The following is a 115,343-nucleotide window of genomic DNA, read 5'->3' on the forward strand; positions in this document are numbered from 1 at the left end:
TGATGTAGCCCCCTGAAACACCGGACAGTAGCTGTATCTCCAGATAAGAGATAGGCTTGAATATATGTCTAACACTAACGCCAATTTTGAGATGACCGGGATCCTGTTAGGGCAAGAAGTCCGTAAACGTAAAACTCCTCAGGAGAAGATCGCCATTATCCAGCAGACGATGGAGCCGGGTATGAATGTCTCCCATGTCGCCCGCCTGCATGGTATCCAGCCCAGCCTGCTGTTTAAGTGGAAGAAGCAATATCAGGAAGGCAGCCTCACCGCCGTTGCGGCTGGAGAGGAAGTCGTTCCTGCTTCTGAGCTTACTGCTGCTCTGAAGCAGGTCCGGGAGCTTCAGCGCCTTCTGGGCAAGAAGACGATGGAAGTTGAGATCCTGAAAGAAGCCGTGGAGTACGGTCAGTCGCGAAAATGGATAGCGCACGCGCCCTTGTTGCCAAAGGACGGGGAATAGCCATGGTCTGCCGGACCATGGGCGTGTCGCGTGCGCAACTGTCACTGCGGATTAACCGTTCTGCCGACTGGCAGGACAGGCGCTGTAACCGGCGTAATGAAGAAGCAGACGCAGAAATACTGTCGGCTATCCTCAACATTATCAGCGATATGCCGAGTTATGGTTATCGACGCGTGTGGGGCATCCTGCGCAAGCAACGTCGCACAGAGGGACAGCTACCTGTGAATGCCAAACGGCTTTACAGGATAATGCGTGAGCATAACCTGTTGTTGTTGCATCACAAACCAGAGCGACCGAAGCGTGAACATAAGGGCAAGATAGCGGTGGCAGAAAGCGATATGCGCTGGTGTTCAGATGGCTTCGAGTTCGGCTGCGACAACGGCGAAAAACTGCGGGTAACGTTCGCGCTGGACTGCTGCGACCGTGAGGCCATAGACTGGGCAGCAAGCACGGGAGGCTATGACAGTTCGACCGTGCAGGATGTGATGCTGAGGTCGGTGGAAAAGCGCTTCGGCGACAGGTTGCCCGACACAGCGGTGCAGTGGCTGACGGATAACGGTTCAGCGTATACCGCGTATGAAACGCGGAGGTTCGCGAGAGAGCTGAATCTGGAGCCCTGCACAACAGCGGTGAGCAGCCCGCAGAGTAATGGCATGGCCGAACGGTTCGTGAAAACGATGAAAGAAGACTATATCGCGTTCATGCCAAAACCGGATGTGAGAACAGCACTGCGAAACCTTGCAGTAGCGTTCACGCATTACAATGAAAACCACCCGCACAGCGCGCTGGGATATCACTCCCCGAGGGAATACCGGCGGCAGCGGACATCGTTAACTTAAGATACAAAAGCTGTTCGGAGATGGAGGGTCAAGATCAGCACACTATGAAATACATCTATCAGGCGCGGGAGAAAGGCGCAAAAGTTGTCGTTATCGATCCGCTGTTAACGCAGACCGCCGCGAAAGCCGATCTTTATTTACGTGTTCGCCCAGGCTCAGATGGCGCTCTGGCGCTGGGCATGGCGCGTCACCTGGTGGATAAAGGTTTAGTTGATCAGGATTTCGTCAATAACTATTCCCACGGATACCCGGAATTCGAAGCTTATCTGCGCAGCAGTGTGACCGTCGAGTGGGCCGCTGAAATTTGCGGTCTGTCGGCGGATGCCATTCGCCAGTTAGCGGAAGAGTTTACGGCGGTTAATCCTGCCACCGTGTGGATTGGCTACGGCATGCAGCGCCATGTTAACGGCGGCGCTAACGTACGGGCGATCGATGCCTTTGTGGCAATGACCGGCAATATTGGTATTGAGGGCGGCGGTGCCCGCTACGGTCATCTGCAGACATGGGGTTATAACTACCATGGAATGATGCAGAAGCCTCCTGCAGGTTCTGTCGGAATAAAAGGCGCAGGTGGTCCGGTGGGTGAGTTTGTCAGCGATAGCGGTGAGAAGAGCGAATACTCCGATCGTGCGCTGAATATCAACCAGACGGCGCAAGGGATTCTGGACGCCAGTGAACCACCGGTACGGATGCTGTGGGTGGCCTCTAAAAACCCGTTTGCTCAGGATTTCGACCGCAACAAGATGATCAAAGCGTTTGATAAACTGGAAATGGTGGTTTGTGTCGACCAGTTCTTCAACGAAACCGTCCAACATGCGGATATCGTGCTGCCTGTCACTACCACCTTTGAACAATGGGATGTCTCTTCGTCTTATTGGCACTACTGGTTATCCGTCAACGAGCCGGCTATCAAACCGCTGTATGAGTGCAAGAGCGATCCGGAAATCGCGGCGCTGCTGTCCAAAACCATCAATAAACTGGAACCCGGTTCATGTACCTTCCCGCAGGCGTTTGATGCTAAACGCTGGTTGGATCAGGAATTTAATGAGGGGATGGGGAAACAGTTTGGCATTGCGGGCTGGGATGACCTGCTGGAAGGACCACGCAAAGCAAAAATGGTCAGCACCGCGGCCTGGTACGATCGCAAGTTCAAAACGCCGTCAGGCAAGTACGAGTTCAAATCAGAACGTTGTGCGGAAAATGGTCACACGGCTTTGCCGGAATATAAAGCGGGTGCACAGGGTGCGCTGCCGTTCCACCTGTTTACACCTCATCTTCAGTACGGTCTGCACTCGCAGTTTGTCAATCTGGACTGGATGCAGGTTTTCTGGCCAGAACCCTTTGTTTATATCCACCCGCTTGCTGCACAGAAAAAGGGCATCACTGAGGGCGCTCACGTCAAAGTCTTCAACGAGGTGGGCCATGTTGAGTTGCGAGCCAAAATTACCACTAATGTGCCGGAAGATTTTCTTGTGATGTACGAATCCTGGTTCAACAAGCTTAGTTACAACGTACAGAATGTGGTCAAAGATACGCCCGCCGATATGGGAAAAATGGCGACAGGCGCGCCCGGTGCGGCCATACACAGTCAATTTGTAGATATTACTCTGTCAGGAAATGAAGGAGCTGCGGCATGAGACGCGCGTTTTTAGTCAATAGCGATAAGTGCATCGGCTGCCGTGGCTGTGCGATGGCGTGTAAGAGTTTTAATCAGCTGGAGCCTGAACGTTTCTGGCGCTATGTCTACCCGCTGGATAAAGAAATTTATCCGCATGAGGAGCGAGCGTTCTACTCGCTGGCCTGTAACCACTGCGAAAATCCGGCCTGCCTGGCGGCTTGTCCGGTAGAGGCGTACACCAAACGCGAGGATGGTGTTGTGGTGCATAATCCGGAACGTTGTATCGGATGCAAAAACTGTATCCGCAATTGCCCATACGGTGCGCCGCGCTTTAATGAAGAGACGAAAAAAGCGGAAAAATGCAGCATGTGCTACGAGCGTCTCGATGTCGGTATGCAGCCGGCGTGCGTGAGTGCCTGCCCGGTAGGCGCCCTGACGCTTATCGATCTGGATGCCGATCCGATCCCCAACAATGCCGTACAGTATCCGCCGGGATTCCCACGTATGCCGCAGCTTAACCCTGGCACGCGTTTTATCCTCGCGCGTCAACCGAAGCAACCGGAGGGCAAGTAATGGAAAAGTATGAATTCCCTCTGGTTATTTTTACCGTATTGAGCCAGATGTCGGTTGGTATAACGCTCATTCTGACGCTGCGCACGCTGCAAGGGAAACTGGAAAGCAAGCGCCTGTACTGGCTGGTAAGCGGGCTGGTTCTGGCGGCTGCTTCCGTGGCGGCGGTATTGCACCTGGCGCATCCGGATCGCGCCTACAATGCCCTGATTAACCTCCAGCATGCCTGGCTGAGCCGTGAGATTCTCGGCGCAACTTTATACGGCGCGGCGGTGGGCGTGACGTTTTTGGCAAAAGGGCACAGAGCGCCGGCTGTTCTGGCCTCTGTTCTCGGGATCGCGCTGGTGGCGGTACAGGGGATGACCTATGCCGCCCCGGCGATGGTGGCGATCGCCAACGGTCTGACGATGCTGCTGTTCTTCATCACGGTGTGGGTTATGGGTTGTGCGGCGATTCCGCTGCTTAACCTTGCGCCTGCCGTTGCCGCATTGCGCCAGGGGATTGTCGTTTGTATGGCGGTCATGATTGCCGCACCCATTATCTGGCTAAGCGGTGGCACCATCATGCAGATGACGGCGCATGCCTGGCTGACGTCGCCGCTTTATCTGGCAAGTCTGGTGTGTCTGGCGGTGGCCTTTGTCCTCAGCCGCCAGGGCGAGCGTCGTGCAAAAGCGCTCTTTGTCCTGCTGTTTGTTGGCGTATTCCTGAGTCGTCTGACGTTCTTTGGCGATACGGTTAGTACCATCGTGAATATCGGTCATTTGTACTGATCGTCAGGCAATAAAAACCCCTGTCAGGCATTAACCTGGCAGGGGTTTTCTTTAGCAAATTAGAGGCTATTAACGTACAACCAGCACTGGCAGAGTAGCGTGGCGAACAACGCTGGAAGCGTTTGAGCCGAGCAGATGAGTGCTGATTGATGGGTTGCGCGATCCAATGACGACCACATCCGCATTCAACTCTTCACCCAACTCGTTGACGACGTCACGTACGCTGCCAAAGCGGACGTGTTGTTTAATACGGGAAGGATCGATGCTGAAGTGACCGACCATCGTTTGCAGACGAGTTTCCGCTTCGTGTTGTAGATGCTCTTCAAAACGACGGACATCGGCTGCAAAGCGGTGCAGGCTTAAGCTTGCTGAGCCTGGCAGCACATGCAGCAGATGAATAACCCCGTTTTCCTGTGCCAGAAATTCTGCATGGCGAATAGCCTTGTCGCTCAGTTCCATTTCGAATACATCAACAGGCATTATGATTGTGTTGTACATAAACATTCTCCTTGTCATTACATGAACACATATCAGCATAGTATTAAAAATGATTCTGTCAGTCACGACACAGATTTATGTTTTGCGAACAGGAGATAAGGTGAGGGTCAGGAGTTGGGGGCTAACCGGAAAGAGGATGCGGATGCATCCCCTGTAAGATAAAGCGAGTGGCTTTGATAAGACAGAGTTAGCGCAGGTAGTCGCCTGCAGCTTCAGGTTGGTACTCAAGCTCGATGACTTCGAGGTGTGTTGAGGTCCCGCCTGGTAGTTCCCAGTGAATGGTGTCGCCAACGCGCAGGCCCAGAAGTGCAGCGCCAACAGGTGCCATTACCGAAAGCTGTGTGCTGCTGTCAGTCATATTGGCCGGATACACCAGGGTACGCACACGGACTTCGCCATCACTCAGATTGCGGAATTTCACGCGGCTGTTCATGGTCACGACATCGTGCGGCATGGTTTCTGGTGAACACATTTGGGCACGATCCAGCTCGGCGTTCAGGGCGTCGGCAATCGGTAAACCAGCAAACGCAGGTTGCTCCAACAGGCGGTCAATGCGTTCCGCATCGAGGTCGTTAATGATGATAGTTGGTCTGGACATTTGTTACTCCATGTCGTCGATACTGCGGGTGCGCAGGTAAATAATCCCAAAAGAAAACCCTCACCGTCAGGCGGCAAGGGTTTAGCTTTTATGATGATACTGAGACTTACCCCTGGTTTGAAGTGATTTAGTTCACATTCAGGCAAATCATCAATATTGTTGCGTATGGTGTGATTTTAGCCGAAAAACGCGATCGTTCTCCAATTTGCATTATGCTTTTTAAGCGCTCGCTGCGGGCGCGTCAAACAACTCAGTGTTCCGCGACAGGAGATCTCATGAGCCAGTACGACAAACTTACCTTGAAAGACGGCAGCTATTTGCATTTTAAAGATTGGGGAAGTGGGCAGCCTATTGTCTTTAGCCATGGCTGGCCGCTGACGGCGGATGCGTTTGAAGATCAGATGCTGTTCCTTGGGTCGAAAGGATTTCGGGTGATCGCCCATGACAGGCGCGGGCATGGGCGTTCAGCCCAACCCTGGGATGGTCACAATATGGATCAGTATGCTGACGATCTGGCTGAACTTACCGCGCATCTCAATCTTAAAGATGCCGTACATGTCGGACACTCTACCGGGGGCGGGGAAGTGGCGAGGTACATTGGTCGCCATGGAACGCAGCGGGTAGCCAAAGCGGTGTTAATCGGCGCGGTGACGCCCATAATGATCAAGACCGACTTTAACCCAAATGGTGTGCCGAAAGAGGTGTTTGATGGCATCCGTGAGGGAGTGATAAACGATCGCGCTGCCTTCTTCTATGAACTGACCGCTGCATTCTATGGCTACAACCGCCCGGGCGTAAATGCGTCGAAAGCCGTTCGTGAAAGCTTTGTTGAACAGGGCTTACAAGGTTCCATCAAAGCGTTGTACGACTGTATTCACGCGTTTTCAGAAACTGACCTGCGTGAGGATCTCAAAAAGATGACTATCCCGACGCTGGTGATCCATGGTGATGACGATCAGATTGTCCCGTTTGAAACCTGCGGAAAGGTTGCGGCGGAAATACTGCCGGACGCGCAGTTGAAGGTGTATGTTGGCGGTTCGCATGGCATTTGCACTACCCATAAACAACAGATCAACGGCGATCTGCTCAACTTTATTCAATCGTAATCTTTAGCGGATTGTTCTACGCTGATCTTCTTTTTCCAGGGAGATGAGCGAAGCATAATTTGTGCTGCGCTGATGTTAACTTCAACAGAGAACGCTATGTATTTCTATCAACCATCACAAGGACACGGCTTACCGCATGACCCGCTGAATGCCATCATTGGACCGCGCCCTATTGGCTGGATTGCCTCCCGCGACAGCGACGGTCGGCATAACCTTGCACCGTACAGTTTCTTTAACTGCTTTAATTATCATCCGCCGATTATCGGTTTCGCCAGTAGCGGCTGGAAAGATAGCGTGCAGAATATTATCGACACCGGTGAGTTTGTCTGGAATCTGACGACTCTTGAGCTGGCCAGCGCGATGAACGAAACGTCAGCCAGCTTGCCTCACGGCGAAGATGAGTTTTTTGCCGCCGGGCTTAGTAAGGCAGATAGTCGGATAGTCAGCGTGCCGCGGGTGGCGCAAAGCCCGGTCAATTTTGAGTGTCGCTTATCGCAAAGTCTGCAACTGACCACCGCTGATGGTTCGCCTGTTGAAACCTGGCTGGTGCTGGGAGAAGTGGTGGGTATCCATATTGATGAAACGCTACTGGAAGGCGGCATCTACCAGACGGCGAAAGCAAAACCGGTACTGCGTGCGGGCGGGCCAACGGCGTATTATTCGATCAGTGAAACACACCGCTTTGATTTAGTTCGCCCGGATGCTCGTTCAAAACGCTAACCATATGGACCGACGCCAGCTTGCCGCGCCGGTCGTTATTTTCAGTATCCCACTTTGTCGATAATAAACTGTTTACCGCAGTTACCCGGATGCGGTTGCGGTAAGAATGACTGTGCGGATAACGTCTGGTTAATGGTGTCGGCTTTCAGGGACAACTGGATTTCTGTGAGATAGGCCGGATTGCCGTGGCAGCTTAGCTTCACGGCTTTAACGTTCTCTCTGCCCCAGCTTTTAGCGACGGCGGCGTCAAATGCGCTGCGGCTGACGGTTTTGCCGTAGTTTTCCGCGAGGAATTTGCCAGCCTCGCTGTTCTTAACCTCATTATTCATCCGTACCATCGTGCCGAAGTATGCGTCGGGATCAAAACCGAAACAGGCGCCATGTTTGGCATATTCGTAACGTTCCAGACAGGATCTCCCGCCAGCACCGGGCATTACGGCACTGAGTTTTGCCGCGCTTTCCAGCGACAGGCCCGTTTCGGGAGCCGCGCATTTACGGCTGGCGCGCGCTTCAGGCAGGTTGGGAATAGGGCGAGTCGCGCAGCCAAAGCGCATCCAGCGGCGGTTGTCTACTCCACGGGCGGCGATGGATTTTGGCAGGCTGGGCCATAAACCGTGAACGGTCAGGAAATCTGCTTTATCCGCGCTCTCTTTTTGCAGACGACATTCGGCGGGCTCTTGACGATTTCTCTCGTGTTGGCTCTGACAAAATCCGGTTTGCCAGGAGAGGGCCAGCACGTAGCTGTCAAAATCAGCGTACTGTTTTGCCTGAAGTTCATCGGCCTGAGCTACAGAAACTGGGAGCAGAAGTGCTGCCAGCAGCGAAGAATAACGCCATGTTGATGTCATGATGATTTCGGATACTTATATAAATTTTGAATATCATCTATTTAATCATAAAAAATGCCAGTCAGGTTTAGCTGACTGGCATCATTTTCATCAGGCGGGAACCCGAATGATTAGCTCCACATTGCCAGAATCGGCCAGCCGACCAGCAAAAGCATAGAGATGTAGATAACGCCGAAGATTGCACCCAGACGCCAGTAGTCTTTGGACTTCACATAACCGCAGCCGTAGATAATAACGCCAGGGCCAGTTGCATACGGAGTCAGACAGCCCATGATACCGATGGACAGTACCAGCAGGATACACAGGTGTTCCATCGGAACGCCCGGGATGCCTTTGCCGACGGCCAGAATAACCGGCAGCATGGTGGCGGTGTGTGCGGAAAGGCTGGCAAACAGGTAGTGAGCAAAATAGAACACCAGCACCAGAACGATCACGGTCGCGTTAGGCGAGAAGCCCTCCAGGTGCGAGCTCATCGTGTTGGCGAACCAGTCGATGAAGCCTGAACGGGTTAAACCATTCGCCATAACGACCAGCGTGGCGAGGTTAACCAGGGTGTTCCATGCGCTGTTATAACGGGTGATGTCTTTCCACGGGACAACGTGCAGCGCCAGCATCAGCGAGACTGCCAGCAGACCCACAGCGGTCGCATCAATCAGTTTACCGCCAAAGACCCACAGACCCAGGCTGAGCAGAACCAGACCGATCAGGGTCAGCTCTTTACGCGTCAGTTTACCCATGGTTTTCAGTTCATCACCAGCCCACGCGGCAACTTCAGCACTGTGAGTAACTTCTGGCTTGTAAAGAACATAGGACAGCCACGGAGCAACGATCAGCAAAATAATACCAACCGGCAGGAAGCTGAGGAACCATTGCAACCAGCTGATTTGAATACCGGCAATTTTATTGACGAATTCCAGACCCAGTACGTTAGGTGCAGCGCCGGTAACGAACATAGAGGAGCTCAGGCTGGTACTGATTACCATCATCCACATCAGATATCCGCCGATACGGCGCGCGGACGGATCGTTCGGGAATGATTTAAACAGCGGCGGCAGGTTTTTGATAACCGGGAATACGGTACCACCGGTACGCGCGGTGTTGGACGGTGTAAACGGCGCCAGCAGAATGTCGATGATGACAATCGCGTAGCCCAGCGTCAGGGTGCGCTTACCCATGAATTTTACCAGGAACAGCGCGATACGACGACCCAGACCGGTGACTTCATAGCCCAGCGCGAAGATAAACGCGCCAAACACCAACCACACGGTAGTGCTGGAGAAGCCTGCCAGACCCCATTTCAGCGCTTGCTTACCCGCTTTAAACGCCGGGTCGGCCAGCTCTGAAGCATCAAACAGCAGATAGTTGCTGCCGATGACGCAGATCGTTACGGCGATAAAGCTTATCGCTGTTGCCGGGATTGGCTCCAGGATCATCCCAACAATCATTGCCACGAAAACGGCAAAATAGTGCCAGGCCTGCGGGGGCATTCCATCAGGGACAGGGATAAGAAACATGACGCCCATTACGACCAATGGGGCCAGTAATTTCCATATTTTATCTTTTGCTAAAGACATGTGTGTGATTCTCCGGAAAGGATCTTTAATTGTGATAATGATGAACTTGTGAAATCTGAGCTAAGAACCAGGTGACGATCAGCAGATCGGCGCAGCCTCCTGGGCTGAGGTTGCGTTCAATGCACTGTTGGTCGAACTGGCGCAGGTATTCGAGATCGGCAGGGGTGCGAATCCCCCCTTGCTGCAATAGAGTTGTGGCCTGCTGCTGTAGCCAGCGCAGACCTTCTGCGCCGCCACGTGAAGCCACGTTGGTGTCGCCATTGATAGACATCAGCAGCAATAACGTGTCGAGTAGCGCCAGTTCAGGATCGCGGCCCTGAGTCAGCAGTGCGCGGTAGTGCGGCAGGGCATGCTGGATGACTAGCGGGTATCCCGCTTCGGCTTCGCCCCGTGCGCCGGTTAATCCCAGTTGTTGATAAAGACGTTGGCCAGCCGTGAGTTGTTGATTGTTCTGGCGCAGTTCGCGCTCGGTCAGGCCACGGCAAAATGTTGCTGCCGTAGAGCAAAGGGTTTCAGCGGTAACAGTTAGTTGGAGCTGGTGCAGGCGGCCAATGGCGGCACACAGCAGCCCCAGTGAAAAGATGCTCCCTTTATGGGTGTTTACCCCCTCGGTGGCGCGAAACATATCGGCTTCGCAGGCCATGCCCAGTGGGCGCAGTCCTTTCAACACATCTTCGGGCGACAGCTGTGCGCTAAACGCCCCATATTCAATAAAACGCGGCAGCCAGGCCTGAATTGCCTCAGCGCTGCGATGAAAATCTTCCAGCGCCATATCTTTATGTGCGCCGTTGTTAATACGATCCACCAGACCCGGTTTGGGCGACAGGTTGACTTCAGTCAACATGGCCCGCCACGCAAGCGTTGCGTAAGCGTCAGGCAGATCCAGAGGAAGGACTGCGTTATTGGTTGATGTTGCGGGAATCGGCATCATGCAGCAGAGCCTCCATCTGAGAGAGTAAGTCGGAAAGCGCGTGGGTTTTACCCCGCGCGCATTCGGCAGCGCTTTGCTCGCACAGCAGACAGCGGCGGGCAGGGAGTGCGAAATGACGTCGGGACAGAATTTCCCCATCAGGGGTCAGGACATCGATGTCCCATAACCGTCCCAGCGGATGTGAATGCTCAAGTTCAATCGTGGCGAGCTTGAGATCGTGGGCCGGGGCCTCAATAGACAAAAGACCTTCCGGACCGCTGGCAGAAACCAGCGCCGTTTGCTCCCTGACAATCCAGGTGGATTTTTCCGCCAGCGCGAGCAGGGCGGCTACGCCGTGATTAAAGATGCAACGGGTTAATGCGCTGTCTTTAATCGGACCCGGTGCGACCACGGTAAACGAGACCAGTGGCGCGTGATGACGCGTCAGCCAGGCATGTTGCCTTGCTTGTCTCTCATCCCGGCTGGCGAGCAGCTCGGGAATCGAAACCGCGTGTTGGGTGGCGCGTTCAGGGAGCAGGCGCATGGCTTATTCCTTCACCTGATGCACAACGTCAATCACCGAGCCATCGCGGTAACGCACAACGGCAATCACGCGGTCGGTGAATTCGATAGCGCGTGGCTGACCGGTGAGCTGCTGTGCACGTTCGCGCAGCCATTCAATGGACACCACTTTCATACCGGCTTCTTTCAGACGTTCAGCCAGTTCCGGACGCGCAGGGTTAACGGCGATACCGTGGTCAGTGACCAGGATGTCTACGCTGGAGCCCGGGGTTACGCAGGTCAGGACGTTATCAACCAGCGTCGGGATGCGTCCGCGAACCAGCGGAGCGACAATGATGGAAAGCGCAGCGGCAACCGCAGTATCGCAGTGACCGCCGGATGCGCCGCGCAGTACGCCGTCAGAACCGGTCAGTACGTTAACGTTGAAGCTGGTATCAACTTCCAGCGCACTCAGCACCACGACGTCCAGACGATCGACGGAGGCGCCTTTTGAGCCCCAGTTGGCATACTGGTTGGCACTGATCTCAATGTGGTTTGGATTGCGGGCCAGCGACTCAGCCGCGTTACGGTCAAAGCTCTGTACGTCCAGCAGTTTGCGAATCAGGCCTTTTTCGTGCAGGTCAACGATGGTAGCGGTGATGCCGCCCAGCGCGAAGTCAGCACGGATATCGCGGCTGCGCATCTTGTCTTCCAGGAAACGAGTAACGGCCAGAGAAGCGCCGCCGGTTCCTGTCTGCAGTGAGAAGCCTTCATTGAAGTAACCGGAGTTAGCAATGACGTCTGCCGCGCTACGGGCGATTAACAGTTCACGCGGGTTGGTGGTCATGCGTGTCGCATCAGCACCGATTTTGTCCGCATCGCCGACCTGATCGATCTGTACAATCAGATCCACCTGATCCTGCGTAATGCTGGCCGGGTTATGCGGATAGGTCAGCAGCTGTTCAGTCAGCAGGACAACCTGTTTTGCATTTTCGGCATCGACGCGGGCATAGCCCAGTGAACCACAGCACGCTTTACCGGTATAGCCGTTAGCGTTACCAAACTGGTCGCAGGACGGTACGCCGAGGAACGCCACATCAATACTGAGTTCGCCACTTTGCACCAGGTGTACACGGCCGCCATGGGAGTGGACCTGCACAGGCTCGGCCAGCAGGCCACGGGAGATCTCTTCCGCCAGCGGACCACGCAGCCCGGAGGTGTAAATACGGCTGACTACGCCCTGACGGATGTGCTCAACCAGCGGAGCATGGCAGTCGCTCAGGGAGCTGGAGGCCAGCGTCAGATTTTTAAAGCCCATTCTGGCGATGGCGTCCATCACCAGGTTAATCGTCAGATCGCCACCGCGAAAAGCGTGGTGGAAAGAGATAGTCATGCCATCCTGTAAACCTGAACGACGAATGGCGTTTTCCAGGTTAGCGCACAGCTTCTTGTCGCGCGGTTTTTGCGCCTGTAATTCTACTTTTGCGGTGCTCTGATAAGCGGAAAGCTCACTTTCTGCATGACGGCTCCAGGTCGCCACGCGATCCTGGCGTTGAGACTGTTCGATTTTCTGCGTCATTTTTTTGCCTTATTCTTCGCGAATGCCGGAAAGTTCTGCACGGGAGATAACCAGAAGGGCGCGCTCGATAACCGGGCTGTCGACCATTTTGCCGTTCAGGGAAACTACGCCACGGCCTTCGCGAGCGGCGGCTTCAGCGGCTTCCACGACCAGGCGCGCGTGAGCCAGCTCTTTGCGTGTCGGGGCATACAGGTTGTGCAGGAGCTCGATCTGGCGCGGGTTGATGAGCGACTTACCGTCAAAACCCAGTTGCTTGATGTGTGCGGCTTCATGCAGGAAACCCGCTTCGTTGTTGGCATCGGAATAAACGGTGTCGAACGCCTGAATGCCGGCAGAGCGTGCCGCCTGCAAAATAGAGCAGCGGGCAAACAGCAGTTCAGTCCCTTCCGCAGAGCGCTCAGTGCGCAGGTTACGCACATAATCTTCTGCACCCAGTGCAATACCGATCAGGCGCTCGGAAGCGTGGGCAATTTCTACCGCGCGGGTAATGCCTAACGGCGATTCGATGGCGGCTAACAGACCGGTACTGCCGGGCTCACGGCCACAGGCTTTCTCGATACGCAGGATTTCGCTTTCGATATCGATGACGTCCTGCGCGGTATCGGTCTTCGGTAAACGCACGATGTCAGCGCCGCCGCGTACCACGGCTTCGAGATCGTTAATGCCCCATTCGGAGTCGAGGGCGTTTACGCGCACGATAGTTTCAACGTCGTGATACAGCGGATGCTGCAGCGCGTGGTACACCATACGGCGAGCAGTATCTTTCTCGCGCAGCGCGACGGAGTCTTCCAGGTCGAACATCAGCGCATCTGCCGGATAGATGAACGAGTTGCTGACCATGGCGGCATTGGCGCCCGGTACGAACAGCATGCTGCGGCGGGTACGGGTTTTACGTTGCTGCAAAGATTCACTAATCACTGGCAATCCTCCCATGGCAGTGCAGGAATACCGCCAGCGCGGGCCAGTAGTGCTTCTAGTCGCGCACGTAAAATGCAGTCCAGTGCGCCTTTATCATCAACATTTAATTGCACGCCGCGTACGTTGTAGCGGGACAGAACGTCCAGAATGGTGGCCCGGATGGCATCACCGAACTGCTTTTCGACGCTACTGTTAACCTGCAGGTCAATATCCTGCGAATCGAGTGGGGCGATGCGAATCATCACATCACCGGACTCGAGTGTGCCTGCGACGGCTGCCTGGTTTATTTTCGTTTTTCACCTGTTGCTAATGCGGGGGTATTTTGGCGGACTGCCGCACCCGATGAGGCCCGCTCAACCATGCTTTGCAGATAGTGCAGCGTGGCGTCAGGGACCAGGGATGCGATAGCCGTGAGATCTTTTTTAACCAGCAGCTTGCGCACCCAGGAGGCAGAAATCGGCATCTCCTGGAAGCACAGCCGCTCAATTTCCACCAGTTCAATCGGTGGGGCGGGAAGCGTTGGGGTCTCCAGCCAGTAGCGCATATCGTTGTTGTACTGGGAGGTGACGGTGCAATACGGCTCGGTACCGACGAAGCGGTGCGTGACGCCGAGAGCCGGGGCCAGATACTGGCGGAAGATTTTCAGGTCTATTTCGGTATAGCAGTGGTTAATAACGCTCTGCTCTTTGATGAAGTAGCACGGGAATGTGGCGCGGGAAATGATGTATTCCGAACCGCGATGAACGGTTAAACGTGGAATGTCTTTTGTCCCTTTAAGCACCAGATCCAGTCGGTCTTCATACGGAAAACGCGAGGTATCTTCTTTCACCAAAAACAGATGCAGCCAGTCACATTGCGCGGCTGCTTGTTGGATCAGAAAACGATGTCCGTTGGTGAAGGGGTTGGCGTTCATGACGATACAACCAATTTTTTTCCCTTCATGGCGCTGTTTCGCCAGTGATTCAGCGTAGCGTTTCAGACGTGTGGTGCTGTTTTCCATCAGCACCATAATGCCGGGAACGCTGGTCAGCGTAGAAAAACCGCACTGCTTAAACAGCGACTCGTACTCGGTTTTGGTATAGATGAAGAGGTGCGTACAGTGGCGCTCATAGGCGAGGTTGATTAACTCGGTCGCCAGCGTCAGCGCTAAGCCTTCACCCCTTACGGATTCGCAGATGGCGACGCACTTTATGATATTGCCGGCAATGCCACCGCAGGCAATCAGGCGGTCATCACGGGTGACGGTGATAAATACTTCGACAGTTGTATCAACGCTCAAATCATTCTCTTTCAGAAATTGCGCGATAGCCGCCATCTTTTTATTTTCTGAGCGTTTAACTTGCGTGAATATATTATTACCGAACATAGTGAATAGAGCCCCGATGCTATATTTGTTACTGGGTTTCTGTTTTTGTTGCTCTGTTTAGCAACCTGATAACTTCTTGTTTGCAATTGAAGGGAATGTTTTTTTATTACGGAGTATTTCTTTTTTTCCCTGCTGCATACATCGTAAGGAGTATTTTGGAGGTAATTTTTGATTTATTTCACAATAAGTTAGAAGGTTTTAATGTGTTTTATGGTTTTAAGTTTTTTAATTAATTTAACTCCGAAATAGCGTGTGGTTTTAATTTGTTTAATTGATTTAAGGTGGGGAATCTGCAACGATCCTGTTTTATACCGCGACTTGTAAATAAAACATTTTTATTACAACTACAATGAGAAATAAGTTTCGGGTATCGTCGCTGAGGAAGAAATATGGCAGAGCAGAAAAATAAAACACGGTTTCCTTTTTTTCGCAGTCTGGCGTTTCCATTGCGTATCTTTCTGCTTATTTTGGTCGTTTCTGTTTTTATTATCGCCGCGTTAGCACAATACTTTACCGCCAGTTTTGAAGATTATCTGGCAACGCATGTCCGCGATATGGCGATGAACCAGGCCAAAATCATCGCCTCTAACGACAGTATCATCGCGGCGGTGAAGCATCGTGATTACAAGCGTCTGGCGACCATTGCCGACAAACTGCAGAGCGGGACTGACTTCGACTATGTGGTGATCGGGGATACCAACTCTGTCCGCCTTTACCACCCAAATCCGGAAAAAATTGGCTACCCGATGCAGTTCACCAAACCCGGCGCGCTGGAAAGAGGGGAAAGTTACTTTATTACCGGCAAAGGGTCGATTGGGATGGCGATGCGCGCCAAAACGCCCATCTTTGATGACGATGGCAAAATCATTGGCGTGGTCTCAATTGGCTATCTGATCAGTAAAATCGATAGCTGGCGATCGGACTTTTTACTCCCAATGGCAGGGGTGTTTATCCTGCTGTTGCTGGTACTTATGCTGCTTTCCTGGTTATTTGCCGCCCATATTCGCCGGCAGATGTTGGGGATGGAGCCTAAGCAAATCGCGCGGGTAGTGCGTCAGCAGGAAGCGCTATTCAGCTCGGTATATGAAGGTTTGATCGCCGTGGACCCTGATGGGTATATCACCGCAATAAACCGCAGCGCGAGGAAAATGCTGGGGCTGTCTTCGCCAGGGCGAAAGTGGCTTGGAAAACCGGTTAGTGAGGTGGTTCAGCCGACTGACTTTTTCACCCAGCAGATTGCGGAAAAACGACAGGACGCGATGGTGAACTTTAATGGCCTGAGCGTTATCGCTAACCGTGAGGCGATTCGCTCCGGCGATGAACTGCTTGGGGCAATCATCAGTTTTCGTAGTAAAGATGAAATTGCTACTCTTAATGCGCAATTAACGCAGATCAAACAGTATGTAGAGAGCCTGAGAACGCTGCGTCATGAACACCTTAACTGGATGTCGACCATTAATGGCCTGCTGCAAATGAAAGAGTATGACCGGGTGCTGGCAATGGTGCAGGGGGAGTCGCAGGCGCAACAGCAACTGATTGACAGTCTGCGCGGCGCGTTTGCCGATCGTCAGGTAGCCGGTCTGTTGTTTGGCAAGGTGCAGCGTGCGCGTGAACTGGGCCTCACTATGACTATCGTTCCTGGCAGTCAACTGCATCAACTCCCTGAGGGGCTGGATAGCACAGAGTTTGCAGCAATTGTTGGCAATCTGCTTGATAATGCATTTGAAGCGAGCTTGCGCACCCAGCAAGGCAACAAGATCGTCGAACTCTATTTGAGTGATGAAGGGGATGACGTGATCATCGAAGTTGCCGATCAGGGATGCGGTGTACCGGAAGCATTGCGTGAAAAAATATTTGAACAGGGTGTGAGCACCCGTACCGATGAACCAGGTGAACATGGCATCGGTTTGTATCTGATTGCAAGTTATGTGAGGCGCTGTAACGGGGTGATTACACTCGAAGATAACTCCCCCTGCGGCACCTTATTTTCTTTATTTCTTCCGAAAGTGAAAAAAAATAATGACGGAACCATTAACGCTATTGATCGTTGAGGATGAAACGCTACTGGCGGAAATGCATGCTGAATATATCCGCCATATACCCGGCTTCAGCCAGATTTGGCTGGCGGGTAATCTTGCGCAAGCGAGGATGATGATTGAGCGTTTTAAGCCCGGTTTGATTCTGCTCGATAACTACTTGCCGGACGGCAAGGGAATTACGTTGTTGCATGAGCTAACCCAGACGCGTTATCCGGGCGGCGTGGTGTTTACCACGGCGGCCAGCGACATGGAAACGGTCTCCGAGGCCGTGCGCAGCGGCGCGTTTGATTATCTGGTCAAACCCATTGCCTACGAGCGCCTGGGACAGACGCTGACGCGTTATCAACAGCGCAGACGCATGTTGGCCGGTAATGACAGCGCCAGTCAAAAGCAGATTGATGAAATGTTTAATGCTTATGCGCGCGGCGAACCGAAAGGCGATTTGCCAACCGGAATTGATGCGTTAACGCTGAATGCGGTGTTGAAATTATTTGCCGATCCGACGGTACATCATACTGCGGAAACGATCGCCCAGGCGCTCACTATCAGCCGTACCACCTCCAGGCGCTACCTGGAGTACTGTGCCAGCCGTCATTTGATTATTGCGGAGATTATTCACGGTAAGGTGGGGAGGCCGCAGCGTATTTATCACGGCGGCTAATTCACGTCATCCTTGAAGCTGCCTCTTTGTGGGCTGCGTGAAGAAACCCCAGTCACATAATTATCTATGGTACTGGGGATGTCTTCACTTGCCGCTTTGAGGCAGCTTAAATGATTTTGCGTATCAAGGTCAGATGCTGACAGTTATCGTTAACCGCCAATCAGGGCGGACGTCGCCGGCACCATCACTTCAGTTGCGATAATCACAACCAGCAGTCCAACCAGAACCGGAACGGAGGTACGTTTCACTACTTCGAACGGAGAGATCTTTGCCATCCCTGCGACAGCAACAACCACACCGGAGACCGGAGAGATTGTGCGTCCAAGGTTTGATGCCTGCAGCATCGGGATAGCAAGGTAAGCCGGGTTAATGCCAGAAGAGTGCGCCAGTTTCGGGATCATCTCAACGAAAGCATAGAAAGGTGCGTTACCGGACCCCGTGGTCATTGCCGCCAGCATAGTCAGGATCACCAGTACCAGCATCAGAATAATGCTCGCGGAGCCAAACGAGGTGGCGATAGAAATCAGACTCTGAATAAAGCCGATTGTGCTCAGACCCTGGGCAAAAACGCCCGCCGCGACTAACAGCATCACCACGTTAGCAAAGGCATCCGCCATACCACGGTAGGCGACTTCCAGACCCGAGAAAACCTTCTGGGTGTTGAATCCTCGTACGAACTCCAGTACAGCAGCGATGAGCATGCACAGCACCAGAATCGTAATGATATGCAGCTGTGGGCCCCATTTTCCATCGAAAATCAGGACGCCAACGATCGGGGTAAATGGCAAGATGGCGTAAAACGACGGGGCGGTAGTGGTAATTTCAGCCACATCTAACATTTCATGAGAAATGTTCTCTTTTTTATCCAGATAACGCTGCCAGAAAAAGTGGGCAATCGCCATAGCAATGATGGCGGCAATGGAAATTGGTAGCGTGGTTTTAAACGCGAAATCGATCAGCGGCATTTCCGCGGCTTTTGCAGCCAGCACTACATCACCGGATGTTGGCGAAAGAATAATAGCGGCTGGGGAGGCGCAAATGGCCGCTGCGGCGCCACGGCTAATCCCAACGTTGACCATGACCGGGAACAATGTCGCCATCAGCAATACGCCCAGACCGGTTGCTGAAGAGACCGCCAGGGACATCAGGCAGGCGACAAAATAGGCGGCAATCATAAGCAGATAAGGTGAATTGATATACTGCAGCGGCTTAGAGGCCAGCTTAACCACCATATCATTCGCGCCAATATGCGTCATGTAGGCGGCAAAACCACACAGCATCATAATCATCATGCCGAGATCGCCGCCACGGCTCATCAGCAAAATTTTAATATATTCAACAATGTCTGTTGCCGTATAGCCCGTCGTTGCCGCGCTAGACGGCAAAACTTTATGGCCCATCAACGCACTGATTATCAGCAAAACCAGACCGCCGACAAACAGTACGCCTGTCGCGGAATAACCTTTAATGATGTAGCGCGCTACACCCACAATAACCACAACTCCAATAAGGAGTTCAATAAATGTCAACATTGTTTCCCCTGTCGCATTGCTGCCCAGAAAGTTAAAAAACTAAAAAAAGTAAAAAGTGGTGACAGAATGTGCCTAATAAACCGATAACTCTTGCTGATTGAAATCAATAAAAATACGGATTCAAGCGATGGCTAAGCCGTTTTTTCAGCATCGCGATTAAAAAAAGAATATCACAATAAAAAACTGTGAAGCGCAGCGTTGGTGTGTGTGTTTTGTGGTGACATTGATGCTTTATTGTTAATTTATTGTGATGTTATTTAACTCTCGCCGCAGGAAAGCACAATTTATTGGCAATAAAGAGAAAATAGTTCCTATGAAATGGCTCAGTAAATAAAGGGGTAGGTTATAGGCTGAGGAATATTCTGATTTTTTATTTGCGCATTTTTGTTAAGCTGACATTAAGGTTGGGTTTGCTAAAATTAATAATAAATCCCAGGATGGTAATTAAGTTGTGATTTTCGCTAAACGATATTTTCTCATTTTTTCATTTATTTTTATTCAGTTAGCTTTCACTTCCCAGGCTGCTGCTGAAGATAAAGGCTGGTTTGCTACTTTTAAAGATAATGTCAGTGAAACCTGGCAGCAGCCGGAACATTATGATCTGTATGTACCTGCTATTACCTGGCATGCGCGTTTTGCCTACGATAAAGAAAAAACGGATCGGTACAATGAACGGCCGTGGGGTGCAGGATTTGGTCAATCCCGTTGGGATGATAAAGGTAACTGGCACGGACTTTATATCATGGCGTTTAAGGATTCCTACAATAAATGGGAACCCATTGGCGGCTATGGCTGGGAAAAAACCTGGCGACCGCTGGCTGATGAAAACTTCCATACAGGTATCGGCTTTACCGCCGGTTTCACCGCGCGTGATAACTGGAACTACATTCCGGTACCGGTGCTGTTACCGCTGGCATCAATTGGTTATGGTCCGGCAACGTTTCAGATGACCTACATTCCTGGAACGTATAATAACGGCAACGTCTACTTTGCGTGGATGCGGTTCCAGTTTTGATGGACTACCTGTATTGTCAGGTGGTTTATTGAAAAGCCTTTTAAAAACATAGTGATAGGAAGTTTAACTGAAAAATAACGCGACATTTATCACTTTTTGATAAAGTTCGACTGGACAAAGTGCACCACAATTGTTGTACTGATACCCGACACAGCATTTGTGTCTATTTTTCATGTAAAGGTAATTTTGATGTCTAAGATTAAAGGTAACGTTAAGTGGTTTAATGAGTCCAAAGGATTCGGTTTCATTACTCCGGAAGATGGCAGCAAAGATGTGTTCGTACACTTCTCTGCAATCCAGACCAATGGTTTTAAAACTCTGGCTGAAGGTCAGCGTGTAGAGTTCGAAATCACTAACGGTGCCAAAGGCCCTTCTGCTGCAAACGTAATCGCTCTGTAAGCATACGACAGCAAGCATTCAAAACCCGCTTAATTGCGGGTTTTTTTCGCTTCAATGTGCGGGAGAGGCAGATACCAACCAGAATGCCAGGGCGGTCATCGCGAATGATCCCAACAGATTAACCAGTACATTCACCATAGCCCAACCAAAGCGTCCTTCCTGCAGTAAAAACACTACCTCAGCAGAGAAAGTGGAAAACGTTGTCAGTCCCCCGCAAAAGCCAGTAGTAATCAGCACCTTCCACATTGGGTCAATATTTGTCATGCGATTAAACCATGCCAGACCCATACCAATGATAAATGCGCCAAGTAAGTTTGCAGCCAGCGTACCGAATGGAATGGCCTGATGCAGCGGGTTAAACCGCATACTCAACATCCATCTTGCTACGCTACCTGTGCCACCACCAATAAAAACCGCTAAAAGGAGTTGTAACACTGCGTAATCCTGCTATTTGATTGTATAGAGGGTGAGTGTAACGCTGAATAATTGTTGTTGGCGAGCCTAACAAAGTTTTCTGGAGGGAATATGTTCGTTGCAGCAGGGCAATTTGCCGTGGGACCTTCATGGGAAAAAAATGCAGAAACCTGCGCCTTACTGATGTCTCAGGCTGCAGGAGAGGGGGCGTCGCTACTGGTATTACCGGAGGCATTGTTGGCGCGTGACGATTTAGACCCTGACCTGTCAGTGAAATCAGCTCAGCTTGTGGAAGGCGGGTTTCTGACGTATTTGTTGCGAGAAAGCGCACAAAATGAGATGACGACAATCCTGACGATTCATGTTCCCTCTGTGCCAGGCCGGGCATTTAACATGCTGGTGGCGCTACGGGCTGGTCGGGTAGTGGCCCATTACGCTAAATTACATCTCTATGACGCCTTTTCGATTCAGGAGTCACGTAATGTCGATGCAGGGGACGCCATAGCGCCGCTGCTGGACGTAGGCGGATTAAAAGTAGGGCTAATGACCTGCTATGACCTGCGCTTCCCTGAGCTGGCGCTGGCGCACGCGTTGCAGGGGGCTGAGATTCTCGTTTTACCTGCGGCTTGGGTGCGGGGATCGCTAAAAGAGCATCACTGGGCCACGCTTTTGGCGGCAAGAGCGCTGGATGCCACGTGTTATCTGGTTGCGGCCGGAGAGTGCGGTAACAAGAATATCGGCCAAAGCCGGGTCATCGATCCCTTTGGCGTGACTATTGCGGCGGCGGCTGAAACGCCCGCGCTCATTATGGCCGAGGTTTCCGCCGAGCGGGTAAGGCAGGTCAGGGCACAACTTCCGGTGTTAAGTAACCGACGCTTTGCGCCACCGCAATTATTATGACGTTTATTTAAACAAGGCTTGATTCACCTTGTTACAGATTGCTATTGTGTGCGCGCGTCGAAAGGCCGTTAATATTCTCAGGTTAATATGGCGCTTTATGTAGCCTGGTTTAAGTCAAGAAGGTATCTATGGGTGAGATTAGTATTACCAAACTGCTGGTGGTTGCCGCACTGGTTGTTCTGCTGTTTGGTACCAAGAAGTTACGTACTCTGGGTGGAGACCTGGGGACGGCAATCAAGGGCTTCAAGAAAGCAATGAACGACGATAATGCCGATGCCAAGAAAGAGGCTGATGGTAGCGTTCAGGCTGAGAAGCTTTCTCATAAAGAGTAATACTGCAAACTCTGCATGAAAAAAAACCGGCGATTTGCCGGTTTTTTATTGCTGATATGTAAGTGAGTATTACACGATTACTTCACTTCCAGCCCTTTGGCCTGCATGTCAGCATGGTATGAAGAGCGCACGAATGGACCGCAAGCAGCGTGGGTAAAGCCCATAGCCATGGCTTCTGCTTTCATCTCATCGAACTCATCCGGGCTTACATAGCGTTGAACCGGGAGGTGATGGCGGCTTGGCTGTAAATACTGCCCCAGCGTCAGCATGGTCACGCCATGGCTGCGCAGGTCGCGCATAACCTCAATGATTTCAGCATTGGTTTCACCCAGACCCACCATCAGACCCGATTTGGTCGGAATCTCCGGGTGCGCTTCCTTGAAGCGTTCCAGAAGCTTCAGCGACCAGTTGTAGTCAGCCCCAGGGCGTACATTACGATAAATACGCGGTACGTTTTCGAGGTTGTGGTTAAACACGTCCGGCGGCGTGGCTGTGAGGATATCCAGCGCGCGATCCATACGGCCACGGAAGTCAGGCACCAGCGTTTCGATTTTAATCGACGGGCTTTTCTCACGAATCGCGGTGATGCAGTCAGCAAAGTGCTGAGCGCCGCCGTCACGCAGATCGTCGCGGTCAACGGAGGTAATCACGACATAGCGCAGCGCCATGTCCGCAATCGTCTGAGCCAGTTTTAACGGCTCGTTGGCGTCAGGAGCAACCGGACGGCCATGGGCAACGTCACAGAATGGGCAACGGCGAGTACAGATTGCGCCGAGGATCATAAAGGTTGCTGTTCCGTGATTGAAACATTCAGCCAGGTTAGGGCAGGAAGCTTCTTCGCAGACAGAGTGCAGGCCATTTTTGCGCATTGCCGCTTTGATGCCCTGGATGCGAGTGGAGTCCGCTGGCAGTTTTATTTTCATCCATTCCGGTTTACGCAGCAGGGCTTCACGCTCTGTTGCCACATTTTTTACCGGGATAAGAGCCATCTTATCGGCATCGCGGTATTTAACACCGCGTTCCATCACAATGGGTTTACTCATAGCTTGCGTGTTCCAGTTGCGAATTACGAAGGAAAGCGTTTCAATTCAAGGGAATGTTGCATTTATCAACTATTTTTGAATTAGTGATACGCAGTATATCATTGAAACGGGCCAGAAAGCAGCCTGACAGGCTGGCAAAATGTAAAATAGTTGTTGTTTTGTGCCATTTGCCACAACATATGCCGTGGCAAAGTATGACCGTATTTTCAGTCCGCGATGTACTCGTGCGGTGGGTTACCCAACAGCGCGAGAATGTTGGCCAGCAGGCGGGGGCGAATGCTCTCGGTCGTGGCTGTGCTATCCCACTGCGATACTTTCGCCATCTCCATTCCGGCATAACCGCAAGGATTGATTCGCAGGAAAGGTGACAAGTCCATATCCACGTTGAGCGCTAAGCCGTGAAATGAACATCCTTTACGGATACGTAATCCCAAAGAGCAGATTTTCTTCACACCCACGTATACGCCAGGCGCATCGGCTCGCGGGTGGGCGTCAATGCCGATTTCGGCAAGGGTATTCACGACGGTTTGCTCCAGCAGCGTAACCAGTTCGCGCACGCCAAGTTTACGACGCTTCAGGTTCAACAGCACATACATGACCTGTTGGCCTGGCCCGTGGTAGGTCACCTGACCGCCACGATCGCTCTGGATCACCGGAATATCTCCCGGCATCAATACGTGCTCAGCTTTACCTGCCTGACCCTGGGTGAAGACAGGATAATGCTCTACCAGCCAGATTTCATCATGACTGTTTTCATCACGGGTATCGGTAAATTCATGCATGGCCAGAGAGACTGGTTCGTAAGGTTGAAGACCGAGCTGGCGGACCAGAATTTTATCCTGATACAAAACGGCATCTCCGTAGAGAATGTTAAGGAGGGGAAAAGTATATCACAGGGGGGAGGGGTTACCCGAGCGGGGATGCAGCGGGTAACCGACAGGTTTTTACAGCACCATGCGTACGATATCGATATTGCCTAATTCTTCGTACAGCGTTTCAACCTGCTCAATGTGTGTAGCAGTGATGGTGATTGAGACCGAGTGGTAGTTGCCTTTGCTGCTCGGTTTTACCGTCGGAGAGTAATCACCTGGCGCATGGCGCTGTACCACTTCAACCACCTGATCAACCAGCTCAGGCAACGCCTGCCCCATTACTTTGTAAGTAAATGGAGTAGGGAATTCAAGCAGTTCGTTAAGTTTGGTTTTCATGTCAGCTCCGGCGTTACATCAAAAAATAATAACTCCCACTGCGCGTGGGAGTTATCTGGATACCTAGTATATGGGGACGTAAATCACACTTTCAAGTGTTCAATTTTTAGCCAAACCAGTGATGGAACATTAATTTAATGTAATCAATGATTTTCCCAAAGAAGTTGCCTTCAGGGATTTCCTGCAGCACCACCAGCGGGCGCTGTTCAATGGTTTTGCCATCCAACTGGAAGTTGATAGTGCCGACAACCTGGTTTTTCTGCAGCGGGGCGTGCAGTTCAGTGGTGTTCAACACATAGCTGGCTTTCAGGTCTTTCATGCGGCCGCGCGGAATGGTCAGGTAGACGTCTTTATCAACGCCTAACGACGCACGATCGGTGTTACCAAACCAGGCGGGTTCTGAGGCAAATTCTTTACCCACTTTCAACGGGTTCACGGTTTCGAAGAAACGGAAGCCCCAGGTCAGCAGTTTTTTACTTTCGGTTTCTCGGCCTTTATAGGTGCGACCACCCATAACGGCGGAGATCAGACGCATCTGGCCTTCGGTTGCGGATGCAACGAGGTTATAGCCAGCCTTATCGGTGTGACCGGTTTTGATACCGTCGACATTCAGGCTGTTATCCCACAGCAGGCCGTTGCGGTTTAACTGACGAATGCCGTTAAAGGTGAACTCTTTTTCTTTATAGATAGAGTATTCGTTAGGCACGTCGCGAATCAGAGCCTGACCAATCATCGCCATGTCGCGAGCCGAGCTGTACTGACCGTCAGCATCGAGACCATGAACGGTCTGGAAGTGGGTGTTTTTCAGGCCCAGCGCATTCACATAGCTGTTCATCAGGCCGACGAAAGCATCCTGGCTACCGGCTGCGAAGTCTGCCATCGCCACGCACGCGTCGTTTCCGGATTGCAGGTTAATACCACGGATCAGCTGAGAAACAGGAACCTGCATGCCTGGCTTGAGGAACATCAGCGATGAACCTTTGAAGACCGGGTTGCCCGTAGCCCATGCGTCATTGCCGACGGTGACCAGATCGGTTTCTTTGAATTTCCCGGCTTTCATCGCCTGGCCGATGACGTAGCTGGTCATCATTTTGGTCAGACTGGCGGGGTCGCGGCGAGTGTCTGCGTTCTGTTCTGCCAGAACTTTACCTGAATTGTAATCAATCAGGATATACGACTCCGCATCGATCTGCGGAACACCCGGGATCATGGTTTTAATATTCAGGTCATCGGCATGGGCAGCAGAGAGAGAGGCTGCGCAGAGAGCCGCGGTGAGCGCCATACGCTGCACGAAACGAGCGGAAAAAGTGGTCTTCATGGTCTGAACTACGACGTCCGTGATGAAATTAAAAAAAGTGCCCTACTATAGCAAATGCAAAACTGGCAGGCATCTGACTTTCCGCGTGACTTTGTTAATGTCATTTACAGAAACTGACAGTTCAGATACCTGATTTACGTTATTACACGCCGGTGATGAAGGACTGTAATTGCGCCTCGGATTGAAGACGCTGCTGCAATGTGGAGGCTTCAGCTTTGCTGGCAAACGGCCCCATCTGGATACGCCAGACTGCGCCGTTTTGTACCACCCGGCCAGGAACGCCAAACTGCTGGCTTAAACGCTTTTGATACTGCTGCGCGCGCGACTGCTCGCTGACTGCGCCAACCTGAACCACATAGCGTCCGTTGGCAGTTGCCGCAGGCGCAGGGGCTGTGACGGCTGCTGGTGTTGTTGCCGGCGCGGTTGACGTGACCGGTGCGGTGGTTGTCGATTGCGGCGCCGGAGTCGGCTCGCTGCTTTCCAGCACGCCTGATGCGAGCGTGGTTGGCGAACCGAGGAATCCACTGCTGTTTACTGGCGCACCGGTTGGGTCATCGCTTTTCAGCGTGGAATTACTGATCGGACGAATATCGCCTTGCGGCTGACCTGCATCTGATGGCGAAGGCATGCTTCCCATATTGCCGCCACCGCTTAAATCAGGACGCGCAGGCAAGGCATAAGTTTGTTTCGCGACAGTGGTACAAGCCATACCCGGTCCGGACAATGAACCATCCTGGGCGACGATGATTGGGTCGATACGCACTTTAGTATTGTTGGAGGTGTTCAGACGATCGGCTGCGGCACGCGAAAGTGAAATCACGCGATCGTTGCCATAAGGCCCGCGATCGTTAATGCGCACGACGATCATCCTGCCGTTCGCCAGATTGGTAATTCTGGCATAGCTGGGGACTGGCAGCGTCGGATGCGCAGCGGTCAGCTGCATCGGATCGAACGCTTCGCCAGACGCGGTTAAGTTGCTTCCTGGTTCCGCATCATAGATAGCGGCAAGTCCGGCCTGGCTAAAGCGGGAGGGATCCTGCACGATTTTGTAGCTTTTACCATCACGCTGGTAGTCCTGATTCGCCGTTGGGTTCAGGGGTTCAAAGCGCGGATCGGCCCCGCTGATTTCAACAATCGGACCATTACACACCGCAGGCTGCGGCGCGACAGCAACCTGTTGCTGACCATCATCACTCGAACACGCCGCGAGCATTCCTGCTGCGATGCAGATACCAAGCCACTGCTTACGCATTGCGTACCCCTTACACGCTTTTCGACAACATTTTTCTATGGGTGTGGATCGACATAACAATCCCGAACCCGGCCATCAGCACGATAAGTGCCGAGCCTCCGTAACTGACCAGTGGGAGTGGAACCCCAACCACGGGCAGAATACCGCTCACCATACCAATATTTACGAAGACATAAACGAATAATATCAACATTAAGCCACCCGCCATGACGCGACCAAAGGTGGTTTGCGCGCGGGCAGCGATCCATAATCCGCGCATAATCAGCAAAATGTAGAGCGTCAACAGAATCAAGATCCCCACCAGACCCAGCTCTTCCGCTAAGACAGCAAAGATAAAGTCGGTGTGGCGTTCGGGTAAAAACTCAAGCTGCGATTGTGTACCATGCAGCCAGCCTTTGCCGCGTAACCCGCCGGAGCCAATGGCTATTTTAGACTGAATTATGTGATAACCCGCGCCCAGCGGATCGGTTTCCGGGTCGAGCAGCATCATGACGCGCTGACGCTGGTAATCATGCATCAGGAAGAACCACAGTATCGGGATAAACGCCGCGACCAGAACCACCGCAACGCCGATTAAGCGCCAGCTCAAACCAGAAAGGAACAAGACAAACAGACCGGAAAGGGCGACCAGAATTGAAGTGCCGAGGTCAGGTTGGGCGGCGACCAGCAGTGTGGGCATAAAAATCAGCACCAGCGCAATGGCGGTATTTTTTAGCGATGGTGGGCAAACGTCACGGTTAATAAAGCGCGCAACCATCAGCGGCACGGCGATTTTGGCAATTTCAGAAGGCTGAAAACGCACGATACCCAAATCCAGCCAGCGCTGCGCACCTTTGGAAATGGCGCCGAAGGCGTCTACCGCCACCAACAGAATGATGCAAAAGATATAGAGATAGGGCGCCCAGCCCTCATACACCCGGGGGGGAATTTGCGCCATCACTACCATGATGACCAGGCCCATTGCGATCTGGCCGACTTTGCGCTCCATCATGCCAATATCCTGGCCGCTGGCGCTCCAGATGACCAGTGAGCTGTAAACCAGCAGAGCCAGCAAAATAAGCAACATTGTGGGATCGATGTGGATTTTGTCCCAGAATGTTTTTTTGTTCGGATTATCCGTCACGATTATTGGTCCTCCGCTGCTGCAACCGCTGGGTTTTCCGCAGGCAGATTGGTGTTGTTGTCGCCCAACATAATATGGTCAAGGATCTGGCGCATAATGGTACCCACTGCCGGACCCGCACCGCCGTTTTCAAGGATCATGGCGACAGCGACCTGGGGTTTATCATAGGGGGCGAAGGCCGTCATCAGCTTGTGGTCACGTAAACGCTCGGCGATCTTATGTGCGTTATAGGTTTCATTAGCTTTCAGGCCAAAGACCTGCGCGGTACCGGATTTCGCCGCAATTTTGTAAGGCGCGCCAGCAAAATACTTATGCGCAGTTCCGTTGGGGCGGTTCGCAACACCGTACATACCGTCTTTCGCGATTTCCCAGTAACCAGAATGAATATCGCCAACGGGCGGTTCGTGCGGCTGTACCCACGGCACCTGCTTGCCGTTTTCTGCCGTGCTCATCAACAGATGCGGGACTTTTATCAAACCGTCGTTGATAAGGATCATCAGCGCTTTACTCATCTGGATTGGGGTTGCTGTCCAGTAACCCTGGCCGATGCCGACGGGAATGGTATCACCCTGATACCATGGCTTTTTAAACCGTTTTTGCTTCCACTCGCGGGTTGGCATATTGCCGGAGCGTTCTTCGGCAAGATCGATGCCCGTATATTTGCCGTAGCCAAATTTGCTCATCCACTCTGAAAGCCGGTCAATCCCCATATCATAGGCGATTTGATAGAAAAACGTATCCGCGGACTCTTCCAGAGAGCGGGTGATATTCAGATGGCCGTGCCCCCACTTTTTCCAGTCGCGGTAACGTTTTTCAGAGCCCGGTAGCTGCCACCAGCCCGGATCGAACAGGCCGGTATTGCGGGTGATGACGCCTGCGCTTAACGCAGAAACCGCAACGTAAGGTTTAACCGTCGAAGCAGGGGGGTAAACACCCTGTGTGGCGCGGTTAACCAAGGGGGTGTTCGGGTCATTGAGCAACCCGGAGTAATCTTTACTGGAGATACCATCCACGAACAGATTCGGGTCATAGCTCGGCATAGATACCAGCGCCAGAACGCCACCGGTACGCGGGTCGGTAACCACCACGGCGGCACGACTGCCCGCCAGCAGCGTTTCAATATACTGCTGGAGTTTCAAATCAAGGGTGAGATAGATATCGTGCCCGGCCTGCGGCGCCACTTCTTTCAGCTGGCGAATGACGCGGCCGCGGTTGTTCACTTCAACTTCTTCATACCCGGTTTGGCCGTGAAGCACGTCCTCATAATAACGTTCAATACCCAGCTTGCCGATGTCATGCGTTGCCGCGTAGTTAGCCAGTTTGCCGTCTTTGTCCAGGCGGTCTACGTCTTTATCGTTGATCTTCGATACGTAGCCAATTACGTGGGTCAGCGCAGAGCCGTATGGGTAATAGCGGCGTTTATAGCCTTTAACTTCGACCCCAGGAAAGCGATATTGATTCACGGCAAAGCGTGCGACCTGAACTTCAGTCAGGTTGGTTTTTACCGGAATTGAGGTGAAACGGTGTGAACGGGCGCGCTCTTTTTTAAAGGCAGCAATATCGTCGTCCGTCAGGTCTACGACGTTACGCAGCGCGTCGAGGGTATCCTGAATGTTGTCTACCTTTTCCGGCATCATTTCTATCTGATAAATGGTGCGGTTAAGGGCGAGAGGAATTCCGTTGCGGTCATAAATGATGCCGCGACTCGGCGCGATAGGCACCAGTTTGATGCGGTTTTCGTTCGAACGGGTCTGATAATCAGTGAAGCGAACGATTTGCAGATTATAAAGGTTGGCGATCAGCACGCCAGTTAGCAGCAAAATCCCCAAAAAAGCGACCAGCGCCCGGCGCACAAACAGCGCGGACTCAGCCGAATAGTCGCGAAAAGAATTCTGTAGTTTCATCCGCTGCTTAATCTACTCAAGAATCAATGATCACTCACGGTGATAAGGATGGTTGGTGGTAATGCTCCACGCCCTGTACAGACTCTCCGCAACCAGAACCCGAACAAGAGGGTGTGGAAGGGTTAATGCAGAGAGTGACCAGCTTTGTTCCGCTGCCGCTTTACAGGCAGGAGAGAGACCTTCAGGCCCGCCAATTAACAGGCTAACGTCACGGCCGTCCAGTTTCCAGCGCTCCAGTTCGGTCGCCAGTTGCGGCGTGTCCCAGGGTTTACCCGGGATATCAAGGGTGACGATGCGGTTTTTGCCTGCGGCAGCCAGCATCTGCTCACCCTCTTTGTCGAGAATGCGTTTAATGTCCGCGTTCTTGCCGCGCTTTCCTGCCGGGATTTCGATCAGCTCAAAGGGCATATCTTTCGGAAACCGACGGAGATACTCGGTAAATCCGGTTTGTACCCAGTCAGGCATTTTCGTACCCACAGCGACAAGTTGCAGCTTCACGCATTAACTCCAGAGTTTTTCCAGTTCATACAGGCGACGACTCTCTTCCTGCATCACGTGGACAATCACATCGCCGAGGTCAACGACGATCCAGTCAGCGACATTCTCGCCTTCCACGCCGAGCGGCAGCAGGCCAGCAGTGCGGGACTCCTGAACCACGTGGTCTGCAATAGACATAACGTGACGGCTGGATGTACCGGTGCAGATAATCATGCAATCAGTGATGCTGGATTTGCCCTGAACGTCTAAGGCGATGATGTCTTGACCTTTCAGGTCATCAATTTTGTCGATTACAAAATCCTGGAGTGCTTTACCCTGCAAGTGTTCCCCCTGGGTGAAAAGAGTTAAAAACGTCCGTTAGTATACCTGAACCAGAGGCGATATCGGGACAAATGTCTCCGAATGCGCTTGTGAAGTGCGCTATCATCCCACCCCACGCCACAGAATGCATCGCCATTTTTGTAAAACAATTTCTGCAAAGCTCTGAAGGGCGGGAAAAGTCAGGTTGCGGAGAATAACAGCCTGTCATGGGGTGTCAATGGGAGAGAGGCCCTTCGGCATAAAAAACAGCGCTTTCACTCCCCGTCGCGCCATGCGGCCCGGCTGTTAAGCACTTTCAGAACCGCAAAATCGTCACAAAAATCAATTGCGCTCCAGCAGCCTTGTTCGATGCGGAAATGCCACATTGCCGCAGCGGGCATGGACAGCAGACGGGCGATCAGCACGCTCAGCACGCCTTGATGACTCACCACCAGCAGATTTTGGCACGCTTTATAATCAGCAAGCTGGGCAATGAAACGTTCCACTCGCTGGGAAAACGCCTGAAAACCTTCGCCATTGGTGGGCGTCGCATTCTGCCAGTCGTTACACCATACGGCGTAATTTTCGGCGTCTTCGCGCGCCAGATCGCGATGGTGACGCATTTCCCAGTCACCAAAAAACATCTCATTAAGCTCAGGCATGTTGCGCACAGGAACTTCACGTTCTGCCAGAATCAACTGCGTTGTATGGCGGGCGCGTTCCAGTTCGCTGCACAGAACGTTGTCGACAGGGACATTGCGTAACAGCGTACCCAGCGTTTGCGCCTGAGCGATCCCCCGTTCCGTTAGCGGTGTGGGGGCGTGGCCGCTATATAAACCAGCGACATTGGCTTCGGTTTCGCCATGACGTACTAACCAGAGTCTCATGTTTTCCTCGTGAGGCTATTCGCACAAAATATGATGTTTGCCCTGATTGCGCAGTGATTTTTCACTAAAATACCCTTTTTTACGTGGAGCGGCACGATGTCTTTATTGAAGAGCGCACATGGCGGTAACACCCGAGAAGCCGCCGAATTGTTGGGCATCTTGCCTGAGCAGTTGCTGGATTTTAGCGCGAATATTAACCCGCTGGGTATGCCAGTAAGTTTAAAACGGGCGATTATCGACAATCTGGACTGCACGGAGCGTTACCCGGATGTCGATTACGCGCAACTGCATGCCGCGCTGGCGGAGCATCATCAAATTCCGTCCTCGTGGATCCTGGCCGGGAACGGTGAAACCGAATCCATTTTTACCCTGGTGCATGGCCTGAAGCCACGCCACGCGATGATTGTGACGCCCGGGTTTGCGGAATATCGTCGGGCGCTGCAATGGGGAGACTGTACGATCCATGAGTTTGCGCTGTGCGAAGACGATGGCTGGCAGCTTACCGATGCGATCCTCGATGCGTTAACGCTTGAGCTGGACTGCCTGTTTCTCTGTACGCCCAATAATCCCACCGGGTTGTTGCCCGAAACCCGCCTGCTGCGTGAAATTGCCACGCGTTGTGAGTCGCTGGGGATCGCCCTGATCCTTGATGAAGCGTTTATCGATTTTATTGCCGGGGAGTCGGGGTTTATCCCGTTACTGCACAAGAACCCGCATATTTGGGTGCTGCGTTCGCTCACCAAGTTCTATGCGATCCCGGGACTGCGCCTGGGGTATCTGGTCAACAGTAACGAACAGGCGGTTGCACAGATGCGCAACCAACAAATGCCGTGGTCAATTAATGCGTTTGCTGCCCTGGCAGGCGAGATTATCTTACGCGATAGCGCGTATCAGCGGGCGACGTGGAAATGGCTGGAACAAGAGGGGGAGCGGTTTGATCAACAACTGCAAGATCTGCCCGGCCTGACGGCGTATCCCGGCCGGGCAAATTATCGTTTATTACGCTGCGATCGTGCGGATATTGATCTGCAACTTGCGTTGCTGAAACAACATGTCTTGATTCGCAGTTGCGCCAATTATCCGGGGCTGGATGCGCGCTATTATCGGGTAGCCGTTCGCAGCCAGGAAGAGAATAACCGCCTGCTGACGGCCTTACGCAAGGCGCTTAGCGGTACAGTCCCTGTTGATTGATATAGTCAAGCACCGCGTCTGGCATCAGGTCGTCGCACGGCTCGCCCTTTTCCAGGCGCTCACGGATGAGCGTGGCGGAGATGTTAAACCACGGCGTTTCGGCCAGGTAAATCTTCCCGCAAGGCAGGTTGTGCAGGTCATCTGCTGAATGGGTCAGATGATCCTCCAGCCATTGCTGGTGTTTTTCCTGCGCCATTTCGAGTGGATAGCCCGGACGTCGGCACACGATGAGGTGGGTATTACCCAGAATCGTGTGGTAGTCATGCCAGGAAGGGAAGGTAAGCAGCGAATCCTGACCAATGATAAACGCTAACGGCACGTTCGGGCCTTGCTCCTCGCGCCACTCTTTTAGCGTTTGCGCGGTGTAGGAGGCGGTATCGCGTTTCAGCTCGCGTTCATCCAGGGAAAACAGCGGCTTATCAGCAATGGCCAGTTCAACCATACGCTTACGTTGCTCACCGGACGCTTCGGGCTGCGCACGATGTGGCGGCACGTTATTGGGCATGATGATGACCCGGGAAAGGCCAATCAGATTCGCCAGAATTTCAACCGGTTTAAGATGACCGTAATGCACCGGATCAAAGGTGCCACCGAACAGAGCCTGCAATGATTTCATATCAACCATCAATAAAAACATCGGCCAGCGATTTATGACAGAGCAAAAGGGAAAGCCCCTCAAGTTCCGCCCACACTGACTGACCATAGTCTTGTTTAAGCGTAATTTCCGTACGCGTTAAAAGCGTCACAGCCTGACGCAGTTGCGCCGGGTTCAGCCGGTTTAACGCATCTCCCATCATGCCCCGGCGATTTTGCCACACCCGGTGTTTATCAAACAACGTGCGCAAAGGCGTATGGGCCGACTGCCGTTTTAAGTTAACCAGCAACAGCAACTCACGCTGGATCGTACGCAGCAAAATAACCGGCTCGCTACCTTCCAGGCGTAGCTGCTGCAGAATGTGCAGCGCGCGTTTGCTTTTGCCCATCAGCAGCGCGTCTACCCAGTGGAATGGGGTAAAGTGCGCGGCATCGTTAACCGCTTTCTCTACGCGAGGCAGCGTTAGTTTGCCGTCAGGCCAAAGCAACGCTAATCGTTCCAGCGCTTGCGCCAGTGCTAACAAATTACCTTCATAGCAATAGCACAAAAGCTGATTGGCCGCGTCATCCAGTTGCAGGTTGTTAAGTTTCGCCCTGGCGGCAACCCAGCGAGGAAGCTGTGCTTGTTCCGGTGTCTGACAGCTTACCTGCACCGCGTTATTCGCAAGCCCCGTATACCATGCGGCGTTTTCCTGTACCCTGGTGAGTTTGTTGCCGCGAACCATCAGCAGCAGATCGTCATGTAACAGAGTGACGAGTGACGCGAGCTGTTCATTAATGGCGGCATTAGGGCCATTTTCAGGCAATTGCAGAAGCAGGGTTTGACGGCTGGCAAACAGGCTCATCGCCTGGCAGAGTGAAAATATCTCTCCCCAGTCGGTGCTGTTGTCCAGAGTGAAGGCGTGGTGTTCTTCGAATCCTTGCGTTGCGGCAGCCTGACGGATGGCATCCTGGCTTTCCTGCAATAAGAGGGGATCGTTGCCCAAGAGTAAATACGCCGCGCGCAGCCCTTCATTGAGCTGTGCGCGGAGTTGTTCAGGGTACAACTTGAGCATCAGTTACCCAGCGTGGTGGAGACACGCGCCGGAGATGACGCAGGCGCTGCGGTTTTATTCACCGCAGGCTCAGCATCAGCATTGGATGATTGAGTATCGGCCAGATGTACGCTTGGCAGCTTACGAATCAACTGTTCAGCCGCTTTGTCATACATCTCTTTTATGATCATGTCCTGCTCGTTATCCTTCGCCAGTGCAGCCTGTGGGTTGTCAAAGAACGAACGATAAACTTTGGCGCTGATTGGGTAAATATCATGACCTGGAATCAGCACAGTAGCACTTACGGACATCACCATCTGGTATTCAGCCGTTTGACCGTTCTGGAATACCGATGCCGTATCTTGCGAAAGGCTGACCGCACCCAGACGTAAGGACGTCACATCTTTACGCATGGTACCGTCTTCAAGCAGCGTAACGCCGTTCAGACGCAGCTGATTACGCACCGCGCGGCTTAACGGGCCGTTCGGATCGCCAGAGTTCAGGATCATGGTTTTCATTGAGGGTGGAACCTGCGTAGTACTACGCAGATGCCAGCCACACCCGGCGGTGACAAGCACCGCCAGCGATAACAACAATGTTGTCAGAAGTCGCACGCTTCCTCCCGCGCTTAGCCAACGACCAGATTGAGGAGTTTACCCGGTACATAAATCACTTTACGTACGGTAACGCCATCAAGATATTTTGCCACCAGATGCTCCTGGCCAGCACGTTCACGAACCTGCTCTTCAGTGGCGTTTACCGGAACGGTGATTTTGCCACGTACTTTGCCGTTTACCTGAACCACAACCAGCGTTGAGTCTTCAACCATTGCTGCTTCGTCCGCCACCGGCCACGGTGCGTTGTCGATATCGCCTTCGCCTTTCAGCGCCTGCCACAGGGTGAAGCAAACGTGTGGGGTGAACGGGTTGAGCATGCGTACAACAGCCAGCAATGCTTCCTGCATCAGGGCTCTGTCCTGCTCGTCTGCCTGCGGTGCTTTCGCCAGCTTGTTCATCAGCTCCATAATCGCCGCAATCGCGGTGTTAAAGGTCTGACGACGACCGATATCATCGGTGACTTTAGCAATGGTTTTATGCACGTCGCGACGCAGCGCTTTTTGATCTTCGCTCAACACATCAACGTTCAGGGCAGCAACATCTCCCTGGGACGTATGTTCGTAAACCAGTTTCCAGACACGTTTCAGGAAGCGGTTCGCCCCTTCAACGCCGGATTCCTGCCATTCCAGCGTCATATCAGCCGGAGAAGCGAACATCATGAACAGACGTACGGTGTCGGCGCCGTAGCGTTCAACCATGACCTGCGGGTCGATACCGTTATTTTTCGACTTGGACATCTTGCTCATGCCGGTATACACCAGTTCATGGCCTTCTGCGTCCTTAGCCTTGACGATACGACCTTTTTCGTCACGCTCAACGATGGCATCAACCGGAGAAGCCCAGTTACGTTCGCCGTTGGCGCCAACGTAGTAGAACGCATCGGCCAGAACCATCCCCTGACACAGCAGCTGTTTAGCTGGTTCATCAGAGTTGACCATGCCTGCGTCGCGCATCAGTTTGTGGAAGAAGCGGAAGTAGAGCAGGTGCATGATGGCGTGTTCAATACCGCCAATGTAGATATCAACTGGCAGCCAGTAGTTCGCCGCGTCGGAATCCAGCATACCTTCCTGATACTGCGGGCAGGTGTAGCGCGCGTAGTACCAGGACGACTCCATAAAGGTATCGAAGGTGTCAGTTTCACGCAGCGCAGGCATACCGTTAACGGTGGTTTTCGCCCACTCCGGATCGGCTTTGATTGGGCTGGTAATGCCGTCCATGACTACGTCTTCCGGCAAAATAACCGGCAGTTGGTCTTCTGGCGTTGGCAGGACGGTACCGTCTTCCAGCGTCACCATCGGAATCGGCGCGCCCCAGTAACGCTGACGGGAAACACCCCAGTCACGCAGACGATAGTTAACTTTACGCTCACCCACGCCTTTAGCTACCAGCTTGTCAGCAATAGCGTTGAAGGCCGCTTCGAAGTCGAGGCCGTCAAACTCACCGGAGTTAAACAGCACGCCTTTTTCGGTCAGCGCTTGTTCAGACAGATCCGGCTCTGCGCCTTCAGCAGTCAGAATTACCGGCTTGATGGTCAGGCCATATTTGGTCGCAAATTCGTAATCGCGCTGATCGTGACCCGGAACGGCCATAACTGCGCCTGTACCGTATTCCATCAGCACGAAGTTTGCCGCCCAAACCGGGAGCTCTTCGCCAGTTAGCGGGTGAACGGCTTTGAAACCAGTGTCGACGCCTTTCTTCTCCATGGTCGCCATTTCGGCTTCAGCAACCTTGGTGTTGCGGCATTCGTCAATGAAGGCAGCCAGTTCTGGGTTATTTTCAGCGGCTTTCTGCGCCAGCGGATGACCTGCAGCAACGGCCAGGTAGGTCGCACCCATAAAGGTGTCCGGGCGTGTGGTGTAGACGGTCAGCGTGTTGTCGTAACCGTTCACATCGAAGGTGATTTCCACGCCTTCAGAGCGGCCAATCCAGTTGCGCTGCATCGTTTTCACGGTGTCAGGCCAGTGATCCAGATTATCCAGGTCGCGCAGCAGTTCGTCAGCGTAAGCGGTGATTTTGATGAACCACTGCGGGATCTCTTTACGCTCAACTTTGGTATCGCAACGCCAGCAGCAGCCGTCGATAACCTGTTCGTTCGCCAGTACGGTCTGGTCGTTTGGGCACCAGTTAACGGCAGACGTTTTCTTGTACACCAGCCCTTTTTTGTACAGCTCGGTGAAGAACTTCTGTTCCCAGCGGTAGTATTCCGGGGTGCAGGTCGCCAGCTCACGGCTCCAGTCGTAACCGAAACCCAGCATTTTGAGCTGGTTTTTCATGTATGCAATGTTGTCATACGTCCACGGTGCCGGGGCGGTGTTGTTTTTAACCGCAGCGCCTTCGGCAGGCAGGCCGAACGCATCCCAGCCAATTGGCTGAAGTACGTTTTTGCCCAGCATGCGCTGATAGCGGGCAATCACGTCGCCGATGGTGTAGTTACGGACGTGGCCCATGTGTAGTCGACCAGAAGGATAGGGAAGCATAGACAGGCAGTAATACTTCTCTTTGCTCTCGTCTTCGGTAACTTCAAATGTGCGCTTCTCATCCCAGTGAAGCTGTACTTTGGATTCTATCTCTTCCGGGCGGTATTGCTCTTGCATGGCAGCCAGTGGTCCTGTTTTCAATACAGCTACAAACGTAGCTCTAGATGTGGTGTTTTAGATCCGCATAGCATAGCCCAAACGCCCGCGCCAAAACAGCCTTTCGCGCATTCAACGTTGAATTCCCGTAAGGATAATTCTTGCACGAATTTACACACTCTGTGGACAGTCTTGCAAAGCGTAGCGTAAATAACGTCTATTATTATAGACAGTTAACGACCCAGGAGGCGAAGCGATGAACAAGGTTGCTCAATATTACCGTGAACTGGTGGCTTCACTGAGTGAACGCCTGCGTAATGGCGAACGCGATATTGATGCGTTGGTGGAACAGGCGCGTCAGCGCGTTATGCAGACCGGGGAGTTAACGCGCACCGAGGTGGAAGAGCTCACCCGGGCCGTCAGACGCGACCTGGAAGAGTTTGCTCTGAGCTATGAAGAAAGCCTCGATGAGGAGACCGACAGCGTCTTTATGCGGGTTATCAAAGAGAGTATCTGGCAGGAACTGGCCGATATTACCGATAAAACGCAGCTCGAATGGCGCGAAGTGTTCCAGGACCTCAGCCATCACGGGGTTTATCACAGCGGCGAGGTGGTCGGGTTGGGCAACCTGGTGTGCGAGAAGTGCCACTTCCATTTAGCGGTGTACACTCCTGATGTGCTGCCGCTATGCCCGAAATGCGGACACGATCAGTTCCAGCGTCGACCGTTTGAGCCGTGATTTTCACCTGAGAGCCGCTAACGCGGCTCTGTGAGGGATTGCGAATGTGTTACGCCACAACGCGTTGATTCCAGGCATCCGTATAGATGATATTTCCATCGCAATGCTTCCATGTGATGCTTTCATAGCGTAGTAGAATGGTTTCAAGATGTGTCCCGGTTGAAGCTCCAGGATAAAGATCTGCGGTAATGGATGTGATTTTCACATTGTTTAGAATGATATTAAAATACTCCTTTTCCATATAAATATATAATATTGGGTTATTTGAATTTTTCGAATTTTTCTGTAATGAACGGATAAAACCAAAAAATAGCAATAATACTGATGAGCATTAGCTCCCACCAGTATTCAGGAAATAAATATAACCAGAGCACGGCAAAAACTATCAAGATTGCTGGGAGTACAAGGTTATATAGTACAACTGATATTAGACTCTTAAACATCGAATCTTTCCATGATTTCGTCGGCAAGCTGATCGAGGTTAGAATAGACACCATCATGAACTTTCTGAATTATTTCTGAAAGAGCTGGCTCAACGAAGTAATAGAGCATCTCCAGCTTTGCTTGGTAAAGAATCCAATAATAACTTGGATCTATTGCTTTCTGTGCCCGGGCTGCCATAGCTGCTTTTTGCTGAAACCCATAGACCTGCAGAAGATAAACGCCAACTGGCATTTTACCAGCCAGTTTTCGCGCAACGGCTTTTGACAGAAACGCTGACTGTGCAATAGCTTCCGCCATAGCTGAGGCTACAGTAAACCGTGTACATCGTATTTGTGAATCCATTCTCAATATATATAGATAACTGCCTGTCATTCTGAAATCTTACCCTGAGATAATCTGAAGCATTCATTCAATGTTCCTCTGATTTGTTGTGCCGGATGTTGCATGATACATTAATCTGCTGGGGGGATTTATTCAGTATTACCTGACAAATTAATGAAGTAACGCAGTATTCACGTTCGCTATTAGCTAACAGTAAAATCGCTATGATTCAACATAGCGATCTTACTCAATGATAAATTTCAGGCGTAAAATTTCAAACGCTCCGCTAGCAGATCGACAAAACCTTCGCGATCCACGTCCACCATTACGGTGGCGTTTGGCTTATTGCCGCTCAGGAAGTAGTAGTCAACCACGGTCATTCCCTGGGTGTATTTGCCCTGAGTTTCCACACCAACCCAGCGTTCAACGGTGGTAAACAGTTCAGGTTTCAGCAGCCAGGCAATGGTGCATGGATCGTGCAGCGGCGCGCCAATAAATCCCCATTTTTCATCTTTGTGATATTCAAAGAAGAAGTCGAGTAGCTCAGCAACGATTGTCGAAATGGGATTGCCGATAGCGCGGAACCGTTCGGTATCTTCACGATGTATTTGCGCTTTATGCGTGACATCCAGTCCAGCCATCACCACCGGAATGCCCGACTGGAACACGATCTCAGCGGCTTCTGGATCCACGAAGATGTTGAACTCAGCGGCGGGCGTCCAGTTTCCGAGGCCCATTGCCCCACCCATGATCACGATACGGGCGATTTTGGGGTGCAGTTCAGGATGGCTATTCAGTAGCAATGCCACGTTAGTTTGCGGCCCGGTGGAGACAATCGTCACCGGTTCCTGACTGTTACGCAGGGTTTTCGCCATCAATTCCACGGCGGTGCAGTCCTGTGGAGCAAAAGCGGGTTCAGGCAGCGCCGGGCCATCAAGCCCGCTCTCACCGTGGACGTTATCGGCAATTATCAGGTCGCGCATCAGCGGTTTGACTGCGCCACCGGCCACTGGGATATCCGTACGGTTGAGCAACGTTAACATACGCAATACGTTACGCAGCGTTTTGTCGGGGGTCTGGTTACCGGCAGAGGAGGTTATCGCTTTCACATCCAGTTCAGGTGAAGCGAGGGCGAGAACAATTGCGATAGCGTCGTCATGACCTGGATCGCAATCAAACAGGATAGGAAGTGCCATTGTTGCTCCTTGTAAGTGGGACTTTGTGACAAGGTTAACGCTGGGCTGTGCCTGTTTCGAGAAGTGAAGAGATAAATCGTGAGGTGGCGCGCACATGGAGGTGCGCGCCAGCAAAATTAGTGCAGGATTTTCGCGAGGAAGCCTTTGGCACGGTCTGATTTTGGATTAGCGAAGAACTCTTCTTTCGGTGAGTCTTCAACAATCTTCCCTTCATCCATGAAGATCACCCGGTTCGCCACTTTACGCGCAAAGCCCATTTCGTGGGTAACCACCATCATGGTCATCCCTTCATTGGCCAGTTCAACCATGACGTCCAGTACTTCGTTGATCATTTCTGGGTCGAGTGCTGACGTCGGTTCGTCAAACAGCATAGCGATAGGATCCATGCACAGCGCTCGGGCGATGGCGACACGCTGTTGCTGGCCCCCGGAGAGCTGAGCTGGAAACTTCTCGGCATGCGCTGACAGACCAACGCGTTCCAGTAACTTTTGCGCTTTGTCGCGGGCCGGCTTTTTATCGCGTTTAAGCACTTTTACCTGCGCCAGAGTCAGGTTCTCAATAATCGACAGATGCGGGAACAGTTCAAAGTGCTGGAACACCATGCCAACGCGAGAGCGCAGTTTGGCCAGATCGGTCTTTTTATCATTCACCACGGTACCATCAACGGTGATGACGCCCTGTTGTACCGGCTCCAGCCCGTTCACCGTTTTGATAAGCGTTGATTTACCTGAACCTGACGGGCCGCAGACCACCACCACTTCACCTTTTTTCACTTCCGTGGAGCAGTCGGTCAGCACCTGAAAGTGACCATACCATTTAGAAACATTTTTCAGGGTAATCATTAAACTGTCCTTTTCTTCAAATAGCTGACCAACAACGATGCGCTCAGACTGAATACAAAATAAACGGCGCCAGCAAACAGGATCATTTCAACCTGCGTGCCGTCACGCTCACCAATGGTGGAGGCGGTACGGAAGAAGTCTGCCAGACTCAATACATAGACCAGCGAGGTATCCTGGAAGAGTACGATGCCTTGGGTAAGCAGCAGCGGCACCATCGCGCGGAATGCCTGCGGCAGAATGATGAGCTTCATCGACTGCCAATGGGTCATCCCCAGCGCCAGCGCGGCACTGGACTGCCCGCGAGAAATACTCTGGATACCGGCGCGGATAATCTCGGAATAGTACGCGGCTTCAAACATCGAAAATGCGACCATCGCTGAGATCAGGCGAATATCGGTTTTTGGCGACAGACCCAGCACGTTTTGCAGGAAGCCGGGCACAATCAGGTAGAACCACAGCAGCACCATCACCAGCGGAATGGAGCGGAATACGTTGACGTAGCCCTTCGCAAACCAGGCAATCGGCGCGAAGCTGGACAGACGCATTACTGCAAGGATGGTCCCCCAGACGATACCAATGACGACTGCCGTGACGGTGATTTTCAACGTGATGATCAGCCCATCCAGCAGATACGGCAGGGAAGGGACGATAGAACTCCAGTCAAATTCGTACATTATTTGCCTCCCAAATTGCCAGGCAGGCGGATTTTGCGTTCGACGAGATTCATCACCAGCATGATGACGGCGTTAATCAGAACGTAGGCCAGAGTGATGGCCGTAAACGATTCCCATGCGTGGGCGGAGTAATCCAGTAGTTTTCCCGCTTGCGCAGCCATATCGACCAAGCCGATAGTGGAGGCGATCGCGGAGTTCTTTACCAGGTTCATCATCTCCGAGGTCATTGGCGGAACAATCACGCGGTAAGCGTTTGGCAGCAGAACATAGCGGTAGGCCTGCGGTAACGTCAGCCCCATCGCCAGCGCGGCATTTTTCTGTCCGCGAGGCAGAGACTGAATAGCGGCACGAACCTGTTCGCAGACGCGCGCAGCGGTAAACAGCCCCAGACAAAGCATGGATGAGAGGAAGAACTGAATGTTGGGATCCAGTTCTGACTTAAACCACATCCCGATGTTTTCCGGCAGCAGTTCAGGAATGACCAGATACCAGGTAAAAAACTGGACGATGAGCGGAACGTTACGAAACAGCTCGACGTACAGCGTGCCGATCCCGGAAAGGAAACGATTTGGTACGGTACGTAAGATGCCGAATAAAGAGCCGATGAGGAAAGCGATAACCCAGGCGGTGATAGATAACGCGACAGTGACCTGGAAACCACTCCAGAGCCAGCCGAGATAGGTGGTGTTGCCGAACGGGGCTTGTTGTAAAAAAATACCCCAGTTCCAGTCTATAGACATAAATCTACTCCAGAAAAAAAAGGGTAGCAGCGCTACCCCCGAAGATTGTTATTCAGCGTTTTGCGGTTTTCAGGCCTGATGGGGAACGACCATCAGGCTTATAGTCTGTCCGTGCTGAGTAGCAATCGAGAGGGAGGGGAAGCCTCCCTGATTACACTTCATCCTTCAAGATATCTCGTTGTTGGCTGCCTTTATTCATCCCGGTTACTTACTCATGTAAGCGCCCGGGAATTCGCTCAGTTGCCGCCTCGATATAACTTGAAAGGTTTTGTGTACTCTTCTAATTAATTAGTTAAGCGCTTTATCATTCGGTTCTTTGAACAGGGCTTTCATCTCGTCTGACAGTTCGAAATTCATGTTCAGGTTCTTCGGTGGAATTGGATTTTTAAACCACTTATCAAACCACTTCTCAGCTTCGCCTGAGGTCTGCGCCTTGGCGATAGTGTCATCCATCAGCTTTTTGAACTGAGGGTCATCTTTACGCAGCATGCAGCCGTAAGCTTCCTGAGACTGTGGCTTGCCGACGATCTCCCAGTTGTCTGGTTTCTTCGCCTTCGCGCGCTCGCCAGCCAGCAGGGCGTCATCCATCATAAAGGCAACGGCGCGGCCGCTTTCCAGAGTACGGAAAGAGTCACCGTGGTCTTTCGCGCTGATGATGCGCATATCCATTTTTTGCTCTTCATTCAGCTTGTGCAGCAGCACCTCTGAGGTGGTACCCGAAGTCACGACTACGGCTTTACCTTTCAGATCGGTGAAATCTTTGACGTCGCCGCCTTTTTTCGCCAGCAGACGAGTACCAACAACGAAAATGGTGTCAGAGAAAGCCGCTTGTTTTTGGCGCTCGACGTTGTTGGTGGTGGAGCCACATTCAAAGTCGAAGGTGCCGTTTTGCAGTAGCGGGATACGGTTTTGTGAAGTAATCGGGATCAGTTTCACCTGCAGGTCAGGCTTGTTCAGCTTTTTCTTCACGGCTTCAACGATCGCGTTGGAGTAATCCTGTGAATAACCGACCACTTTTTGTTGATTATCGTAGTAAGAAAACGGTACCGATGACTCACGGTGGCCGACCACAATCACGCCGTTTTTGGCGATCTTGTCCAGCGTGCTGCCTGCCGCTGGTGCTGCGTCTTCTGCGTGCGCCAGACCGGCGGACATTCCCATGACCAGCATGGCAGTGGCGAGCTTACGTAATTGCATATCCAACTCCTTTATCGTCTGCGCCAGGGACGCATTGATACCCATTGTGATGTTGTTATTGTTTGCTACTAAAACGTGCAGTCTTGTATATGTTTGTTAACATTTAGTTTGGATGAATGTAAAGAATTTGCTGTTTTATTGTTTATTTTTGCGAGGTGCGCCGCACCATTTGGGGGCAAAAATATCTTGTTGCACTTTTCAGGTGCTACCGGCGCTCAACGTTGGTGCGACCAGGTTGCACATTCAGCCAAAACTGCATTTGTCTTGTAGAACAAAGCAATAGACGTGCCAGAATGGGGAGCGGGAAATGTTTTGTGGGCCGGATAAGCGAAACGTTATCCGGCCGGGAAAGGAAGGTTACTTACGACGCTGGCGCAGGCTCATTACCACTGCACCAAAGCCAAACAGCGCGGTAAGCAGCCAGAGCGGCCAGTTACCGGTACGGGCATAAGGAGTTAAGCCCGTCGTTGGTGTCACGCTGGTGGTCAGGACCTGGCGGGTAAACTGCGGGATCATCGCCTGAATCTCACCCTGTGGACCAATCACCGCCGTAATACCGTTGTTGGTGCTACGCAGCAGAGGGCGCGCCAGCTCGAGGGAACGCATACGCGCCATCTGGAAGTGCTGCCACGGGCCGATGGATTTACCAAACCAGGCATCGTTGGAAATCGTCAGCAGGTAGTCCGTATCCGGGCGGAAATTATCCCGTACCTGTTCGCCAAGAATGATTTCATAGCAGATGGCAGCCGTCAGCTTAAAGCCGTGCGCATGCAGCTGTGGCTGCACATAAGGCCCACGGCTGAAAGACGACATTGGCAGGTCAAAGAACGGCGCTAACGGGCGCAGGATCGATTCCAGCGGGACGAACTCGCCAAACGGTACCAGATGGTTTTTGTTATAGCGGTTGCTGGAGTCGTAACTGTACGGGCTGTCTTTACCCAGCGTGATGATGGTGTTGTAGGTGTCGTAACGATTCTGCTTGTTCAGACGTGCGTCAACGATACCGGTAATCAGCGTGCTGTTTTTCGATCTCAGCAGGTCATCCATCATGCCCAGAAAACGCTGCTGATTAATTTCCAGGTCAGGAATAGCGGATTCTGGCCAGATGATCAGCTGTGATTGGCCCATCTCAGGCTGGGTGGCGTCGAGATAAATCTTCAGGGTGTTGAGTAACTGACCTTCATCCCATTTGAGCGACTGCGGAATGTCACCTTGCACCATCGAGACCTGAGTGGTTTTTTCCGGCTCAAGCGTGTACCACTGGATATAGCGCAGCGGAAAGGGCAGAGCAAAGAGCACCAGCGCGGCAATCAGCGGTTTCCAGTTACGCGTCACCAGCGCCAGCGCCAGCAGGCCGCTAACCACCATCAGCAGGAAGTTAATCGCCTCAACGCCCATCACCGGAGCCAGCCCTTTTAACGGACCGTCGATCTGACTGTAGCCGAACTGTAGCCACGGGAAGCCGGTCAGTACCCAGCCGCGCAGGAATTCGGTTATTTGCCAGACGACTGGTGCGGCAATCGCCACGCGTATCCAGGTGGTTTTCGGCCACAGACGCGCCAACACGCCGGCAAACAGGCCGGTGTAGAGGGAAAGGTATGCGGCAAGCAGAACCACGAGGAACACATTAATGGGGCCCGGCATACCGCCAAACTGCGCGATGCTGACGTAAACCCAGTTGATGCCGGAGCCAAACAGCCCCAATCCCCAGAAGTAGCCGATTGCGGCAGACTGGAGCGGACGGCGATTGAAGGTAAGAGCCTGCAAGCCCATCAGCGAAACGATCGCAGCGGGCCAGATGTCATATGGAGAGAAAGCCAGCGTCCCGCAGGCACCGAATAATAACGCCAGCAGCAGGCGAATGCGCTGGCGTTCAATTAATGGGGCAAATGCCATGTAGTCTTAGATCCAGTTTCGGGTTTATTCGTCCAGTTTGGGCTGGGGTGAGTCGTCCGGAATTCTGACATGAACCTGAATAATACGACGGCTGTCGGCCATTGCCACTTTGAACTGGTAACCATCAATGTCGATAGTCTCCCCGCGCGCGGGCAGATGACCAAAGGCCTGCATGACCAGCCCGCCGATGGTATCTACTTCTTCGTCGCTAAAATGGGTACCGAAAGCGTCGTTGAAGTCTTCAATCGGCGCCAGAGCGCGAATGGTCCAGGTGTGGCGACTGAGCTGACGGAAATCGATATCGTCTTCTTCGTCGTACTCATCTTCAATTTCACCCACGATCAGTTCAAGGATGTCCTCAATGGTCACCAGACCTGAGACACCGCCGAATTCGTCGATGACGATAGCCATATGATAACGCTGGGAGCGGAACTCTTTCAGCATGCGGTCAACTCGCTTGCTTTCAGGTACGACAACCGCCTGGCGTAACACTTTCTCCATGCTGAAGGCTTCGGCATCGCTGCGCATAAACGGCAGCAGATCTTTGGCCATCAGAATCCCTTCAATGTGATCTTTGTCTTCGCTGATCACCGGGAAACGCGAGTGGGCAGACTCGATAATGACATCGAGACATTCGTCCAGGGTCTGGTTGCGTTTCAGGGTAATCATCTGAGAGCGAGGGATCATGATGTCGCGCACGCGTTGGTCCGCAATATCCATCACCCCTTCGAGCATATCGCGCGTATCTTCATCGATAAGGTCGTTTTGCCCGGAATCACGGATCAGCTCCAACAGTTCGTCGCGGTTTTTTGGTTCACCGTGGAAAAGTTGGCTCAGTAACAGGGAGAAAAATCCCTTTTTGCTGTTTAAGGTGTCACTACTGTGTGAATTGTCGTCGCTCATGGCGTCGTATGGGTTCTCATGTTAGTTAATACAAAGCTCGTCATGCGTATATTCAGCTGTTGACGGCATGTCTCTTCATCGTACTTCAAACCAGGTAAGCCGGATAAGGCGCAATACCTGATGGCGGCTGCGCCTTATCAGGCTTACAAGATTTCGAAATGCTTATTCTTTCTCGGCAATGTACGGATCCTCATAGCCCAGAGCAAGCATAATCTCTGTTTCTAGGGATTCCATCTCTTCCGCTTCATCGTCTTCGATATGGTCGTAACCGAGTAAATGCAGGCTACCGTGCACCACCATGTGCGCCCAGTGGGCCTCAAGCGGTTTGCCTTGTTCCTGCGCTTCTTTCTCGACTACCTGACGGCAGATGATCAAATCGCCCAGCAGCGGCATTTCAATGCCCGGCGGGGCTTCAAACGGGAAAGAGAGTACGTTGGTTGATTTATCTTTCCCGCGATAGGTCAGGTTCAGCTCGTGGCTTTCCGCGTCATCGACCAGACGAATGGTAACTTCAGACTCTTCCTGAAACTGTGGGATCACCGCATCCAGCCAACCCTGAAACTGACTTTCTGTTGGTAAACCAGATTCGTCTTCACATGCCAGCTGTAAATCGAGAATAACCTGACTCATTTTTGTTCCTGCTCCTGAGCTTCGCGCTTGCGTTCTGCAGCCAGCTCGGCTTTGCGTTTCTGTTCTGCTTCTTCCCAGGCTTCATACGCCGTGACGATACGGGCGACCACCGGGTGGCGAACCACGTCTTCGCTATGGAAGAAATTAAAACTAATTTCGTCGACTTCAGCCAGTACTTCAATGGCATGACGCAGACCGGATTTGGTGCTTCGCGGCAGGTCAATCTGGGTGATATCGCCGGTGATAACCGCTTTGGAGTTAAAGCCGATACGGGTCAGGAACATTTTCATCTGTTCGATGGTGGTGTTCTGGCTCTCATCAAGAATGATGAACGCATCGTTTAACGTACGACCGCGCATGTAGGCCAGCGGCGCAACTTCAATGACGTTACGCTCAATCAGCTTTTCGACCTTCTCAAACCCGAGCATTTCGAACAGTGCGTCATACAGCGGTCGTAAGTAGGGATCGACTTTCTGGCTGAGGTCACCCGGCAGGAAGCCGAGTTTTTCGCCCGCTTCCACTGCCGGACGGGTCAGCAGAATTCGACGGATCTCCTGACGCTCAAGCGCATCGACCGCAGCGGCAACCGCAAGATACGTTTTACCCGTACCCGCAGGGCCAACGCCAAAGGTGATGTCGTGGTCGAGGATATTCGCAATGTATTGTGCCTGGTTCGGCGTACGCGGCTTAATTACCCCGCGCTTGGTTTTGATGTTCACCGCTTTGCCAAATTCCGGCACGCTGTCTGCGCTTTGCTCAAGCACTCGCGCTTCTTTAATTGCCAGATGAATTTGTTCAGGCTCAATGTCCTGCGTCTGACCACGCATTGGGGCAGTATCGACGTACAGGCTACGTAAAATATCTGCCGCCGCGGTGACGCAAATTGGGCGACCGGTCAGCTTAAAGTGGTTATCACGGCGGTTAATTTCGATGCCGAGGCGACGTTCCAGCTGCTTGATGTTGTCATCAAATGGGCCGCAAAGGCTCAACAGGCGGGCATTGTCTGCGGGTTCAAGGGTGATTTCACGAGTGTCTATGTTCAAACTGTTCCTCTTTTGCATGTCTTGCCGGACGCTGAACATTTACCGGCATCTAAGGAAATTATTCACGCCATGGGGGAAAGGCGCAAGCATTGCGATAAATATGGGGATGATGAGGTAGATTACAAGGCCCGCCGGGGCAGCGAGCCCAGAAGAGTAAGCCCGATAAGCGTAGCGCCATCGGGCATTGAAGATTAAGGCTGATAAATACCGACGCCCAGATCGTTTTCTTTGCGGGTACGCGCAATAACCGACTCAGGGGATTCAGCGATGCGCAGACCCATTTCGTCTTCGGTGCGCACCACTTTACCGCGCAGGGAGTTCGTCCAGACATCGGTAATTTCTACATCCACGAACTTACCGACCATTTCCGGGTTGCCTTCAAAGTTCACCACTCGGTTATTTTCGGTTCGGCCAGACAGTTCCATGATGCTTTTACGCGATGTGCCTTCAACCAGAATGCGCTGGGTCGTGCCGACCATGCGACGGCTCCAGGCCATAGCTTGCTGGTTAATACGCTCTTGCAGAATATACAGGCGCTGTTTTTTCTCTTCTTCCGGCACGTCGTCAACCATATCGGCGGCAGGGGTGCCTGGACGCGCAGAGAAGATAAAGCTGTAGCTCATGTCAAAATTGACGTCTGCAATCAACTTCATGGTCTGCTCGAAATCCTGCGTGGTTTCGCCTGGGAAGCCAACGATGAAGTCGGAGCTAATCTGGATATCCGGACGCGCTGCGCGCAGTTTGCGGATGATCGCTTTATATTCCAGCGCAGTATGGGTGCGCCCCATCAGGTTCAGTACGCGATCTGAACCGCTCTGAACCGGCAGGTGCAGGAAGCTCACCAGTTCTGGCGTGTCACGATACACTTCAATGATATCATCGGTGAATTCGATCGGATGGCTGGTGGTGAAGCGGATACGGTCAATGCCATCGATCGCCGCGACCAGCCGCAGCAGATCGGCAAAAGATCCGATCGTGCCGTCGTAGTTCTCACCGCGCCAGGCGTTCACGTTTTGTCCCAGCAGGTTCACTTCACGCACGCCTTGCGCCGCAAGCTGGGCGATTTCAAACAGGATATCGTCCGCCGGACGGCTTACTTCCTCACCGCGGGTGTATGGCACCACGCAGTAAGTACAATATTTATTACAACCTTCCATGATTGACACGAAAGCGCTTGGACCTTCAGCACGCGGTTCCGGTAGGCGGTCGAATTTTTCGATCTCCGGGAAACTGATATCAACCACCGGGCTACGGGTGGTACTTCCACGCACTTTGTTAATCATTTCCGGCAGACGATGCAGGGTTTGCGGCCCAAAAATAATATCGACATAGTGCGCGCGTTGGCGAATATGGTCGCCTTCCTGAGACGCAACACAGCCACCGACACCGATGATCAGCTTGGGGTTTTTCTCTTTTAACAGCTTCCAGCGGCCCAACTGATGGAAGACTTTTTCCTGAGCCTTCTCACGGATAGAGCAGGTATTCAGCAGCAGCACATCCGCTTCTTCGGCCACGTCGGTCAGTTGATACCCATGGGTGGCATCCAGCAGATCGGCCATCTTCGATGAATCGTATTCGTTCATCTGACAGCCCCAGGTTTTAATATGGAGTTTTTTGGTCATCGACTTGCTCTTGCGAAATTGTGGCTGAAATGCAGGGCGCATAGTGTACTGCTTTGGCGCGGTTGTGACCAGTATGACGGATGTCAGCCTCAAGGGGTAAAAAATCCTGTAAACTTACACAATACATGTAACAGGATAATTGACCATGACAAATCAACCAACGGAAATTGCCATTGTCGGTGGGGGGATGGTCGGCGGCGCGCTGGCGCTAGGACTGGCGCAGCATGGATTTACGGTAACGGTCATTGAACATGCCGTTCCCGCGCCGTTTGTGGCTGACGGACAGCCAGATGTCAGAATTTCGGCCATCAGCTCCGCCTCCGTGTCGTTGCTAAAAGGGCTGGGCGTCTGGGATACGGTTCAGGGGATGCGCAGCCACCCTTACCGTCGTCTGGAAACGTGGGAATGGGAAAATGCCCATGTGATGTTTGATGCCGCCGAGCTTAAGCTGCCCTTGCTGGGCTATATGGTGGAAAACACGGTCCTGCAACAGGCGCTCTGGCAGGCTCTGGACGTTCACCCCAAAGTCACGCTGCGCGTGCCTGCGTCGCTGATCTCTCTGCATCAACATAACGATCGGCATGAGCTTGAGCTGGCTGGTGGCGAAAAAATCAGCGCGAAGCTGGTCATCGGCGCCGATGGCGCAAATTCTCAGGTGCGGAAAATGGCCGGGACTGGTATCCATGCCTGGCAATATGCGCAGTCCTGTATGTTGATAACCGTACAATGCGAGAATTCGCCGGGAGACAGCACCTGGCAGCAATTCACCCCTGACGGTCCGCGCGCATTTTTACCGCTGTTTGATAACTGGGCCTCGCTGGTGTGGTACGACTCACCGGCGCGTATCCGTCAGTTGCAAGGTTTGAATATGTCGCAACTGCAGGCGGAGATCGCCAAACATTTCCCATCGCGACTCGGTAACGTTACGCCTGTGGCAGCGGGGGCATTCCCGCTAACGCGCCGTCACGCGCTGCAATATGTGCAGCCAGGACTGGCGCTGGTGGGTGACGCCGCGCATACCATTCATCCGCTGGCGGGGCAGGGCGTTAATTTGGGGTTCCGTGATGTGGATGCGCTGATTGACGTGCTGGTGAATGCGCGCAGCTACGGTGAGTCCTGGGCAAGTCAGCCGGTGCTGAAGCGCTATCAGAACCGTCGCATGACTGACAATTTCATCATGCAAAGCGGCATGGATCTGTTCTACGCAGGATTTAGCAACAACCTGCAGCCGCTGCGTATCATGCGTAATCTTGGGCTAATGGCCGCAGAGCGCGCCGGTATGTTGAAACGCCAGGCACTCAAGTACGCGTTAGGATTGTAATTCAGACAGGCCTACAGAGAACGTTGTAGGCCTGGTAAGCATAGCGTCATCAGGTAATAAATGCAGAAAAGCAAAAAGCTCGCCGAAGCGAGCTTTTTTAATATGGCTGGGGTACGAGGATTCGAACCTCGGAATGCTGGTATCAGAAACCAGAGCCTTACCGCTTGGCGATACCCCAACGGGTGCATCCACAGAATGGACGGCTTTTTGAAATTGGCTGGGGTACGAGGATTCGAACCTCGGAGTGCTGGTATCAGAAACCAGAGCCTTACCGCTTGGCGATACCCCAACAATTTTTTGGATTTACCGAACGAGTCGATACGTCCTTAATATGGTGGCTACGACGGGATTCGAACCTGTGACCCCATCATTATGAGTGATGTGCTCTAACCAGCTGAGCTACGTAGCCAGATATTATCATATTCTTCGATGGCTGGGGTACCTGGATTCGAACCAGGGAATGCCGGTATCAAAAACCGGTGCCTTACCGCTTGGCGATACCCCAATGACCGTTGCGGTGAACCGCTACATCGAAGAAAAAATGGCTGGGGTACCTGGATTCGAACCAGGGAATGCCGGTATCAAAAACCGGTGCCTTACCGCTTGGCGATACCCCATCCGTGCAACGCTTACGGGTGAATGGTGCGGGAGGCGAGACTTGAACTCGCACACCTTGCGGCGCCAGAACCTAAATCTGGTGCGTCTACCAATTTCGCCACTCCCGCAAAAAAGATGGTGGCTACGACGGGATTCGAACCTGTGACCCCATCATTATGAGTGATGTGCTCTAACCAGCTGAGCTACGTAGCCATCTTTTTTTCGCGTAACCTTATCGGCGTTGCGGGGCGCATTATGCGTATTGAGCCTTGAAGCGTCAACCCCTTTTTCATTGAAAATAGCTGGAATGTGACTGTTTGGTTAGGTTGCGAACAGCATGGCGCAATATTCGGCAATTATTAGTTATTAATTGTTTTTCTGCACAGAAAATAGACATAAAAAAGAGCCCTGCAGGGCCCTTTTCTAAGGATTAACTTATTTATAAGCGGACTGATGTACGCCAACCGCACGACCAGAAGGATCGTTCATGGTTTTAAACGCCTCATCCCATTCGATTGCTTTGGCAGAAGAACAGGCAACAGACGGCCCGCCAGGCACACATTCCGCAGCGCTCGCAACCGGGAACAGCTCTTCGAAAATCTCACGGTACAAATACGCTTCTTTAGATGATGGCGTGTTGTAAGGGAAACGGAAGCTGGCGGTTTCCAGTTGTTGGTCAGAAACTTGCTCAGCGGCCACCTCTTTCAGCGTATCAATCCAGCTGTAACCGACACCATCGGAGAACTGCTCTTTCTGGCGCCATGCAACGCTTGCTGGCAGGTAGGATTCAAAACATTCACGCAGAACATGTTTTTCCATTTTGCCGTTGCCGCACATTTTGTCCTGCGGGTTGATGCGCATCGCCACATCAAGGAATTTCTTATCCAGGAAGGGCACGCGAGCTTCCACTCCCCAGGCCGACATAGCTTTGTTGGCACGGGCACAGTCGAACATATGCAGCGCCTGCAGCTTACGCACGGTCTCTTCGTGCAGCTCTTTTGCATCTGGTGCTTTGTGGAAATAGAGATAGCCGCCAAATACTTCGTCAGAACCTTCGCCCGACAGCACCATTTTAATGCCCATCGCTTTAATTTTACGCGACATTAAGTACATCGGGGTCGAGGCGCGAATCGTCGTAACATCGTAAGTTTCGATGTGATAAATCACGTCGCGGATAGCATCCAAACCTTCCTGCACGGTGAAGTGGATCTCATGGTGTACAGTACCCAGATGGTTCGCCACCTCTTGCGCGGCTTTCAGGTCCGGAGCGCCTTCCAGGCCTACGGCGAAGGAGTGCAACTGCGGCCACCAGGCTTCGCTACGCTCCTGATCTTCAACACGACGCGCGGCGTATTTTTTGGTGATTGCGGAAATGACGGATGAATCCAGACCGCCGGACAGCAATACACCATAAGGAACATCTGACATCAGGTGGCTTTTCACTGCATCTTCCAGTGCCTGACGCAACTCGTTTTTATCGGTAACGTTGTCTTTTACCGCATCGTATTCAAACCAGTCGCGCTGGTAGTACTGACGAATTTCGCCGTCTTTACTCCATAAATAGCTACCGGCTGGGAATTCTTTGATCGTGCGACACACGGGAACCAGAGCTTTCATTTCAGACGCAACGTAGAAGTTACCGTGCTCGTCGTAACCCATATACAGCGGGATGATCCCGATATGATCGCGACCGATCAGGTAAGCGTCCTGCTCGCTGTCGTACAGAGCAAAAGCAAACATGCCTTGCAGGTCATCCAGAAACTCTGGGCCTTTTTCCTGATACAGAGCAAGGATAACTTCGCAGTCGGAACCGGTCTGGAACTGATAGCGATCGCCATATTCAGCGCGCAGTGCCTGATGGTTATAAATTTCACCGTTAACCGCCAGGATATGCGTTTTCTTCACGTTGTACAGCGGCTGAGCACCGGCGTTGACGTCGACGATGGACAGACGTTCGTGCGCCAGAATGGCGTTATCACTGGCGTAAATACCCGACCAGTCCGGGCCGCGATGGCGCATCAGACGAGACAATTCCAGGGCTTTTTTACGCAGTTCAACTGCGTCAGTTTTAATATCGAATACGCCAAAAATAGAACACATAACCTTCTCCATTAACCTGTTGCGTGATGCTTTTTATGTTTGCTTGATAAAGAAAATGCCGCAAAGCTGGAGAGGGCGCAAGTGAATTACGGGTCAGAAAATAAAAAACGCAATGGTCATTGTGGATTGGTGAAAAAAGATTACAGAATAGACGGGTTTATTAATGAATCGATAATTTTATGGCGATTTTATTAAATGGACGGACTTCTTCTGGCCGGATATGACGCGGGGGCGTCTTATCCGGCTTACGCATCAAATCACATCAATTTCCGCAACGGACGGGTAAATCCAGCTTGGTCTGAACGGCATGCTGTCAATGTCGTCGAGCGTCGAAACGCCAGACAATACCAGGATGGTTTCGAGACCCGCCTGGAAGCCCGCCAGAATATCGGTACGCAGGTTGTCGCCCACAATAACGGTCTCTTCCGAATGCGCCTGCATTTTGTTGAGCGCCGCGCGAATAATCCACGGGCTGGGTTTGCCCACATAAAACGGCTTGCGGCCAGAGATTTTTTCGATACCGGCGCACAGCGCACCACAGGCGGGATAAAAGCCGCGTCCGTGAGTATCTGGGTTTGTGGCGATGAAACGCGCACCGTTGGCCACAAAATATGCCGCTTTATGCATCATGTCCCAGTTATAGGATCGCGTCTCGCCAACAATCACAAAATCGGGGTTCACGTCAGTAATAGTAAACCCGGCTTTATACAGCTCGTGAATTAACGCACCTTCACCTACCACGTAAGCCTTTTTCCCTTCCTGGCGGCGAAGAAAATCAGCGGTAGCCATGGCGGAAGTATAAAAGACGCTATCAGGGACATTCACACCCGCGGTGGCGAAGCGGTTTGCCAAATCCTGTCCGGTCTGTGAAGGATAGTTAGTCAGCAAAACTAACGGCAGGCCTTTTTCCAGGATCCCAGTCAGAAATTCTGCCGCACCCGGTACGGCAACATTGTCGTGCATCAGCACGCCGTCGATATCACAAATTACATTCTTAATGGCCATGGACAATCCGACATCAAAAAAAGAAGGCATTACTATACACAAAATACACTAAATCATTCGAGTTGCATCGAGGCGGCACAAGTCTGAGAACCCCGGGAGCTTACTGAAGTAAGTGACTGGGGTGAGCAGATGCAGCTAACGCAGAGGCTGCTTGGTATTAGCTTTCCAGCAAACGTTGCAGCAATGTACCGTTGAGCATCGCACGCTTCACCAGCGCAAAGGCGCCAATGGCTGAGCGGTGATCCAGCGTGGAACGAACCACCGGTAAATTGTGGCGAAACGCTTTCAACGCCTGCGTGTTGATACAGCTTTCTATAGCAGGCAGCAGCACTTTATCAGCCTCGGTAATTTCGCCCGCAATGACGATTTTTTGTGGGTTAAACAGGTTGATGGCGATGGCGATGGTTTTACCCAGGTGACGACCAACGTGCTCAATGACTTCTGATGCCAGGTTATCGCCTTTATTAGCCGCCTTACAGATGGCTTTAATGCCGCAATCATCCAGCGTGAGTCGGCTTGGATAACCCTGTTTCAATAAGTTCTGCACGCGGTGTTCAATAGAGGCATTGGCGGCAATTGTTTCCAGACAGCCGAAATTACCGCAGTGACAGCGCTCACCCAGCGGCTCTACCTGAATATGGCCAATCTCACCCACGTTGCCATTGCGACCAATAAAAATTCGGCCATTGGAGATGATTCCCGCTCCGGTTCCACGGTGAACACGCACCAAAATGGAGTCCTCGCAATCCTGGCTTGCCCCGAAATAGTGCTCGGCCAGCGCCAGACTGCGAATATCGTGACCGACAAAGCAGGTGACCTTAAAGCGTTTTTCGAGTGCTTCGACCAGCCCCCAGTTTTCGACCTGAATGTGCGGCATATAGCGGATGACGCCGCTTTCAGGATCAACAAGGCCTGGCAGAATGACGGAAATCGCAACCAGCTCGCGGATTTTCCGCTGGCAGTTCTCAATAAAGGTGGCAATGGTGTTGAGCAGCGCATACTCCAGCGTTTCCTGGGTGCGCTCCGGGAGGGGATAATGCTCTTCAGCGACCACTTTACTGCTCATATCATAGAGCGTGAGCGTAGTATCGTGGCGGCCCAGGCGTACGCCAATCGCGTGGAAATTGCGGGTTTCGGTGACGATAGAGATAGCGCGGCGGCCCCCGGTGGAGGCCTGCTGATCGACTTCTTTGATTAGCCCGCGTTCAATCAATTGACGCGTAATTTTCGTTACGCTGGCGGGGGCAAGCTGGCTTTGCTCGGCAATTTGAATTCGCGAGATTGGCCCATGCTGGTCAATCAGGCGATAAACCGCCGCGCTGTTAAGCTGTTTTACGAGATCAACATTACCTATTTGAGCTTGTCCGCCTGGTGTCATTCTTTCTCTTACTCAGTAACGACCTCGTTGCCATTAACGATGGTCTTGATAATTTTAAAGTCGTGCGTGAACGCAGTCAGGTTGGCTACTTTGCCTGGCGCGATGCTGCCGAGTTGTTTGTCGACGCCAATGGCGCGAGCAGGGTAGAGCGTTGCCATACGTAAGACCTCGTCGAGAGCGATATTCGCATGTTCGACCAGATTGCGTACGCCTTCAATCATGGTTAATGATGAGCCGCTCAGTGTACCGTTCTCATCAACGCACAATCCATTACGGTAGTATATTGTTTTACCAGCGAAAATGAACTGTTCAATGTTTGCACCTGCTGGTGCGGTTGCGTCGGTGACCAGGCACAGCTTGTCGCCTTTCAGGCGTTTGGCATTACGAATGTTAACGTAATCAACGTGGAGGCCATCGGCGATGATACCGCAGTAGATATCGGCTTCATCAAGAATAGCGCCCGCCAGACCAGGTTCGCGACCGGTAATGTAAGGCATCGCGTTGAACAGATGTGTCGCAAAGGTGATGCCTGCGCGGAACCCGATTTTTGCTTCTTTTACCGTTGCATTTGAGTGACCCGCAGAAACCACAATACCCGCATTCACCAGTTTGGTAATGACCTCTACCGGGACCATTTCTGGCGCCAGCGTTACTTTGGTGATCACATCGGCATTATTGCACAGGAAATCAACCAGCGCAGCGTCCGGTTGACGGACAAATCCCGGATTATGGGTGCCTTTTTTCACCAGATTCAGCCACGGGCCTTCCAGATGAAGTCCTAGTGCCTGATTCGGGTGTTTCGCCAGGTATTCACGCATGACGCGAACGCCTTGTTTCATCAGGTCATCGCTGGTGGTGATAAGCGTTGGCAGGTAGCTGGTGCAGCCAGATTTTTCATTGGCTTTCTGCATGATTTCCAGCGTTTCAACGGTCACGGCTTCTGCCGTATCGTTAAACTGTACGCCGCCGCAGCCGTTTAGCTGTACATCGATAAAACCGGGGGAAACAATGGCCCCATTCAGTGAGCGCTGTTCAATTCCTGACGGTAACTCAGCCAGTGGGCAAACGCTGTCAATCAGGCCATTGGCGACAACAATCGCATGGTCATCAAGAATTTCGTGACCGGTAAAAATCCGGCCCTGGGTTAAAGCATACATTCCGACCCCCGATTTCAAAAAATGCCGCCCTGCAACTTATCGACAGGGCGGAGACATCAATTACAGACCTTTAATATTTTCCGCTTCTAACTCGTTAAAGTATTTCAGCGTCTTCACTTTCAGTTCCATGGTGGAAGGCTCATCGCAGACCACAACGGCTTTCGGATGCAACTGCAGACAGCTGATGGTCCACATATGGTTAACGTTGCCTTCAACGGCGGCTTGCAGCGCCTGCGCTTTCTGGTGGCCCAGTACCAGGATCATCACTTCTTCGGCATCCAGCAGGGTGCCCACGCCAACGGTCAGCGCATATTTAGGCACCTGGCTTACGTCGCCGTCAAAGAAGCGTGAGTTCGCAACACGCGTGTCGTGAGTCAGCGTTTTGATGCGGGTACGGGAAGCCAAAGAAGAGGCTGGTTCGTTGAACGCGATGTGACCATCGTTGCCTACGCCGCCCATAAACAGGTGGATTTTACCGTAAGAACGGATTTTTTCTTCATACTGACGGCATTCTGCATCAATATCCGGTGCGTTACCATTGAGGAGGTTGATGTTTTCTGCTGGAATATCAACGTGATCAAAGAAGTTGCGATGCATGAAGCTATGGTAGCTTTCCGGATGCTCTTTCGGCAGGCCAACATATTCGTCCATATTGAACGTTACAACATGCTTGAAGCTTACCTGGCCCGCTTTGTGCATTTCAACTAATGCTTTGTAGGCTGTCAGCGGAGTACCGCCAGTCGGCAGGCCCAAAACGAACGGACGATCAGCCGTTGGTTTGAACGCGTTAATACGGTTAACGATATGGCGAGCAGCCCATTTGCCGACTTGTTCAGCGGTATTCAGGGGGATCAGTCTCATTCTTCACCTCAAAAGTAAATGTAAGCAATTGGCGGATTGAGTCTCTGTGCAGTATTAAGCGTAACCTGGTTTTGCATCGGTAAGGATCAATCCGTTTCGATTTTTTGAATGATAAAATAAGTTTTCGTAGTTAGCCAGTGGAAGGGAGGGTTAATAACGATATTTGGTGACTGGAATCACAAAAAACACGCATTTAATTTGCGATACGAATTAAATTTTCACACACTCTGAATGTAGATGAATGGTTAATATTGTTGTTCCAGAATCTTGCTGTCAGGAATGGTCGCACAATAAAAATATGGCTTCAAAGAAGCCTAATCGGGGTCTCGTAGGGGGAATAAAATGAATATTTTAGGTTTTTTCCAGCGGCTGGGTAGGGCGTTACAGCTCCCCATCGCTGTGCTGCCAGTCGCGGCACTGCTGCTGCGATTCGGCCAACCAGATTTACTTAACGTACCCTTCATCGCGCAAGCGGGTGGGGCCATCTTTGATAACCTGGCGTTAATTTTCGCTATCGGTGTGGCTTCCAGCTGGTCAAAAGACAGCGCGGGTGCTGCAGCGCTGGCGGGTGCGGTCGGTTATTTCATATTGACCAAAGCAATGGTTACCATTAACCCGGCCATCAACATGGGCGTGCTGGCAGGTATCATCACTGGTCTGGTCGGCGGTGCAGTGTATAACCGTTGGTCTGGTATCAAATTACCTGACTTCCTGAGCTTCTTTGGCGGCAAACGCTTCGTGCCGATCGCCACTGGCTTCTTCTGTCTGGTGCTGGCTGCTATCTTCGGCTACGTGTGGCCGCCGGTGCAGAACGCCATCCATGCGGGAGGTGAGTGGATCGTGGGCGCTGGCGCGCTGGGTTCCGGTATCTTTGGTTTCATCAACCGTCTGCTGATCCCAACCGGTCTGCATCAGGTGCTGAACACCATCGCCTGGTTCCAGATTGGTGAATTCACTAACGCTGCAGGTACCGTATTCCACGGTGACATCAACCGCTTCTACGCGGGTGACGGCACTGCGGGTATGTTCATGTCTGGCTTCTTCCCGATCATGATGTTTGGTCTGCCGGGTGCGGCGCTGGCAATGTACTTCGCCGCTCCGAAAGCACGTCGTCCGATGGTTGGCGGTATGCTGTTGTCCGTTGCGATCACCGCGTTCCTGACCGGTGTTACCGAGCCACTGGAATTCCTGTTCATGTTCCTGGCGCCATTGCTGTACCTCCTGCACGCACTGTTAACGGGTATCAGCCTGTTCGTTGCAACACTGCTGGGGATCCACGCGGGCTTCTCCTTCTCCGCAGGTGCTATCGACTACGTGTTGATGTACAACCTGCCGGCGGCGAGTCAGAACGTCTGGATGCTGGTCGTGATGGGCCTGGTGTTCTTCGTCATTTACTTTGTGTTGTTCAGCGCGGTTATTCGTATGTTTAACCTGAAAACGCCGGGCCGTGAAGATAAAGAAGACGATATCGTTACTGAAGAAGCGAACAGCAACACTGAAGAAGGTCTGGCTCAACTGGCAACCAACTACATTGCAGCAGTTGGCGGTACCGATAACCTGAAAGCGATTGATGCCTGTATCACTCGTCTGCGTCTGACCGTTGCCGACTCCGGTCGCGTAAATGATGCGATGTGTAAACGTTTAGGCGCATCTGGAGTGGTTAAGCTGAACAAGCAAACTATCCAGGTCATCGTGGGTGCGAAGGCCGAATCTATCGGCGACGAAATGAAGAAAGTTGTCGCGCGTGGCCCGGTGGCTGCAGCGTCTGGTGAAAGTGCGCCAGCAGCAGCGGCTCCGGTTGCTAAACCGCAAGCTGTAGCGAACGCAGTAACCGTTGAAACTTTAGTTTCTCCGATTACCGGTGACGTGGTTGCGCTGGAGCAGGTACCTGATGAAGCCTTCGCCAGCAAAGCTGTAGGCGACGGTGTGGCGGTGAAGCCAACGGATAAAATCGTGGTTGCTCCGGCTGCCGGCACCATCGTGAAAATCTTCAACACTAACCATGCGTTCTGTCTGGAAACCGTTAAAGGCGCGGAAATTGTGGTCCACATGGGCATCGATACAGTAGCGCTGGAAGGTAAAGGCTTTAAGCGTCTGGTTGAAGAAGGTGCGGAAGTGACTGCAGGTCAACCGATTCTGGAAATGGATCTGGAGTTCCTGAACGCCAACGCACGTTCCATGATTAGCCCGGTTGTGTGCAGCAACAGCGATGATTTCGGTGCTCTGGTCATTAAAGCCGAAGGTCATGTGGTTGCTGGTCAAACACCACTGTATGAGATTAAAGGTAAATAACTGCTCCTGAGTAAAGTGAGTTAAGTGCCTTAAGCGGCGGGGGATATTCCTCCGCCGCTTTTTTTTGCAGCAAATACCCCCATATATCCTGTTGAAACACCTTTTTTGTGCAACTAATAGTTGTCTCCTGACGTCGCTTATAAGATCATGTTCCGTTATACGTTGTTTACGCTTTGAGGAATCCACGATGAGTGAGGCTGAAGCCCGCCCGAGTAACTTTATTCGTCAGATCATCGATGAAGATCTGGCCAGTGGTAAGCACACCACTATCCATACACGTTTTCCGCCGGAGCCAAATGGCTATCTGCACATTGGCCACGCGAAATCCATTTGTCTGAACTTTGGCATTGCGCAAGATTACCAGGGCCAGTGCAACCTGCGTTTTGATGATACGAACCCGGTTAAAGAAGATATCGAGTACGTTGAGTCGATTAAAAACGACGTTGAATGGTTAGGTTTCCACTGGACTGGCGATATTCGCTACTCTTCGGATTACTTCGATCAGCTTCACGCCTATGCGGTAGAGCTTATTAATAAAGGCCTGGCGTACGTTGATGAACTGTCAGCGGAGGAGATCCGCGAATACCGCGGCACTCTGACGCAGCCAGGTAAAAACAGCCCGTTCCGCGATCGTAGCGTCGAAGAGAACCTGGCACTGTTCGAAAAAATGCGTACCGGTGGTTTTGAAGAAGGTAAAGCCTGCCTGCGCGCGAAAATCGATATGGCTTCGCCGTTTATCGTGATGCGCGATCCGGTGCTGTACCGTATTAAGTTCGCCGAACACCACCAGACCGGCAACAAGTGGTGCATCTACCCGATGTACGATTTTACCCACTGCATCAGCGATGCGCTGGAAGGCATTACGCATTCACTGTGTACGCTGGAGTTCCAGGATAACCGTCGTTTGTACGACTGGGTGCTGGACAACATCACCATTCCGGTTCACCCGCGCCAGTACGAATTCTCGCGCCTGAATCTGGAATACACCGTGATGTCCAAACGCAAGCTGAACCTGCTGGTGACCGACAAGCACGTTGAAGGCTGGGACGATCCGCGTATGCCGACGATTTCTGGCCTGCGTCGTCGTGGTTATACCGCTGCCGCTATTCGTGAGTTCTGCAAACGCATTGGCGTGACCAAGCAGGATAACACCATTGAGATCGCTTCTCTGGAGTCCTGCATTCGCGAAGATCTGAATGAAAACGCCCCGCGCGCGATGGCAGTTATCGATCCGGTGAAACTGGTTATCGAAAACTACCCGCAGGGCGAAAGCGAGTTGGTTACCATGCCTAACCATCCGAACAAACCGGAAATGGGTAGCCGTGAAGTGCCGTTTAGCGGTGAAATTTGGATCGATCGCGCAGACTTCCGCGAAGAAGCGAACAAGCAGTACAAGCGTCTGGTGATGGGCAAAGAAGTACGTCTGCGTAATGCTTACGTGATCAAGGCTGAACGTGTAGAGAAAGATGCAGAAGGGAATATCACCACCATTTTCTGCACCTACGATGCCGACACCCTGAGCAAAGATCCGGCTGATGGCCGTAAAGTAAAAGGTGTTATTCACTGGGTGAGTGCGTCCCATGCGCTGCCGATTGAAATCCGTTTGTACGATCGTCTGTTTAGCGTGCCAAACCCAGGTGCGGCGGAAGACTTCCTGTCCGTTATCAACCCGGAATCGCTGGTCATTAAGCAGGGCTACGGTGAGCGGTCACTGCAGGCTGCGATTGCAGGTAAAGCGTTCCAGTTTGAGCGTGAAGGCTACTTCTGCCTGGACAGCCGCTATGCAACCGCTGATAAGCTGGTATTTAACCGCACTGTAGGTCTGCGCGATACGTGGGCTAAAGTCGGCGAGTAATTGCTGTCACACTGCCTCAAACGCCGCCAACGCGACGTTTGAGGCGGATTTTTCTGTTTTACTTATGCTGCATTAACGCCTGAACCCGCTGCTGGCTGCGTTCCAGCACCACCGATGTCTCCTGCTTACCCACCGTCGCCTGATTGACCATTTCACTGAGGATCATCGAGCCGGTAATATCCCCCATCCGCGTAAAGTTCTTCTCGCCGACCGATCCAAAGACCTGCATATTCGGGTACTGGGCAATCAGCTGTTCAGGGAGAGTTCCAAAGACTTTGACGGCAGGGTTGTCCTTCCAACTGACGTTTTGCGCGGCGGCCTTCGTCACCGGCAGCATCGCCCCCGGAGACATCAATACCCAGTCAGCCGCGTTCTGCGCCTGTCCCATAAAGCTGACAAATTTTTCGGCGGCTTTCGTTTCTGCCTCAGTCTGACCGGCTGTGAGCGTTGATGATGTGATAACGCCAAATACGGCAGGTGATTTTTCGCTCGGCACGACAAAGCCTAAATCCGCCAGCGAACCATCCTGATAAATCGCTGGCAGGATGTAGGTCGAATAGACCGCCATCGGCGCGGTGCCGTTCATAAAGGCGTCTTTGATCTCTGTTACGTTGTTCGAGCCAGGCATGGTATAGCGGGCCAGTTCGCGATAATAGTTCAGCGAGGCCTGCATTTCCGCTGAGTTAACCGTGATGTCGCCGTTTGCGTTGAACACATTGGCACCGTTTGAAAGTGCGAACTGAGAGAAGGTTTGTTCGCTCATGACGCTTTCAGCCGTCGGCAGCGCGATGCCATATTTTTTACCGGCGCTGTCGGTCAGCCTGCGCGCCGCCTCCAGCAGCTGCGTCCAGTTTTTGGGTTCGTCGATTCCCGCTTTAGCCAGTACCGATTTCCGATACCAGACCCCCTGCAGCCAGGCGCTGATCGGCACGCCGGTATAGGCCGTTCCGTCTTCGGTGCGAACAATGCGCAGCACGCCGTCGTAGAAGGCGCTTTCACCTTGCCTGTCGATCAGCGTTTTCACCGCTTTGTGGTCGATAAGCTGCTCTTTATCCATGACTTTGGCATAGTCATGGCTGACCTCGACGACCTCCGGCAGTGATCCTGAGCGGGCAAGGGTAATGATTTTGGTATTATAGGCATCCTCTTCGACGGGAACCTGCTTCACAATAATATCCGGATTCTCTTGCTGAAAGCGGTTAATGATCCCGGCAATGACGGTCTGGCGCTCCTGCTCAACGGCGGAGTGCATAAATTCGATGCTCACCTGCTGCGGTTTATCCTCACAGCCTGAAAGCAAAACGGCGGTTATCAGCGCCAGCATTGTTTTTGGTATGTTCATTTTTAATCCCTTGTTGTCGTCCATTTCCGTTAATTAACAACTGGCGCTGATATGGATAGCGTCCGTCGACAGCGCACCTGCACAAATCAGTAAACCGATCCCGCCATCCATCAAGGCTTCGCGTTCAGCGTCCTCCACGCGCAGCGTTTTACCGTCAACGGTCGCGGAGATAATCTGCCCGTTGACGGCGATATCGAACGACACAGGGCGCTCGTACACGTCGGACAACGCCGCTTCTGCCAGGACTTTGGTACTGGTGTCGCGCACGCGGACGATCTGTAATTTCCCGTCGCGCAGGATGCGCGCGGCGTAATAGCGCCTCATCCCCTGCACCCGAAAAGCCAGACCGCCGTACTCCCCTGAATGCAGCGTAATGTCACTCTGAACGCGGTAGTTATCCCACTGCCGCGTTCCGTGAATAATCAATCCCTCGTCGTACTCTTTGGAGATGCGAAAGCTGGTGGGATAGTGGCGTGAAAAGAGATCCACGCCGTTTACCCAGGCCCGCCACCAGAAATTATTTTCCCCTGTGGGTTTACGCAGGGTCAGCTCAGGTGCGCCGTCCCAGCGCATACTGTCGATGAGCAGGCGACCGCGGGCAACGCGGGCATCTGTGCTGATTGTTACGCCAATCTCGCCGATCGGTTGGCCCTGGCAGTCCGGGAGATCCAACGCCAGCGTTAGCGATTCACCCGGGGCTATGCTCTGCGCGTCGCCGTACTGGGGCGTCAGCTGATTGTTGTCATCATAAACCCGGTAGCAGAGCCGCACGTTTAACGCGGATGTGTTATCTGGTGGCGCAATCAGGGTGGCCTGAAGACGCTGGCCTGGGTAGATAAGTGGGGTAGCCATTAAATCGTAGCTGCGCATTTCCACGATTTCAGGCGGGGTAAAGGTTTGCGTGGTCACGCTGGCATGAAGTCCGGGCGCAAGATGGCGATAGTGCAGACTCAACATCTGCCGCCCCAGGTGCGCCTCATTCTTAACCTCAACCGCGGCCGCATTTTCTTCATTAAGCCAGCGGAAACCCTGCACGCTGCCCGGTAGTGAGAAATGGTACTGCGCGCCGGATTTTTTGGCTTCAGGGCGCGGCAGATCGGCAATCTGATGTCCCAGCCCGACCAGGTAATCGGTGATCCGCACGGCGTTGTTTATGGAGAATCCCCCGTCGGCTGAGGAGATCAGCATTCTGTCCGCCAGCGGCCCGCGCCAGTCCGGGCCTGCGTCAATACCCTGGAGTCCCAGCATAATGCCGGACAGACAGCCGACATTCCCCGCATTGCAGTCGGTGTCCCATCCTGACGTATTGACAATGCACTGGGCCTGCTGGAAGTCGTCCGGCGCGTAAAGGATCGCCATAATCATCAGCGCATGATTAGGAATGATGTGGCAATTGCTGGGATATTTGTGATAGCCATAGTTGTCGTCGATTCGCTGGCGGGTCGTCTGCCAGTCGTTATCTTCCCGTCGCCAGCGACGGATATCGCCAACCAGCTGGGCTATTTGCGACTCTGCCGGGATCACGGATAGTCCGACGTCAATAAGCTGTTCGATCTCCTGGCAAATAAAGGCCTGTGATTCCATCGCCGCCCAGAGCATAGCGGCATACACCGCTTCACCGTCATGGCTCACGCTGGCGGCATTTTTGGCAAGTTCTGCCGCCAGACGGGGTTGTCCCGGTGCGACAAGCGCCCAGCTATCAATAAAGATTTGTGCGCCAATCTGTTCGGCAATCGTTTTCCCGTTGGTCGCAATGGCTCCGCTTAGCGGAGCCGGAATGCCTTTTTTGAGATTCAGCCAGGCGGTGTGTTCCGTCGAATTACCGTTGCCGCCCCACCAGAGGATGGTGCGCTTATCAATGATGTAATTAAGCCAGCAGTGCCCCATCTGTTCCGCGCTCAGATCCGGCGGCAGGGCATAATCTTCCAGTGCGCGGATAAAGGTAAAGGTTCCGGCGACATCATCGTCGGTGACAACCAGCGGACGCTTAAATTTTTCGTGGACGTAATACTGGATTGGCCCCAGCTCCTGCATAATTTTTTCGTAGGTCCACCCTTCAAAAGGGTGGCCAAGGTAGACGCCGATTAATTTCCCTAACACCCCTGCATAAACGCGCGACTCATAATCTGAAGGCAATTCCATCTGTTTGATCCTTGTGTGGTGTTTTATCAGCCGTTCAGGCGGATTCTCTTTTTACCAGGCCCCAGGGCATTTCAGTGGTGCTGCCCTGGAGCTGTGCGGTGATATCAGTTTGCGCCAGGGGGAGGGCGGCCGCTTTTTGCCCAAGCTGCTCCGGGTACTGGGCGATAGTAGTCAGGGAAGGGGTCACCAGCCCGGCGGCGGGAATATCATCGAAACCCATCACCGCAAGCTGCTCCGGGATAGTGATGCCTTTCTCCCTTGCGGCACGCATCACGCCGATAGCCATTAAATCGTTGGCGGCGAAAATCGCATCCGGGAGCGTGCCGTCATTAATCAGCTGCATCGCGATCTGATAGCCGCTCTGTTCGTTAAAACCTGGCAGAATTTTGATGCGCGGAAGGCGGCCGGCCTGGGTCATCGCCTGGCGATATCCTTCCACTCTGGCAGGCTCAGGACCGCCAGCGCTGGCGATCATCGTGATATTTTGGTGCCCCTGTGCCAGCAGATATTCGACGGCGCTGCGCGCGGCAGCGGCGTTGTCGATATAAACATTATGCAGCGGTAGCGGGCCGCTTTTTTTCATCCTGGCTTCAATACGTGCAATCGGGATCCCTGCCTGAAGATACGGGGCAAAATCTTTCATCCCGACGTTAAAAAATGTCCCTACCACGGCGTCGACCCGCCCCTGCGCTGACCAGCGCAAAAAATGCAGCTCTCTTTCCCGTAATCCATCGGTGCTGGCCACGATCGCATCGTAGTGATACCTATCCGTCACCGACTGGACACCACGGACGAGCGAGGCATAAAAAGGGTTGGCGATATCCGGCACGATGCAGGCGATCGACATGGTTTTATTGGTTTTCAGCGCTTGTGCAAAACGGTTCGGTATATATCCCAGCTGATTAGCCGCTTGCTCAACCCGGATCACTGTCTCCTGTGGGTAGGTGTGATTTCCTTTGGTGAGTACCACGGATACCACCGCCTGTGAAACGCCAGCCAGGGCCGCGACGTCTTTCTGTGTGATGCGTTTTGTCATTTATTTATCAACTTATACGTATAACCTGCATCTTTGAATAATGGGACACCCGGTAGCTGTCAATAAAAACCTTATAAAGTGAGTGTATTTGTGTGGAAAATCCGAGGACGGTCACATCAACGACGGAGAGTGAATTCAGGAGCTCGAACGTTCTGTTTGCAGAGCGAATTAATGACGTTCGAGAATTAATTTGTTTTGCGAATGCAAAGACAATTATTAGGGGTGGAATTATATATATAATAATAAAATTGAAGGTATCTATATGTATATAAAGTATTTTTTCTTGTTTTTGTGACTTTTTTTACTCCCAAAGCAAAATGTAACAGAAAACAAGAAAATATGTGCGGTTGCTCATACTATTACATACTCGTTACAGAAAGAGATTGATAATTCGCGTCGCGAAAAATAGTCTATTCATTGTAGTCACTGAGGTTTTCTCAGCGCTACTTTTTTAATTTTTGTTTTTTCGCTGTCCGCTTTTGTCGGCAGCATTTTATACCCAATGGATTTCGAGTTGCATCAAGGCGGAGACGCAGCGTGTGCGCTGTCCCCGATGGGGCGAGGCCAAAGGCCGAGTAAAGCCAACACTGATGCAGCTTGAAAAACGAAGGGTTATACGTCAAAGAGGATTAACATATGCGTACGTTTAGTGGCAAACGTAGTACGCTGGCGCTGGCTATCGCCGGTATCACAGCAATGTCGGGTTTCGTTGTCGCTCCCCAGGTACACGCCGAAGGATTTATTGATGACTCAACCTTAACCGGCGGCATCTATTACTGGCAGCGTGAGCGTGACCGTAAAGATGTGACCGATCACGACAAATACAAAACCAACCTTTCTCACTCCACCTGGAACGCTAACCTCGACTTCCAGTCCGGTTATGCGGCTGATATGTTTGGTATTGATATCGCAGCATTTACCGCTATTGAAATGAACGAAAGTAGCGAAAGCGGCCATCCAAACGAAATTGCATTCTCGTCAAAAAATAAAGGCTATGATGAAGATTACTCCGGCGATAAGAGCGGAATTAGCCTTTATAAAGCAGCAGCCAAATTTAAATTCGGCCCAACCTGGGCGCGCGCTGGTTACATTCAACCAACCGGACAGACTCTGTTGGCTCCGCACTGGAGCTTTATGCCAGGTACCTATCAGGGTGCTGAAGCCGGAGCCAACTTCGACTATGGTGATGCTGGTGCACTGAGCTTCTCCTATATGTGGGCCAACGAATATAAAGCACCATGGCACACTGAAGTCGATAAATTCTATCAGGCTGATAAAAAGACCAGCGTAGATTATCTGCACTCAATCGGCGCGAAATATGACTTCAAAAATAACCTGTTGCTGGAAGCCGCATTTGGTCAGTCTGAAGGCTACGTCGATCAGTACTTTGCAAAAGCCAGCTATAAATTCGATTTAGGCGGTAACCCGTTTACCACCAGCTACCAGTTCTACGGCGCGCGCGACAAAGTTGATGATCGCACCGTGAACGATATTTATGACGGTACGGCCTGGCTGCAGGCGCTGACCTTTGGCTACAAAGTGGCGGAAGTGGTTGACCTGCGTCTGGAAGGGACCTGGGTTAAAGCGGACGGGCAGCAGGGGTACTTCCTGCAGCGTATGACCCCGACCTACGCCTCATCAAACGGTCGCCTGGATATCTGGTGGGATAACCGTTCCGACTTCAACGCCAACGGCGAAAAGGCTGTCTTCTTCGGCGCAATGTATGACCTGAAGAACTGGAATTTGCCGGGCTGGGCAGTGGGCGCATCCTACGTTTACGCATGGGATGCCAAGCCATCAACCTGGCAGATCAATCCGGATGCGTATTACGACAAAAACCGGACTATCGAAGAATCTTCTTACAGCCTGGATGCGGTCTATACCCTGCAAGAGGGGCGTGCGAAGGGCACCATGTTTAAACTGCACTTCACCCAGTACGACAACCATTCAGACATTCCGAGCTGGGGCGGTGGTTACGGCAACATCTTCCAGGATGAGCGCGACGTGAAATTCATCGTTATTGCTCCGTTCACCATCTTCTAATGCCAACAGCGGCAGGCCGGGCGCCTGCCGCATCGTTGAGGAAAGTGCTATGAAAAAACTGATACTCATCGCTGTTATGGCATCCGGGCTGGTGGCTTGCGCGCAATCCCCGGCACCAAAAGAAGACAGTCGTCTGAAAGAAGCCTACAGCGCGTGCATTACTACCGCGCAAGGATCGCCGGAGAAAATCGAAGCCTGCCAAAGCGTGTTGAATGTGCTGAAGAAAGAAAAGCAGCATCAGCAGTTTGCCAATGAAGAAAGCGTACGCGTACTGGATTATCAGCAATGCATCCAGGCCACGCGCACGGGTAATGGTCAGTCCGTTAATGCTGATTGCGACAAGGTCTGGCAGGAAATTCGTAGCAAGAATACTGCGCAGTAAATCGAAAAATGAAACAGACAACGGGCGGAGAGTTTTCCGCCCGTTTGCATTTCAGGGTTTATATTCCACCGGTTGATAACTCCGACTCAGCCGGACAAACAGCATTGCCGTGGCGGCGAGCCCGCAAAGTGCCGCACACATCAGCCACCACCCCGGTGAGCTTTTATCCCCGGTTATCTGGACCAGCGCTGTGGAGATGACTGGCGTAAGGCCGCCAAAAATCGCCGTGGCAAGACTGAATGCCAGTGAAAAACCCACCGTACGCACATAGACAGGCATCACCTCGGTGAGTGCGGCGACCATTGCCCCGTTGTACATACCAAAAAAGAACGAGAACCAAAGCAGAACCAGCGTCATGCGCGTGAAATCTGGCGCGGCGGTGAGCCAGTGCATAACCGGCCAGGTGGTGATTAGTGCAAGGATGGTAATCCCCATCAACACCGGACGACGACCAATTCGGTCAGAAATCGCCCCGCCAATCGGCAGCCAGATAAAATTAGAAATACCGACCAGCATGGTGACGATCAGGCTGTCGCGAGCGCTCAGGTGAAGTACAGCTCTACCATAGGTCGGTGTGTAAACGGTAATAAAGTAGAACGTCGTTGTGGTCATCGCCACCAGCAGCGTACCCGCAGCGATGAGACGCCAGTTTTTGATGATGGTAGTAAAAATTTCCCTGGTGTCGGGACGGTGCGTACGTTGTAAAAAGGCGTCTGTTTCCTGAAGCGAGCGGCGGAGCACGAAGATCAAAGGAATAATCATGCAACCAATAAAGAATGGAATACGCCAGCCCCATTCAGAGATCTCATCGTGTCCCAGGGTGGCGTTCAGGCCGTAACCAATCAGAGCTGCCACCACAATGGCGACCTGTTGACTGGCGGACTGCCAACTGGTGTAGAAGCCTTTATTGCCAGGGGTGGCGATTTCAGAAAGATAAACCGAGACGCCGCCCAGCTCCACCCCTGCAGAAAAGCCCTGTAATAATCGGCCGAGTAATACCAGGACAGGGGCCAGCAGACCAATACTGTGATAACCGGGTACCAGGGCAATCAGCAGGGTACCGCAGCCCATAATCGCCAGCGTCACCATCAGTCCTTTACGGCGACCAATTCTGTCGATGTAAGCACCCAGCACAATTGCGCCAACAGGCCGCATTAAGAAACCTGAACCAAACACGGCGAAAGTTAACATTAGCCCGGCAAATTCACTCTCTGCAGGAAAGAAGGTCTTTGCGATATAGGTGGCGTAAAAACCGAACAGAAAAAAGTCAAACTGTTCGAGGAAATTACCGCTGGTTACCCGCAGTATTGCGCCGAAAGTTCCGGCGCGCGATGGTTGTTGTGTCATTGGGTTTGCTCCACTGTCTTATCATAATATTTATAGAGGTAAGAGTTTGCGGGTTAGTCGCCTGCGACCCCCGCCTGTTTGCCGCGCCGTTTCTCAATCGCCCACTTGAGTAAGGCTGCGCAGCGGTAAAATCCGTGGGCAAATTTTCCATAAGGAATGGTCAGAAAGAGCGCCATGACCACGCCGAGGTGAATGGCGAGCAAAATAGCCATCCAGGACGTGTCTCTTCCCGCCAGCAGCGCTAAACCGGTCAGACTGGTCAGGAGCAGCAGCAAAATAAAACCGCGATCCATCGGTTTTTGGCGTGCGTCGCCATGCAGCGGTGAGCGCTTAAAATTGAGCCATAGTAAGCCAGCTGGGCCGACAACCAGGCCAATGCCGCCCAACGTGCCCAGCATTACCGGAACGCTGAAGAACGGATAGGGCGCTTCTATACCTGCAAAGTAGTGATAGCCCGTTGCCACCACGGTGGCGGCAAAGCAGAGCATAAAACCGTAGAAGGTGAAGTGATGGAACCGGCGGCGCATCAGGGTGAAGGCATCATCTGCTTCGTTACAACCTTTGCCATGCCCACCATCGAGATACTTCAGCGTCAGCGCATTGTGTGAGGCTTCAGCAATTTCGGCGGAACGCGGCACACCCGGAGAGATTTCGCGCCAGAAGCGCAGAACGCCCGCCATCAGCAGACCTATCGCCAGAATAAATACCGAACCAAACATCCATGCGAGCAGGTTATGCGGGAAAATTTGATAAAAATCCCCGGCCAGCGGAGGATGGAATAACGAGCCCTTTAAACTCATGGCGAGGAGTAAAAACAGGATCAGACCGAAAACCAGCGCCAGCGTCACGGTGATGCCTGCGCGACGATAAAGCGCGCCAAAGGCGGCGGGTTGCGCGTAGTGCTGATAGGTTTCGAGCCGCACTTCCGCCATCGCCTTCGGTACGTTGATGGCAAATTCATGAGGTGGGGCATACTGACACGCGTGCAGGCAGGCGCCGCAGTTATGGCACAAGTTCGCCAGATAATTGATATCCGCTTTACCGAATTCCAGGCGCTGAGTCATTGCCGGGAACACGGCGCAAAAACCTTCACAATAGCGGCAGGCGTTACAGACCTGCATCACACGTTCAACTTCTGCTTCCGGCTCGGTGATAATTTGTGCTTCGATGATCAGTTTCTCAAGCTGCTTCATGACGTGCCTCCTTACGTGCTGCCAGCGCGGCTTCTTTTCCGGCAATGCGGCCAAAGGTTGTCCCGATCGACATGCCCACGCCAGCGGTGTAACCCTTGCCCAACACGTTGCCCGCCATCATCTCTCCGGCGACGAACAGGTTGCGGCTTGGCTGCCCGGCAAAGTGTACGGCAGCGCGTTCGTTCACTTTTAACCCAAGATAGGTGAAGGTGATCCCTGGTCGCAGGGCATAGCCGTAGTAAGGTGGCTGGTCCAGCGGTCGCGCCCAGTGTGTTTTCGCGGGGGTTAACTTCTTCGTCGTGCAGTTGTCCAGGACGGTATGGTCGAACTGACCTGGCTGGCAGGTGTTGTTGTACGCCGTCACGGTGTGGGTAAAGCGTTCGGCATCCAACCCCAACTGATGCGCCAACTCCGCCAGCGTATTCGCCTGTGCGCCGGGGAATACCGGTGGCATAAAGTGGCCGATGGCTTTACTGTCGATAATGGAATAGCCAATCTGTCCTGGCTGTTGGGCGACCAGGCGTCCCCAGATGGCGTAGCGTTTGGGCCAGAAATCTTCGCCTTCATCATAAAAACGTTCTGCGTCACGGTTGACTACTATGCCGAGTGAAACGCAGTCCACGCGGGTGCAAATCCCGCCGTCATATAATGGCGCTCTGGCATCAATGGCTACGCAGTGTGACTGGGAGGGTTCGCCGATGATGTCCGCCCCGGCATCCATCATAAATTTAAGCAGTACGCCCTGATTAAAGCGCGTGCCGCGAATCAGGAAGTTATCCGCAGGCCACTCGCCGCGGGCGTTCTCTCCCCAGGCTTCGCGCAGCCATTCGCGGTTTGACTCAAATCCGCCAGCGGCAAGCACGCAGGACTTAGCGGTTATGCGCTCTTCGCCTGCCAGCGCTGCCACAAACTCACCGTTATGCAGTTCAAGCGCCTGCACCGGTGTGTTGTAGCGGATTTGCACGCCTAACTTTTCTGCGCTGCGATAATAGGCATTCACGAGGGCTTTCCCGCCCCCCATAAAAAAGGCGTTGGTTCGCGCTACGTGTAAAGCACCGGAGAGAGGAGGTTGAAAATTAACGCCGTGTTGGCGCATCCAGTCGCGGCATTGTGAAGAGGTGCGGATCACCAGACGCGCCAGGGCTTCGTTAGTATTTCCCTCGGTGACGCGCCGCAAATCCTGCCAGAACTCCTCTTCAGGATAGCTTTCCACTAGCACATCCTGCGGCGCGTCATGCATACAGCGCAGATTACGCGTGTGTTGAGAATTTCCCCCGCGCCATTCCCGTGGAGCCGCTTCGAGCAGGAGTACCGAAGCTCCTTGCTCACGGGCGGTTAGGGCAGCACATAACGCGGCATTGCCACCGCCAATCACCAGAACATCAACCATCGTATACTCCATTACCATTTAACTAATTGTTAAATTTGTAATTGAAATGTATACGCACAGCTTGTGCGGGCGCTATGACGAAGTGCTAAAGAGGGCTTTAGTTATTGTAAAGGATGGCGCCTGGCCAGCTTCCTGCTTCCACCAGTTGATGCATCACTTTCGTTAGTACGACGCGGGCGGCGAGGCTCGCGGGGGTGAGCTCATCATCAGAAAGGCTGACCAGAAAGTTGGGGCGACTCAGTATTGGATTATGGACGCCGATCACTCTTAGCGTCTCTTTATCGAGATGGGAAATCGCCGCGCCGGGCTGGAGAGTAGCGCCGATTCCACTGCGAACGGCGCGCATTAGCAGCGCCAGACCATCAATTTCTGTGGCGATCTCAATGCGCAGCGCGTGTTCCTGACAAATTGCTTCCAGCCTGCCGCGCAGACCGTGGCCTGGGCTGGGCATTATCAATGGGATACTTGCCAGCTGGGCTGGCGCAATATTGTCATCGGCAATATCGGCCAGTAAGGCATGAGTCCCAATCAAAAACAGGCGCTCTTCGAGAATCGGTCTGGCGCTCCAGCGCAGGATCTTTTCTTTTTGAAATACCACGGCCAGATCAATCTGGCGGGTATTAATCATCCGTTCCAGGTTGCCAGAGAGGCTTTCCACCACATGCAGGCGGACATCACTATAGCTTTCCCGCATGGCGTTAATAAAAGGCATGCCGAGAACGGAAGCGGTACTGGGGGCCATACCGACGCTGACGTGCCCGGAAAGCCGGGACTCTCGCGCGGCGAGGATTGCATCGTCTGCGTGGCGGAGCGCCAGCTGCGCCTGGGAGTAAAAAGCCAGTCCGGCGCTGGTGGGCGTCACGCCACGCGAGGTGCGCTGCAGCAGGCGAATAGCGAGTTCGTTTTCCAGGCGGGACATTTGCTGGCTGAGTGCCGAAACCCCAATATTGAGATCGAGCGCCGCGCTACCCATGCTGCCGGTTTCTACAATGCGAACAAAATAGCGTAGCTGGCGAAGTTCCATTTCGACTCTCCGGGAAGGGACTATTGATTTTACATTAAAGCAACACAAGAGCGGAGGGAAGGGGAAAAGGGGTGATAACGCCCATAAAAAAAGCCAACCGAATGGTTGGCTTTTCAGAAAGCATCACATTATTTACCGTCGTGAGCATGCTCATCTTCGCGGCAATCGCCTTCGGCGCAGTGACCGTAAAGATAGAGGCTATGGTTGGTTAAACGAATACCATGTTTAGCCGCAATCTCACGCTGGCGCGCCTCGATGGAATCATCGCTGAACTCGACCACTTTGCCGCAGTCGAGGCAGATGAGGTGATCGTGATGATGCTGTTGAGTCAGTTCGAAGACGGATTTACCACCTTCAAAATTATGGCGGGTCACGATACCGGCATCATCAAACTGGTTCAGCACGCGATACACGGTCGCCAGACCAATTTCTTCACCCATATCGATCAGACGTTTGTATAAGTCTTCCGCACTGACGTGATGGTTATCCGGTTCCTGAAGAACTTCCAGAATTTTTAAACGAGGAAGCGTTACTTTCAGGCCAGCCTTCTTTAATGCGGTATTGTTGTCAGTCATGCGGAATCTGTCCTGTAGCTAAACGATTCACTTCATTAACAGAAGTGACAGAAATTGCACTTGAGATAATGCGATTCATTATAGAACTGCCATGGCTAAATGAAAACTGCAAGTCTCTGGCATATATTGTTAATCAAAACGTGGTATCGCCGACAAACACACTGTGCAATACCCGATTGGCATCCGGCCATTGTACAGGGTCAGACGAAAAAGTTACAAATTTGTAGCAATTATTTTGATTGGTTTTATCTATTGATGTGGCGCAGATGGAAATCTGCGCCACACAAAATCAGGCATTGATGATTTCGTCGAGGTGCAGCTCCTCAGAGATCTGCTTAACCCATTTTTCTACGCGTTCGGCGGTCAATTCAGGCTGGCGATCTTCATCAATGGCCAGACCCACAAAGTGGTCGTCGTCAGCCAAGCCTTTGGACGCTTCAAAGTGATAACCCGCCGTTGGCCAGTGACCGACGATGGTTGCGCCGCGTGGTTCGATGATGTCGCGAATTGTACCCAACGCATCGCAGAAATATTCTGCGTAATCTTCCTGGTCGCCGCAGCCGAACAATGCAACCAGTTTGCCGTTAAAATCAATGTCTTCGAGGGTAGGGAAGAAATCGTCCCAGTCACACTGCGCTTCACCGTAGTACCAGGTTGGAATGCCGAGCAGCAAAATGTCATACCCTTCGAGGTCTTCTTTGCTGCTTTTTGCAATGTCATGTACATCGGCAACGTCTTTACCAAGCTGTTTTTGAATCATTTTTGCGATGTTTTCGGTGTTACCGGTGTCGCTGCCGAAAAAGATGCCAGTGATTGCCATGAGTAAAATAACCTCTTGAAACTTATTGAAATGGTGGTGGCGCATTGCCCACGGATAAGGGCAATCATAGCAGAACAGTCAGGCATGCGGAAACAGCAAACACGCAGGACTGCACTCTGTGCTACACGATTTATGATTTAGAGCAGAAATTCAGACTAAGCCTGACCGCGCAATGCGCTGAGTTGGTTCATCAGCATCTCTTCGATGAGTTCACTGCGACTCATGTTGCGCGCCTCGGCCAGCTCGTTCAGAGCGTCAACAGCATCAGCGTTCAGTTTCAGTTCGACACGCTTAAGCCCGCGAACTTTATCGCGTTTAAGCTGATTACGTTTGTTAATACGTAACTGTTCATCACGCGAGAGCGGATTAGTTTTGGGTCGTCCCGGGCGACGCTCCTGCGCGAACAGATCTAATGTCGTACGGTCCGTTTGTTCTTTGGCCATGATCTTGGTGACTTCGGGGAAACAATCAGCCAGGCGTCTGCCCGGATGGATAGCCCGCCATAATACATCAGCAGGGGAGACACGCCAACGCCCACGCGCGTAATCACGCGCAGACGCTGAGTTTTTAATCAGTTAGCCTGCTCGCTCAGATAACGACGGATGGCGCGCAGTACCGCCTCCGGTTTTTCCGCATGCACCCAATGGCCCGCGCCTGCAATAACGTGCGCCCGAGCCTGCGGGAATTGCGCCAGCAGTTGTTCGCGATACGCTTCGGTAACATAAGGTGAGTTGCCACCGGGGATAAACAGCGCCGGGTGTTCCCACGCCGGGATGGTCTCCCAGCCGACAATATGAGGATATTGCTCCCACAGCACGGGAACATTAAAGCGCCATTCGCCGTCCACGAAGGATTTGAGCAGAAACTGGATCACGCCTTCCTCTTGCAGATGCTGGCGCATGACGCTCGCCGCCTGCTGACGCGAAGAGGACTGCGCGTCAGTTACTGCGTTAATGGCAGCAAAAATCTCATCGTGACGGCGAACATGATAGTCAACGGGGGCAATGTCGATGGCTACCAACCGTTCGACACGTTCCGGGGCCAACGCGGTTAACGCCATGACGGCTTTGCCGCCCATCGAGTGACCAATAAAGATCGCTTTTTCGATTTGTTGATCGTCCAGCGTATCCAGCAGATCTTGCGCCATGGCCGGATAATTCATCACAGGTGAACGCGGGGAGAGGCCATGATTTCGCATATCAACCTGGATGATATCGTGATCGGCCACCAGATCGCGCGCCAGGATCCCCAGGTTATCCAGACTGCCAAACAGGCCGTGCACCAGGACGATGGGAGAATTATTGTGCAGGTTTTGCGCAGATTGCGCTCGGATATTCAATTTCATGGCAAAGTTCTTTTTTTCACACTCACGGGTTAGGGTATCATGTTGACCATTCTGCCACATGGCTGCAACAACTACGGTTACTCTGAGTTTTGCCAGCCACCAGGCTTGACGCTATCCGCTGTTGGGATTTGCCTTTACACTACGCGTGTTGACCCCAACAACTTGTATTCAGCTAAACACTGCACTGGATTAAGATGAAAACGATTGAAGTTGATGATGAACTCTATAGCTATATTGCAAGCCACACCAAGCATATCGGCGAGAGCGCATCCGACATTTTACGGCGTATGTTGAAGTTTTCCGCCGCATCACAGCCTGTCACTCCGGTAGTAAAAGAAGTCCGCGCTGTGCAAGCTGTCGTGGAAGCGAAGCCGGTTAACCCCGTAAAAGATAAAGTGCGCGCGATGCGTGAACTGCTGCTGTCCGACGAATATGCGGAGCAGAAGAAAGCAGTAAATCGCTTTATGCTGGTGCTGTCTACACTCTATTCACTGGATCAAAACGCGTTCGCCGAAGCAACGGAATCGTTGCATGGTCGTACGCGCGTTTATTTTGCAGCAGATGAACAGACGCTGCTGAAAAATGGTAATCAAACCAAACCGAAACACGTGCCAGGCACGCCGTACTGGGTGATCACCAATACCAATACCGGCCGTAAATGCAGCATGGTTGAGCACATCATGCAGTCAATGCAATTCCCTGCGGAATTGATTGAAAAGGTTTGCGGAACAATTTAATCCTTGCATTAGAAGGACCAGGCAATGGCAATCCACAACCGTGCAGGTCAACCTGCGCAACAGAGTGATTTGATTAACGTCGCCCAACTGACGGCACAGTACTATGTACTGAAACCAACAGCAGGGAACGCTGAGCACGCCGTCAAGTTCGGTACGTCCGGACATCGCGGCAGTGCAGGTCGTCATAGTTTTAACGAGCCGCATATTCTGGCTATCGCTCAGGCGATTGCTGAAGAACGTGCGAAAAACGGGATCACTGGCCCGTGCTATGTGGGCAAGGATACCCACGCGCTGTCTGAACCGGCTTTTATCTCTGTACTGGAAGTGCTGGCAGCGAACGGCGTGGACGTCATCGTGCAGGAAAATAACGGCTTTACGCCAACCCCTGCCGTGTCGAATGCTATCCTGGTCCACAACAAAAAAGGCGGCCCGCTGGCTGACGGCATTGTGATCACGCCGTCCCACAATCCGCCGGAAGATGGTGGCATTAAATACAACCCGCCAAACGGTGGTCCGGCAGATACTAACGTCACCAAAGTGGTGGAAGACAGGGCTAACGCTCTGCTGGCTGATGGTCTGCAAGGCGTGAAGCGTATGTCGCTGGATGCTGCGCTGGCATCTGGTCATGTAAAAGAGCAGGACCTGGTTCAGCCGTTTGTTGAAGGACTGGCCGACATCGTCGACATGGCGGCGATCCAGAAAGCGGGCCTGACGCTGGGCGTCGATCCGCTTGGCGGTTCCGGTATCGAATACTGGAAGCGTATTGCCAAGCACTACAACCTGAACCTGACTATCGTTAACGATCACGTTGATCAGACTTTCCGCTTTATGCATCTCGACAAAGATGGCGCAATCCGTATGGACTGCTCCTCCGAGTGCGCGATGGCGGGACTGTTGGCGCTGCGTGACAAGTTCGATCTGGCCTTTGCCAACGATCCGGACTACGACCGTCACGGTATCGTCACCCCGGCGGGCCTGATGAATCCGAACCACTACCTGGCGGTGGCGATCAACTACCTGTTCCAGCATCGTCCGCAGTGGGGCAAAGACGTTGCCGTTGGTAAGACGCTGGTCTCTTCGGCGATGATTGACCGCGTAGTGAATGATTTAGGGCGTAAACTGGTCGAAGTTCCGGTTGGCTTTAAATGGTTCGTTGACGGTCTGTTTGACGGCAGCTTTGGCTTTGGTGGTGAAGAGAGCGCGGGCGCTTCTTTCCTGCGCTTTGACGGTACACCGTGGTCGACCGACAAAGACGGCATCATCATGTGCCTGCTGGCGGCAGAAATTACCGCAGTGACTGGTAAGAATCCGCAAGAGCACTACAACGAACTGGCTGCCCGCTTCGGCGCGCCAAGCTACAACCGACTGCAGGCAAGCGCGACCTCCGCGCAGAAAGCGGCGCTGTCTAAGCTGTCTCCGGAAATGGTGAGTGCCAGCACGCTGGCGGGCGACCCGATCACGGCACGTCTGACGGCGGCACCGGGTAACGGTGCTTCTATCGGCGGTCTGAAGGTGATGACTGACAACGGCTGGTTTGCTGCGCGTCCGTCAGGTACTGAAGACGCTTATAAAATCTACTGCGAGAGCTTCCTTGGTGAAGAACATCGCAAGCAGATCGAAAAAGAAGCTGTTGAGATTGTCAGCGAAGTGCTGAAAAACGCGTAAGTCTTGTTTGTACTGACGCGTTTTGTAGGCCCGGTAAGCGTTAGCGCTACCGGGCTTTTTTATGCCAGGATTTAACTATGCTTATTTTTCAGTTCAAAACGCGGTGATACCAGGCCATACAGCGTCCAGCCGAGGAAGGTCACGATAGAACCATAAAGCATTGCTTCTTCGCCAGAGGAGTAGAGCGCATAGAAGCTGTACAATGCGCCAACAAACGCCACGAAGTTTGCCGGTTTCGCTTTCGACGACGGAACATTCGCCATTTTTTGAATAATTACCAGCGCGGCCATCGACAGAATATACGGAATGATGTTCGTTACCACCGCCAGGTTGACCAGCACGTTGAACTGACTGTTCAGTGACGGGCTGATAGTCATCAGCGATAAACCACTCTGGATGATCACGATAGCCAGCATCCCCTGTACCGGCGCGTCTACTTTGGTCACGCGAGAGAAGATTTTAGGGAAGTAACCCCCATCAGCCGACGATTTGAATACCTGAGCGATAGTGAACTGCCAGCCCAGCAGTGAACCGCAGCAGGACATCACCATCAGCGCCATGATCACCTTACCGACTTCCGGGGTGAACATTTGTGCAAAGGCTAAACCGAACGGTGCCGTAGAGTTCGCCAGATCCATATTCGGCACAATCCCGGCTATCACGTTGGTGGAGATGATGTAAATCACCGCCGCGCCCAGCGTACCGCCCAATACGGCGATGGGCACGTTGCGTTCCGGGTTGTCTACCACTTCAGCGTTGGCGCAGGCCGATTCCAGACCCAGAAAAGCCCACAAGGTCATCGCAATGGAAGAGCCGACAGCCGTGAAGAACGGGACGTGGTGTGGATTCCAGGAGTTAGCGTACAGCGTCGGACTGAACCAGAACCAGCCGATGATACACAGACCGACAACCGGAATAATGACGCCCCAAACGGTGATGCTGCTGATCTGCCCGGTAATGCGCGCCCCGCCAAAGTTAGCCACGGTACAGATCCACAGTACACCAATGGTTGCCAGGCCAATCTGCACCGGTGTCAGTGTGGCGCCAAACAGCTCGGTACCGTAGCCAACGGCGGAGATGGCGATAGCCACGTTGGCGATTAACAGCGAAACGCCATAAGTGTAGTTCGCCATAAAGTTACCGGATTTGCCAAAGGCGTATTCAGCGTAACCCCCCATACCACCGGATTTACGGCTGAACATACCGCATTTTGCGAAGGCCCAGGCCAGCGCCATTGAACCGACAGCAGTCACCAGCCACGAGATGATCGAGATAGTACCGACTTCCGCAAGCTTGGTGGGCAACATGATGATTCCGGATCCCATCATATTAACCATGGTCAGGATAGTGAGCTGGACGACGCCCATTTTGTTGGATTTGGCTTTGCTCATAACATTTCCCCTTTCAACAGAGCGTGTTGCGCGCTTTGTTGCTTAATCACGTAGCACCACACCTGTTTACGACCGTCTTGTTCTTCGATGTAGACACCCTGGAGTTCAGGCGCAAAACCCGGTAGCAAATTGATTCCTTCTTCCAGTGCGCTGAAATAACGTAATACTGAACCGCCCCAGATTTCACCCGGAACCACACACAGTACGCCCGGAGGATAAGGCAGCGCGCCTTCTGCCGCGATGCGACCTTCAGCGTCCGGCAGACGCACCAGTTCAACTTCACCACGCAGATATGCATAGTTGGCATCCTGGGGATTCATGCTGACGCGCGGGAAATGTGCCTTACGGAACATCTCTTTCTGGAGCTGCTTCACGTTGTGACGCGCATACAAATCGTGCATCTCCTGGCACAGCTGGCGCAGGGTGTAACCGGCGTAACGGGCTTCATGCTGCTTGTAGATCGAAGGCAGAACCTCGGCTAGCGGGGCATCGGCTTCCAGCAGTTTTTCGAAACGTACCAGCAGGGCGACAAGCTGCTGCAACTTCGCCATATCTTCTGCGGGGGTCAGCAGGAACAGGATGGAGTTGAGGTCGCATTTTTCGGGCACCACACCATTTTCGCGCAGGAAGTTAGCCAGAATGGTAGCCGGAACGCCGAAGGTATCGTATTCGCCGTTACGTGCATTAATACCCGGAGTGGTGAGCAGCAATTTGCATGGATCCACAAAGTACTGGTGTTCGGCATACCCTTCAAAAGCATGCCAGTGTTCACCGGGGACAAAATGGAAGAAACGCAGGTCGCTGGCGATTTCAGCGGTGGGATAAGCCTGCCACGGTTTACCTTCTACTATCTCCGGCACGAACGGGCGGATATGGTGGCAGTTTTCCAGGATCAACTTACGAGTATCAATTCCGTTGACGACGCAGTCCATCCACATGTTGCGCCCGCTGACGCCTTCATGCATTTTGGCGTTGATGTCCAGTGCGGCAAAGAGCGGATAGAACGGGCTGGTGGAGGCGTGCATCATGAACGCGTTATTCATTCGTTTATGAGGCACGTAGCGAGACTGGCCTTTAATATGGCTGTCTTTTTTGTGGATCTGCGAAGTCTGAGAGAAGCCTGCCTGTTGTTTGTGCACTGACTGGGTGACCAGAATGCCGGGGTCATTTTCGTTAAGATCCAGCAACAGCGGAGAGCAATCGGCCATCATCGGAATAAACTGCTCATAGCCAACCCACGCGGAGTCAAACAGGATGTAGTCGCACAGATGACCGATCTTATCCACCACCTGACGGGCGTTATAGATTGTGCCGTCGTAGGTACCTAACTGAATCACGGCCAGACGGAACGGACGCTCATCTTTCGAACGTTGTGGCGCAACTTCACTCACCTGTTCACGTAGATAGCCTTCTTCAAAGCAGTGCGCGTCGATCCCGCCGATAAAGCCGTACGGGTTACGCGCGGTTTCCAGATATACCGGCGTTGCCCCGGCCTGCAATAACGCGCCGTGGTGGTTTGACTTGTGGTTGTTGCGGTCGAATAACACCAGATCGCCTGGGGTGAGCAATGCGTTAAGCACCACTTTGTTCGATGAGGAGGTCCCGTTCAGTACAAAGTAGGTCTTATCCGCGTTGAAAACTTTAGCTGCGTGCTGTTGTGCGATGCAGGGAGCGCCTTCGTGAATCAGCAGATCACCCATTGCGACATCGGCATTACACAAATCGGAGCGGAAAAGTGTTTCGCCGAAATATTCGACAAACTGATTACCCGCAGGATGGCGACGGAAAAACTCGCCCCCCTGATGACCAGGACAATCAAAGGCGCTGTTACCCTGATTGACATAGTCGACAAGCGCACGGAAGAACGGCGGACGTAACTGCGTTTCATAATGGCTGGCGGCGGTTTCTAACTGCCGGCCATAAAAGGCGGTACGGGCTTCATTACATTCGAATACACCTGAGATCCGCGGCAGATGTTCAGATGGAACACGTTCTTCATTTTCGGTGGCGATAAAAACAGGAATCCCATAGCCGGTGGCGTCAATTTCATCGAGTTTTCCACGTTCAATATCATTGATGGATAACACGATAGCAGCAACATCAATAAAATTACTTTCATCGATATTTACGCAAGAACGCTGCGTAGAAAAACAATCAGGACAGGAACGGCTTACGGCAATTTTTAATTCTGACATTTTCATCTCTTTATTTTTAGGTAATAGCAGGTCCTCAATTTCTCAAATGAGAAATTGATAACTCCGGAAAAAAAAGCAAAGTCATACCGCTGATAAATAAATCAGTAAATTGCTTTTTTGAAGATGCAATAAACCCTAACCGGTCCGGTCACAGGTAATACAGGGTTATGCAGGGAGAGCACTGCGGATACAGGCGTTAGCCTGCGATACAGAGAGTCAGGAAGACCTGTATACTTGAGTGCCCTTAGTCGGAAGACTAACGGGCATTAAAGAAATGAAAGTCGAAACTGTTGCGGTGGGCAAACATCATAATATGCGTTGTTCGCCTTATATGTGGCATTGTACGGCTATTATTTTCCATTTTAGTTACCTTTACTGGATAAGTGGAAGGTGCGGGTATTTTATCCAGGAAATGGCTATGAACTGTGAAGAAGATCAATAAAAAACGATCGTTTATAAAATATTTAGTCGCCATTTATGCATAGTGCGGGACAAGATGCTGCTTTGTTGTTTATATGTTATTTATTTGTATTTTATTATTTTTTTTACAATATTCTACTGGCTGCATAATAAGTATTATGCAGTGGAGTGAGTAATGAAAAATATATTTATTAATTAATCAGAAAAAATGAATAAGAATTCACGGCATAAACCGATAGCCAATTCCGGTTTCGGTCAGAAAATGACGCGGACGGGCCGGGTCCTGTTCCAGCTTCTGGCGCAGGTGTCCCATATAAATACGTAGATAGTGACTATGTTCGACGGCGTTTGGTCCCCAAACCTGATTTAACAACTGGCGTTGCGTCAGTACCTTCCCGGCATTATTTAGCAGAACCGCTAACAGGCGAAACTCAATCGGCGTCAAATGAATTTCCTCGTCACTTCGGTGAACGAGGCGTGCGGCAATATCCACTTTGACGTTGGAAAAATGTACCACCGGTTCGGGAGACGCACCGCTGGCGTGGCGACGCAATGCCACGCGCAATCTCGCCTGTAGCTCGCCAATACCAAAGGGTTTACTGAGATAGTCATCGGCACCGGCATCCAGCGCAGCAATTTTATCGCTTTCCTCACTGCGGGCTGAAAGCACAATCACCGGAATCGCGCTCCATTGTCGCAGGTCGCGAATAAAATCAATGCCGTCGCCGTCCGGCAGGCCGAGATCGAGAATGATGAGATCGGGTTTTCGCGTGGCGGCTTCCAACAGACCACGTTGCAGCGTTTCCGCTTCATATACACGCAGGCCATCGGCTTCCAGCGCGGTGCGCAGAAAGCGGCGAATGGCATGTTCATCTTCAACAATCAGTACGTTCGTCACATATCCTCATGAAAATCTTCAAGTTCAGGGGGAATTTCCTGGGGCAGTGTAACACGAAAACAGGCTCCTCCTTGCGCGCGATTGTGGACCGAAATAGTACCGCCGTGCACGTCCACAATAGCCTGACAAATTGCCAGCCCCAGCCCAACGCCGGGCACCGATGACTCTTTATTTCCCCGGGAAAATTTGTCAAAAACGCGCTGTTCCATACCCGACGGAATACCCGGCCCATTATCCCAGACGTCCAGTTGCAGATGTGCGCCATCGACGCTGGCATCAATACCGATTTGCGCCTGTGGCCCCGCGTATTTGACGGCGTTTTCCAGCAGATTAATCAGCACCCGTTCAAAGAGCGGACCATCGACGTGAATCAGTGTTAACGGTTCAGGTAACGACAGATTTATCGGGGCAGAGAGACCGGGCTCCAGCATTTGCAGGGCGCTGCCGACCACCTCTTCCAGCGTTAACCACTCCTTCTTAAGATTAAAGCCGCCAGACTGAATTCGCGCCATATCCAGCAGGTTATTAACCAGTTGGGTAGTATTCAGAACGTGCTGGCGAATCTCACTGGCCTGGCGCGCGTGCGGCGATCCCTCGCTGGCCAGATCCAGTGTTAAGATTTCCGCCTGACCGAACAACACCGTCAACGGCGTGCGCAAATCGTGGGACAGAGCAGCGAGCAGGGCGTTGCGAATGCTTTCGCGCTCGCTGGCAAACCGCGCCTGCTCTTCGCTGGCGGTAAGCGTCAGGCGCTCCAGCGCACTGGCTACCAGTAGAGTGAAGGTTTCCAGCAGGCGTTGCTGTTCGGGGATCATAAGCTGACGTAAATTTCCCGGTTCGACCACCAGCAGCCCATGCGTTTTATCGGCGCTTTTTAACGGTAAAATCTGATACGGCACGCCCGGTAACGTGTCGGTGCCTGCACCGGCCGGTTGCCCTTTGTCAAAGCTCCATTGGGCAATGGCGTCATCCCACGGTGTCATGCCCTGTTGATGGGTGAGCGGGGCCAGCTTACCGTTCTCACCGGGCAGTAAAACCTGGCTGCGGGCCTGAAACGTTGAAGCGATAAACTGTTCACTGGTGGCGGCGATATCCGTCTGACTCCGACCGACGGCCAGCGCTTTCGACATCTCATACAAATGACGCGTACGCTGTTCACGATAACGCGCAACCCGCGCCTGATAACGCACCCCGGCGGTCAGATTACCAATAACCAGCCCTACCGTTAGCATTACGGCAAAGGTGAGCAGGTACTGAACGTCTGAAACGGCCAGCGTCCCGCGTGGGGCAATAAAGAAGAGATCGAAGCTGGCGACGTTAATAAAGGTTGCCAGTACTGATGGCCAGCGTCCGTAAAAGAGTGCGATAACCACCACACCCAATAAATAGATCATCACCAGGTTGGCGGCGTCAAAGGCCATTAGCCACTGCATGGCGATTAGCGTAATAATGGCGCACAGCGCAACGGCAACCACACAACCCTGAATTTGTACCCGCCATTTATCCTTAAAGGTGCGACTATCAGCCGTTTGCAGCACAGGGCGTGAAGGGGGCTCATCGAGCGCAACAATCATCAGGTCGAGATCCGGTGCGCGATGAGCGAGTTTGTCGGCAAAGGAATCGCTACGCCACCAGCGACGCGTAGTCGGACGCCCGAGCACAATTTTTCCCAGATTATGCTCACGGGCATAGTGGATGACCGCTTTGTCTTCGGCGGGGTCGGAAAGGGTAGCTGTTTCTGCGCCTAACTCCTGAGCCAGCCGCAGAGCGCTTAAAATTGCGCGGCGTTGTTTTTCGGGCAGTCGGTGCAGCGCTGGCGTTTCGACATACACCGCATGCCAGACGCTGCCGAGACGCGCCGCCAGACGTGCGGCGGCGCGTACCAGTTTTTCGCTGCCGGTATTGTGCCCAATGCACAGTAAAATAGCGTCGCGGGTATGCCAGACTTTCTCCTCTCCCGGACGTCCTCGCCAGGCGCGCATCTGATCGTCTACCCGATCAGCCGTGCGGCGCAGGGCAAGTTCACGTAGCGCGATCAGATTACCTTTGCGAAAGAAATGCTCAATTGCTCTTTCTGCCTGACCGGCGATATAAACCTTGCCTTCGTTCAGGCGCTGGCGCAAATCGTCGGGGGGGAGATCGACCAGCACCACATCGTCGGCGGCATCGAAAAAAGGGTCGGGTACGGTTTCACGAACCTGAATGCCGGTAACGCCGCTGACCACGTCATTGAGACTTTCCAGGTGCTGCACGTTAACGGTAGTAAAAACATCAATCCCGGCTTCCAGCAGCTCTTCAATGTCCTGCCAGCGCTTAGGATGCCGTGAGCCTGGCGCATTACTGTGCGCCAGTTCATCCATCAAAATGAGCGCCGGACGGCGGGCCAGCGCCGCGTCGAGATCGAACTCATTGATATGGCGACCGTGACGCGCTTGTCGCTTTAGCGGCAAGATGCTGAGGCCGTCCAACAGCGCGGCGGTCTCTTTGCGTCCATGGGTTTCCACCACGCCAATCAGCACATCTAACCCTTGCGCCCGCAGTCGCTGGGCCTCTGCCAGCATGGCCCAGGTTTTGCCGACGCCAGCACAGGCACCGAAGAAAATTTTCAGTTTTCCCCGGTGCGGGGCCGTGGTCTGCTCCAGCAGGCGATCGGGGTCGGGGCGTAAGGGTTCGTTATGCATGTCCTTTTTCTCAGTGCTTATCCAGCGCTAAATTAAGTTCCACCAGGTTCACCACCGGCTGACCGATAAAACTGACCAACGGCTTTTGCGTATATTGTGCAACCAACCGCGTAACCTCTTCAACGCTGAGGTTGCGAGCCTGCGCCACGCGGGGAATTTGCCAGGCCACCGCGGCTGGCGTCAGGTTGTTATCCAGCCCGCTGGAAGAAGCCGTTACCAGCTCTACCGGGACGGCAGGACTGGCCTGCGGGTTGGCGGCACGCAGCGCGGCAATCCGGCTTTGCAGCTGTTTATCCAGTTTCGGGTTGCTGGCTGCCAGATTACTGCCGCCTGAAGCCATTGGATTATAGGGCATTTCAGCTGTGGCAGACGGACGCCCCTGAAAATAACCGGCAGCGGTAAAATGTTGCCCGATGAGCTCAGAGCCGCGAACCACCTGACCTTCGCTAAGAAGCGAACCGTTAGCCTGGTGGGGAAACCACCACTGCCCCAGCGCGGTCGTCAGCAACGGGTAAGCCCCGCCGGTGATAAGCATCAGGAAAATCAATGTTGATAATGCAGGACGTAATCCACTCATCTGAAACCTCACACCAGACCCAGCAGGGTCAGCAGTAAATCAATCGCTTTGATACCGATAAACGGCACAACCAAACCGCCCAGACCATAGATCCACAAATTGCGGCGCAACATCGCGGATGCGGACAAAGGTTTGTAGCTCACGCCTTTTAGCGCCAGCGGGATCAGAAAGACGATAACCAGCGCGTTAAAGATAACCGCGCTGAGGATCGCCGAGTCTGGCGAATGCAGTCCCATCACGTTCAGCGCATTGAGCTGCGGATAGGTGGCGGCGAAGGCGGCCGGGATAATAGCGAAATACTTCGCGACGTCGTTGGCAATACTGAAAGTGGTCAGCGAACCGCGCGTCATCAGCATTTGTTTACCAATGTGCACTACTTCAATCAGTTTGGTGGGGTTGGAATCGAGATCCACCATGTTACCTGCTTCTTTCGCTGCCTGAGTTCCCGAGTTCATGGCGACCGCAACATCGGCCTGCGCCAGGGCAGGAGCGTCATTGGTTCCGTCGCCGGTCATTGCCACCAGACGACCTTCCGCTTGATACTGACGAATCAGCGCCAGCTTGGCTTCCGGCGTGGCTTCAGCTAAGAAGTCATCCACTCCGGCCTCAGCGGCGATCGCGGCAGCGGTCAGGCGGTTATCGCCGGTGATCATCACCGTTTTAATCCCCATTTTGCGCAGTTGAGCAAAACGTTCTTTGATCCCGCCTTTCACAATATCTTTCAGCGCAATCACGCCCAGTACGTGGGAGCCTTCGGCAACCACCAGCGGCGTTGCGCCAAGGCGAGCGACGCTTTCGACCTTCTGCTCCACATCGGCGGGAAAGTGGCCGCCGTTGGCTTCAACGTGCCGACGAATGGCATCGACCGACCCTTTGCGGATCATTCGGTTGTCGATGTTGATGCCGCTCATCCGGCTTTGGGCGGTAAACGGCACAAAGGTAGCGTGCAGCGATTGCACGTCGCGAATACGCAGATTAAAGCGCTGTTTTGCCAGGATCACGATGCTGCGGCCTTCCGGCGTTTCATCGGCCAGCGATGAAAGCTGTGCGGCGTCGGCCAACGTTTTTTCGTCCACGCCGTGGGCGGGCAGAAAATCCGAAGCCTGACGGTTACCCAGCGTAATGGTGCCTGTTTTATCCAGCAGCAGTACGTCTACGTCACCTGCCGCCTCTACTGCACGTCCGCTGGTAGCGATGACATTCGCGCCCAGCATGCGGCTCATCCCGGCGACGCCAATCGCTGAGAGCAGTCCGCCTATCGTTGTAGGGATCAAGCACACAAGCAAGGCAACCAGCACCGTGATGCTGACCGCACTACCACCCCAGGCGGAAAACGGCCATAGCGTGGCGGTCGCCAGCAAAAAGATAATGGTCAGGGCAATCAGCAGGATCGTCAGGGCGATTTCATTGGGCGTTTTACGCCGCTGCGCGCCTTCAACCATGGCGATCATCCGGTCGAGGAACGTTTCACCGGGGTTTACGCTGCATTCGATAACCAGCCAGTCGGAGAGGATGCGGGTCCCGCCGGTGACGGAGGCGAAATCGCCACCGGATTCACGAATCACAGGCGCAGATTCACCGGTAATGGCACTTTCATCTACTGATGCGCCACCTTCAATGACCTCGCCGTCACACGGGATAATATCGCCAGCTTCCACCAGCACGATATCCCCTTTCCGTAAATCATCGGCAGGAACGTGATCCATTGCCGCGCCGTATTTGGGTTCGCGAAGTTTACGGGCAAAGGCGGTTTTTTTGACTCCCTTTAGGCTATTAGCCTGAGCTTTACTGCGACCTTCCGCCAGCGCCTCAGCGAAGTTGGCGAACAGAACGGTAATCCACAGCCACAGACTTATCGCGCCGGTAAACCACGGGCTGCCCTGCATATGACCTGTTGCCATCGCTACCGTTAACAGTGTCGTTAACAAACTGCCCAGCCAGACGATGAACATCACCGGGTTACGCCACTGGGTATGTGGGCTTAATTTTTTCACTGCGTCCATCAGCGCCTGTGCGACCAGAGAGGGTTCGAACAGCGCCAGTTGCTTGCGACTCATAGTAATGTGCTCCGCATCACTCAGTGTAATGACAGGTATTCTGCGACCGGGCCAAGCGCCAGGGCAGGAACAAAGGTGAGAGCGCCAACCAGTAACACCGTACCGATTAACAACCCGACAAACAGCGCGCCGTGGGTAGGTAGCGTGCCTGGGCTTGCTGGCTGGATCTTTTTACTGACCAGCGACCCGGCAATAGCCATCACGGGGATGATCACGCCGAAGCGACCGAAGAACATGCACAGGGCCAGCAGGCAGTTCCAGAACGGGCTATTGGCGCTTAATCCGGCAAAGGCGCTACCGTTGTTGTTCGAGGCAGACGACACGGCATACAGGACTTCACTAAAGCCGTGAGGACCTGGATTAAGCATGGCGCTGCGCCCGGCATCGCTCATCATGGCGATCGCTGTACCGAGCAGGACCAGCGTAGGGGTGACCAGAATCGCCAGCGCGGTCATTTTCATTTCGCGCACGTCGATTTTCTTACCCAGATACTCCGGCGTACGGCCAATCATTAACCCGGCGATAAATACCGCCAGCAGCACGAACAGCAGCATGCCGTACAGACCTGAACCCACACCGCCGAAGACCACTTCACCAATCTGCATCAGCCACATAGGTACCATGCCGCCCAGTGCGGTAAAGGAGTCATGCATCGCATCGACAGCCCCGCAGGATGCTGCCGTGGTGACGACGGAAAAGAGACTCGTGGCCAGCACGCCAAAGCGGCTCTCCTTGCCCTCCATGTTGATATTGCTGTCGGCACCGAATGCCATCAGGTGCGGGTTGCCCTGAACTTCGGCCCACATCACGACGGCAACGCAGACTGCAAAAATCAGTGACATGGCCCACAGTAAGGTCCGCCCCTGACGACGATCGCCCACTACATCACCAAAGGCAAAACACAGCGCGGTGGGAATTAAGAAAATAGCCAGCATCTGTACCAGATTGGTCAGTGCGGTTGGGTTTTCAAACGGATGCGATGAGTTAGCGTTAAAGAATCCCCCTCCGTTAGTGCCGAGCATCTTAATCGCTTCCTGTGAGGCGACTGGCCCCATTGGCAGCAGCTGTTTCACCCCTTCAAGGGTGGTGATGGGCTGATAAGGCAATATGTTTTGCAACGTACCTTGCTGAATGAAGAACAGGGCAATGAGCAACGCAATAGGGACGAGGATCCACAGCGTAATGCGAACCAGATCGACCCAGGCGTTGCCCAGCGTGTTCATACTCTGGCGTGTGAAAGCGCGGGTCAGGGCAAAAATCACCGCAATTCCGGTCGCCGCAGACAGGAAATTCTGCACGGTCAACCCGGCCATCTGGCTGAAATAGCTTAAGGTGGTTTCGCCAGCATAGGATTGCCAGTTGGTATTAGTGACAAAACTCACCGCCGTGTTGAGCGCCAGATCCCACGAAAGCCCTGGCAGTTGTTGGGGATTTAACGGTAGCAGGTTTTGCGCCATCAGCATCGAAAACAGGACCAGCAGGCCCAGCGCATTGAGAGCAAGGATAGCCAGCAGATACTGCCGCCAGTTCATCTCCTGCTGCGAGATGCCCAGACCGCGCCAGAGTAAATGCTCCGCGCCAACCAGACCCGGCAGGGGCGTATTGTTGATCAGTCGAGCCAGCCCAAATCCCAACGGTCTGGCGATGACAAATAGCACCAGCAAGAAACTGGCAATGAGTAAAAATCCTTGGGCTGCCATCAGAACGCCTCCGCATTGATCAGGGCATAGACCAGGTAACCTAATAATAAAAAGACCAGCACAATGCCGGTTATCACGCCTGCACTCACAGTGCACCTCCAGTGGCATAAATGTGATAACCAGAGCGTAGGTTTTTGCTTGCAAAGATTTCGCAAAAATCAGCGGGTAGGGTGTAAAAAAAGTATAAAAATGGCAAAAACCATTATTTAACTAATGGTTAGTATTAATTTAACTTTTATGTAACTTAATTACGGTTTTAAGCTAAACGGAGCATCAATAGATAAAAATAAGTGGTCGGATGAGTAGCAAAATTACACACAAGGCGGTATTATTTTCATCAGTTAACCAAGTTTATTTTTCCGGTGCTATTCACCGAATAGATATATGGGAGAGGATTATGGACTTTTATAAAGAATATCCAGCACACATTGTTTTCTTGCGCCGTACCTTTGCCGTAGTGGCGGGCGTGCTGGCGCTACCGGTCATGCTGTTCTGGAAAGACCGCGCTCGTTTTTACAGCTACCTGCACCGCGTCTGGTCTAAAACCAGTGATAAACCGGTGTGGATGGAGCAGGCTGAAAAAGCCACCTGCGATTTCTACTAAGTTATCGTTCTTGCTCAAGAAAACCGCTCACAGTAATGTGGCGGTTTTTTTTATGCGCCGACGTCTACACTTGTCGGTGTAATAGATAACGAGTGGCAATGATTAATTTATATCCGGGAGTATTATGACCACCCATCTGGTCTGGTTTCGACGTGATTTACGTCTGCATGACAACCTCGCGCTGGCGGCGGCTTGTCGGGATCGTACTGCGCAGGTCATCGCGCTATATATCTCTACTCCTGAGCAGTGGAAGGCGCATGAAATGGCCCCACGTCAGGCGGCATTTGTGAGTGCGCAGTTGAATGCGTTGCAGGCGGCGCTGGCGGAAAAAGGCATCCCGCTTCTGTTTGATGAAGTCGCAGATTTTGCGGCCAGCGTGGAAACCGTTAAAAACGTCTGCGCACAGCATAGCGTCAGCCGATTGTTTTATAACTATCAATACGAAATAAACGAACGTCAGCGTGATGTCGCCGTTGAGAAGGCATTACCCCATGTGGTGTGTGAAGGGTTTGACGACAGCGTGATCTTGCCTCCGGGGGCGGTCATGACCGGCAATCACGAAATGTATAAAGTCTTTACACCGTTTAAAAATGCCTGGCTAAAGCGGATTAAAGAGGGTGTTCCAGAATGCGTTAGCGCGCCGAAGGTGAGAGAAAGCGGCGCTCTTGACGCTCCGTTAACATCAATAACGCTGAGCTATCCGCAGCAAGATTTTGATGCGCAGCGGTTTGTGGCAGATGAAAAACTGGCTATCGCGCAATTACGCCAGTTTTGCCAGCAGGCCGCGAGAGAATATGAGCAACAGCGTGATTTCCCTGCGGTTGACGGTACCAGTCGATTATCCGCGAGCCTGGCGACAGGGGGATTGTCGCCGCGCCAGTGCCTGAATCGACTGCTCGCGGAGCAGCCGCAGGCGCTTGAAGGAGGGGAAGGCAGCGTCTGGCTGAACGAACTTATCTGGCGTGAATTTTATCGTCATCTGATGACTTACCATCCGGCGCTGTGTCGGCATCAACCGTTTATCCGTTGGACCGATCGCGTGCAATGGCAGAATAATCCGGCACATTTGCATGCCTGGCAAACAGGGAACATGGGATACCCGATTGTGGATGCGGCGATGCGTCAGCTCAACGCCACGGGCTGGATGCATAATCGATTACGCATGATTACGGCCAGTTTTTTAGTGAAAGATCTGCTGATCGACTGGCGTAAAGGCGAGCAATATTTTATGTCGCAACTGATCGATGGCGATCTGGCGGCCAATAACGGCGGCTGGCAGTGGGCGGCCTCAACCGGGACCGACGCCGCACCGTATTTCCGTATCTTTAACCCCACGACTCAGGGCGAAAAATTTGACCGCGACGGTGAGTTTATCCGCCAGTGGCTGCCGGAACTGCGCGATGTGCCGGGTAAAGCCATTCATGACCCGTGGACATGGGCTGAAAAAGCGCAGGTTACGCTTAACTATCCTCGTCCGATTGTCGATCATAAACAGGCAAGACTGGCGACGCTGGCGGCCTATGAGACGGCGCGTAAAGAGTAGGCATGGTGGATTTCAGCGTAATGCCTTCCAGCAGAATGAGAATGTGGTGATAGCGCTTGTAGAGCAACTGACCACGCTGCTACTTACTGGATGCGCTAATGACACGCAATTACAAGCGATGTTTAATTACATTCTACAATCTGGCGATGAATCTCGCTTTAATGAGTTTATGCAAGAGATGGCACAACGGATCCCCCAACACAAGGAGAGGCTAATGACTATTGCAGAGCGGTTACGGTTAGATGGATTACAGGAAGGACTACAACAAGGACTACAACAAGGAAAACAAGAAGCGGCATTGCGTATAGCGCAAACCATGTTGGAGCAGGGAATAGAACGCGAAATGGTAAAACTGGTGACCGGTGTTTCAGAAGCAGATTTGGCTGTAAACCATGCATAATCTCCAGAAAAACAGGCCCGAATCTTATTACATCATCGGGCCTGTAAACTCAGGACTCTACCGCTAGCGGACGATTTCTGAACTTCAACGACTGGTACAGCCAAATCAGCAGCACCAGCACCACACAGGCCAGCGCGCCCCAGGTTATTTCGCTAAAGACATCAATATATGCATTGATGGAATAGTTGATAGCGCCCGCTGAATCAAACGAGCCTTGTGAGGTCTGATCGGCGATAACGCCTGCCAGGTAGTTGGCGATGGCCCCGGAAAGCAGCATGTAAATACCCGTTAATACGCCGGTCACTCCTGGGATCTCGATACGTGTAATCTGAGACATAGCCACCGGATCGATAAACAGCTCGGCAAAGCCCATGACCGCCAGCCCCAATACCATCAGCGGCATGGAAGAGTGACCGTAAGCCGCGGACCAGCGGGCGCTCAAGGTCAGAATACAGAATCCGGCGCTCATTAAACCGAGGCCAAGGGCAAATTTACCCCAGATACGTACGGTACGATTACCGCTAACGCTTTCTTTGACCACCCAGGCCAGCACGATACCGCACAGCATAACGGCAAAGGCGTTAACCGACTGGAACATCGCGGTAGGGACGGAATATCCCAGAATATCGCGGTTAACGAAGCGGTCGATATACAGGCTAATCGAACTGCCGCCCTGTTGAGCAAAGGCCCAGAACAACAGACTGAAGAAGGTCAGCGTAACGATAAGCCCCAGCTCTTTGCGCTGTTTCTGGGTCTGCGCCTGGCGGTAAATCTTCGCCAGAACCGCCAGACCAATAACAGTAGCAACGATCAGTGCGTAAACGGACCACTCTTTCCAGAACAGAACGGTAATCAGCAGCGGTGCTGCAACCAGCAGAACTAATAACCAGGCCCAGTTTGGCAGCATATATTTTTTCGCACACAAAACGGCCTTGTTGACGCCGGTGGTATGGGCGAAATGGCGATTACCGCATACGAAAATCACCAGCCCCGCCAGCATGCCAATCGCCGCCAGCGCAAAGCCCATCGCCCAGCTGTACTCTTCCTGCACGTAGCCGCAGGCAATGGGCGCGATGATTGAACCAATATTACCGGCAGCGTAGAGCAGAGAGAATCCACCGTCACGGCGAGGGTCTTCAGGCTGATACAACTCGCCCAACAGGCAACTGATGTTGGATTTAAACAGACCGTAGCCACAGACAATAATCGCCAGCGACAAATAAAGGAACGCCGGGGCCATTTCGCTGGCGCCCAATACCAGATGTCCCACTGCCATTAAAAATGCGCCGATCATCACCGCCATTCGATTGCCGAGCACTTTATCGGCCAGGTATCCCCCAAGAATGGGCGTGACGTAGACCAGCGAGCAGTAGGCGCTGAACAGTTCATATGCGTGATTATCGTCGTACTTAAGCTGGTTAGTGAGATACAGGATCAGCAATGCACGCATGCCGTAAAAACTGAAGTATTCCCAAATTTGTAGCGAAACGACGTAATAAATCGCCCGTGGTTGAGATGCTTGTTTATTCATTCTTTTCTCGAAGTAAATGCCTCGCAACAGACTGAACGTGCTGCGCGAGTGTGTTTCCTTAAAGTTTTAACTTTGATACAGATCTGATTATTTTTGCAATATGCTGTCTGATTGCATAAATATACATGAATTAGATCGCGTGGGGGTAAGCAAATTGCGTTCAAATCGGGTGTGATTGTTTCTTGATGTGTCAGTGAAATGTCTATCGACGAACGCAAGCGGGAACGCTATTTTAACCTAAGCTGTGTTGCTGATTGGGCAGGCAGAATTTATGACTACGAGGACGATGATGAAAAACACCGAACTGGAACAACTGATCAACGACAAACTGAACAGCGCCGCCATTAGCGACTATGCGCCGAATGGTTTGCAGGTTGAGGGCAAAGAGACGGTGCATAAAATCGTGACTGGCGTGACCGCAAATCAGGCGTTACTGGACGAGGCGGTACGCCTGCAGGCGGATGCGGTCATCGTTCATCACGGTTATTTCTGGAAAGGCGAATCTCCGGTTATTCGCGGTATGAAGCGCCATCGTCTGAAAACTCTGTTGGAAAATGATATCAACCTGTATGGCTGGCACCTGCCGCTGGATGCTCACCCGGAACTGGGTAATAACGCGCAGTTGGCAGCGCTGTTGGGGATCACCGTCATGGGTGAAATCGAGCCGCTGGTGCCATGGGGAGAACTCTCCATGCCGGTTCCGGGGCTGGAGCTGGCATCGTGGATTGAAGCGCGTTTAGGCCGTAAACCGTTATGGTGCGGTGATACCGGGCCGGAAAAAGTTCAGCGCGTCGCCTGGTGTACAGGGGGCGGTCAGAGTTTTATTGATAGCGCAGCCCGGTTTGGTGTCGATGCCTTTATCACCGGTGAAGTTTCAGAGCAAACCATTCACTCAGCCCGCGAGCAAGGGTTGCATTTTTATGCTGCTGGTCACCATGCGACCGAACGCGGCGGCATTCGCGCATTAAGCGAATGGCTGAATGAAAATACCGATCTGGACGTAACCTTTATCGATATTCCTAATCCAGCGTAATAAAGAGGGACGAAAGTGCAGCGAGCGCGTTGTTATCTGTTAGGTGAAAGTGCGGTGGTTCTTGAGCTGGAACCTCCCATTACGCTGGCGACTCAGAAACGCATCTGGCGTCTGGCCCAGCGTCTGGTTGATGCCCCGAATGTGCTGGAAGCTATTCCGGGAATGAACAATATCACGGTTACCCTGCGCGACCCGAAAACGCTGGCGCTGGATGCGATTGAACGCCTGCAGCGCTGGTGGGAAGAGAGTGAGGCGCTGGAGCCGGACTCGCGCTTTATTGAAATTCCCGTGACCTATGGCGGTGAGTTCGGCCCCGATCTGGCAGAGGTCGCCCGGCACAGTGGATTAAGCGACAAGCAGGTCGTCGAACTTCATGCGTCGGTTGATTATGTGGTGTGGTTTATCGGTTTTCAGCCGGGATTTCCCTATCTCGGGAGCTTACCTGAACCGCTCCATACTCCGAGGCGTGCGGAACCGCGTCTGCTTGTTCCGGCAGGTTCTGTGGGTATTGGCGGATCCCAAACGGGGGTCTATCCGCTTTCCACGCCAGGTGGATGGCAATTGATTGGCCGTACCTCCGTTGCGTTATTTGATCCAAAACGGCAGGAGCCGATTCTGTTACGGGCTGGCGATACCGTGCGTTTTGTCCCGCAGAAGGAGGGGATATGTTAAACATCATTCGCGCTGGCATGTACACCTCAGTACAGGACGGGGGACGCCATAGTTTTCGTCAATCCGGAATCAGTCACTGTGGCGCGCTGGATAAACCGGCGCTGAACGTTGCTAACCTGCTGGTAGGTAATGATGCGAATGCCGCTGCGCTGGAAATCACACTGGGGCAGTTGGTGGTGGAATTTGAAACCGATGGCTGGTTTGCCCTGACCGGTGCGGGATGTGAAGCGCACCTGGATCGTACTCCCGTATGGAGCGGATGGCGGCTGCCGGTGAAAGCCGGGCAGCGTCTGACGCTAAAACGTCCACACCACGGCATGCGCAGCTATCTGGCGGTAGCGGGCGGTTTTGATGTGCCCGAAGTAATGGGCTCGCGCAGTACCGATCTCAAAGTCGGAATTGGTGGGCTGGAAGGGCGTCTGCTGCGCGATGGCGATCGGCTGGCAATTGGCGCATCGACCCGGCAATTCAGCGGGCCGCAGGGCGTAAAACAGCTGATGTGGGGCAACCACATTCGTGCGCTCCCCGGGCCTGAATACCAGGAGTTTGACGAAGTATCGCAGGCTTCTTTCTGGCGCTCCCCGTGGCAACTGAGTCCGCAAAGCAACCGTATGGGGTATCGCTTGCAGGGGCAGTCGCTGACGCGCACGACCGATCGCGAGTTATTGTCGCATGGTTTGCTCCCTGGCGTAGTGCAGGTTCCGCATAATGGTCAGCCCATCGTGCTGATGAACGATGCTCAGACGACGGGCGGCTATCCGCGTATCGCCTGTATCATCGAAGCAGATATGTATCATCTGGCGCAGATCCCGCTCGGCCAGCCGATTCATTTTGTGCAGTGTTCGCTGGAGGAAGCGCTTAAGGCGCGCCACGATCGGCAGCGTTATCTGGAACAGTTAACATGGCGACTTAACAATGAAAATTGATCTCAACGCAGACCTCGGTGAGGGATGCCCTAACGATGCAGCGCTGCTGCAACTGGTGTCATCAGCCAACATCGCCTGTGGGTTTCACGCCGGTGATGCGCAGACGATGCTTTTAAGCGTGCGCGAAGCGCTAAAAAATGGCGTAGCGATAGGCGCGCATCCGAGTTTTCCGGATCGGGAAAATTTTGGCCGTAGCGCCATGACCCTGCCTGTGGAAACGGTGTATGCGCAGACGCTGTATCAAATTGGTGCGCTGGCTGCCATCACGCGTGCGCAGGGCGGCGTAATGCGTCATGTTAAACCGCACGGTATGCTTTATAACCAGGCGGCGAAAGATCCTCAGTTGGCGGATGCTATTGCTAAAGCGGTGTATGCCTGCGATCCGTCGCTGGTTCTGGTAGGACTGGCGGGAAGCGAACTGATTCGTGCCGGAGAACGCTATGGTCTGGTAACACGTCAGGAGGTTTTTGCCGATCGGGGTTATCAGGCGGATGGCAGTCTGGTGCCGCGCAGCCAGCCGGACGCATTGATTGAGGATGAAGAGCAGGCGCTGGCGCAAACGCTAGAAATGGTGCAATCCGGCAGAGTAAAAAGCCAGAGTGGAACGTGGGCGAGCGTGACAGCCCAGACGGTATGCATTCACGGGGATGGTGAGCACGCACTCGCTTTTGCCCGTCGCTTGCGAGCCGCATTCAATGCATGCAATATTCAAATTAGCGCATAAATTTATTCATACAAAACAATAATATATTACACAACAACATATACAGGACTGAATTATGGGAGAGGTAATTTCTCTCTGGCCATTGACGGGGATCGCCGTCATCGTGGTCGGATTTCTTTTACGTTTTAACCCGGTATTGGTGGTCATTATTGCCGGGATCGTCACGGGGCTGGCGGCGCATATGCCGGTAGCCACTATCCTTGAGAAGCTGGGTGAAGGTTTTCTTAACACCCGCAACCTGCCATTTATCCTGCTGATCCCGCTGGCGGTTATTGGCCTGCTGGAACGCCACGGACTCAAAGAGCGTGCTCAGGCGTGGATTGCAAAAATCCGCAGCGCCACCAGTGGCCGTCTGCTTATTGTCTATCTGTTCATTCGCGAAGCGACCGCTGCGTTAGGGCTGACCAGTCTGGGGGGCATCCGCAGATGGTGCGTCCGCTGCTGGCGCCGATGGCGGAAGGAGCCGCAGAGAAAAATCACGGCGAGATACCTGGGGCGGTACGCTATCGTCTGCGCGCCATGTCAGCTGCGACCGATAACGTCGGACTGTTCTTCGGTGAAGATATCTTTGTTGCCTTCGGTGCCATCATTTTTATGCACAACTTTATGTTGGAGTCTGGTGGGATCCAGACCGAACCGCTGCATATTGCCTTGTGGGGGATCCCAACGGCAATTTGTGCATTCCTGATCCACGGTACGCGTCTGTGGCGTCTGGATAGCTATTTGCAACGTGAGGTGGCGAAAGCGAATGCCGCAGCGAAAGGGGAAGCGAAATGAATTTTCAACAAAGCTATCTCTACTGGCTGGCGGGAGCGGTATTACTGATTGTGGCGCTGATGTCCTGGCAGGACAAAGCGAACCCGCGTCGCTTCACCACCGGCCTGTTTTGGGGCATATACGGCGTACTGTTTCTGCTTGGCGACTGGACATATTCGCTGTTTGGCGACAAACGCACGGTGCATATTGCCGTTGGCGTCGCGGTGGTCGTGCTGGCCCTGATCGCCGGTTTTGGCGGCGTGAAGCTGGGAAGCTACCATCAACGAACGCAGCAACAGCGCGAAGAAAGCGCCAGTCGTCTGGGTAACCGCCTGTTTTTCCCGGCGCTGGCAATTCCGGTGGTAACGGTTATTGGCGTGCTGATGTTCAACCATATTCCGGGCTTACAGGATGCGCTGTTTGGGCCGGGTAATCACGCCACGCTGGTGACGCTCTTTTCCATGACCGCAGGCTCGTTGATTGGTCTGGCGATGGCGATAAAAATGACCCATGAGCGGGTTCATCAACCGATTCAGGAGGCGCGCCGTCTGCTGGACTCCATCGGCTGGGCGTTTATCCTGCCGCAGATTTTGGCCACGCTCGGGCTGTTGTTTACGGCAGCGGGCGTAGGCAGCGGTATTTCCTGGCTGACGCAAGAATACCTGGCGGTGGATAGCCGCTTTATCGCAGTGGCGGTGTACACCCTCGGCATGGCATTGCTGACGATGGTCATGGGCAATGCGTTTGCCGCTTTCCCGATCGTGACCGCTGGAATTGGTATTCCGATTCTCGTGCTGCAGCACGGCGGCAATCCGGCAGTAATGGCGGCAATTGGTATGTTCTCAGGCTATTGCGGGACGTTAATGACGCCGATGGCGGCAAACTTTAACATTGTTCCTGCAGCGCTGCTGGAGCTGCCGGATAAAAACGCGGTGATTAAAGCGCAGGTGCCAACCGGCATACTGCTGTTGCTGGTCAACGTGTTCCTGATGTATTTCCTGATGTTCTTGTAAGGTGACAGGATGAAAACAGTACTCATCACGGGATTTGAACCCTTTGGCGGCGAGTCAGTTAACCCTTCCTGGGAAGTGGTCTCGGGCCTCGACAATGCTATCATCGGCGGATGCCGCGTCGTTGCCCGCCAACTGCCGTGCGTCTTTGGCGAGTCTCTTGCCGTACTCAATGGTGCGATTGACGCGCTGTCGCCATCACTGGTGCTGGCGGTGGGGCAGGCGGGGGGGCGCACGGATGTCACCGTGGAGCGCGTGGCGATCAACGTTGACGATGCGCGTATTGCGGATAATCAGGGTCAACAGCCGGTAGATGTGCCGATTGTGGCCGATGGTCCGGCGGCGTGGTTTAGTTCGTTGCCGATCAAAGCGATGGTTGTTGCCATGCGCAACGCGGGAATTCCGGCTTCGGTTTCCCAGACCGCGGGCACTTTCGTGTGTAACCACGTGATGTATGGCCTGCTGCATAAACTACGTGACGTTCCGGCGGTGAAGGGAGGATTTATTCATATCCCTTATTTGCCGCAACAGGCTGCACAGCACCCCGGGGCGCCAAGTATGGCAGCGGACACGGTGCGCCGGGCGCTGGAAGTTGCGATTGCCACCGCATTGCAGGTGGAGAGTGATATCGCAGTGACGGGCGGTGCAACACATTAAAAAAGGACAGTATTATGCCTGAAGGCCCGGAGATCCGCCGCGCGGCGGATAACCTGGAGGCGGCAGTCAAAGGCAAACCCCTGACCGATGTCTGGTTTGCCTTTGAGCAGCTAAAACCGTATCAATCTCAACTGATTGGGCAGAGTGTTACCCAGCTTGAAACGCGGGGTAAAGCATTGCTGACCCATTTTTCTAATGGATTGACGCTGTACAGTCACAATCAGCTCTATGGCGTGTGGCGAGTGGTGGATACCGGCAAAATACCGCAGACTTCGCGGGTTCTGCGTGTCAGGTTGCAAACACACGACAAAACTATTCTGCTCTATAGCGCCTCTGATATCGACATGCTGACGCCGGAACAGCTCGCTACCCATCCGTTCCTGCAACGGGTTGGGCCGGACGTTCTGGATTTACGTTTAACGCCCGATGACGTGAAAGCGCGTCTGTTATCCCCGCGTTTTCGCAATCGCCAGTTTTCTGGCCTGCTGTTGGACCAGACGTTTCTGGCGGGATTAGGTAACTACCTGCGAGTAGAGATTCTCTGGCAGGTAGGGCTGACCGGGCAGCATAAAGCGTCGATGCTCGGAGATGAGCAGTTGGATGCGCTGGCGCATGCGCTGCTTGATATTCCTCGTTTGTCCTATAACACCCGCGGGCTGGTGGATGAGAATAAACATCACGGCGCGCTGTTTCGCTTTAAGGTCTTTCACCGGGATGGTGAAGCCTGTGAGCGCTGTGGCGGAACCATCGAAAAAACGACGCTCTCTTCACGACCCTTTTACTGGTGTCCAGGATGTCAGCACTAAGCGGGATGCTTTGGCGCGTGTAGCGAAATAAACCGCGCCACCGCCGGGCCAGTCAATAAAATACTGAATAGCCGCAGGGTTTGCATCGCCATGATCAGCGCCATATCGGCGTGACTCCCCGCGGCAATCACCGCAACAGAATCCACGCCGCCTGGACTGGTCGCCAGATAGGCGGTAAGAAAATCTATCTGCATGTAATGCGCCAGTCCCCAGGCCATAGCGGCGCAGATCGCCATCAGTGAAAAAATGGACAAGAGGATTTGCGGTAAGGGGCGCAACGCCATTAAAAAGATCTGCTTGTCAAAGCCCAGGCCAATTTGCCAGCCGATGGCCATATAGGCAATCGCGAGCAACCATTCCGGTAGTTCGATCACCATCACGCCTCCGGCATTCAGCAATGCGCCTGCCAGCATCGGTAACAACATGACGCCAGAGGGGATACGCAATAGACGCCCGGCCGTACCGGCAACGGTGGCCAGCGCCAGGGTACTGAACAGATTGCTGCTCAGCGGCGGAAACCAGACGATTTGCTCACTGACCGTTTGGGCCTGGTCGCCCATCATCACTCGGGTGACCAGTGCCGCCGCACCAACCACCAACAGTACGCGCAGATACTGCATAAACGCCACCAGCCGGATGTCGGCACCATATTCCTGCGCCATCGCCACCATTGCCGCCGCACCGCCAGGTGACGAGCCCCATGCACCGGTGTTTCCCGGTAGGTTACTGTAGCGAACCAGCAGCCAGCCGATTACCGCGCTGCTGATAAGGGTCGCCAGCAGGATGATAATCACCATCGGCCAGTGGGCCGTAAGGGTCGTTAAGATTGAGCCAGTCAGGTTTTGGGCAATCATGCAGCCGAGAATCGCCTGCGCGCCAAGAAATGTGCAGCGGGGAGGGTGCAGTGAGATGCCGCGCATACTGAGTATGATGCCGACGATCATCGAACCGAGGAGCAGCGGTCCTGGAAGGTGTATAAACAAAAAGAACAGGGAAAGAAGGAGCGATAGCAGAAACAACAGGCTCCACTGCAAAACAGGCATCCCATGCTCCTGAGTGAAATGACGGAAATCTCAGTAAATCATAGAGAAAGCATGATGAGAATAAAATAATATGCATCAAAAAAAACAGGTCGGATTCTGGCTTCAATGCCTTGTCCGACCCGGGAGAATTAATGGCTGTAAGCCGGACAGGCGCTGGCGCCATCCGGCAGACAATTAACGCTTAATATCAGACTTAAAATCGCGCTTGTCGTAGCCGGTGTACAGCTGACGCGGACGAGCGATTTTCATGCCGTCGGTGTGCATTTCGTTCCAGTGTGCAATCCAGCCCACGGTACGCGCCATGGCGAAGATAACGGTAAACATGGAGGACGGAATACCCATCGCCTTCAGGATGATGCCGGAGTAGAAATCTACGTTCGGGTAGAGTTTCTTCTCGATGAAGTACGGGTCGTTGAGCGCAATGTGTTCAAGTTCCATCGCCACTTCCAGCAGATCATCTTTGGTGCCCAGTTCTTTCAGTACTTCATGGCAGGTTTCACGCATGACGGTGGCGCGCGGGTCATAGTTTTTATAAACACGGTGACCAAAGCCCATCAGGCGGAAGGAATCATTCTTGTCTTTCGCGCGGCGAACAAATTCCGGAATGTGTTTAACAGAGCTGATTTCTTCCAGCATTTTCAGCGCAGCTTCGTTTGCGCCGCCGTGTGCTGGTCCCCACAGGGAAGCAATACCTGCCGCAATGCAGGCAAACGGGTTAGCGCCAGAAGAACCCGCGGTACGAACGGTGGAGGTTGAGGCGTTCTGTTCGTGGTCAGCGTGCAGGATCAAGATACGGTCCATTGCGCGTTCCAGAATCGGATTCACTTCGTATTTTTCGCACGGCGTGGAGAACATCATGTTCAGGAAGTTACCGGCGTAGGAGAGGTCATTACGCGGGTACACGAACGGCTGTCCGATGGAATATTTGTAGCACATCGCTGCCATGGTCGGCATTTTGGACAGCAGACGGAAGGCGGCGATTTCACGGTGACGCGGATTATTCACATCCAGCGAGTCGTGGTAGAACGCAGCCAGCGCCCCGGTAACACCACACATAACGGCCATCGGGTGAGAGTCGCGGCGGAAACCGTGGAACAGGCGGGTGATCTGTTCGTGGATCATGGTATGGCGAGTGACTGTGGTTTTGAACTCGTCGTACTCCTCCTGCGTCGGTTTTTCGCCGTACAGCAGGATATAACACACTTCCAGATAGTTCGACTCGGTCGCCAACTGATCAATCGGGAAGCCGCGATGCAGCAAAATACCTTCGTCACCGTCGATGAAAGTAATTTTGGATTCGCAGGATGCGGTAGAGGTGAAACCTGGGTCAAAAGTAAACATCCCTTTTGAGCCAAGACTACGAATATCAATAACATCTTGACCGAGCGTACCTTTCAGCACATCCAGTTCAATAGCAGAGTCACCATTTAGAGTGATTTTTGCTTTAGTATCAGCCATTTACGGTCTCCTTAGCGCCTTATTGCTTAAGACTGCTGGAACTCACATTTGCCTTCGTACATCAATGAACCGTTACCAGTTTGTTATTTGGCTCGCCGCTCTGCGAAAGAGGGGATAACCTGGGTACAGAGCTATGGGCGCTTGCAGGTAAAACGGTCTTTTCATGGCGAATAAACTGCAAATCAAGAACTTAGCAATCCGAATTATTAAACCTGTCTATCACTAATAACTGTCCTGACTGTATTGGTCAATACTTCCACACTGTTACATAACTAAATGTCCGGTGAAAGAGTGACCCCATAACTTTTACGCATTATATGCTTTTTCTGGTGTCGTTTGTAACAACTTTGTTTAATGATTGTCAAATTAGATGGTTAAAAATTAAAATAATGTTGTTATCGTGACCTATGTCACTGTTCGGGATAAAACCCGACAAACTATATGTAGGTTAATTGTAATGATTTTGTGAACGTCCTATACTGCCGCCAGGTCTCCGGAATACCCTGCAATCCCGAGCCAACCAGCGTTGTAACGTGTCGTTTTAGCATCTGGAAGCAGTGTTTTATATGACGCGTAGTTATAGTAAGGACGCTGTCTGACCCGCACGCAGACCGGAGGAAGGAAATCCCGTCGTCTTTCAGGCTACAGGTGTCTTCATCTTCTGTACCCGAAGTCCAAAGGGAATAATAAGAACAGCATGTGGGCGTTATTCATGATAAGAAATGTGAAAAAACAAAGACCTGTCAATCTGGATCTACAAACGATCCGGTTCCCAATCACGGCGATAGCGTCCATTCTCCATCGCGTATCCGGAGTGATCACCTTCGTGGCGGTCGGGATTCTGTTGTGGTTATTGGGTACCAGCCTGTCCTCCCCTGAAGGTTTCCTCGCGGCGTCATCCATTATGAATAACTTCTTTGTGGAGTTAATTCTGTGGGGGATCCTGATTGCGCTGGCATATCACGCCGTAATGGGCATTCGCCATCTGTTGATGGATTTTGGCTATATCGAAGAAACCCTCGAAGCAGGGACACGTTCCGCCAAAATTTGTTTCGTTATCATTGTCGTGCTTTCACTTCTCGCAGGAGTCCTCGTATGGTAAGCAACGCCTCCGCATTAGGACGCAACGGCGTACATGACTTCATTCTGGTCCGTGCTACCGCTATCGTTCTGACGTTATACATCATCTATATGGTCGGCTTCTTCGCCACCAGCGGCGAACTGACGTTTGAAGTCTGGACCGGTTTCTTCTCATCGGCATTCACCAAAGTCTTCACCCTGCTGGCTCTTTTCTCCATCTTGATTCATGCCTGGATCGGCATGTGGCAGGTGTTGACCGACTACGTTAAACCGCTGGCCGTGCGCCTGATTCTGCAACTGGCTATCGTCGTTGCGCTGGTGGTTTACGTCATTTATGGATTTGTTGTGGTGTGGGGTGTGTAATGAAACTGCCAGTCAGAGAATTTGATGCTGTTGTGATTGGTGCCGGCGGCGCAGGTATGCGCGCGGCGCTGCAAATTTCCCAGAGCGGTCAGACCTGTGCGCTGCTCTCCAAAGTGTTCCCAACCCGTTCCCATACCGTATCTGCGCAAGGTGGCATCACCGTTGCGCTCGGTAATACCCATGAAGATAACTGGGAATGGCACATGTACGACACCGTCAAAGGGTCGGACTACATTGGTGACCAGGACGCTATTGAATATATGTGTAAAACCGGTCCGGAAGCGATTCTGGAGCTGGACCACATGGGGCTGCCGTTCTCTCGCCTCGATAATGGCACAATTTATCAACGTCCGTTTGGCGGCCAGTCGAAGAATTTCGGCGGCGAGCAGGCGGCACGTACCGCGGCAGCGGCAGACCGTACCGGCCATGCGCTGTTGCACACGCTGTATCAGCAGAACCTGAAAAACCATACCACCATCTTCTCCGAGTGGTACGCGCTGGATCTGGTGAAAAATGCCGATGGCGCGATTGTTGGTTGTACCGCGCTGTGTATCGAAACCGGTGAAGTCGTTTACTTCAAAGCCCGCGCAACCGTGCTGGCGACCGGCGGTGCTGGCCGTATTTATCAGTCCACCACCAACGCCCACATCAACACCGGTGACGGCGTCGGTATGGCTATCCGCGCTGGCGTGCCGGTGCAGGATATGGAGATGTGGCAGTTCCACCCAACCGGTATCGCTGGCGCGGGTGTTTTGGTAACAGAAGGCTGTCGTGGTGAAGGTGGCTACCTGCTGAACAAACACGGTGAGCGCTTCATGGAGCGTTATGCCCCGAATGCGAAAGACCTGGCGGGTCGTGACGTGGTGGCGCGTTCCATCATGATCGAAATCCGCGAAGGTCGCGGCTGCGACGGTCCGTGGGGGCCGCACGCCAAACTGAAACTCGACCACCTGGGTAAAGAAGTGCTGGAGTCCCGTCTGCCGGGTATTCTCGAACTGTCCCGTACCTTTGCTCACGTTGACCCGGTGAAAGAGCCAATCCCGGTTATCCCAACCTGCCACTATATGATGGGCGGTATTCCGACCAAAGTCACCGGCCAGGCGCTGACCGTGAATGAGCAGGGCGAAGATGTGGTGATCCCAGGGCTGTTTGCCGTCGGTGAAATCGCCTGCGTATCGGTTCACGGTGCTAACCGTTTGGGCGGCAACTCACTGCTTGACCTGGTGGTATTTGGTCGTGCTGTGGGTCTGCATCTGCAGGAATCTATCGCAGAGCAGGGTGATCTGCTGGATGCAACCGAAGATGAAATCGACGCTTCTCTGGCGCGTCTGAATCGCTGGAACGGTAACCGTAACGGTGAAGATCCGGTGGCAATTCGTAAAGCGCTGCAAGAATGTATGCAGCATAACTTCTCGGTATTCCGCGAAGGCGATGCGATGGCGAAGGGTCTGGAAGAACTGAAAGCGATTCGCGAACGCCTGAAAAATGCCCGTCTGGACGATACCTCCAGAGAGTTCAACACCCAGCGCGTTGAGTGTCTGGAGCTGGATAACCTGATGGAGACCGCGTACGCCACTGCAGTATCTGCAAACTTCCGTACCGAAAGCCGTGGCGCGCATAGCCGCTTCGACTTCCCGGAACGTGATGACGAAAACTGGCTGTGCCATTCCCTGTACCTGCCAGAGTCGGAATCCATGACGCGACGTCAAGTCAATATGGAACCGAAGCTGCGCCCGGCATTCCCGCCGAAGATTCGTACTTATTAATGCGGAGACAGGACAATGAAACTCGAGTTTTCAGTTTATCGCTATAACCCGGATGTTGACGACGCTCCGCGCATGCAGGATTACACCCTGGAGGCGGAAGAAGGGCGCGACATGATGCTGCTGGATGCGTTGATGCAGCTGAAAGAAAAAGATCCGTCGTTGTCGTTTCGTCGCTCATGCCGTGAAGGGGTCTGCGGCTCCGACGGTCTGAACATGAACGGCAAAAATGGACTGGCCTGTATCACACCTATTTCTGCGCTGAATCAGCCGGGCAAGAAAATTGTCATTCGCCCGCTGCCAGGTTTACCGGTTGTGCGCGATTTGGTGGTAGACATGGGGCAATTCTACGCACAGTATGAGAAGATTAAGCCTTACTTGTTGAATAATGGGAAAAATCCTCCGGCTCGTGAGCATTTACAAATGCCTGAGCAGCGTGAGAAGCTCGATGGGCTGTATGAATGTATTTTGTGTGCATGCTGCTCAACGTCCTGCCCATCATTCTGGTGGAACCCGGACAAGTTTATTGGCCCGGCAGGCCTGTTGGCCGCGTATCGCTTCTTAATTGATAGCCGCGATACCGAGACCGACAGCCGTCTGGAAGGTTTAAGTGACGCTTTCAGCGTATTCCGCTGTCATAGCATCATGAACTGCGTCAGCGTATGTCCTAAAGGGCTGAACCCGACGCGCGCCATCGGTCATATTAAGTCGATGCTGCTCAAACGTAGTGCATAAGTAGTTGTAGTTGCCGGGGAAGAGATTCCCCGGCCGTGCAGGGAAACCTCTAAAAACTGCCACATTGATAGCAATAATCGCAGCCTGAACGACGACGATTATTAGACAGTTTTTAAAGGTTCCTTAGCGGACGCAGATGACACGACAGTCCGCAACAAGTGAACCCCGGCACGCACATCGGTGTGCGTGGTAGTATCCACGGCGAAATAAGCATACAAATGCTTAAGGGATCACGATGCAGAACAGCGCTTTGAAAGCCTGGTTGGACTCTTCTTACCTCTCTGGTTCTAACCAGAGCTGGATAGAACAGCTCTATGAAGACTTCTTAACCGACCCTGACTCGGTAGATGCTAACTGGCGTTCGACGTTCCAGCAGTTACCTGGTACCGGAGTCAAACCGGATCAACTCCACTCAAAAACACGTGATTATTTCCGTCGACAGGCGTTGATTACCCCACGTTACTCTTCTTCTATTTCCGACCCTGATGCCAATGTGAAGCAGGTTAAAGTCCTGCAGCTCATTAACGCCTATCGTTTCCGCGGTCATCAGCATGCGAATCTCGATCCGCTGGGACTGTGGCAGCAAGAAAATGTGGCCGATCTGGATCCCTCCTTCCACGATCTGACCGATGCGGATTTCCAGGAAAGCTTTAACGTGGGTTCTTTTGCCGGTGGCAAAGACACGATGAAGCTGAGCGACCTGGTTGTCGCGCTGAAACAAACCTACTGCGGCCCGATTGGCGCCGAGTATATGCACATCACCAGCACCGAAGAAAAACGCTGGCTTCAGCAGCGTATCGAGTCTGGTCGTACTGCGTTCAGTAGTGAAGAGAAGAAACGCTTCCTCAGCGAACTGACCGCAGCGGAAGGTCTGGAACGCTACCTGGGCGCGAAATTCCCGGGCGCGAAACGCTTCTCGCTGGAAGGCGGTGATGCGTTAATCCCAATGCTCAAAGAAATGATCCGCCACGCCGGTAACAGCGGTACCCGTGAAGTGGTACTGGGTATGGCGCACCGTGGTCGTCTGAACGTCCTGGTTAACGTGCTGGGTAAAAAGCCGCAGGATCTATTCGACGAATTTGCGGGCAAACATAAAGAACACCTCGGCACCGGTGACGTGAAGTACCACATGGGCTTCTCATCAGATATCGAAACCGAAGGCGGTCTGGTGCATCTGGCGCTGGCGTTTAACCCGTCGCACCTGGAAATCGTTAGCCCGGTGGTTATCGGTTCCGTACGTGCACGCTTGGATCGTCTGGACGAACCGAGCAGCAATAAAGTGCTGCCAATCACCATTCATGGTGATGCGGCAGTAACCGGGCAAGGCGTGGTTCAGGAAACCCTGAACATGTCGAAAGCGCGTGGTTACGAAGTGGGCGGTACCGTTCGCATCGTTATCAACAACCAGGTGGGTTTCACCACCTCTAACCCGCTAGATGCACGTTCTACACCGTACTGCACCGACATCGGTAAGATGGTTCAGGCGCCGATTTTCCACGTGAACGCGGATGACCCGGAAGCGGTCGCTTTCGTAACGCGTCTGGCACTGGATTTCCGTAATACCTTTAAACGCGATGTCTTCATCGATCTGGTGTGCTACCGCCGTCACGGCCACAACGAAGCCGACGAGCCAAGCGCAACCCAGCCGCTGATGTATCAGAAAATCAAAAAGCATCCGACCCCGCGCAAAATCTACGCTGACAAGCTGGAAGCGGACAACGTCGCTACGCTGGAAGATGCGACCGAAATGGTCAATCTGTATCGTGACGCGCTGGACGCAGGCGAATGCGTGGTGAAAGAGTGGCGTCCAATGAATATGCACTCCTTCACCTGGTCTCCGTACCTCAACCACGAATGGGATGAAAACTACCCGAACAAAGTTGAGATGAAGCGTCTGCAGGAGCTGGCAAAACGCATCAGCACCGTGCCTGAAGCGGTGGAAATGCAGTCGCGTGTTGCCAAAATTTACGGCGACCGTCAGGCCATGGCCGCAGGCGAGAAGCTGTTCGACTGGGGTGGCGCAGAGAATCTGGCTTACGCCACGCTGGTTGATGAAGGTATTCCGGTACGTCTGTCGGGTGAAGACTCTGGCCGTGGAACCTTCTTCCACCGTCATGCGGTTATTCATAACCAGGCGAATGGTTCAACGTACACTCCGCTGCAGCATGTGCATAACGGGCAGGGCACGTTCCGCGTATGGGACTCCGTGCTGTCTGAAGAAGCGGTGCTGGCATTCGAATACGGTTATGCCACGGCAGAACCGCGCACTCTGACTATCTGGGAAGCGCAGTTCGGTGACTTCGCCAACGGTGCGCAGGTGGTTATCGACCAGTTCATCTCTTCCGGCGAGCAGAAATGGGGCCGTATGTGCGGTCTGGTTATGCTGCTGCCGCACGGCTATGAAGGTCAGGGTCCGGAGCACTCTTCCGCGCGTCTGGAACGTTATCTGCAACTTTGCGCTGAGCAAAACATGCAGGTTTGCGTCCCGTCTACCCCGGCACAGGTTTACCACATGCTGCGTCGTCAGGCGCTGCGCGGAATGCGTCGTCCGCTGGTAGTGATGTCACCGAAGTCGCTGCTGCGTCATCCGCTGGCGGTGTCCACGCTGGACGAACTGGCAAATGGCACCTTCCTGCCAGCCATTGGCGAAGTAGATGAACTTGATCCTAAAGGCGTGAAGCGTGTCGTGATGTGTTCTGGTAAGGTTTATTACGACCTGCTGGAGCAACGCCGCAAGAACGACCAAAAAGATGTCGCCATTGTGCGTATCGAACAGCTCTATCCGTTCCCGCATAAAGCGGTGCAGGAAGCGCTGAAACCGTTTGCTCATGTACATGATTTTGTCTGGTGCCAGGAAGAGCCGCTCAACCAGGGCGCATGGTACTGCAGCCAGCATCATTTCCGTGAAGTAATTCCATTTGGGTCAGCTCTGCGTTATGCAGGTCGCCCGGCCTCTGCCTCTCCGGCAGTAGGATATATGTCCGTTCACCAGAAGCAGCAACAAGATCTGGTTAATGACGCGCTGAACGTCGATTAAATAAAGGATAAATAATGAGTAGCGTAGATATTCTTGTTCCCGACCTGCCTGAATCCGTAGCGGATGCAACGGTTGCAACCTGGCACAAAAAACCGGGCGATGCAGTACGTCGTGATGAAGTACTGGTAGAAATCGAAACTGACAAAGTGGTACTGGAAGTACCGGCATCAGCGGACGGTATTCTTGATGCGGTTCTGGAAGATGAAGGGACAACCGTCACTTCTCGCCAGATCCTCGGTCGCCTGCGTGAAGGCAACAGCTCTGGCAAAGAGACCAGCGCCAAGTCTGAAGAGAAAGATTCTACTCCGGCACAACGCCAGCAGGCGTCTCTTGCTGAACAGAACAACGATGCCCTGAGCCCGGCGATCCGTCGCCTGCTGGGTGAGCATAACCTCGAAGCCAGCGCCATCAATGGCACCGGCGTCGGTGGTCGTATCACGCGTGAAGATGTTGAAAAGCATCTGGCCAAAGCACCGGCTGCGAAAGCAGAAGCCAAAGCGCCGGCCGCCGCGCCTGCGCCACAGGCTCAGTTGGGCGCTCGTGGCGAAAAACGTGTTCCGATGACCCGCCTACGCAAACGCGTAGCTGAGCGTCTGCTGGAAGCGAAAAACTCCACCGCCATGCTGACCACGTTCAACGAAGTCAACATGAAGCCAATCATGGATCTGCGTAAGCAGTACGGTGACGCGTTCGAGAAACGTCACGGTATCCGTCTGGGCTTTATGTCTTTCTACGTGAAAGCGGTTGTTGAAGCGCTGAAACGCTATCCGGAAGTGAACGCGTCCATCGACGGCGATGACGTGGTGTACCACAACTACTTTGATGTCAGCATGGCGGTCTCCACGCCGCGTGGCCTGGTCACGCCGGTCCTGCGTGATGTGGATCTGCTGGGTATGGCTGACATCGAGAAAAATATTAAAGAGCTGGCAGTTAAAGGTCGCGACGGCAAGCTGACGGTCGACGATCTGACGGGCGGTAACTTCACCATCACTAACGGTGGCGTGTTCGGTTCCCTGATGTCTACCCCGATCATCAACCCACCGCAGAGCGCCATCCTGGGTATGCATGCCATCAAAGATCGTCCGATGGCCGTAGACGGCAAGGTTGAAATCCTGCCGATGATGTATCTGGCGCTGTCTTATGACCACCGTTTGATCGATGGTCGTGAGTCAGTAGGCTTCCTGGTAACCATTAAAGAGTTGCTGGAAGATCCGACGCGTCTGCTGCTGGACGTGTAGTAAATAAGAGTATCACCTGCCCCGTAGGTCTGGAGGCTTATCAGGCCTACGGGTAAAAGATAACGATTACCTGAAGGATGGACAGAACACATGAACTTACATGAATATCAGGCAAAACAACTTTTTGCCCGCTATGGCTTACCGGCACCGGTGGGATATGCCTGTACTACTCCGCGTGAAGCTGAAGAAGCTGCATCTAAAATCGGCGCAGGCCCGTGGGTAGTGAAATGTCAGGTTCACGCTGGTGGCCGTGGTAAAGCGGGCGGTGTGAAGGTTGTGAACAGCAAAGAAGACATTCGCGCTTTTGCTGAACACTGGCTGGGTAAACGTCTGGTCACTTACCAGACAGACGCCCATGGTCAACCGGTAAATCAGATTCTGGTTGAAGCAGCGACCGACATTGGTAAAGAACTTTACCTCGGCGCAGTTGTTGACCGTAGTTCCCGTCGCGTGGTCTTCATGGCCTCTACCGAAGGCGGCGTGGAAATTGAAAAAGTGGCGGAAGAAACGCCGCACCTGATCCACAAAGTAGCGCTCGATCCGCTGGCCGGTCCGATGCCTTATCAGGGTCGTGAACTGGCGTTCAAACTGGGTCTGGAAGGTAAACAGGTTCAGCAGTTCACCAAGATCTTCATGGGTCTGGCGACTATCTTCCTTGAGCGCGATCTGGCGCTGATCGAAATCAACCCGCTGGTGGTGACCAAGCAGGGTGATCTGATCTGCCTCGACGGCAAACTGGGCGCTGACGGCAACGCGCTGTTCCGCCAGGCTGACCTGCGTGAAATGCGCGATCAGTCTCAGGAAGATCCGCGTGAAGCACAGGCTGCACAGTGGGAACTGAACTACGTCGCTCTGGACGGCAACATCGGTTGTATGGTTAACGGCGCGGGCCTGGCAATGGGCACCATGGACATCGTTAAACTGCACGGCGGCGAACCGGCTAACTTCCTTGACGTTGGCGGCGGTGCGACCAAAGAGCGTGTAACCGAAGCGTTCAAAATTATCCTCTCTGACGACAATGTTAAAGCCGTACTGGTTAACATCTTCGGTGGTATCGTACGCTGCGACCTGATCGCGGACGGTATCATCGGCGCGGTAGCAGAAGTGGGCGTTAACGTTCCGGTCGTGGTACGTCTTGAAGGTAACAACGCTGAACTCGGCGCGAAAAAATTGGCTGATAGCGGCCTGAATATTATTGCAGCGAAAAGTCTGACGGATGCAGCTCAGCAGGTTGTTGCCGCAGTGGAGGGGAAATAATGTCAGTTTTAATTAATAAAGATACCAAGGTTATCTGCCAGGGCTTCACCGGTAGCCAGGGGACATTCCACTCTGAACAAGCGATTGCTTACGGTACGCAAATGGTCGGCGGTGTTACGCCGGGCAAAGGCGGCACCACGCATCTGGGTCTGCCGGTGTTCAACACCGTACGTGAAGCGGTAGAAGCGACCGGCGCAACCGCCACCGTTATCTACGTTCCGGCTCCGTTCTGCAAAGACTCCATCCTGGAAGCTATCGATGCAGGCATCAAGCTTATCATCACCATCACCGAAGGTATCCCAACGCTGGATATGCTGACTGTGAAAGTGAAGCTGGATGAAGCTGGCGTACGCATGATCGGCCCGAACTGCCCAGGTGTTATCACCCCTGGCGAATGTAAAATCGGCATCATGCCGGGTCATATTCACAAGCCTGGTAAAGTCGGTATCGTTTCTCGTTCCGGTACGCTGACCTATGAAGCGGTTAAGCAGACCACCGACTACGGTTTTGGTCAGTCTACCTGTGTGGGTATCGGCGGCGACCCGATCCCTGGCTCTAACTTCATCGATATCCTGAAGCTGTTCCAGGAAGATCCGCAGACTGAAGCGATCGTCATGATCGGTGAGATCGGCGGTAGCGCGGAAGAAGAAGCGGCGGCGTACATTAAAGATCATGTGACCAAGCCGGTTGTGGGTTACATCGCGGGTGTGACTGCGCCGAAAGGTAAACGTATGGGTCATGCTGGTGCGATCATCGCAGGTGGTAAAGGTACGGCGGATGAGAAATTCGCTGCGCTGGAAGCCGCTGGCGTGAAAACCGTTCGTAGCCTGGCCGATATCGGCGAAGCGCTGAAAACAGTGATTAAGTAAGAAAAAAAACAGCCCTGACTCTCTGCATAGTCAAGGGCTGGTCCCGTTTCGACATGGTTGGCCATCTGATGATGGCCTTTTTTTTGGCCTGTAATTCAGCTTTCAGCCAGTGTTTTCAACCAGCGAATTCCGCTTTCCGGCGAGGTCATTACCGGCACCGGCGGGGAAGGGAGCTGCTGTAAAACGCGCGCCATCGAGGCTTGCGCCAGCATCACAACATCCGCCTGGGTAAAGGCGCTCTGTAACCCTTCACTGACGATACGGTCATGAGTATCCATGTCTCCCGCCAGCAGCGCGTGGAATGCCTCCTCCATTAATATAGGCGTGATGGTTCGCGATTTACCGCTCTGCTGCAC

105 protein-coding genes, 7 tRNA genes and 4 pseudogenes (1 of these 116 running past the window's edge) are annotated in these 115,343 nt (G+C 52.9%); 40 read left to right on the forward strand and 76 right to left on the reverse strand.

Features of this window, described 5'->3' with window-relative positions; all coding sequences use genetic code 11:
• The first annotated feature begins 91 nt into the window (after positions 1-91).
• The 4 genes and pseudogenes from OGV38_RS12620 (at position 92) to OGV38_RS12635 (ending at position 4,257) form a co-directional block, all read left to right on the forward strand.
• A protein-coding gene (locus OGV38_RS12620) for an IS3 family transposase (protein WP_117086587.1) occupies positions 92-1,299 on the forward strand; the annotation gives its coding sequence in 2 pieces (ribosomal slippage) (positions 92-413 and positions 413-1,299; 1,209 coding nt in all).
• Positions 1,300-1,337: 38 nt separating this feature from the next.
• A pseudogene (locus tag OGV38_RS12625) lies at positions 1,338-2,936 on the forward strand (molybdopterin-containing oxidoreductase family protein); the annotation flags it as partial.
• Positions 2,933-3,490 carry a 4Fe-4S dicluster domain-containing protein gene (locus OGV38_RS12630; RefSeq protein WP_047415127.1) on the forward strand — a complete coding sequence of 186 codons (558 nt, stop codon included), beginning with the start codon at positions 2,933-2,935 and terminating at the stop codon, positions 3,488-3,490. The pseudogene OGV38_RS12625 and the gene OGV38_RS12630, both read left to right, overlap by 4 nt.
• A complete protein-coding gene (locus tag OGV38_RS12635; protein ID WP_049040660.1) occupies positions 3,490-4,257 on the forward strand; it encodes a dimethyl sulfoxide reductase anchor subunit family protein in 768 nt (255 codons plus the stop codon). The genes OGV38_RS12630 and OGV38_RS12635 overlap by 1 nt, the downstream gene beginning before the upstream one ends.
• A 69-nt stretch (positions 4,258-4,326) precedes the next feature.
• On the opposite strand, the gene uspG is transcribed toward OGV38_RS12635, so the two are convergent.
• Entirely contained in the window at positions 4,327-4,755 is a 429-nt protein-coding gene (gene uspG, locus OGV38_RS12640; protein ID WP_016152215.1) for a universal stress protein UspG, read from the reverse strand.
• Positions 4,756-4,942: 187 nt separating this feature from the next.
• Positions 4,943-5,353 carry a nucleoside diphosphate kinase regulator gene (gene rnk, locus OGV38_RS12645; protein WP_005120853.1) on the reverse strand — a complete coding sequence of 137 codons (411 nt, stop codon included), beginning with the start codon at positions 5,351-5,353 and terminating at the stop codon, positions 4,943-4,945.
• Positions 5,354-5,628: 275 nt separating this feature from the next.
• On the opposite strand from rnk, the gene OGV38_RS12650 reads away from it, so the two are divergent.
• Both OGV38_RS12650 and OGV38_RS12655 read left to right on the forward strand, forming a co-directional pair.
• Positions 5,629-6,459, forward strand: coding sequence for an alpha/beta fold hydrolase (locus tag OGV38_RS12650; RefSeq protein ID WP_016152216.1), 831 nt, complete (start codon positions 5,629-5,631; stop codon positions 6,457-6,459).
• Between the two features lie 96 nt (positions 6,460-6,555).
• On the forward strand, positions 6,556-7,179 hold the full coding sequence (locus tag OGV38_RS12655) for a flavin reductase family protein (RefSeq protein WP_016155958.1): 624 nt from the start codon (positions 6,556-6,558) through the stop codon (positions 7,177-7,179).
• A 41-nt stretch (positions 7,180-7,220) separates the two neighbouring features.
• Here the strand turns inward: OGV38_RS12655 and rna are convergent, their stop codons facing one another.
• The 8 genes from rna to citC all read right to left on the reverse strand — a co-directional run bounded on the left by rna (position 7,221) and on the right by citC (position 14,875).
• Entirely contained in the window at positions 7,221-8,027 is an 807-nt protein-coding gene (gene rna / locus OGV38_RS12660; protein WP_016155959.1) for a ribonuclease I, read from the reverse strand.
• A gap of 110 nt (positions 8,028-8,137) precedes the next feature.
• Positions 8,138-9,601: a citrate/succinate antiporter CitT gene (citT, locus tag OGV38_RS12665; RefSeq protein WP_016152219.1), complete on the reverse strand. Its 1,464-nt coding sequence runs from the start codon at positions 9,599-9,601 to the stop codon at positions 8,138-8,140.
• A gap of 25 nt (positions 9,602-9,626) precedes the next feature.
• Positions 9,627-10,532: a triphosphoribosyl-dephospho-CoA synthase CitG gene (citG, locus tag OGV38_RS12670; RefSeq protein WP_016152220.1), complete on the reverse strand. Its 906-nt coding sequence runs from the start codon at positions 10,530-10,532 to the stop codon at positions 9,627-9,629.
• The gene (gene citX, locus OGV38_RS12675) at positions 10,501-11,055 is read right to left on the reverse strand and encodes a citrate lyase holo-[acyl-carrier protein] synthase (protein WP_269517736.1); all 555 of its coding nucleotides are present in this window, start codon (positions 11,053-11,055) and stop codon (positions 10,501-10,503) included. The genes citG and citX overlap by 32 nt, the downstream gene beginning before the upstream one ends.
• A gap of 3 nt (positions 11,056-11,058) precedes the next feature.
• Entirely contained in the window at positions 11,059-12,591 is a 1,533-nt protein-coding gene (citF, locus tag OGV38_RS12680) for a citrate lyase subunit alpha (RefSeq protein WP_155574051.1), read from the reverse strand.
• A 9-nt stretch (positions 12,592-12,600) separates the two neighbouring features.
• The gene (locus OGV38_RS12685) at positions 12,601-13,509 is read right to left on the reverse strand and encodes an aldolase/citrate lyase family protein (protein ID WP_019076252.1); all 909 of its coding nucleotides are present in this window, start codon (positions 13,507-13,509) and stop codon (positions 12,601-12,603) included.
• Positions 13,506-13,796: a citrate lyase acyl carrier protein gene (gene citD, locus OGV38_RS12690; RefSeq protein WP_286473758.1), complete on the reverse strand. Its 291-nt coding sequence runs from the start codon at positions 13,794-13,796 to the stop codon at positions 13,506-13,508. Before citD ends, OGV38_RS12685 begins: the two co-directional genes overlap by 4 nt.
• Positions 13,793-14,875 (reverse strand): [citrate (pro-3S)-lyase] ligase, encoded by a 1,083-nt coding sequence (gene citC / locus OGV38_RS12695; protein WP_286473415.1) that lies wholly within the window; start codon positions 14,873-14,875, stop codon positions 13,793-13,795. Before citC ends, citD begins: the two co-directional genes overlap by 4 nt.
• Positions 14,876-15,264: 389 nt before the next feature.
• Here citC and dpiB point away from each other — a divergent pair, with 389 nt between their 5' ends.
• Complete coding sequence (dpiB, locus tag OGV38_RS12700) at positions 15,265-16,926, forward strand: sensor histidine kinase DpiB (protein WP_046274583.1); 1,662 nt, start codon at positions 15,265-15,267, stop codon at positions 16,924-16,926.
• The gene (gene dpiA, locus OGV38_RS12705) at positions 16,895-17,575 is read left to right on the forward strand and encodes a two-component response regulator DpiA (RefSeq protein WP_016152226.1); all 681 of its coding nucleotides are present in this window, start codon (positions 16,895-16,897) and stop codon (positions 17,573-17,575) included. The genes dpiB and dpiA overlap by 32 nt, the downstream gene beginning before the upstream one ends.
• Positions 17,576-17,724: 149 nt before the next feature.
• Here dpiA and dcuC read toward each other — a convergent pair whose 3' ends face one another.
• Complete coding sequence (gene dcuC, locus OGV38_RS12710) at positions 17,725-19,107, reverse strand: anaerobic C4-dicarboxylate transporter DcuC (protein ID WP_016152227.1); 1,383 nt, start codon at positions 19,105-19,107, stop codon at positions 17,725-17,727.
• A 451-nt stretch (positions 19,108-19,558) separates the two neighbouring features.
• Here dcuC and pagP point away from each other — a divergent pair, with 451 nt between their 5' ends.
• On the forward strand, positions 19,559-20,122 hold the full coding sequence (gene pagP / locus OGV38_RS12715) for a lipid IV(A) palmitoyltransferase PagP (protein ID WP_353622394.1): 564 nt from the start codon (positions 19,559-19,561) through the stop codon (positions 20,120-20,122).
• 189 nt (positions 20,123-20,311) lie between these two features.
• A complete protein-coding gene (cspE, locus tag OGV38_RS12720; protein WP_000034825.1) occupies positions 20,312-20,521 on the forward strand; it encodes a transcription antiterminator/RNA stability regulator CspE in 210 nt (69 codons plus the stop codon).
• 51 nt (positions 20,522-20,572) lie between these two features.
• On the opposite strand, the gene crcB is transcribed toward cspE, so the two are convergent.
• On the reverse strand, positions 20,573-20,956 hold the full coding sequence (gene crcB, locus OGV38_RS12725; protein ID WP_003831281.1) for a fluoride efflux transporter CrcB: 384 nt from the start codon (positions 20,954-20,956) through the stop codon (positions 20,573-20,575).
• A gap of 90 nt (positions 20,957-21,046) precedes the next feature.
• Between crcB and OGV38_RS12730 the strand changes: the two genes are divergently transcribed.
• Together OGV38_RS12730 and tatE are read left to right on the forward strand one after the other, a co-directional pair.
• Positions 21,047-21,835: a deaminated glutathione amidase gene (locus OGV38_RS12730; protein WP_137352686.1), complete on the forward strand. Its 789-nt coding sequence runs from the start codon at positions 21,047-21,049 to the stop codon at positions 21,833-21,835.
• 128 nt (positions 21,836-21,963) lie between these two features.
• Positions 21,964-22,167: a twin-arginine translocase subunit TatE gene (gene tatE / locus OGV38_RS12735; RefSeq protein ID WP_016152230.1), complete on the forward strand. Its 204-nt coding sequence runs from the start codon at positions 21,964-21,966 to the stop codon at positions 22,165-22,167.
• Positions 22,168-22,244: 77 nt separating this feature from the next.
• Here tatE and lipA read toward each other — a convergent pair whose 3' ends face one another.
• The 10 genes from lipA to OGV38_RS12785 all read right to left on the reverse strand — a co-directional run bounded on the left by lipA (position 22,245) and on the right by OGV38_RS12785 (position 31,700).
• Positions 22,245-23,210 (reverse strand): lipoyl synthase, encoded by a 966-nt coding sequence (gene lipA / locus OGV38_RS12740; protein ID WP_003022702.1) that lies wholly within the window; start codon positions 23,208-23,210, stop codon positions 22,245-22,247.
• Between the two features lie 206 nt (positions 23,211-23,416).
• The gene (gene lipB / locus OGV38_RS12745) at positions 23,417-24,058 is read right to left on the reverse strand and encodes a lipoyl(octanoyl) transferase LipB (protein WP_269517727.1); all 642 of its coding nucleotides are present in this window, start codon (positions 24,056-24,058) and stop codon (positions 23,417-23,419) included.
• 96 nt (positions 24,059-24,154) lie between these two features.
• The gene (gene ybeD, locus OGV38_RS12750; protein ID WP_003022706.1) at positions 24,155-24,418 is read right to left on the reverse strand and encodes a DUF493 family protein YbeD; all 264 of its coding nucleotides are present in this window, start codon (positions 24,416-24,418) and stop codon (positions 24,155-24,157) included.
• A 106-nt stretch (positions 24,419-24,524) separates the two neighbouring features.
• The gene (gene dacA, locus OGV38_RS12755) at positions 24,525-25,736 is read right to left on the reverse strand and encodes a D-alanyl-D-alanine carboxypeptidase DacA (protein ID WP_003022711.1); all 1,212 of its coding nucleotides are present in this window, start codon (positions 25,734-25,736) and stop codon (positions 24,525-24,527) included.
• Positions 25,737-25,878: 142 nt separating this feature from the next.
• A complete protein-coding gene (rlpA, locus tag OGV38_RS12760; protein ID WP_286473423.1) occupies positions 25,879-26,988 on the reverse strand; it encodes an endolytic peptidoglycan transglycosylase RlpA in 1,110 nt (369 codons plus the stop codon).
• Between the two features lie 10 nt (positions 26,989-26,998).
• A complete protein-coding gene (mrdB, locus tag OGV38_RS12765; protein WP_006685529.1) occupies positions 26,999-28,111 on the reverse strand; it encodes a peptidoglycan glycosyltransferase MrdB in 1,113 nt (370 codons plus the stop codon).
• A 2-nt stretch (positions 28,112-28,113) separates the two neighbouring features.
• On the reverse strand, positions 28,114-30,015 hold the full coding sequence (mrdA, locus tag OGV38_RS12770) for a peptidoglycan DD-transpeptidase MrdA (protein WP_016152233.1): 1,902 nt from the start codon (positions 30,013-30,015) through the stop codon (positions 28,114-28,116).
• 30 nt (positions 30,016-30,045) lie between these two features.
• The gene (gene rlmH, locus OGV38_RS12775; protein ID WP_003022725.1) at positions 30,046-30,513 is read right to left on the reverse strand and encodes a 23S rRNA (pseudouridine(1915)-N(3))-methyltransferase RlmH; all 468 of its coding nucleotides are present in this window, start codon (positions 30,511-30,513) and stop codon (positions 30,046-30,048) included.
• Between the two features lie 3 nt (positions 30,514-30,516).
• A complete protein-coding gene (rsfS, locus tag OGV38_RS12780; RefSeq protein WP_003022728.1) occupies positions 30,517-30,834 on the reverse strand; it encodes a ribosome silencing factor in 318 nt (105 codons plus the stop codon).
• 254 nt (positions 30,835-31,088) lie between these two features.
• Positions 31,089-31,700 carry an adenosylcobalamin/alpha-ribazole phosphatase gene (locus OGV38_RS12785; protein ID WP_269517721.1) on the reverse strand — a complete coding sequence of 204 codons (612 nt, stop codon included), beginning with the start codon at positions 31,698-31,700 and terminating at the stop codon, positions 31,089-31,091.
• 96 nt (positions 31,701-31,796) lie between these two features.
• Here OGV38_RS12785 and cobD point away from each other — a divergent pair, with 96 nt between their 5' ends.
• Entirely contained in the window at positions 31,797-32,891 is a 1,095-nt protein-coding gene (gene cobD, locus OGV38_RS12790; protein WP_269517720.1) for a threonine-phosphate decarboxylase CobD, read from the forward strand.
• On the opposite strand, the gene nadD is transcribed toward cobD, so the two are convergent.
• From nadD to leuS, 4 genes are read right to left on the reverse strand one after another with little or no spacing between them, the layout of a single operon-like run.
• Positions 32,866-33,507: a nicotinate-nucleotide adenylyltransferase gene (gene nadD, locus OGV38_RS12795; protein WP_087121840.1), complete on the reverse strand. Its 642-nt coding sequence runs from the start codon at positions 33,505-33,507 to the stop codon at positions 32,866-32,868. The two genes, cobD and nadD, sit on opposite strands and share 26 nt — an antisense overlap.
• 1 nt (position 33,508) lies before the next feature.
• Positions 33,509-34,540, reverse strand: coding sequence for a DNA polymerase III subunit delta (holA, locus tag OGV38_RS12800; RefSeq protein ID WP_286473429.1), 1,032 nt, complete (start codon positions 34,538-34,540; stop codon positions 33,509-33,511).
• Positions 34,540-35,133, reverse strand: coding sequence for an LPS assembly lipoprotein LptE (lptE, locus tag OGV38_RS12805; protein WP_016152238.1), 594 nt, complete (start codon positions 35,131-35,133; stop codon positions 34,540-34,542). The genes holA and lptE overlap by 1 nt, the downstream gene beginning before the upstream one ends.
• A 14-nt stretch (positions 35,134-35,147) precedes the next feature.
• Complete coding sequence (gene leuS, locus OGV38_RS12810; protein WP_286473432.1) at positions 35,148-37,730, reverse strand: leucine--tRNA ligase; 2,583 nt, start codon at positions 37,728-37,730, stop codon at positions 35,148-35,150.
• Between the two features lie 235 nt (positions 37,731-37,965).
• Between leuS and OGV38_RS12815 the strand changes: the two genes are divergently transcribed.
• Positions 37,966-38,448, forward strand: coding sequence for a zinc ribbon-containing protein (locus OGV38_RS12815; RefSeq protein WP_003022748.1), 483 nt, complete (start codon positions 37,966-37,968; stop codon positions 38,446-38,448).
• 49 nt (positions 38,449-38,497) lie between these two features.
• Here OGV38_RS12815 and OGV38_RS12820 read toward each other — a convergent pair.
• From OGV38_RS12820 to miaB, 12 genes and pseudogenes are all read right to left on the reverse strand, one after another.
• Positions 38,498-38,689 (reverse strand): annotated as a pseudogene (locus OGV38_RS12820) (type VI secretion system tube protein Hcp); the annotation flags it as partial.
• 194 nt (positions 38,690-38,883) lie between these two features.
• Positions 38,884-39,189 carry a hypothetical protein gene (locus tag OGV38_RS12825; protein ID WP_172860558.1) on the reverse strand — a complete coding sequence of 102 codons (306 nt, stop codon included), beginning with the start codon at positions 39,187-39,189 and terminating at the stop codon, positions 38,884-38,886.
• Positions 39,190-39,473: 284 nt separating this feature from the next.
• Positions 39,474-40,409, reverse strand: a complete 936-nt coding sequence (gene rihA / locus OGV38_RS12830; RefSeq protein ID WP_046274594.1) for a pyrimidine-specific ribonucleoside hydrolase RihA — start codon at positions 40,407-40,409, stop codon at positions 39,474-39,476.
• A gap of 116 nt (positions 40,410-40,525) precedes the next feature.
• The gene (gltL, locus tag OGV38_RS12835; RefSeq protein WP_286473435.1) at positions 40,526-41,251 is read right to left on the reverse strand and encodes a glutamate/aspartate ABC transporter ATP-binding protein GltL; all 726 of its coding nucleotides are present in this window, start codon (positions 41,249-41,251) and stop codon (positions 40,526-40,528) included.
• Positions 41,251-41,925 (reverse strand): glutamate/aspartate ABC transporter permease GltK, encoded by a 675-nt coding sequence (gene gltK / locus OGV38_RS12840; RefSeq protein WP_003022757.1) that lies wholly within the window; start codon positions 41,923-41,925, stop codon positions 41,251-41,253. Before gltK ends, gltL begins: the two co-directional genes overlap by 1 nt.
• The gene (gltJ, locus tag OGV38_RS12845; protein WP_016152241.1) at positions 41,925-42,665 is read right to left on the reverse strand and encodes a glutamate/aspartate ABC transporter permease GltJ; all 741 of its coding nucleotides are present in this window, start codon (positions 42,663-42,665) and stop codon (positions 41,925-41,927) included. The genes gltK and gltJ overlap by 1 nt, the downstream gene beginning before the upstream one ends.
• A 288-nt stretch (positions 42,666-42,953) precedes the next feature.
• The gene (gene gltI, locus OGV38_RS12850) at positions 42,954-43,862 is read right to left on the reverse strand and encodes a glutamate/aspartate ABC transporter substrate-binding protein GltI (RefSeq protein ID WP_185654272.1); all 909 of its coding nucleotides are present in this window, start codon (positions 43,860-43,862) and stop codon (positions 42,954-42,956) included.
• Positions 43,863-44,219: 357 nt separating this feature from the next.
• On the reverse strand, positions 44,220-45,758 hold the full coding sequence (gene lnt / locus OGV38_RS12855; RefSeq protein ID WP_019076267.1) for an apolipoprotein N-acyltransferase: 1,539 nt from the start codon (positions 45,756-45,758) through the stop codon (positions 44,220-44,222).
• A gap of 24 nt (positions 45,759-45,782) precedes the next feature.
• Positions 45,783-46,661, reverse strand: a complete 879-nt coding sequence (gene corC / locus OGV38_RS12860) for a CNNM family magnesium/cobalt transport protein CorC (RefSeq protein WP_005121418.1) — start codon at positions 46,659-46,661, stop codon at positions 45,783-45,785.
• A gap of 162 nt (positions 46,662-46,823) precedes the next feature.
• Entirely contained in the window at positions 46,824-47,291 is a 468-nt protein-coding gene (gene ybeY, locus OGV38_RS12865) for an rRNA maturation RNase YbeY (RefSeq protein ID WP_003835559.1), read from the reverse strand.
• On the reverse strand, positions 47,288-48,334 hold the full coding sequence (locus tag OGV38_RS12870; RefSeq protein WP_019076268.1) for a PhoH family protein: 1,047 nt from the start codon (positions 48,332-48,334) through the stop codon (positions 47,288-47,290). Before OGV38_RS12870 ends, ybeY begins: the two co-directional genes overlap by 4 nt.
• Positions 48,335-48,525: 191 nt before the next feature.
• Positions 48,526-49,956 carry a tRNA (N6-isopentenyl adenosine(37)-C2)-methylthiotransferase MiaB gene (gene miaB / locus OGV38_RS12875; RefSeq protein WP_016152245.1) on the reverse strand — a complete coding sequence of 477 codons (1,431 nt, stop codon included), beginning with the start codon at positions 49,954-49,956 and terminating at the stop codon, positions 48,526-48,528.
• A gap of 145 nt (positions 49,957-50,101) precedes the next feature.
• Between miaB and ubiF the strand changes: the two genes are divergently transcribed.
• Complete coding sequence (gene ubiF / locus OGV38_RS12880) at positions 50,102-51,277, forward strand: 3-demethoxyubiquinol 3-hydroxylase (RefSeq protein ID WP_286473438.1); 1,176 nt, start codon at positions 50,102-50,104, stop codon at positions 51,275-51,277.
• Between the two features lie 103 nt (positions 51,278-51,380).
• Here ubiF and OGV38_RS12885 read toward each other — a convergent pair.
• From OGV38_RS12885 to nagB, 12 genes are all read right to left on the reverse strand, one after another.
• Positions 51,381-51,455: transfer RNA gene (locus OGV38_RS12885), tRNA-Gln, on the reverse strand.
• Positions 51,456-51,491: 36 nt separating this feature from the next.
• A tRNA-Gln gene (locus tag OGV38_RS12890) sits at positions 51,492-51,566 on the reverse strand.
• Between the two features lie 43 nt (positions 51,567-51,609).
• A tRNA-Met gene (locus tag OGV38_RS12895) sits at positions 51,610-51,686 on the reverse strand.
• Between the two features lie 21 nt (positions 51,687-51,707).
• A tRNA-Gln gene (locus OGV38_RS12900) sits at positions 51,708-51,782 on the reverse strand.
• Positions 51,783-51,819: 37 nt separating this feature from the next.
• Positions 51,820-51,894: transfer RNA gene (locus tag OGV38_RS12905), tRNA-Gln, on the reverse strand.
• A 23-nt stretch (positions 51,895-51,917) separates the two neighbouring features.
• Positions 51,918-52,002: transfer RNA gene (locus OGV38_RS12910), tRNA-Leu, on the reverse strand.
• An 8-nt stretch (positions 52,003-52,010) separates the two neighbouring features.
• Positions 52,011-52,087 (reverse strand) — tRNA-Met (locus OGV38_RS12915).
• 222 nt (positions 52,088-52,309) lie between these two features.
• Positions 52,310-53,974: an asparagine synthase B gene (gene asnB, locus OGV38_RS12920; RefSeq protein ID WP_003835552.1), complete on the reverse strand. Its 1,665-nt coding sequence runs from the start codon at positions 53,972-53,974 to the stop codon at positions 52,310-52,312.
• Between the two features lie 252 nt (positions 53,975-54,226).
• The gene (nagD, locus tag OGV38_RS12925) at positions 54,227-54,979 is read right to left on the reverse strand and encodes a ribonucleotide monophosphatase NagD (protein WP_005121413.1); all 753 of its coding nucleotides are present in this window, start codon (positions 54,977-54,979) and stop codon (positions 54,227-54,229) included.
• A 157-nt stretch (positions 54,980-55,136) separates the two neighbouring features.
• Entirely contained in the window at positions 55,137-56,357 is a 1,221-nt protein-coding gene (gene nagC / locus OGV38_RS12930) for a DNA-binding transcriptional regulator NagC (RefSeq protein ID WP_016152247.1), read from the reverse strand.
• Positions 56,358-56,365: 8 nt separating this feature from the next.
• Positions 56,366-57,514, reverse strand: a complete 1,149-nt coding sequence (gene nagA / locus OGV38_RS12935) for an N-acetylglucosamine-6-phosphate deacetylase (protein WP_032931096.1) — start codon at positions 57,512-57,514, stop codon at positions 56,366-56,368.
• 60 nt (positions 57,515-57,574) lie between these two features.
• Positions 57,575-58,375, reverse strand: a complete 801-nt coding sequence (nagB, locus tag OGV38_RS12940) for a glucosamine-6-phosphate deaminase (protein WP_003022803.1) — start codon at positions 58,373-58,375, stop codon at positions 57,575-57,577.
• 342 nt (positions 58,376-58,717) lie between these two features.
• On the opposite strand from nagB, the gene nagE reads away from it, so the two are divergent.
• Together nagE and glnS are read left to right on the forward strand one after the other, a co-directional pair.
• Positions 58,718-60,667, forward strand: a complete 1,950-nt coding sequence (gene nagE, locus OGV38_RS12945; RefSeq protein WP_016152249.1) for a PTS N-acetyl glucosamine transporter subunit IIABC — start codon at positions 58,718-58,720, stop codon at positions 60,665-60,667.
• Positions 60,668-60,854: 187 nt separating this feature from the next.
• Entirely contained in the window at positions 60,855-62,522 is a 1,668-nt protein-coding gene (gene glnS / locus OGV38_RS12950) for a glutamine--tRNA ligase (protein ID WP_149381177.1), read from the forward strand.
• Between the two features lie 58 nt (positions 62,523-62,580).
• Here the strand turns inward: glnS and OGV38_RS12955 are convergent, their stop codons facing one another.
• From OGV38_RS12955 to OGV38_RS12965, 3 genes are read right to left on the reverse strand one after another with little or no spacing between them, the layout of a single operon-like run.
• Positions 62,581-63,864, reverse strand: coding sequence for an ABC transporter substrate-binding protein (locus OGV38_RS12955; RefSeq protein ID WP_286473441.1), 1,284 nt, complete (start codon positions 63,862-63,864; stop codon positions 62,581-62,583).
• Positions 63,865-63,897: 33 nt separating this feature from the next.
• The gene (locus OGV38_RS12960; protein WP_286473443.1) at positions 63,898-66,006 is read right to left on the reverse strand and encodes an ADP-ribosylglycohydrolase family protein; all 2,109 of its coding nucleotides are present in this window, start codon (positions 66,004-66,006) and stop codon (positions 63,898-63,900) included.
• 34 nt (positions 66,007-66,040) lie between these two features.
• On the reverse strand, positions 66,041-67,042 hold the full coding sequence (locus tag OGV38_RS12965) for a LacI family DNA-binding transcriptional regulator (protein ID WP_286473446.1): 1,002 nt from the start codon (positions 67,040-67,042) through the stop codon (positions 66,041-66,043).
• A gap of 636 nt (positions 67,043-67,678) precedes the next feature.
• Between OGV38_RS12965 and chiP the strand changes: the two genes are divergently transcribed.
• A complete protein-coding gene (gene chiP, locus OGV38_RS12970) occupies positions 67,679-69,085 on the forward strand; it encodes a chitoporin ChiP (RefSeq protein WP_016152254.1) in 1,407 nt (468 codons plus the stop codon).
• A gap of 49 nt (positions 69,086-69,134) precedes the next feature.
• Complete coding sequence (locus OGV38_RS12975; protein WP_016155980.1) at positions 69,135-69,467, forward strand: ChiQ/YbfN family lipoprotein; 333 nt, start codon at positions 69,135-69,137, stop codon at positions 69,465-69,467.
• A gap of 51 nt (positions 69,468-69,518) precedes the next feature.
• Here OGV38_RS12975 and OGV38_RS12980 read toward each other — a convergent pair whose 3' ends face one another.
• The 9 genes from OGV38_RS12980 to ybfF form a co-directional block, all read right to left on the reverse strand.
• Positions 69,519-70,814, reverse strand: a complete 1,296-nt coding sequence (locus OGV38_RS12980; protein ID WP_141894974.1) for an MFS transporter — start codon at positions 70,812-70,814, stop codon at positions 69,519-69,521.
• 53 nt (positions 70,815-70,867) lie between these two features.
• Positions 70,868-72,007 (reverse strand): tricarballylate utilization 4Fe-4S protein TcuB, encoded by a 1,140-nt coding sequence (tcuB, locus tag OGV38_RS12985; RefSeq protein ID WP_016155982.1) that lies wholly within the window; start codon positions 72,005-72,007, stop codon positions 70,868-70,870.
• Positions 71,994-73,397: an FAD-dependent tricarballylate dehydrogenase TcuA gene (gene tcuA / locus OGV38_RS12990; protein ID WP_104651699.1), complete on the reverse strand. Its 1,404-nt coding sequence runs from the start codon at positions 73,395-73,397 to the stop codon at positions 71,994-71,996. Before tcuA ends, tcuB begins: the two co-directional genes overlap by 14 nt.
• Before the next feature lie 97 nt (positions 73,398-73,494).
• Positions 73,495-74,421: a tricarballylate utilization LysR family transcriptional regulator TcuR gene (gene tcuR / locus OGV38_RS12995; RefSeq protein ID WP_286473450.1), complete on the reverse strand. Its 927-nt coding sequence runs from the start codon at positions 74,419-74,421 to the stop codon at positions 73,495-73,497.
• 128 nt (positions 74,422-74,549) lie between these two features.
• Positions 74,550-74,996 carry a ferric iron uptake transcriptional regulator gene (fur, locus tag OGV38_RS13000; RefSeq protein ID WP_003022836.1) on the reverse strand — a complete coding sequence of 149 codons (447 nt, stop codon included), beginning with the start codon at positions 74,994-74,996 and terminating at the stop codon, positions 74,550-74,552.
• Positions 74,989-75,075, reverse strand: a complete 87-nt coding sequence (locus OGV38_RS13005; protein ID WP_049259739.1) for a ryhB-regulated fur leader peptide — start codon at positions 75,073-75,075, stop codon at positions 74,989-74,991. The genes fur and OGV38_RS13005 overlap by 8 nt, the downstream gene beginning before the upstream one ends.
• 210 nt (positions 75,076-75,285) lie before the next feature.
• Positions 75,286-75,816 carry a flavodoxin FldA gene (gene fldA, locus OGV38_RS13010; protein WP_003022839.1) on the reverse strand — a complete coding sequence of 177 codons (531 nt, stop codon included), beginning with the start codon at positions 75,814-75,816 and terminating at the stop codon, positions 75,286-75,288.
• Positions 75,817-75,971: 155 nt separating this feature from the next.
• Positions 75,972-76,259, reverse strand: a complete 288-nt coding sequence (gene ybfE / locus OGV38_RS13015; protein ID WP_003022842.1) for a LexA regulated protein — start codon at positions 76,257-76,259, stop codon at positions 75,972-75,974.
• A gap of 128 nt (positions 76,260-76,387) precedes the next feature.
• Positions 76,388-77,161 carry an esterase gene (gene ybfF, locus OGV38_RS13020; protein WP_032947058.1) on the reverse strand — a complete coding sequence of 258 codons (774 nt, stop codon included), beginning with the start codon at positions 77,159-77,161 and terminating at the stop codon, positions 76,388-76,390.
• Between the two features lie 194 nt (positions 77,162-77,355).
• Here ybfF and seqA point away from each other — a divergent pair, with 194 nt between their 5' ends.
• Together seqA and pgm are read left to right on the forward strand one after the other, a co-directional pair.
• A complete protein-coding gene (gene seqA, locus OGV38_RS13025) occupies positions 77,356-77,898 on the forward strand; it encodes a replication initiation negative regulator SeqA (protein WP_016152261.1) in 543 nt (180 codons plus the stop codon).
• Between the two features lie 24 nt (positions 77,899-77,922).
• Complete coding sequence (gene pgm, locus OGV38_RS13030) at positions 77,923-79,563, forward strand: phosphoglucomutase (alpha-D-glucose-1,6-bisphosphate-dependent) (protein WP_016152262.1); 1,641 nt, start codon at positions 77,923-77,925, stop codon at positions 79,561-79,563.
• A gap of 71 nt (positions 79,564-79,634) precedes the next feature.
• Here the strand turns inward: pgm and potE are convergent, their stop codons facing one another.
• The 9 genes from potE to kdpF all read right to left on the reverse strand — a co-directional run bounded on the left by potE (position 79,635) and on the right by kdpF (position 91,571).
• On the reverse strand, positions 79,635-80,954 hold the full coding sequence (potE, locus tag OGV38_RS13035) for a putrescine-ornithine antiporter (RefSeq protein ID WP_016155987.1): 1,320 nt from the start codon (positions 80,952-80,954) through the stop codon (positions 79,635-79,637).
• Positions 80,951-83,149, reverse strand: coding sequence for an ornithine decarboxylase SpeF (gene speF, locus OGV38_RS13040; protein WP_104651697.1), 2,199 nt, complete (start codon positions 83,147-83,149; stop codon positions 80,951-80,953). Before speF ends, potE begins: the two co-directional genes overlap by 4 nt.
• A gap of 256 nt (positions 83,150-83,405) precedes the next feature.
• Entirely contained in the window at positions 83,406-83,510 is a 105-nt protein-coding gene (gene speFL / locus OGV38_RS13045) for a leader peptide SpeFL (protein ID WP_114149115.1), read from the reverse strand.
• A gap of 279 nt (positions 83,511-83,789) precedes the next feature.
• Positions 83,790-84,467: a two-component system response regulator KdpE gene (gene kdpE, locus OGV38_RS13050; RefSeq protein WP_286473453.1), complete on the reverse strand. Its 678-nt coding sequence runs from the start codon at positions 84,465-84,467 to the stop codon at positions 83,790-83,792.
• Positions 84,464-87,148, reverse strand: a complete 2,685-nt coding sequence (gene kdpD, locus OGV38_RS13055; RefSeq protein ID WP_075846909.1) for a two-component system sensor histidine kinase KdpD — start codon at positions 87,146-87,148, stop codon at positions 84,464-84,466. Before kdpD ends, kdpE begins: the two co-directional genes overlap by 4 nt.
• 10 nt (positions 87,149-87,158) lie before the next feature.
• Positions 87,159-87,725, reverse strand: a complete 567-nt coding sequence (gene kdpC / locus OGV38_RS13060) for a potassium-transporting ATPase subunit KdpC (protein WP_103283627.1) — start codon at positions 87,723-87,725, stop codon at positions 87,159-87,161.
• An 8-nt stretch (positions 87,726-87,733) separates the two neighbouring features.
• Positions 87,734-89,782, reverse strand: coding sequence for a potassium-transporting ATPase subunit KdpB (gene kdpB, locus OGV38_RS13065; RefSeq protein WP_016152268.1), 2,049 nt, complete (start codon positions 89,780-89,782; stop codon positions 87,734-87,736).
• 20 nt (positions 89,783-89,802) lie between these two features.
• Positions 89,803-91,482, reverse strand: a complete 1,680-nt coding sequence (gene kdpA / locus OGV38_RS13070) for a potassium-transporting ATPase subunit KdpA (protein WP_046274707.1) — start codon at positions 91,480-91,482, stop codon at positions 89,803-89,805.
• On the reverse strand, positions 91,482-91,571 hold the full coding sequence (gene kdpF / locus OGV38_RS13075; RefSeq protein WP_001670793.1) for a K(+)-transporting ATPase subunit F: 90 nt from the start codon (positions 91,569-91,571) through the stop codon (positions 91,482-91,484). The genes kdpA and kdpF overlap by 1 nt, the downstream gene beginning before the upstream one ends.
• A 308-nt stretch (positions 91,572-91,879) precedes the next feature.
• Here kdpF and OGV38_RS13080 point away from each other — a divergent pair, with 308 nt between their 5' ends.
• The 3 genes and pseudogenes from OGV38_RS13080 to OGV38_RS13090 all read left to right on the forward strand — a co-directional run.
• On the forward strand, positions 91,880-92,086 hold the full coding sequence (locus tag OGV38_RS13080; protein WP_003022870.1) for a YbfA family protein: 207 nt from the start codon (positions 91,880-91,882) through the stop codon (positions 92,084-92,086).
• Positions 92,087-92,210: 124 nt separating this feature from the next.
• A complete protein-coding gene (gene phrB / locus OGV38_RS13085; protein ID WP_286473458.1) occupies positions 92,211-93,629 on the forward strand; it encodes a deoxyribodipyrimidine photo-lyase in 1,419 nt (472 codons plus the stop codon).
• 46 nt (positions 93,630-93,675) lie between these two features.
• A pseudogene (locus tag OGV38_RS13090) lies at positions 93,676-94,029 on the forward strand (Rpn/YhgA-type helix-turn-helix domain-containing protein); the annotation flags it as partial.
• A 49-nt stretch (positions 94,030-94,078) separates the two neighbouring features.
• On the opposite strand, the gene dtpD reads toward OGV38_RS13090, so the two are convergent.
• Positions 94,079-95,560, reverse strand: coding sequence for a dipeptide permease DtpD (gene dtpD / locus OGV38_RS13095; RefSeq protein WP_104651691.1), 1,482 nt, complete (start codon positions 95,558-95,560; stop codon positions 94,079-94,081).
• A 289-nt stretch (positions 95,561-95,849) separates the two neighbouring features.
• Between dtpD and ybgI the strand changes: the two genes are divergently transcribed.
• The 8 genes and pseudogenes from ybgI (at position 95,850) to nei (ending at position 102,144) form a co-directional block, all read left to right on the forward strand.
• Positions 95,850-96,593, forward strand: coding sequence for a radiation resistance protein YbgI (ybgI, locus tag OGV38_RS13100; protein ID WP_269517753.1), 744 nt, complete (start codon positions 95,850-95,852; stop codon positions 96,591-96,593).
• A gap of 15 nt (positions 96,594-96,608) precedes the next feature.
• On the forward strand, positions 96,609-97,265 hold the full coding sequence (pxpB, locus tag OGV38_RS13105) for a 5-oxoprolinase subunit PxpB (protein WP_046274709.1): 657 nt from the start codon (positions 96,609-96,611) through the stop codon (positions 97,263-97,265).
• Entirely contained in the window at positions 97,259-98,191 is a 933-nt protein-coding gene (gene pxpC, locus OGV38_RS13110; protein WP_047359481.1) for a 5-oxoprolinase subunit PxpC, read from the forward strand. The genes pxpB and pxpC overlap by 7 nt, the downstream gene beginning before the upstream one ends.
• Positions 98,181-98,915, forward strand: a complete 735-nt coding sequence (pxpA, locus tag OGV38_RS13115; RefSeq protein WP_149381167.1) for a 5-oxoprolinase subunit PxpA — start codon at positions 98,181-98,183, stop codon at positions 98,913-98,915. Before pxpC ends, pxpA begins: the two co-directional genes overlap by 11 nt.
• Positions 98,916-98,970: 55 nt before the next feature.
• Positions 98,971-99,692, forward strand: a pseudogene (locus OGV38_RS13120) (DUF969 domain-containing protein).
• Positions 99,689-100,684, forward strand: a complete 996-nt coding sequence (locus tag OGV38_RS13125; RefSeq protein WP_016152277.1) for a DUF979 domain-containing protein — start codon at positions 99,689-99,691, stop codon at positions 100,682-100,684. The pseudogene OGV38_RS13120 and the gene OGV38_RS13125 overlap by 4 nt, the downstream one beginning before the upstream one ends.
• Before the next feature lie 9 nt (positions 100,685-100,693).
• Positions 100,694-101,338: a pyroglutamyl-peptidase I gene (gene pcp / locus OGV38_RS13130; RefSeq protein ID WP_016155998.1), complete on the forward strand. Its 645-nt coding sequence runs from the start codon at positions 100,694-100,696 to the stop codon at positions 101,336-101,338.
• Positions 101,339-101,352: 14 nt separating this feature from the next.
• The gene (gene nei / locus OGV38_RS13135) at positions 101,353-102,144 is read left to right on the forward strand and encodes an endonuclease VIII (RefSeq protein WP_104651689.1); all 792 of its coding nucleotides are present in this window, start codon (positions 101,353-101,355) and stop codon (positions 102,142-102,144) included.
• Here the strand turns inward: nei and OGV38_RS13140 are convergent.
• The 3 genes from OGV38_RS13140 to OGV38_RS25125 all read right to left on the reverse strand — a co-directional run bounded on the left by OGV38_RS13140 (position 102,141) and on the right by OGV38_RS25125 (position 104,905).
• A complete protein-coding gene (locus tag OGV38_RS13140) occupies positions 102,141-103,187 on the reverse strand; it encodes an AbrB family transcriptional regulator (RefSeq protein ID WP_286473464.1) in 1,047 nt (348 codons plus the stop codon). The two genes, nei and OGV38_RS13140, sit on opposite strands and share 4 nt — an antisense overlap.
• 174 nt (positions 103,188-103,361) lie before the next feature.
• Positions 103,362-104,645, reverse strand: a complete 1,284-nt coding sequence (locus OGV38_RS13145; RefSeq protein WP_016152281.1) for a citrate synthase — start codon at positions 104,643-104,645, stop codon at positions 103,362-103,364.
• 206 nt (positions 104,646-104,851) lie between these two features.
• Positions 104,852-104,905, reverse strand: a complete 54-nt coding sequence (locus tag OGV38_RS25125; RefSeq protein ID WP_418135082.1) for a hypothetical protein — start codon at positions 104,903-104,905, stop codon at positions 104,852-104,854.
• Between the two features lie 437 nt (positions 104,906-105,342).
• Between OGV38_RS25125 and sdhC the strand changes: the two genes are divergently transcribed.
• The 8 genes from sdhC to sucD all read left to right on the forward strand — a co-directional run bounded on the left by sdhC (position 105,343) and on the right by sucD (position 114,987).
• Complete coding sequence (gene sdhC / locus OGV38_RS13150) at positions 105,343-105,747, forward strand: succinate dehydrogenase cytochrome b556 subunit (RefSeq protein WP_016152282.1); 405 nt, start codon at positions 105,343-105,345, stop codon at positions 105,745-105,747.
• On the forward strand, positions 105,741-106,088 hold the full coding sequence (sdhD, locus tag OGV38_RS13155; RefSeq protein ID WP_005122550.1) for a succinate dehydrogenase membrane anchor subunit: 348 nt from the start codon (positions 105,741-105,743) through the stop codon (positions 106,086-106,088). Before sdhC ends, sdhD begins: the two co-directional genes overlap by 7 nt.
• Entirely contained in the window at positions 106,088-107,854 is a 1,767-nt protein-coding gene (sdhA, locus tag OGV38_RS13160) for a succinate dehydrogenase flavoprotein subunit (RefSeq protein WP_286473467.1), read from the forward strand. Before sdhD ends, sdhA begins: the two co-directional genes overlap by 1 nt.
• Before the next feature lie 15 nt (positions 107,855-107,869).
• Positions 107,870-108,586, forward strand: coding sequence for a succinate dehydrogenase iron-sulfur subunit SdhB (gene sdhB, locus OGV38_RS13165; RefSeq protein WP_003022921.1), 717 nt, complete (start codon positions 107,870-107,872; stop codon positions 108,584-108,586).
• A 235-nt stretch (positions 108,587-108,821) separates the two neighbouring features.
• Positions 108,822-111,623: a 2-oxoglutarate dehydrogenase E1 component gene (gene sucA / locus OGV38_RS13170; RefSeq protein ID WP_016152283.1), complete on the forward strand. Its 2,802-nt coding sequence runs from the start codon at positions 108,822-108,824 to the stop codon at positions 111,621-111,623.
• Between the two features lie 14 nt (positions 111,624-111,637).
• On the forward strand, positions 111,638-112,861 hold the full coding sequence (gene odhB / locus OGV38_RS13175; protein ID WP_016156001.1) for a 2-oxoglutarate dehydrogenase complex dihydrolipoyllysine-residue succinyltransferase: 1,224 nt from the start codon (positions 111,638-111,640) through the stop codon (positions 112,859-112,861).
• 90 nt (positions 112,862-112,951) lie between these two features.
• Positions 112,952-114,118 carry an ADP-forming succinate--CoA ligase subunit beta gene (gene sucC, locus OGV38_RS13180; protein ID WP_003022927.1) on the forward strand — a complete coding sequence of 389 codons (1,167 nt, stop codon included), beginning with the start codon at positions 112,952-112,954 and terminating at the stop codon, positions 114,116-114,118.
• On the forward strand, positions 114,118-114,987 hold the full coding sequence (gene sucD, locus OGV38_RS13185; protein ID WP_003022929.1) for a succinate--CoA ligase subunit alpha: 870 nt from the start codon (positions 114,118-114,120) through the stop codon (positions 114,985-114,987). The genes sucC and sucD overlap by 1 nt, the downstream gene beginning before the upstream one ends.
• Before the next feature lie 95 nt (positions 114,988-115,082).
• Here the strand turns inward: sucD and OGV38_RS13190 are convergent, their stop codons facing one another.
• On the reverse strand, positions 115,083-115,343 hold the 3' end of the coding sequence (locus OGV38_RS13190) for an aspartate/glutamate racemase family protein (RefSeq protein WP_046274716.1). Its footprint extends 393 nt past the window's final position; the window shows 261 of its 654 coding nt (coding positions 394-654); its start codon lies off the right edge, out of view; the stop codon is at positions 115,083-115,085.

Origin of the sequence: Citrobacter sp. Cb080 (assembly GCF_030334745.1) — a bacterium.
GTDB lineage: Bacteria > Pseudomonadota > Gammaproteobacteria > Enterobacterales > Enterobacteriaceae > Citrobacter > Citrobacter braakii.

What these genes read in the sequence shown, in the direction of transcription:
- OGV38_RS12630 (WP_047415127.1), top strand. Translation starts at nt 2,933, where the DNA reads ATGAGACGCGCGTTTTTAGTCAATAGCGATAAGTGCATCGGCTGCCGT.
- OGV38_RS12635 (WP_049040660.1), top strand. Translation starts at nt 3,490, where the DNA reads ATGGAAAAGTATGAATTCCCTCTGGTTATTTTTACCGTATTGAGCCAG.
- uspG (WP_016152215.1), bottom strand. Translation starts at nt 4,755, where the DNA reads ATGTACAACACAATCATAATGCCTGTTGATGTATTCGAAATGGAACTG.
- rnk (WP_005120853.1), bottom strand. Translation starts at nt 5,353, where the DNA reads ATGTCCAGACCAACTATCATCATTAACGACCTCGATGCGGAACGCATT.
- OGV38_RS12650 (WP_016152216.1), top strand. Translation starts at nt 5,629, where the DNA reads ATGAGCCAGTACGACAAACTTACCTTGAAAGACGGCAGCTATTTGCAT.
- OGV38_RS12655 (WP_016155958.1), top strand. Translation starts at nt 6,556, where the DNA reads ATGTATTTCTATCAACCATCACAAGGACACGGCTTACCGCATGACCCG.
- rna (WP_016155959.1), bottom strand. Translation starts at nt 8,027, where the DNA reads ATGACATCAACATGGCGTTATTCTTCGCTGCTGGCAGCACTTCTGCTC.
- citT (WP_016152219.1), bottom strand. Translation starts at nt 9,601, where the DNA reads ATGTCTTTAGCAAAAGATAAAATATGGAAATTACTGGCCCCATTGGTC.
- citG (WP_016152220.1), bottom strand. Translation starts at nt 10,532, where the DNA reads ATGATGCCGATTCCCGCAACATCAACCAATAACGCAGTCCTTCCTCTG.
- citX (WP_269517736.1), bottom strand. Translation starts at nt 11,055, where the DNA reads ATGCGCCTGCTCCCTGAACGCGCCACCCAACACGCGGTTTCGATTCCC.
- citF (WP_155574051.1), bottom strand. Translation starts at nt 12,591, where the DNA reads ATGACGCAGAAAATCGAACAGTCTCAACGCCAGGATCGCGTGGCGACC.
- citC (WP_286473415.1), bottom strand. Translation starts at nt 14,875, where the DNA reads ATGTTCGGTAATAATATATTCACGCAAGTTAAACGCTCAGAAAATAAA.
- dpiB (WP_046274583.1), top strand. Translation starts at nt 15,265, where the DNA reads ATGGCAGAGCAGAAAAATAAAACACGGTTTCCTTTTTTTCGCAGTCTG.
- dpiA (WP_016152226.1), top strand. Translation starts at nt 16,895, where the DNA reads ATGACGGAACCATTAACGCTATTGATCGTTGAGGATGAAACGCTACTG.
- dcuC (WP_016152227.1), bottom strand. Translation starts at nt 19,107, where the DNA reads ATGTTGACATTTATTGAACTCCTTATTGGAGTTGTGGTTATTGTGGGT.
- cspE (WP_000034825.1), top strand. Translation starts at nt 20,312, where the DNA reads ATGTCTAAGATTAAAGGTAACGTTAAGTGGTTTAATGAGTCCAAAGGA.
- OGV38_RS12730 (WP_137352686.1), top strand. Translation starts at nt 21,047, where the DNA reads ATGTTCGTTGCAGCAGGGCAATTTGCCGTGGGACCTTCATGGGAAAAA.
- tatE (WP_016152230.1), top strand. Translation starts at nt 21,964, where the DNA reads ATGGGTGAGATTAGTATTACCAAACTGCTGGTGGTTGCCGCACTGGTT.
- lipA (WP_003022702.1), bottom strand. Translation starts at nt 23,210, where the DNA reads ATGAGTAAACCCATTGTGATGGAACGCGGTGTTAAATACCGCGATGCC.
- ybeD (WP_003022706.1), bottom strand. Translation starts at nt 24,418, where the DNA reads ATGAAAACCAAACTTAACGAACTGCTTGAATTCCCTACTCCATTTACT.
- dacA (WP_003022711.1), bottom strand. Translation starts at nt 25,736, where the DNA reads ATGAAGACCACTTTTTCCGCTCGTTTCGTGCAGCGTATGGCGCTCACC.
- rlpA (WP_286473423.1), bottom strand. Translation starts at nt 26,988, where the DNA reads ATGCGTAAGCAGTGGCTTGGTATCTGCATCGCAGCAGGAATGCTCGCG.
- mrdA (WP_016152233.1), bottom strand. Translation starts at nt 30,015, where the DNA reads ATGAAACTACAGAATTCTTTTCGCGACTATTCGGCTGAGTCCGCGCTG.
- OGV38_RS12785 (WP_269517721.1), bottom strand. Translation starts at nt 31,700, where the DNA reads ATGAGACTCTGGTTAGTACGTCATGGCGAAACCGAAGCCAATGTCGCT.
- cobD (WP_269517720.1), top strand. Translation starts at nt 31,797, where the DNA reads ATGTCTTTATTGAAGAGCGCACATGGCGGTAACACCCGAGAAGCCGCC.
- nadD (WP_087121840.1), bottom strand. Translation starts at nt 33,507, where the DNA reads ATGAAATCATTGCAGGCTCTGTTCGGTGGCACCTTTGATCCGGTGCAT.
- holA (WP_286473429.1), bottom strand. Translation starts at nt 34,540, where the DNA reads ATGCTCAAGTTGTACCCTGAACAACTCCGCGCACAGCTCAATGAAGGG.
- leuS (WP_286473432.1), bottom strand. Translation starts at nt 37,730, where the DNA reads ATGCAAGAGCAATACCGCCCGGAAGAGATAGAATCCAAAGTACAGCTT.
- OGV38_RS12815 (WP_003022748.1), top strand. Translation starts at nt 37,966, where the DNA reads ATGAACAAGGTTGCTCAATATTACCGTGAACTGGTGGCTTCACTGAGT.
- OGV38_RS12825 (WP_172860558.1), bottom strand. Translation starts at nt 39,189, where the DNA reads ATGGCGGAAGCTATTGCACAGTCAGCGTTTCTGTCAAAAGCCGTTGCG.
- rihA (WP_046274594.1), bottom strand. Translation starts at nt 40,409, where the DNA reads ATGGCACTTCCTATCCTGTTTGATTGCGATCCAGGTCATGACGACGCT.
- gltL (WP_286473435.1), bottom strand. Translation starts at nt 41,251, where the DNA reads ATGATTACCCTGAAAAATGTTTCTAAATGGTATGGTCACTTTCAGGTG.
- gltK (WP_003022757.1), bottom strand. Translation starts at nt 41,925, where the DNA reads ATGTACGAATTTGACTGGAGTTCTATCGTCCCTTCCCTGCCGTATCTG.
- gltJ (WP_016152241.1), bottom strand. Translation starts at nt 42,665, where the DNA reads ATGTCTATAGACTGGAACTGGGGTATTTTTTTACAACAAGCCCCGTTC.
- gltI (WP_185654272.1), bottom strand. Translation starts at nt 43,862, where the DNA reads ATGCAATTACGTAAGCTCGCCACTGCCATGCTGGTCATGGGAATGTCC.
- lnt (WP_019076267.1), bottom strand. Translation starts at nt 45,758, where the DNA reads ATGGCATTTGCCCCATTAATTGAACGCCAGCGCATTCGCCTGCTGCTG.
- corC (WP_005121418.1), bottom strand. Translation starts at nt 46,661, where the DNA reads ATGAGCGACGACAATTCACACAGTAGTGACACCTTAAACAGCAAAAAG.
- ybeY (WP_003835559.1), bottom strand. Translation starts at nt 47,291, where the DNA reads ATGAGTCAGGTTATTCTCGATTTACAGCTGGCATGTGAAGACGAATCT.
- miaB (WP_016152245.1), bottom strand. Translation starts at nt 49,956, where the DNA reads ATGACCAAAAAACTCCATATTAAAACCTGGGGCTGTCAGATGAACGAA.
- ubiF (WP_286473438.1), top strand. Translation starts at nt 50,102, where the DNA reads ATGACAAATCAACCAACGGAAATTGCCATTGTCGGTGGGGGGATGGTC.
- asnB (WP_003835552.1), bottom strand. Translation starts at nt 53,974, where the DNA reads ATGTGTTCTATTTTTGGCGTATTCGATATTAAAACTGACGCAGTTGAA.
- nagD (WP_005121413.1), bottom strand. Translation starts at nt 54,979, where the DNA reads ATGGCCATTAAGAATGTAATTTGTGATATCGACGGCGTGCTGATGCAC.
- nagC (WP_016152247.1), bottom strand. Translation starts at nt 56,357, where the DNA reads ATGACACCAGGCGGACAAGCTCAAATAGGTAATGTTGATCTCGTAAAA.
- nagA (WP_032931096.1), bottom strand. Translation starts at nt 57,514, where the DNA reads ATGTATGCTTTAACCCAGGGCCGGATTTTTACCGGTCACGAAATTCTT.
- nagB (WP_003022803.1), bottom strand. Translation starts at nt 58,375, where the DNA reads ATGAGACTGATCCCCCTGAATACCGCTGAACAAGTCGGCAAATGGGCT.
- nagE (WP_016152249.1), top strand. Translation starts at nt 58,718, where the DNA reads ATGAATATTTTAGGTTTTTTCCAGCGGCTGGGTAGGGCGTTACAGCTC.
- glnS (WP_149381177.1), top strand. Translation starts at nt 60,855, where the DNA reads ATGAGTGAGGCTGAAGCCCGCCCGAGTAACTTTATTCGTCAGATCATC.
- OGV38_RS12955 (WP_286473441.1), bottom strand. Translation starts at nt 63,864, where the DNA reads ATGAACATACCAAAAACAATGCTGGCGCTGATAACCGCCGTTTTGCTT.
- OGV38_RS12960 (WP_286473443.1), bottom strand. Translation starts at nt 66,006, where the DNA reads ATGGAATTGCCTTCAGATTATGAGTCGCGCGTTTATGCAGGGGTGTTA.
- OGV38_RS12965 (WP_286473446.1), bottom strand. Translation starts at nt 67,042, where the DNA reads ATGACAAAACGCATCACACAGAAAGACGTCGCGGCCCTGGCTGGCGTT.
- chiP (WP_016152254.1), top strand. Translation starts at nt 67,679, where the DNA reads ATGCGTACGTTTAGTGGCAAACGTAGTACGCTGGCGCTGGCTATCGCC.
- OGV38_RS12975 (WP_016155980.1), top strand. Translation starts at nt 69,135, where the DNA reads ATGAAAAAACTGATACTCATCGCTGTTATGGCATCCGGGCTGGTGGCT.
- OGV38_RS12980 (WP_141894974.1), bottom strand. Translation starts at nt 70,814, where the DNA reads ATGACACAACAACCATCGCGCGCCGGAACTTTCGGCGCAATACTGCGG.
- tcuB (WP_016155982.1), bottom strand. Translation starts at nt 72,007, where the DNA reads ATGAAGCAGCTTGAGAAACTGATCATCGAAGCACAAATTATCACCGAG.
- tcuA (WP_104651699.1), bottom strand. Translation starts at nt 73,397, where the DNA reads ATGGTTGATGTTCTGGTGATTGGCGGTGGCAATGCCGCGTTATGTGCT.
- tcuR (WP_286473450.1), bottom strand. Translation starts at nt 74,421, where the DNA reads ATGGAACTTCGCCAGCTACGCTATTTTGTTCGCATTGTAGAAACCGGC.
- fur (WP_003022836.1), bottom strand. Translation starts at nt 74,996, where the DNA reads ATGACTGACAACAATACCGCATTAAAGAAGGCTGGCCTGAAAGTAACG.
- OGV38_RS13005 (WP_049259739.1), bottom strand. Translation starts at nt 75,075, where the DNA reads ATGAATCGCATTATCTCAAGTGCAATTTCTGTCACTTCTGTTAATGAA.
- fldA (WP_003022839.1), bottom strand. Translation starts at nt 75,816, where the DNA reads ATGGCAATCACTGGCATCTTTTTCGGCAGCGACACCGGTAACACCGAA.
- ybfE (WP_003022842.1), bottom strand. Translation starts at nt 76,259, where the DNA reads ATGGCCAAAGAACAAACGGACCGTACGACATTAGATCTGTTCGCGCAG.
- ybfF (WP_032947058.1), bottom strand. Translation starts at nt 77,161, where the DNA reads ATGAAATTGAATATCCGAGCGCAATCTGCGCAAAACCTGCACAATAAT.
- seqA (WP_016152261.1), top strand. Translation starts at nt 77,356, where the DNA reads ATGAAAACGATTGAAGTTGATGATGAACTCTATAGCTATATTGCAAGC.
- pgm (WP_016152262.1), top strand. Translation starts at nt 77,923, where the DNA reads ATGGCAATCCACAACCGTGCAGGTCAACCTGCGCAACAGAGTGATTTG.
- potE (WP_016155987.1), bottom strand. Translation starts at nt 80,954, where the DNA reads ATGAGCAAAGCCAAATCCAACAAAATGGGCGTCGTCCAGCTCACTATC.
- speF (WP_104651697.1), bottom strand. Translation starts at nt 83,149, where the DNA reads ATGTCAGAATTAAAAATTGCCGTAAGCCGTTCCTGTCCTGATTGTTTT.
- speFL (WP_114149115.1), bottom strand. Translation starts at nt 83,510, where the DNA reads ATGGAAAATAATAGCCGTACAATGCCACATATAAGGCGAACAACGCAT.
- kdpD (WP_075846909.1), bottom strand. Translation starts at nt 87,148, where the DNA reads ATGCATAACGAACCCTTACGCCCCGACCCCGATCGCCTGCTGGAGCAG.
- kdpC (WP_103283627.1), bottom strand. Translation starts at nt 87,725, where the DNA reads ATGAGTGGATTACGTCCTGCATTATCAACATTGATTTTCCTGATGCTT.
- kdpB (WP_016152268.1), bottom strand. Translation starts at nt 89,782, where the DNA reads ATGAGTCGCAAGCAACTGGCGCTGTTCGAACCCTCTCTGGTCGCACAG.
- kdpA (WP_046274707.1), bottom strand. Translation starts at nt 91,482, where the DNA reads ATGGCAGCCCAAGGATTTTTACTCATTGCCAGTTTCTTGCTGGTGCTA.
- OGV38_RS13080 (WP_003022870.1), top strand. Translation starts at nt 91,880, where the DNA reads ATGGACTTTTATAAAGAATATCCAGCACACATTGTTTTCTTGCGCCGT.
- phrB (WP_286473458.1), top strand. Translation starts at nt 92,211, where the DNA reads ATGACCACCCATCTGGTCTGGTTTCGACGTGATTTACGTCTGCATGAC.
- dtpD (WP_104651691.1), bottom strand. Translation starts at nt 95,560, where the DNA reads ATGAATAAACAAGCATCTCAACCACGGGCGATTTATTACGTCGTTTCG.
- ybgI (WP_269517753.1), top strand. Translation starts at nt 95,850, where the DNA reads ATGAAAAACACCGAACTGGAACAACTGATCAACGACAAACTGAACAGC.
- pxpC (WP_047359481.1), top strand. Translation starts at nt 97,259, where the DNA reads ATGTTAAACATCATTCGCGCTGGCATGTACACCTCAGTACAGGACGGG.
- pxpA (WP_149381167.1), top strand. Translation starts at nt 98,181, where the DNA reads ATGAAAATTGATCTCAACGCAGACCTCGGTGAGGGATGCCCTAACGAT.
- OGV38_RS13125 (WP_016152277.1), top strand. Translation starts at nt 99,689, where the DNA reads ATGAATTTTCAACAAAGCTATCTCTACTGGCTGGCGGGAGCGGTATTA.
- pcp (WP_016155998.1), top strand. Translation starts at nt 100,694, where the DNA reads ATGAAAACAGTACTCATCACGGGATTTGAACCCTTTGGCGGCGAGTCA.
- nei (WP_104651689.1), top strand. Translation starts at nt 101,353, where the DNA reads ATGCCTGAAGGCCCGGAGATCCGCCGCGCGGCGGATAACCTGGAGGCG.
- OGV38_RS13140 (WP_286473464.1), bottom strand. Translation starts at nt 103,187, where the DNA reads ATGCCTGTTTTGCAGTGGAGCCTGTTGTTTCTGCTATCGCTCCTTCTT.
- OGV38_RS13145 (WP_016152281.1), bottom strand. Translation starts at nt 104,645, where the DNA reads ATGGCTGATACTAAAGCAAAAATCACTCTAAATGGTGACTCTGCTATT.
- sdhC (WP_016152282.1), top strand. Translation starts at nt 105,343, where the DNA reads ATGTGGGCGTTATTCATGATAAGAAATGTGAAAAAACAAAGACCTGTC.
- sdhD (WP_005122550.1), top strand. Translation starts at nt 105,741, where the DNA reads ATGGTAAGCAACGCCTCCGCATTAGGACGCAACGGCGTACATGACTTC.
- sdhA (WP_286473467.1), top strand. Translation starts at nt 106,088, where the DNA reads ATGAAACTGCCAGTCAGAGAATTTGATGCTGTTGTGATTGGTGCCGGC.
- sdhB (WP_003022921.1), top strand. Translation starts at nt 107,870, where the DNA reads ATGAAACTCGAGTTTTCAGTTTATCGCTATAACCCGGATGTTGACGAC.
- sucA (WP_016152283.1), top strand. Translation starts at nt 108,822, where the DNA reads ATGCAGAACAGCGCTTTGAAAGCCTGGTTGGACTCTTCTTACCTCTCT.
- odhB (WP_016156001.1), top strand. Translation starts at nt 111,638, where the DNA reads ATGAGTAGCGTAGATATTCTTGTTCCCGACCTGCCTGAATCCGTAGCG.
- sucC (WP_003022927.1), top strand. Translation starts at nt 112,952, where the DNA reads ATGAACTTACATGAATATCAGGCAAAACAACTTTTTGCCCGCTATGGC.
- sucD (WP_003022929.1), top strand. Translation starts at nt 114,118, where the DNA reads ATGTCAGTTTTAATTAATAAAGATACCAAGGTTATCTGCCAGGGCTTC.